Origin of the sequence: Paenibacillus sp. 102, from assembly GCF_039549175.1 — a bacterium.
In the GTDB taxonomy this organism is placed as follows: Bacteria; Bacillota; Bacilli; order Bacillales; family Bacillaceae_G; genus Bacillus_A.
The window spans coordinates 286,662-402,004 of record NZ_JBCGHT010000003.1; the positions used below are offsets into that span (position 1 = coordinate 286,662).

Below are 115,343 nucleotides of genomic sequence, written 5' to 3' on the forward strand. Positions count from 1 at the left end.
GGAGTTTTTCGAAGTCTGCTTTGCGCTGTTTCGAATTGGTGCACTTCCAGTTTTCGCTTTGCCGTCACACCGAAGTAGTGAAATAAGCTATTTTTGTGAATTTGCTGAAGCGACTGCTTATATTATTTCTGATAAACAACTTGGATTCGACTATCGAAAACTTGCAAGAGAAGTAAAAGAAAAAGTTCCAACGCTGCAACATGTAATCGTTGTGGGAGAGGCGGAGGAATTTGTAGGAATTCGTGATCTTTATATGAATCCGGTCAATCTGCCAGAAGTAAAATCTAGCGATGTAGCTTTCTTGCAATTATCAGGCGGAACAACAGGGTTATCTAAATTAATCCCAAGAACACATGATGACTATATTTATAGTTTAAGAGTGAGTGCTGAAATTTGTAAACTGGACCAAGATAGTGTGTATCTTGCTGTCCTTCCAGTTGCACATAACTATCCCCTTAGTTCACCAGGAATTCTCGGAACGTTATATGCTGGAGGAAGAGTTGTTCTAGCTTCTGGAGGAAGTCCTGATGAAGCGTTCTCTCTTATTGAGAAGGAACGTGTCACGATTACAGCACTTGTGCCACCCCTTGCAATGGTATGGCTGGACGCAATAGTTTCACGCAATAATGATTTATCTAGCTTGCAAGTTTTACAGGTAGGCGGCGCAAAGTTTAGCGCGGAAGTGGCCAAGCGTATAGGTCCGACATTCGGTTGTACATTGCAACAAGTATTTGGTATGGCAGAAGGACTAGTAAATTATACAAGACTTGATGATCCGGAAGAAATCATTATTCATACACAAGGAAGACCAATGTCAGCGTTCGATGAAATACGTGTAGTTGATGAAGATGATAATGATGTGAAGCCAGGACAAGTTGGAAGTTTATTAACTCGCGGGCCATATACAATCCGTGGATATTATAAAGCTGAAGAACATAATGCGAAATCCTTTACTTCGGATGGTTTTTATCGCACAGGGGATCTTGTGAAAATCAATGAGCAAGGTTACTTAGTAGTGGAAGGGCGCGATAAGGACCAGATTAATCGTGGTGGTGAGAAGGTTGCAGCTGAAGAGGTTGAAAATCATTTGTTAGCTCATTTGGCTGTGCATGATGTAGCAATTGTGTCTATGCCTGATGACTATTTAGGGGAGCGTACTTGTGCTTTTGTAATAGCTCGCGGGCAAGCACCTACTGCCAAGGAGTTGAAAATATTTTTAAGAAATCGAGGAATTGCAGCATACAAGATTCCAGATCGCATCGAATTTATCGACTCATTTCCACAAACTGGTGTTGGAAAAGTGAGTAAGAAAGAATTACGAAAAGCAATTGCTGAAAAATTAAAAACTACTATCAATTCGTAGAGTTTAAATATTATTCATAATTCGGAAGGAAGTGATTAGATGGCTATTCCAGCTATCTCAGTATATCCAATGCCATTAGAGTCAGATTTACCAAATAATAAAGTAACGTGGAAGCCAGATCCAAAACGAGCAGTTCTTCTAATTCATGACATGCAAGAGTACTTCTTGGATGCATATCATGCAGAGGAATCACCAAGAGTAGAACTAATTTCAAATATACACTTGATCAGAAAAACATGTAAGGAACTTGGTGTTCCAGTCGTTTATACGGCACAACCAGGTGGCCAAACGTTAGAGCAAAGAGGATTATTACAAGATTTCTGGGGATCAGGCATTCCTGAAGGGCCTCATAAACAAAAAATTGTAGATGAGCTCACTCCTGATGAGAATGATATTTTTCTTACAAAATGGCGATACAGTGCCTTTAAGAAAACAAATCTTCTAGAAATTTTACAGGAACAAGGGCGCGATCAGCTTATTATTTGCGGAGTGTATGCACATATCGGATGCCTCTTAACAGCATGTGAAGCATTTATGGATGGAATACAACCATTTTTCATTGCTGATGCGGTTGCTGATTTTTCACAAGAACATCATAAACAAGCTTTGCAGTATGCATCTGATCGATGTGCAGTGACTACAATGACAAGCTTATTAGTAGCAGATTTACAGAGTTTAACAGAAACTTCTAAGGTAGAAGAGAATATAGGATTCACAATACAATCAGTGCGTGAACAAGTTGCTGAATTGCTTCGTGAATCACCAGCAGATATTGGGGATAATGAAGATTTATTAAATAGAGGGCTCGACTCAGTTAGAATTATGAGTTTAGTAGAGCAATGGCGCCAAGTAGGTGTAGAAGTTACATTCGCAGATTTGGCTGAGCGTCCAACAATTTATGACTGGTTTCATTTGGTGTCCTCTCAAAAGGAAAAGGTGCTGTCAAATACAGATAGATAAAGGAGTAAATACGAATGTCTCATTGTCAAAAGGTTCGTCATTCATTGTCAGGTGCGCAAACGGGCATGTGGTTTGCGCAGCAACTTGATCCAGAAAATCCAATTTATAATACAGGTGAGTATATAGAAATACAAGGTTCAGTTGATGTAAAAACATTTGAATTAGCTGTGCGTAAGGTTGTAATGGAAGCTGAATCTTTACATGTCCACTTTGAAGAAGATGAGAAAGGGACATGGCAAGTTATTGATACTTCTCCTAAATTTCATATGCATATTATCGATGTGAGTAAAGAGGAGAACCCTCAAAAAGCCGCTGAAGCTTGGATGGAAGTAGATTTATCTACACCGGTTAATCTGAAAAAGGACAAGCTTTATACGGAGGCACTTTTTAAAATCGATTCGAATCGTTTCTTCTGGTATCAGCGCATTCACCACATTGTGATGGATGGCTATGGCTTTTCGTTACTTGCAGGACGAGTAGCAAAAGTATATACGGCATTCATGAATAATCAATCGTATGATGAGAGACCATTTGGTTCTTTACATACCATTTTAGAAGAGGACGCTACATATCAGGCGTCAGAGCAATTTGAGAAAGATCGTAGCTTTTGGTTAGAACGATTCCAAGATCAACCAGAAGTAGTAAGTTTGGCGGAACGCGCTCCTAGAACATCGAAGGAATTTCTTCGCCAAACAGCACATTTGTCTCGTTTAAGTACAGAATCCTTAAAAAAGGTTGCACATGATTGTAAAGTGAACTGGCCGGATCTTATCATCGCTGCAACTGCTATCTATATACAAAAGTTAACAAGTGCGGAGGATGTAATTTTAGGTTTACCAATGATGGGACGTTTAGGGTCAGTGTCAATTCATACTCCTGGTATGGTTATGAATGTTGTTCCACTTAGATTGTCTATAAGCTCTAATATGAGTTTTGCTGAGGTTGTAAAGCAGGTTTCTAATGAAATTCGTAATATACGTCTGCATCATAAGTATCGTCATGAAGAATTACGCCGAGACCTTAAATTATTAGGAGAAAATCAAAGATTATTTGGCCCGATAATTAATGTCATGCCATTTGATTATAGTCTGAGTTTCGCAGGAAATCATGGTGTTAAACATAATCTTTCAGCAGGTCCGGTTGATGACCTTTCAATAAATGTGTCAAATGAGTTTGGCGGAAATGGCTTCAGGATTAATTTTGATGCAAACCCTGAAGTATATGGCTTAGAAGAGTTACTAACTCATAAAAAGAGATTTATGAATTTTCTGGGAAATATTTCAGATCTTCAGGTAGATTCACCGATTGGCAGACTAGAACTCTTACTTCATGAGGAACGCAAGCAAGTTTTAGTAGAGTGGAATCAAACTGCGAAAGAAAGTTCATTCGTAAGTGTACCTGCTCTCATTGAAAAACAAGTAAGTAAATCTCCTGACTCTGTTGCTGTAGTATGTGATGGAATAGAACTTACTTATAAAGAATTAAATGAACAGGCAAATCAACTTGCTCATTTCTTGTTAGAACAGGGAATTCAATCTAAGCAATTTGTAGCGTTAGCATTTCCAAGATCTGTAGAAATGGTTATCGGGATGTTAGCAGTTCTGAAGACGGGAGCAGCGTATTTACCAATTGACCCAGAATATCCAGAGGATCGAATTACGTATATACTAAGCGATGCTCAGTCTGCTTGTATTCTAACACATTCTTCTATTTTGGCTAATCTACCGAATGAGGATCATACACAAAGAATCGTACTTGATAATAAGGATACAAAAGAGCAGTTAAGAGGATATCCGAAAAATAATTTAGATTCATTTGATAGTGGATCACTTTTAAATCCTGCATACACAATTTATACTTCAGGTTCAACGGGTAGACCAAAGGGTGTAGTTGTGCCGATGCAAAGTTTAAGTAACTTTTTACTGGCAATGCAAGATCAATTTTCATTACATGTGAATGACCGCTTGTTAGCTGTTACAACCTTTGCATTTGATATTTCCGCTTTAGAAATTTATTTACCACTTATTAGTGGAGCAAGTGTTCAAGTTGCCCAAAAAGAAACGGTTCAAGATTCTTTAGCTTTAACAGAGATCATCCAAAAGAAAAATATTACAATTATGCAAGCTACACCAACACTTTGGCACACGCTTGTAACAGATTATCCAGAAAGATTAATAGGACTTAAAGTTCTTGTTGGTGGTGAGGCGCTTCCATCGAATCTAGCGTCGCGGTTAAAAGAATTAAATTGTCATGTTACAAATCTTTATGGACCAACTGAAACAACAATTTGGTCAACTTTCATGGATATGAATGAAGCAGAGAGTGGTACACCTTCTATTGGAAGACCGATTTGGAATACAGAGGTGTATGTACTGGATGCTGGGTTACAACCAGTATCACCTGGAGTGGTGGGAGAACTATACATTGCTGGTACGGGGCTTGCCCATGGATATTTAGGAAGGCCAGAATTAACAGCTGAACGATTTGTTGCGAATCCATTTGGGAAACCTGGTACACGAATGTATCGCACAGGTGACCTTGTTAAATGGCGTAAGGATGGTTCGTTAGATTATGTGAGCCGCGCTGACCATCAAATTAAGATACGTGGATTCCGTATCGAGTTATCTGAAGTGGAAACTGTATTATCTCAGCACCCTCATGTGGAGCAAGTCGTTGTAATTGTTCGAGAAGATCAACCTGGTGATAAACGTTTGGTTGCTTATATTGTACCTGATGTTGAAGGAAATCTTGACCTTGCAGAAATTCGAACATATGCAGCAGAGAGTCTACCAGGTTATATGATACCGGCAGCAATTATGATTATGTCTGAATTACCATTGACACCAAACGGCAAGATTAATCGGAAAGTGTTACCAGCGCTTGACTTTAATTTGTTTGTCAGTGAACGTGTAGCTAGAAATCCACAAGAAGAAATTTTATGTGATTTATTTGCGGAAGTACTTAGCATAGCGCGGATTGGAATTGATGATAATTTCTTTGAAATAGGCGGACATTCTCTGTTAGCTGCCCGGTTAATGGGACGTATTCGTGAAACATTAGGTGTGGAATTAGGCATTGCAAAATTATTTGAATCACCTACAGTCGCTGAACTCGCTAAACAATTAGATAGCACGCAGAGTGCAAGGCCAGCTATTCAGAAGGTAGAGCGTCCAAAAGAAGTACCGCTTTCTTTTGCACAGCGTCGTTTATGGTTCTTGAACTGCTTAGAAGGTCCGAGTCCAACTTACAATATTCCAGTAGTCATTCGAATGTTTGGTGAATTGAATCGAGAAGCTTTACAAGCTGCATTTTATGATATTGTCGATCGACATGAGACACTTCGAACTATTTTCCCTAACACGCTTGGTACGTCATATCAGCAAATTTTGGGGACCGCTGAGGCAAATCCTACTTTAATTGTTACGCAGACAACTGAGTCAGAATTACCTAAGGTACTTGCTGAAGCTGTAAGATATAGCTTTAATCTTGCAGAAGAGCCAGCTATTCGTATGGAACTTTTCGAAATAAATCCGGATGAACATGTGTTGCTTGTATTGTTGCATCATATTGTAGGGGATGGATGGTCATTAAATCCATTGTCAAGAGACCTAGCGGCTGCTTATCAAGCACATTGCAAAGGTGAATCAGTTCAGTGGAAGTCACTTCCAGTGCAGTATGCCGATTATGCCCTTTGGCAACAAGAACTATTAGGAAATGAGAGTTTACAAGATAGTCTTATTTCACAACAAATTGAGTTTTGGAAAGAAGAGCTGAAGGGATTACCAGATCAACTGGAGTTACCTACAGATTATCAACGTCCTGTGGAAACAAGCTATCGGGGAGAAACGATAGATTTTCATGTGAATCCAGAGTTACATGAACGACTATTAGAGCTTGCTCGTAAAAATGGTGTTAGCTTGTTTATGGTGTTGCAATCCGGACTTGCTGCATTACTTACACGATTAGGATCAGGAACGGATATTCCAATAGGAAGTCCAATTGCTGGGCGTAGTGATGATGCGCTTGGAAATATTGTCGGATTGTTCGTAAATACACTTGTATTACGTACAGATACATCTGGAGATCCTAGCTTTAGTGAACTATTAAGCAGGGTACGTAAAGTTAACCTTTCGGCATATGAAAATCAAGATGTTCCGTTTGAACGACTTGTTGAAGTATTAAACCCTGTGCGTTCGAGAAATAGTCATCCACTATTCCAAATTATGTTAGCTTATCAAAATACATCGGAGGCTACACTTGATATACCGAATCTAGAAACGCATCTTGAGATTAAGAGTGTTGGTTCTTCAAAGTTTGATATGACGATAGAAATAAGTGAACGTAGTACATCTGAAGGTCATCAGCCAAATGGATTACATGGTTTACTTGAGTTTAGTACAGATTTATTTAAGCGTGAGACAGCTGAAAAATTTGTGAGTCGTTTCATTCGTTTATTAGAAGGTGCAGTACAAGATCCAGAACAATCTATTGGACGTTTGGAAATTTTGGAAGAAGAAGAGCGTCAAACAATACTTGAAAAATGGAATGGTGGTTTTCAAATTGCGCCTGAAATGACGCTACCGGAATTGTTTGAGAAACAAGTTTACTTAACACCAAATGAAATTGCTGTCGTATTTGAGGACACTACACTAAGTTATACAGAATTAAATAAGAAATCAAATAAACTGGCACGTCTGTTAATTGAAAAGGGAGTAGGCCCAGAGCAAATGGTTGCTTTGGCGATGCCAAGATCTCTTGATATGGTCGTAAGTTTGTTAGCAGTTTTAAAAGCAGGGGCGGGATATTTACCGCTAGATCCTGATTATCCAACAGACCGAATTTCATTCATGCTAAGCGATGCTAAGCCTGTTTGTATGATTTCGAACAGGGAAGTGACAATAGAGAGTGAAGAAATCGAAGCGATTGTAGTAGATGATCCCAAAACAATGGACACATTAAACAAATATGGTGAAGAGAATATAGAAAATGTAGAACGAATACAGCCGTTATCACCTTTACACATCGCTTATGTAATTTATACATCCGGTTCAACAGGTAGACCAAAAGGTGTAATGATTCCTCATCAAAATGTTGTAAGACTATTAGGAGCAACTGATCATTGGTTCCAATTTGATTCAAATGATATTTGGACAATGTTTCATTCTTACGCGTTTGATTTCTCAGTTTGGGAAATTTGGGGACCGTTACTGTATGGAGGGCGTCTTGTTATTGTACCGCATACTGTAAGCCGTTCGCCTAGAGAATTTTTAAATCTACTTGTTCAGGAAAGAGTAACTGTTTTAAATCAGACACCATCAGCGTTTTACCAACTTATGCAAGCAGATCGCGAAAATGCCCAATTAGGGCAGAAGCTTTCTTTACGATATGTCGTTTTTGGCGGAGAAGCACTGGAATTAAGTCGTCTAGAAGATTGGTATAGTCGTCATCCAGAAAACACGCCTAAGCTTATTAATATGTATGGTATTACAGAAACAACTGTACACGTAAGTTATATTGAGCTGGATCAAAATATTGTATCCTTGCGAGCAAACAGCTTAATTGGATGTAGTATACCAGACCTTAAAGTATACGTATTAGATAACTACTTACAACCTGTACCACCTGGAGTAGTGGGGGAAATGTATGTTGCAGGAGCAGGACTTGCTCGTGGATATTTAGGTCGTGCGGGTTTAACGGCAGAACGATTTATAGCAGATCCATACGGAAAACCTGGTACTCGAATGTACCGTACCGGAGATTTAGCACGTTGGCGTCAAGATGGCACGTTAGATTATATAGGACGTGCAGATCATCAAATTAAGATTCGTGGTTTCCGAATTGAACTTGGTGAGATTGAAGCTGTTATGATGCAACATCCTCATGTTGAACAAGTTGCTGTCATTGTACGTGAAGATCAGCCTGGTGATAAGCGCTTAGTTGCCTATATTGTTCCGTCAGAACATGTAAGCATTGATACAGTTGAAATGCGCCAATATGTAGGGCTTAGTCTACCTGGTTATATGGTGCCGTATGCTTTCGTTATGATACGTGAATTACCTTTAACTCCAAATGGTAAGTTAGATCGTAAGGCATTACCAGCACCTGAATTTACGGTATCTACGATAAACCGAGGACCAAGAACACCAAAAGAGGAAATTTTATGTGAATTATTTACAGAAGTTTTGAATGTACCTCGAATTGGTATTGATGATGGTTTCTTTGATCTTGGTGGTCATTCCCTACTTGCTGTGCAGTTAATGAGTCGGATCAGGGAATCGCTAGGAGTTGAGTTAAGTATTGGTAGCTTATTTGCGGCGCCGACAGTTGCAGGGCTTGCCGAAAGACTTGAGATGGGGACGAGTCAAAGTGCACTAGATGTAATCTTGCCATTAAGAACAAGTGGTGGTGAGCTACCTATGTTCTGTGTACATCCAGCAGGTGGACTTAGCTGGTGTTATGCAGGATTAATGAAATCTTTAGGAAGCGATCATCCAATTTATGGTGTTCAGGCACGCGGTATTGCAAAAAGTGAAGAACTTCCAAAATCATTAGACGAAATGGCTGCTGACTATCTTGAGCATATTCGTGAAATACAACCACATGGGCCGTACAGATTGTTAGGTTGGTCTCTCGGCGGAAATGTTGTTCATGCAATGGCAACTCAGTTACAAAATCAAGGAGAAGAAGTTGAACTACTTGTCATGCTGGATTCTTATCCTGGTCACTTTTTACCAAATACAGAGGCGCCTACTGAGGAAGAAGCGCTTATTGCACTACTTGCATTAGGAGGATATGATCCAGATAATATGGACGGGAAACCACTTGATATGGCAAATGCTATTGAAATACTTCGCAGGGATGGTAGTGCATTAGCGAGTCTGGAAGAGGAAACAATTTTAAACTTGAAAGAAACATACGTAAATTCTGTTGGTCTTTTAGGAAAGTATGTTCCAAAACAATTCCATGGCAACATTGTATTCTTTAGATCAACAATCATACCAGAATGGTTTGATCCGATTTCTCCAGATACATGGCTTAGCTATATCGATGGGGAAATTGAACAATATGATATTGATTGCCGACATAAAGATTTATGTCAGCCAGGACCACTTACAGAAATTGGACAAGTATTAGCTAGTAGACAGCAAAGGGTGAAAGGGGTAAGTAAAGTATGACGAATCCATTTGAGAACGATAACTTTATGTATAAGGTGTTAGTAAATAAGGAAGGCCAGCATTCTGTCTGGCCAGCCTTTCTCGATGTACCAGTCGGCTGGGATGTTGTTTATGAACAAGATAGTAGACAGGCTTGTCTTGCGTATATCGAATTACATTGGAGTGATATGAAGCCAAAGAGTCTTCACTCACTTGAATGCGTTTCAGTAGGGGAGTAGTAATGAATTTGAAGCTGAATCCGAAAATTGTTGTTAGTGTTGTATATGTAACTGCTATGTTTATGGCTGCAATGGATGCAACGATTGTAAATGTAGCTCTGCAAACGATTAGTCATGAACTACAAGTTCCGCCTTCAGCAATGGGGACAGTCAATGTTGGATACTTAGTCAGTCTTGCTGTGTTTTTACCTATTTCTGGTTGGCTTGGAGATCGATTTGGTACGAAACGAGTATTCCTAATTGCCCTTTCTGTATTTACAGCAGCTTCTGCGCTATGCGGAATTGCTGATAATATTACTGCCTTAAATATATTCCGTATTATACAAGGTGCTGGCGGGGGATTATTGACTCCAGTAGGAATGGCAATGTTATTTCGAACATTTTCACCACAAGAAAGACCAAAGATTTCCAGGTTCATTGTTTTGCCTATTGCTGTTGCGCCAGCAATAGGGCCAATTGTTAGCGGGTTCTTTGTAGATCATATGTCTTGGCGCTGGGCATTTTATATCAATTTACCGTTTGGAATAGTAGCTTTACTAATTGGTGCGTTATTTTTAGTAGAGCATATTGAAAAAACTGCTGGGCGGTTGGATTTACCTGGTTTTATACTTTCTGCACCAGGATTTGCAATGTTGATATATGCAATGAGTCAGGGGCCATCAAAAGGCTGGGGTTCCTTAGAAATAATAGGGACAGGATTGGGTGGACTTTCGCTTATTATTCTCTTTGTATTTGTTGAACTTCGTGTGAAGCAGCCAATGCTAGATTTACGTTTGCTGCAAGATCAATTATTTCGGAATATGAGCCTCATTTCTTTATTTTCAGCTGCTGGATTACTGGGCATGTTATTTATATTCCCGCTTATGTATCAAAATGTGTTACATGCATCAGCGTTGGAAACAGGGCTCACCACATTTCCAGAAGCGATTGGACTCATGATTTCTTCACAAATTGTGCCTTGGTCGTATAAAAGGCTTGGACCACGTAAGTTAATCTCTCTTGGATTGTTGTGTTCAGCAATCATATTTGTTGTATTAAGCTTCGTGAATCAGGAGACAAATCCTTGGCTGGTCCGTATGCTACTGTTTGGCATAGGATTTTTCCTAGGTCATTCTGTAGGAGCTGTGCAATTTTCAGCTTTTAATAATATTCATCCATCTTCAATGGGGAGAGCGACAACCATTTTTAATGTGCAAAATCGTTTAGGTTCTGCCATCGGTGTTGCGATTCTTGCGAGTCTCCTAGCTGCTTTTGGAAATCATAATGTAAGTGAAGCTGGAAATGAGAGTACTAGTATTGTAGCGTATCAAATGTCTCTGCTTGGTGCAGCCATATTTCTATGCATTGCATTATTGTTTGCATTACGTATTCGTGATGTGGATGCAATAGCTACACCAAAGAAAAAAACGGAAGTCCAATCAAATGAATCTCATTCAAAAGCAGTTGCAGGTAAATAACTGAGGAAGGATCTACCCAGGTGTAATAATAAATCTGGGTAGGTTCCTCTATTACAATAGCAATGATAAAGTGAAACTTTAATCAGTTGGGGAGCTTCATCTCCCACTGATTATCAGCCCTCACGAATCGGGCTTTTACGGGCATTTGACCCCTTACCTAACTTCTTTGTTTTTGCCCAATTGGGAGGCGAAGGTCTTACTGCTCGTTAATGCGGGATAAAAAGTTAGAAGGGGAATCGCTAGTAAAGATATTTGTTGAAAGGCCGGAATAGATTTCATATTTTTTTAGTATACGTGTTGGATATGAAAAGGAGAGAATTTTTATGAAAGATTGGGAGATTGTAGATTCAGTACCAAAGCTAAGAAGCCATCATTGCCAAGTATGGTGGGCTCGAACTTCAGACTTGCAACCTTGGCACTATGATTTACTAAATGACACCGAGCGTGAGAAAGCAAATTTGTTCCATCAGTCTGAGGACCGAGCAAGGTTTATGATTGGCTGTGCAATTAGTCGATTGGTACTAGGAAAACAACTCGCAATGACCCCATTTCAAGTACCCATCGATCGAACCTGTTCAGTTTGTAAGTTAGCACACGGACGCCCGCAATTACCTGTAGGTATGCCGCAGTTATCTGTGTCACATTCAGGAGAACGAGTTGCTGTCGCGTTTACAACATCGACAGCGGTCGGTATAGATGTAGAACAAATAAATTCTAATATTGATGTACTTAAAATGGCGGTAGGGGTATTAACAGATATAGAAATCGCACGTTTACTGCAACTGCCAGTTGAAAGACAGGTTGAGGGATTTTTAACGTATTGGACACGGAAGGAAGCTATACTTAAGGCTACAGGGGAAGGGCTAATGATTTCCCCCTCTAATCTTACTGTATCGAATCCAGAGAATGTACCGGAACTCCTTGTTTTTAAAGAGGAGTCAACTCTTGTTGAAACTACAACTATGATGAATTTGCATCCTGGATCAGGATATATTGCTTCAATAGCTTTTTTAAACAAAGATGTAACAGAAATGAGGCAGTTTGATGCAGGGAAACTTTTGCAAAGTAGTAGATTTCTTACACATTAATGAGCAGTAACTGACTAGTTGATGGAAGTTTGTATCGATAATAGAACCGATACCTACCATAGTCATTTTCATATGAAGTAACTTTAAGAATATGTTCGTCTGAGTTAATACTAGATTATATAAATATAGAAGAGGTGTTAGTCATGTTAGTAGTGGAAAATAAAAAAAGAGAATTGGCTGATGCTACAGCAGTTAAAGTGGTTAAAGATCTATTGTTTTCTAAAGAAACGCTATCTATTGCATCTTTAGAAAATATTGTGAAAGATACAGTCCAGTTCAACGTTGTGGAACAAGAGAAGCTAGATCGAAAATATATTCCCAAGGAAGCGAAAAGCTTTTTTGATAAAAATGGAACATTTCTTTACAGAGTTTCATCTGTTAGCTATAAGGAGCAGGTGTTATCTGAAAATCTAATTTTTGCCGATACTTCACTTTTACCAATTGAAATTGTTAAAGAATTAGAAACTGGACACGTACCAATTGAAAAACTAATTGAGGAAATGGACATAAGAAAAAATATGTTATATCAAGGGTATCAACCTTCTGGAAACATTATTGAACTGTTTGATGGCTGCTTATTACAATCTAGTATATATCCTACGAGAAAATATCAAATCGTAAGTAACTGTAGGTGTTTATTTTATATTTGTGAAGTATATCATGCAGATAATATATATACGGTTATGAAATAAAATAATAAACCAGCCTAATTGGCTGGTTTATTATTATTTTACAGCTTCTTTTAATTCTTTTCCTGCTTTAAAGGCTGGAACCTTCCCGGCTGCAATTTGAATTTCTTCACCTGTTTGAGGATTGCGACCTGTACGTGCAGCTCTTTCGCGTACCTCAAATGTTCCAAAACCAATAAGTTGTACTTTGTCACCAGTCTGTAAAGCGTTTGTAATTGCATCAAATACAGATTGAACAGCTACCGAAGCTTCTTTTTGCGAAATATCGGCTGTTTGAGCCACGTTTTTAATTAATTCAGTTTTGTTCATTTTTTCACCCCTTATAAATATTTTTGTCTAGGTTTGTTTTTGTAATGAGTGATAGAACGTAGAAATATTGTTGAAAACATTGATAGAATCACATTGTTATCTTAAGTTCGGTGAAAGAAGCGGAATCCCTGCAAAGTATTGATGAATTTATTTTTATTACCTCTTTAGAAAGAAGGATTTGTATAGAAAATAATAAATTTACTATATAAAATAGAAGAAAGGGGGAAAGCAATTATGATTATTCGTACAAATCCAGACGAAATCATCTTAATTCGACAGCATGACCATGGTTTTTTAGCGGGAGAATTTGCAAAAAACTTTAGAAAAGATGTATTTGAAGACAAAACATATTTAAAAGAGTGTATTGATGCGATTTATGAACACGATAGAGGATGGATTGGCTTAGATAAAACACCAATTTGGAATGATGTAAAAGGTGTGCCGTATACGTTTATTGATTGTCCGAGCTCTTTGCGTTTTGTTTTTTATACGTTAGGTCTTAATGAGATTGAAAATGCAAACCCTTATGGTGCTATATTGTGTAGTAAACATTTTATATCATTTCCTCTTAATCAAGAAGATAAGGGAATGGTGAATTTCTATAAGCAGGAATTAGATCGCCAAAAGCAATTTTTGAAAACGCTAACAAAAGAACGACATGCCATGTTTGATAAGCATTATAAACTTTTGAAGTTTTGTGATGAGTTATCTTTATATGCTTGTATGAATGAACCTGGTGTAACGAAAAAAGAAGAAATTAATTTGTTTAAAGAGGGTTTTGAAGGAACTGAAATTTTTAACACTGTTACAAATAAACGGTTAACAGCTGAGTGGATAGATAAAGAAAAGATCCGAATTGCGCCGTTTCCCTTTGAATCAGAATGTAAGACACATGTAAGATATAAATCTATACAAAAAAATAGAATAGAGGAAATCGGTATTGTCAAAGCGGATGCGGAAGCCAAATTTCAAAGACAAGAATTACATTTTGTAAGGTAATAATCTGTGATGTAGGTGTACATAAAAAATCAAGTGAAGGGGAATCTGGTATGACGCATTACATAATAAAAAAATTTGATTACCATGTATGGAGAGTATATGCATAAAGAAATTATATAAGAGTGATACAAGCAAAGGGCATATCATTTCTATATGGGATACCCTTCGCTTGTAAATTTGATTAACTTGCAATCTTTTTATTTGAGTTTTTTAATTTCTCTGTTTGTAAGAATCGGTTTGTTTCTGCTACCACAACACCACTTAATCCAATTAGACCAATCAAATTCGGAATGGCCATAAGTCCATTAGCGATATCAGCGAATGTCCATACGATTCCGAGTTTTAAGTTGGCGCCAATTGCAATCATTACAATGAAGATGGCTTTATAGTATTGCACAGCACCTTGCCCGAATAAATAAGCTACACATTTTTCACCATAATAAGACCATCCTAAAATAGTAGAGTAGGCGAATAAAATGATTGCAATACCAAGAATCATGCTACCAGTATTGCCAAATACAGATTGGAAAGCAAGGGTTGTTGCTTCAACACCAGTTTTTCCAGATTTCCAGGCACCTGTTGTAATTAATACTAAACCAGTAATTGTACAAACGATAAATGTATCGAGGAAAGTTCCTGTCATTGACACAAGCGCTTGTTTGGCAGGTGAATCTGTTTTTGCAGCAGCTGCAGCAATTGGAGCACTTCCTAAGCCTGCTTCATTGGCGAATACTCCACGTGCCATTCCGATTTGAATAGCGGAAGCAACCGTTGCACCGATAAACCCACCAGCAGCTGCAGTACCTTGAAAGGCACCAGAAAAAATAAGTGAAAATGCTTCTGGAACTTGATCAAAGTGATAAAAAATGATTATAAGACCAGAAATCACATAAAAGAAAGCTTTAAGTGGAACGAAAAATCCAGTGACTTTCCCGATTTTTTTCACGCCACCTAAAATGACAATCGCAATTAAGAAAGCCATTAATATACCAGTTAAAGCAGGAGGGAACGAAAAGTTTATTCTCATAGCTTCTGCAACGGAATTCGATTGCACCATATTTCCGATTCCAAAAGAAGCGGTTGTCCCGAAAATAGCAAATAAAATAGCGAGCCATTTTTTCCCTAAGCCACGTTCTAAGTAATACATTGGACCGCCGGAATATTCGCCGTTTTCATTACTCACACGATATTTTACCGCGAGGATTGCTTCTGCATATTTCGTGGCCATACCGAACAAGGCAGTGATCCACATCCAAAATATAGCCCCTGGCCCACCAATTGTAACAGCTGTTGCGACACCAGCTATATTTCCCATCCCAATAGTTGCGGCCATTGCTGTCATGAGAGCTTGGAAATGACTAATATCTCCTGAAGAAGATGTGTCTTCTGATTTTCGAAATGCTAGTTTGTGAGCGTATAATAGTTTACTAAACTGTAAACCTTTTAGACGCACTGTGAGAATGATTCCAGTTCCAACTAGAAGGAATAAGGTCGGTAATCCCCATACGTAGTGATTGATTTGTTCTAATACTTTACTTACTGTCTCCATCTTTATTCTCCTTTTAGAAAAAATAAAAAACCATTTCACATGAAATGGTCTCTGGAGAAACAAGGAATAGAAAAATAAACCGATACAAATCGGCGTTTTCTTTCGCTTGTCTCTGTCCTTTTACCTGAGAGATTATCCGCTAATGCAGCGGATTTGCTCCTTCGGTGCTCTGTTTCCTCTGCACTATATGATAGGCGAGAGGGAGTCTCTCCAGAGATTCGTCCCCATGCAGTTCTACTTGTAACCAAGACCTGAGAGTTTCAAAGTTGAATCATCAACTTTTTGCCCCGTCGGTAGATCAATTGATCTTCTCCTGAATGGTTCATCCGAATTATGTGATTAAAAACTTAATTATATTGATATGAAATGATTTTTACATAATCAATAAACAACATTATAGGTTCCTTATAAATGAATTGCAATGATTTTTTATTGGAAGATACTTTTTAACAAAAGTTTTACGACTTGAAATGAAGAGAATTATTTCTGTGTAATCCCTAATATTTCTTCTATTTCATTTAAAGTGGATAACGCGATTACAATATGTTGGTCAGCAAGCCCTAAAGATTCTTTTGCATTATGTATACTTTCGTCTAACGGTGTTCCGTTTTTATCACTTTGTATAACAGATAAAGCGGCGTTTCCCATATAATTTGAAGCAGCAATAAATTCTTTTCTAAAGCTATTCATTTTCTTTTTTAAATTAGGATCATTCATATTGTTTTCAGCTTGAAAAGCATCCATTTTTGTAGCTAGCTCATTGTAATGATTAGCTACATTGTTCATTTTATCTAGTGATTCAGCTGTATTTATGTGGCTTGGATTTGAATTTATTTTAGTCCATGCTGGTAGCCATTCTCGCTCGACAATATTATCGTATTTTGTAGTAAAAAAATCGATTTGGGATTTTAATTCTCGTTGATAGATTTTTTTATCGATAGGTTCTTTTGTAGTTTGTATTTTTGTTTCTTTTGTGTAGTTCAAAAAAACAATAGCCCCAATGCTAGCGATAATTAGTATGTTAAAAAGCCAAAACCACCATTTTTTATAGAACGATTTTTTCATTTGGTATTTCCTCCTAATAGACAAAACACAAGATATATCAATCTATAATAACAAGTTACATAGTTGAAAGTTGTTGTATTTTGTCGAAAAAAGGGAAATGATTTGAGAAATAAATAATAATAGGATTATACAGTAAGAATTAGTAAAATATTAAATGATATTACTATTAATAACATATAGGGATGAGGTTTTCGATGGAGAAAAAGAGACGGAAAATATACTCTAATATTATTATGGTAGGAGTTTTAGGAGGGCTATTCGCGCTAATATTCATGACGAGAGAATCAAAAATTAAAGATTTTCCAGTTCCTATGTCAGCTATTCATATTGAAGATGACAATCAAGCAGATTATCAATACATAAGTCTAATGCCTATTTCAACAGTAAAGGGATGGGAGAACCTTGGAGAAGATGGGCATACTGTAGTATTTCAAAAAGGAGATAGGAAGGTGATTGTATTGCATTATCCAGGAGAAAATACGTATTATTTGTTTGAAGGATAGATTCAGATATTTTTTATCCTATTTCTTTATCATATTATTTTTAAAAAATAATAATCAAACTTTTGTATATGTGCTGAATCGGTTGCTAAAAATTATAGATTTATTATGAAAATACCTCTTTTATTAAATCATGTAGTAAATGTAAATACTGTAACAATTGTATCAAAATAGATAGATTTTTAGTTTTTTATTCTGAATTTTTTGATTCTTAATCAATTTCTATATAAAATGGGGATAACACTTTATATAGAAATGAGTTGATAGATTGTCAATTATTAAAAAAATAGGTCGTTTTTGTCCTGTGGATGATACGGGATACATTATAAATGATTCACATATCAATAAAATTCAACCAGTTTTTCTAGAGGTAATACAAGAAGTAAAGAATACGTGTTTTCAATCGTTACAGGATGATTTGTATAGCATTTACATTAGAGGGTCTGTTCCAAGAGGAATTGGAATAGAGGGGATTGCAGATATAGATACAATTATATTAGTTCGAAAAGCTCCTGAGGAAATAGATTTGGAATGGAGTGAAAATATAGAGCAACAATTGCTTCAAAAATTTGGTTGTATATCTGGGGTGGAATTAAGTTTTTATGCTGTTGAAGAAGTGTTACATCCCAGTCATTTTTCGTTTATAAGTTTTATGATTCAAACACATGGAGTATGTATATTCGGTGAAGATATAAGGTCACAGCTACCTAAATATAAAGTAAGTCAAGAATTAGCTCGTGAACATCTTATACATTTACAGTCACAAATCGAACAAGCTTGTGAAGAGTTAATTCATAATAAAGGCAGTGATGATATAACCGATTGTTGTCGCTGGATTATGAAGATAGTAGTTAGAGCGGGATTAGCATTAACAATTGATAAAGAAGGGCTTTATTCTAGAGATCTTTATCCAGCGTATGAGTTGTTCAGTAAGCATTTTCCAGAGCAAGAACAAAATATGAGGAAAGCACTGCAATATGCAGTTGATCCTATAGACGACATAACAGAAATTTTGTCTTTTTTAGAGTTATTGGGAGATTGGATGATAAAAGAAGCGAATTAGTATTTAAAAAACAATCAATTGAATAGATTGTAATTTTGTTATGTAAACAAAATGCTTGGTTTTTTAAATAGTAGGTGAAGAAATAGCAATCATTGCAAATGGAATACGGAATGTAGAATTAGGGGGATCTATATGTTATTAAAAATGATATTTTGTCAGGTAGAAAAAGAGAAAAAGGGTTTGTTTTCAGAGGCACAAGAGAAATGGAGAGGTTTACAAAATCTAGAGGGATTTCATGGACAACTTGGAGGCTGGAATGAAGATGAGGCCTGTGTATTTACTGTATGGGAAAACATGAATACATATCAAAAATTTATGAATGAAATGCATGATCCAATTTTTCATAATAGCAATCAAAAGGATACGTATGTATCTTGTGAAATAGAGTTATTTCAAACGCTATTTGATATAAAAGCTACTTCATTTACGAATGTACTTGCAAAAACTCCATTTGTCAGAGCAGCAGTTTGTGATGTGAAAAGAGGCAGGGAAGAGAACTTTTTACATATACAAGAAACAGTTTGGAATAAAGGAATGGAAAAATCAGAAGGAATGTTAGGCGGCGTTGTGGGAAGATCTCTTAAAAACTTCAATCGCTATGTCGTCCTTTCTTTTTGGGAAAATGAAATGTCACATCAGCGTTATGTGAAAGAAATTTTTCCTGATTTATATGAGTTAGCTAATATAACTGAGGATGTTGAAAATATAAATGGAAAGCAAGTTGCGTGTCTAAAAGAATGGTCAGTATATTAAGTATGAAAAAAGTGAATAAATGATGTTATATCTAGGGTAAATGCTTTTAGTAGTTATGGTTGTATGAATTGTTAGTTTGAAAGTAGAAGACGTACAGTGAATGTATTATTGGTATGTCGTTCAACAAGACGAATTCTTTTCTTTGAAACATGAAAATTATAGAAGACGCCATATACCCTTTCATGTTAATATATTTAAGTTATAATAGGAGGCTTACCCTTTTGTATTGTACGGTAGAAGCAGTGTGAGCTTGAAATTTTTAAAGAAAAGGATGTGCCTAACTTGCGTATAAATAAATTTATTAGTGAATCTGGAAAAGCATCTAGACGCGGAGCAGATAAGTTAATTGATGAAAGAAGAGTAATTATTAACGGAAAGATTGCAAAAATAGGTGACCAAGTACAACCAGGTGATGACGTGCGAGTAAATGGAGAGCAGCTTCGAATTGCTCGAGACCATGTGTATATCGCTTTAAATAAACCAGTAGGTATTACATGTACAAGTGAAAAAGCAGTTAAAGGGAACATTATCGATTTAGTGAATCATCCTTTACGAATTAATCACGTTGGACGTCTTGATAAAGATTCAGACGGTTTAATTTTGTTAACGAATGATGGCGATATTATTAATGAAATTTTACGTGCTGAAAATAAACATGAAAAAGAATATATTGTTTCAGTAGATAAACCGATTACGCCTGAATTTTTAAAACAAATGGCAGCAGGTGTGAAAATTTTAGGTACAAAAACACTTCCTTGTGAAGTAACACAGTTATCAAAATATGAGTTCCAAATTATTTTAACACAAGGGCTAAATCGTCAAATTCGTCGTATGTGTGAAGCTTTAGGTTATCAAGTTTACACATTAAAGCGTACGAGAATTATGAATATCCAATTAAATAATTTACCAGTCGGGCAATGGAGAGATTTAACAAAGAAAGAGAAAAAAAGATTATTTGCAGACTTAAACTACGAACCACAAGATTGGTAAAAAAGGGAGGGGAAATCCAAAAACATGAAAGTGGTTTTTGGTTTCCTTTTTTTATTTTATTGATAAAAAATATTTTTTGACACTTGCAAAAATAAAAGGAATAAGATATATTAAATAACAATTAATGGATGTTGTTTTAAAAGCAAAGAAAAGGACACGAGTTATTTTAAACGGTTATACAGAGAAGGAAGGAAAGCTGAGAACTTCCTAACGCAGTAAAATGACTTACCACCTTAGAGCTGTACTAGGGAAATAAAGTATCTAGTGCCGTGTAAGCGACGTTACCGCAAAAGAAGCCATTGTATGTTTAGTATGATGGGAATCTGGGTGGAACCACGAATATAAGCATATTCGTCCCTATTATTAGGGATGAGTATGCTTTTTTATATTTCATTTTATAATAAGCGAAGAAAAGGACATGAGTTATTTTAAACGGTTATACAGAGAGGGAAGGAAAGCTGAGAACTTCCTAACGCAGTAAAATAACTTACCACCTTAGAGCTGCACTGGGGAAAATAGAGTATCTAGTGCCGTGTAAGCGACGTTACCGCAAAAGAAGCCATTGTATGTTTAGTATGATGGGAATCTGGGTGGAACCACGGGTAAAAGCACACTCGTCCCTATTTTAGGGATGAGTGTGCTTTTTATTATGAAATGGAGAGATGAACAATGAGAGAACAGATGATTGAAATTATATTTCCCGATGACAGTGTAAAAGAATTTGTAAAAGGAATTACTTTAGAAGAAATTGCAGGATCAATTAGTAGTAGTTTAAAAAAGAAAGCAGTAGCAGGAAAGGTGAATGGTCAGCTTTTTGATTTACGCCGAAACATTGAAGAAGATGCAGAAATTCAAATTATAACTATTGATTCAGAGGAAGGAATAGAAGTTGCAAGACATACTTCTGCACATGTATTAGCACAGGCTGTAAAAAGAATATATGGCGATGTAAAACTTGGCGTAGGACCTGTTATTGAAAATGGATTTTATTATGATATGGATCTTCCAAGCAGCATCGCTGTAGAGGACCTACCTAAAATTGAAAATGAAATGCAAAATATTATTAACGAAAACTTGGAAATAGAACGAGTTGAAATCACTAGGGATGAAGCGGAAAAACTGTTTCAAGATGTAAATGATCACTTAAAGTTAGAGCTTTTAGAAGCAATCCCTGAAAATGAGATTGTAACAATTTATAAACAAGGGGAATTTGTTGATTTATGTCGTGGCCCACATTTACCGTCAACTGGCTACTTGAAAGCATTTCAATTAACTCATGTTTCAGGTGCATATTGGCGAGGAGATAGTAATAATCAGGTGCTTCAGCGTATATATGGTGTTGCGTTTTCTTCGCAAAAAGAATTAGAAAGTTATTTGCAGTTTGTAGAAGAGGCAGCAAAGAGAAATCATCGTAAACTCGGAAACGAACTTGAATTATTTATGTTTTCAGAAGAAGCACCAGGAATGCCTTTTTATTTGCCGAAAGGACAAATCATTCGTAATGAATTAGAGTCCTTTTTAAGAGAAATACAACAAAAACACGATTATCAAGAAGTACGTACTCCTTTAATGATGAATCAGGGGCTATGGGAAGAATCAGGGCACTGGGATCATTATAAAGATAATATGTATTTCTCAGAGGTAGACAATAAAAGTTTCGCATTAAAACCGATGAATTGTCCAGGACATATGTTGATATTTAAAAATAAACTACGTTCATACCGTGATTTACCAATCAGAATGTGTGAATTTGGTCAAGTACATCGCCACGAATTTAGCGGCGCACTAAACGGACTATTAAGAGTACGTACATTCTGTCAGGATGATGCACATTTATTTGTAACATCTGAACAAATAGAAAGTGAAATAAAGTCAGTGTTAAAACAAATTGACTATGTCTATAGAACATTTGGTTTTGAATACGAAGTTGAGCTTTCAACAAGACCTGAAGATTCAATGGGTGATGATGAGCTATGGAATCAAGCTGAATCGTCTCTCGAGAATGTGCTAAAATCATTAAATTATAATTATAGAGTAAATGAAGGGGATGGCGCATTTTACGGACCGAAAATCGATTTTCATATTAAAGATGCTTTACAAAGAAGTCATCAATGTGGAACAGTTCAGCTTGATTTCCAAATGCCAGAGAAATTTGACTTGAATTATATTGATGAGAGAAATGAGAAAAGAAGACCAGTTGTGATTCACCGAGCTGTTTTAGGTTCTTTTGATCGATTCTTAGGAATATTAATTGAACATTTTGGAGGAGCATTCCCAACATGGTTAGCTCCAGTTCAAGTAAAAGTAATTCCTGTTTCTACTCTAGTACATGAACAATATACAAAAGAAATGGAAGAAAAGTTAAAGCGTGTTGGTATTCGTGTTGAACGAGATGTCCGGAGTGAAAAACTAGGTTATAAAATTCGAGAAGCTCAACTTAAAAAAATACCATATATTCTTGTTATTGGAGATAAAGAAATGGAAAATGGATCTGTAAATGTGCGTAAATATGGTGAAGAAAGATCTGAAGTGGTTTCGCTATCCGCATTTATGGAAGGTATACAGGAGGAGGTTTATAATAAAAGTTCCAGATAATAAATTGTACATGTTGGAGCACACCACTTTTCATAGGTGGTGTGCTTTTTACTACCATAAAGAAAGTATTCAAAGGTGTTCGTTTTAAAAATCATTTTTAATCTGTTTATTTTCTACTTTCCATTCATTATTCTTCTTCTTAATCTCTAACGCTATATTTATTCCACTAGATTCCTTATAAAGGATATAACCATAGTCTAATTTAATATATGTCGAAGGCTCTCCTATACATTTTTGAGAACATGTTTTGTTAATTAATTCAAGTAATGATAGTTCGCTTGGATCCGTTTTACTTAAATGAATTAGTTCATCAATCTTAACCCTATGAAAACCCTGTAAGTCTAATTCAAAGATGTTTTCTAAAGTACCAATCGTATTCGTATTTATTGCTTCAATTATGTTCTTTTTTCTAAAACAAAGCCGTTTTCATAAAGAAACATCATATATCCGAACCTTGCAGTTATAAGTAACATAAGGAATAAACCAGCAATCAAGATTTGTCGCAGGCGTTTATTCACTATATTTTCGGAACGCTTCATTAAATTTAATCCTCTCCATGTTTACTTATTTTACATTATGTTTGTCCTAATATATTTAGAAGTGTTCGTCTCTAAGCGAAGGAGAGGTGGTGGGATTGTATTTTGTTATTTTTCTACCTTACAAAAGTGTAAGGTGAATGTAAGATAAATCGTAGGCAGATTGTAAATAAAAGTGAGAATATTAAGAAAGAAAGTCAGAAACTTAAGAAATATTAAGAATTTCCGTAGGAGAATGCTAAGAAATGTATGGGAAAGTAATGATATGCAAAATGGGATGGAGTGATAGGAATGGCAACAAATGTAGTGACTGTAGAAAGTGTGGAGAAAACATATGGTAAAAGAAATGAAAGTCAGTCAAAAGCATTAAGAGGGGTATCGCTTACGATACAAGAAGGGGAGTTCGTTGGGATTATGGGGCCTTCTGGATCGGGGAAAACGACACTACTTAATGTAATTAGTACACTCGATCATGCGACAGGAGGAAGTGTGACGATAGCAGGTACAGATATCACTTCTATGAAGGGAAATGCCTTATCAGATTTTCGTTCTCAAAAATTAGGATTCATTTTCCAAGATTTTAATTTGCTTGAAAACCTCTCAATCTATGAAAATATTGCTTTGCCGCTTTCGTTACAAGGAGTACCTTCAAGTGAGATAAGTGGGAAAGTAAATGAGGTTGCACAGAAATTAGATATTGCTGAAATTTTAACAAAGTATCCATCAGCTGTTTCTGGTGGACAAAAACAGAGAACAGCTGCGGCGCGAGCTTTAGTACATAATCCTGCTATTGTATTAGCGGATGAACCAACAGGTGCACTTGATAGTAAAAATGCGAAGAGTTTATTAGAAGCGATGCAAGATTTACATGAAAATCATGGAGTAAGTATATTAATGGTGACGCATGATGCATTTAGTGCGAGTTATTGTCAGCGGATTCTGTTTATACAAGATGGGCTACTTTATAAAGAATTAAAACGTCAAGGAACACGTGAGGATTTTTATCAAGAAATTTTAGGTGTGCTTGCTCATATGGGCTCAGCGACTGAATCCAAATAGGGGGCGAGAGCATGTTATTGAAATTATCACGTCATAGTATGAAAAAAATGCTAAAGGATTATCTTGTTTTACTTGTTGGTCTTGTTATTAGTATAAGTATCTTTTATATGTTTCAAACGATGGCGATTAACAGCCAATTTACAAAAGATAATAGTATGATTAACAGTATTCGACTTGTCTTTTGGGTCGGTGCGGTCTTACTTTCTTTCATTACTGTTTTTTATATCGTATATGCCAATTCTTTTTTACTCACATTGCGCAGGAAAGAGCTTGGTATGTATATGATGCTCGGTGCAAAGAAGAAAAAAGTAGCCCAGTTATTATTTATTGAAACATTTGGAATGGGAATTGTCAGCATTATCATTGGAATTATTGTAGGAATATTACTTGCAAGTGCAGCAGGGAATTTTTTAATGAATGGTTTAGAAATTTCTGCGAAAGGCTATGCACCATTTTATATGCCAGCAGTTTTTGTTACATGTGGATTCTTCCTGATCTTATTTATAATTACTGGATTTATCAATAGTATACGGTTATTACGGAAAACTGAACTTGAGTTACTTCGTGAAGATGAAACACAAGACGCAATAGAAAAGAGTAAACGCCGTGTTATCATTTTTACTGTAATGGGAGTGTTACTGTTAGGAACAGGATATTATTCTATATTGAACATAGATAAGTTACGTGAAATAGGTTTTATACTAGCAACGGGTGCTACAACGATAGGAACATATTTTATTTTTAGTTCATTGTTACCGTTGTTTGTAACACGGTTAAAAAGTAACAAAAAACGAAATGAAACCGGTTTGAATAGTTTTACATATGCTCAGCTTCGTTTTCGAATCAATAGTTTAGCGCGGGTGCTTGGGACTGTCGCGATGCTGATTGCACTTGGTGCCGGGGCAATGACAGCTGGAATGGCCTTTCAAAAAAATGTTGGTATTATGACGGATTTTTCTCGAGTTTACGATGCGGCAATTCATGACCCGAATGAAAAAGATGCAGCTGCATTAAAGGAAATGAACATTGTAGAGCAACGAACTTATAAGTATAAAGTGGATGGAGAAGCAGTCTATTATTTACGAGAAGATTTAACTGCAAAGCCGCCGCTCATTTCTGATCATCAAGATACAAAGAATGTAAAAGAGCCTGTGCGTAAACGTGTAAAAGAACCTTTAACTGAACCTTTATACACATCTATGGAAGCACCTGAGGCAGCAAGTAAAATTCCACATGTGCCAAGTGATTGGAGTGACGCAATTATAAGAGAAGTCCAAGTGACACACAATCAATTCAATGGGAAGCCTGTTCGAATTGCAGATGAGGAACATTATAAAAAAGTTCAAGGAACAGAGCATAATGTTACGCTCGTACAAGTAGACGATTTACAAAAGTATAAACCGTTGTTAATAGAAATTGATCAACGACAAAAAGAGTTAGTAGAACAAGCAACAGGTGGAAAAATAGAATTATATACGAAAATGACAACTTACCAATTTATGAATAGTTTCATGAGCGGTACGATGTTTATGGGATTCTTCCTTGGAATTGCCTTTTTAGCAATGATGGCAAGCTCTCTTATGTTTAAAATTTTAACAGGAGCTTCTCGTGATGTACGTCGTTATGAAATGCTTCGAAAAATTGGAGTACGTCGTAGTATGTTGTCACGCAGTATTTATAAAGAAATTTCATATCTCTTTATCTTTCCAGCTATCATTGGTATTTCACATATTTTAGTAGGACTTAACTTATTCCGTCTCTTCTTAGTTGATCCGTTTGTAAAAGTGTGGATGCCAATTGGAATCTTTCTTATTATTTATGTTGTCTATTACTGGATTACAGTTCAATTGTATAAGAATATGGTTATGCCAAAGGAACAAATGATAAAGTAGATGTTATTACTTTACAGAAAATAGTATTTAATTCTAAGCAATAATAAATGAACGTGTATTTCACGTTCATTTATTATGTTGGTGAAAATATTTTGACAAACTTCCTTTCAAATCTACAAAATGTATTTTACATTTTTTTGATATTTTGTAAAATAAAACTAATGATTAAGGGAGGAGAAATGTTATGTTGTTTCGAGTTGGGAAGTGGTGGGGGATTACATTTTTGCAATTATTTGCTGCATTGGGATGTATTCTTTGTTTAGGGGCACTCCCGCGCTTATTTAAAGGATTGGAAATAGACTTTGTTGGATATGGAAAAGCAATTGTGTATCTTGGTGAGAGATTACTTCATCCAGGGGAAATTATGTATGGATTTCGGGACTCTCGAACTCTATTTCCGCAAATTTGGATACATTATATGGAGACGATGCTAGTATTTGTTTCGTCTTTTCTACTATCGTTATTCATAGCGTACGTGCTTGTTGTATGGGTACTGCAACGTTCTCATGTTAGGCAACGCGTATGGAATGGGGTTTTTCTTACACTTGAAAGTATTCCGGATATTCTACTTATTTTATTATCACAACTTTTGGTAGTGATTATGTTTCAAAAAACAGGATGGATGCCAGTGAAGTTTGCAGGGTTTGCGGGAGAAAGGGTTCGCCTTTTACCGATTTTATGCCTCACATTACCGACAACGTTGTTATTTATTAAACTATTATTACTCCGTTTTAGAGAAGAGTTAGACAAAGATTATAGTATATTTGCAAAAAGTAAAGGGTTAAGTTTACGACATATATTAACGCATCATATTTCAAGAAACGTGTTACTTACTACGGTTTACTATGCGAAAACGAATATTTTATTCATGTTATCCAATCTTTATATCATTGAATGGCTCTTTAATACATATGGCATGTTTGTATTCGTAAAAGAAAATTCGAAAATAGAAGTGTTTACTGTGTGCTTAGTTCTATTATATGTTCCGATTTTTTTCTTATTTCGCTTATTGCATACGCTCATGCAAAATGTGATAAAGGAGCGTGTGTAATATGTGGCAAACGTTAAAACATGACATGCGATTTTGGATTGGCTTGATTTTTTTAAGCGGACTTATGCTTGTCAGTATCGGAAATACTCTATTTTTTGATGGGGAAATTCGGGAAGTAACGATGTTGTATAACGAAAAAGGACAAGTAGAAGCAGCACCTTTTCCTCCATCATCTCAGTTTTGGTTTGGAAGTGACAGTAAAGGAAGAGATTTATTTCAATTAATAATAGAAGGGGCAAAATGGACAATTGGTGCAAGTTTACTTGTTGCGATTTTGCGAGTAATCATTGGAGGAGGGCTAGGATTACTTCTTGGTATGTATAGTAAACGTTCTTTTTCAGCTATTTCTGCATTTTTTGATCCATTTAGTATTGTTCCTATGATTATGATTTCGTATTTTATGTTAAGAGAAGTTTTATTCTTTGAAAGTGGTACTATTCCAGCACCTTTCACAATGCGAGTTCTGTTTCAAATTAGTATTCTCACATGTTTGGCTGTGCCGACTGTTATGCTGTATACAGGGCAAGAGGTACAGCGTGTAAAACGAGAAGAGTTTATGGTGGCAGCAACTGTTCTTGGGGGGAGTAAATGGCATCAATTACGTCGCCATGTTTGGCCTCACCTTGTACCATCTTTTTTCTTACTTGTTGCCCAGCAATTTGTTAGTATGTTGCTGCTTCTTATGCACCTTGGTTTACTTCAATTGTTCTTTGGAGGAACAATATCATATAGCGGAGATGTAGATAGTGTAACGAAGGAGTGGACAGGGTTAATGGGACAAAATTTTCGTCATTTGACCACGCATACTTGGATCGTTCTTATACCGATGTTTTTCTATAGCCTGACGATTTTGGCAGGAAATCTTATTAGTAATAGTCTGCAAGGATCGATTGGAATAGGAAATCTGAGAAGAAAGAAAGTAGAAAAGAAAGAAGAAAAAGTTGAAAAGCAGATGAAAAGTGAAAGAGAAGATTTTTCCTTCTATCAAGAAGTATCTAAATAAAAAAGATAGATGAGAACAATCTGTTTTCATCTATCTTTTTTTGATTTTACAAAGGTGGTAAATCGAGTTTTCCTTCTTCAAATAACTCTTTTAACATATGCTTCGTATAACCTGCTGCTTGCCCAAATGTAATTTTGGCAGGCATGGGTGCTTCATTTACATCTACTACTACATCAATAATGCAAGGTTTATCTTGCTTAACTGCATTTTCAAAAGCAGGAAGTAATTCATCGATATGTTCAACACGGTAACCCACTCCGCCGCATATTTCTGCATATTTTGCAAAATTAGGGTTTGTTAAGTCTGTACCAAACTCAACATTGCCCATTACTTCTTGCTCAAACTTAATCATGGCGATTTTATGGTTATTTAATACAACAACGATAATTGGTAATTTATATTTAACGGCAGTAACAAAATCATTCATCGTCATCCCAAATCCACCATCACCACAAATTGCAAAGACTTGTTTATTTGGATAAGCAAGTTGCCCAGCAATTGCTCCAGGAAGGCCGCATCCAAGTGTTGCGAGCCAACTGGAGATGATGAATTGTTGGTTCGTCATCCGAAAATGACGGGCAGCCCATACTGTTACATTTCCAACATCTACTGATAAAATGGCATCATCATGAGCAACATGTTGCAGGGCATGCATCACTCTTTGTGGTTTAATTGGTGTAGAAGAGTCCTCTTCTTGATTATGCAATTTTTCTTCCCATTTTTTCATCAGTTCTTGATGATGTTCTAGGAATGAATGATCCTCATGTTTTTCTACATTTGCTAAAAACCATTTCAATGTTTTATCTGCGTCACCAGCTAATCCGATATCTGTCGCATAACGTTTCCCAATTTGAGCAGGATCCGTATCAATGTGAAGCGTTTTTGCTTTTTCAGGTAAAAAGCCAGTGAAAGGATAAGAAGTACCAACCATGATTAATGTATCTGCATTCTTCATTGCTTCGTAAGACGGTTTTGTCCCAATTAACCCTAATCCACCTATACAAAGAGGATGTTCATCAGGAATAATCCCTTTTGCTGGAAGTGTTAAAACGATTGGAGCACCAATGTGTTCTGCGAATGCAAGTAAAGAGTCTCTTGCATGTTTTGCTCCTTTTCCAGCTAAAATAACGGGCTTTTTCGCTTCATTTAATGCTAGTTTTGCCAATTTTAGATTCTCTTCTTGCGGGAAAAGCTCAGGCAATGTAAAAGAAGAATTTGTTATGCGTGCACCAGCCTCCACTTCAAACTTCGGAATATCATCTGGTATGGTAAGGACAGATACCCCTTTTTTTGTATAGGCCATACGAATCGCTTGATTTACAACCGCAGGGAGTTGTTCAGCAGACATAATTCGTTGATTATAAACAGCCACATCATCAAACATTCTTTCTAAGTTTACCTCTTGGAAAAAACCTGTTCCTAGTAAATCTGATTCCACTTGCCCTGTAATTGCGAGAACGGGCGCTTGATCTAGTTTCGCGTCATATAATCCATTTAATAAATGAATCGCTCCAGGCCCAGCAATCGCCATACAAACGCCAAGTTTACCTGTTAATTTTGCATAGGAAGCGGCAGCTAAAGCACCAGCTTCTTCATGACGAACTTGAATGAATTTAATTTTGTCTTGTTTTTTTCGAAGCGGTTCAATAATAGAATTGATTGAATCCCCAGGCATGCCATAAATATGATCAACGCCCCATTCGATAAGCAAATCAACAAGCGCTTCACCTGCTGTTTTACGAAACATAATAGATCCTCCTTGTGAATTGAGATACTATTATGTTTTGGAGAAATAGGTAAAATATACAAAAAATGAGTTCCTATTTTAATGATGGTCAGCGAAAAGAGTAAAAACGGTTATGAGTAAAAACCCACTAATAGACCAAGAAAGGAAGGGGAAAGGAGAAAGGTGTTTTTTCGCTTTCCATAACATTTCATGTATTGTCACATATCCTAAAGAACCGATTGCACTCCCCATTATGAGCCCTTGCAAGTGAATTGCTTTCCCGTTCATCATAATCCCAAAGAGTGTGCCAGTGCCGAGGATAATTGATAATAGCAAAATTGTTAATAGAAATGAAATATATTTATGCTGTGTAAAGAGAAAAGGAATGATTAAGGCCAACCCTTCTGGAATATGGTGTATAACAATCGCAAATAAGAACGGAATGGCAGTTTCGTTATGACTTGTAAAGGCAGCTCCTAATGCAAATCCGCTCGGCATATTGTGAATAAAAATAGCGAAGGAGAGAAATAAAAATGTTTGCCATGCTCGCTTGTCTTTTTTATGTATGATTGGGTGATGGCAATAATTATCTAGTAAACTCATAATGAATATACCAAGGGTAATTCCGAGCATAGGACCAATGACTTCATAGTTTGAAAAAGTTTCTGGAATGATTTCAAGTGATAATAATCCAAATAAAATACCACCACATAGCGCGTATAAACGGTGCATTTTTTCTTCAATAAGTTGACGCGTGGCGAGTCCGACAGCGCCGCCTAATAGTAACCCACCAAATGAAAAAAACGTAACGATCATCGGGATCCATAACCGTTCCATAGAATCACACTCCATTTTTATGGCCTTCATTTTCAGCTTACTGTGTGAAAGGAGAGATTAGTCCAAATTACTAGCAGGAGGAGAAAACACTGCTAGTAAATAACTTGAGAAAATTATTATTAAAGTCCTATTCTTTTAATAGAAGTTTACGTAAAAGAAAGTATATCGGTAAAAAGACGCTTAAATAAATTCCAAAATTCAATATGAACAATAAGAAATCAAATTTATCAATAAACAAATTATAATTAGGATTGATCAGGAAATATATTAGGTCGGAAATCATACTTGCTATCAAAATAGAACTGAAAATTACTATGAAGTATTTCATGGGGATCACTCCTATAAAATAATAATTCGTTACTATAAAAGTGTATGATACTCACGGCTTTAAATTCTAGCTACATAAAATGAATAAATGAAAAATGTAATAAAAATTAGTAGCAGTAATATTGGGGAGATATATCTTGAAACGCTATTTTATCAACAATGAGAAAACAGATATACATATTATAGAATAAGGAAGAATTGGCCTCATTCTTATTAAAAAATAGATGTTTGAGTTGAATGTAACTACTATTGTCATGTTACAAAAAAGGATTCCTTTTAAACTCAAGGAATCTTTTTTTGTTTTTGTAATGAAAAGTATGTGTTTGTATAAAAAGGGTATTATTACTTGTTATACCCTTTTTATATATTGAAAATGAGAATAGAACTCTTTAGTTGTTTAAGCTAAAGATGGCGTTAATACAAATAAAATATGATTTGCTTCATCACTTTTATTCAAAAATCGGTGTTTCACATTCGGTGGAATACGCACTACATCACCTTCGTCTAAAAAATATTCAGTTCCTTCTAGTTCTACGTACGCTTGTCCCTTCATGACAACAGCGATTTCTTCTTTTTCTTCGTGTGAATAATGGCTTTCCGTAGTGATTGCGTGTGCATTTAAGTCCATCATTAAGAGTTCAATACGTGCTTTCATGAAATCGGGTGTTAACACATCATAGACAATATGATCGTTATTTTCACGATATACCTTCTTACGATCTTTTTTTCTCGAAATGAGTGAATCTGTATCAATATCGTTAATAAAAAGTGTAAACAGTGGTACATTTAATGCTTTAGCAATTAATTCTAGTACACTTAACGAGGGATTTGCTTGTCCTCTTTCAATTTGGCTAATGAGAGAAGTGCTGATTCCTGCATAATCGGCAAATTCACGAATTGTCATATCGTTTTTCTTGCGATAACTTAATACGGTTTGACCAAGACGATGATTGATCATAGTAAAAACTCCTTTCCATCATAATGTATGTTTTAATCCTTTTGTGCTGACATACTGAACATAGACAATTTGCCCTTTCTTTCGTTACATAATCGTTTTATACTTATTTTTGTGCATTATAATGTATACATTTTATTATTATAAACGAAGCATCGGAGGATATAAAATTGAAATCACCAATTCTTTCTTATGCAATTTTATTTTTTGGTGTATTTGCTTTGTCAACTTCAGCAATCTTTGTAAAGCTAGCAGATGCACCAGCAGCAATCACAGCATTTTATCGACTATTTTTTGCAACAATCATGCTTGTTCCATTTTTATTAATCAGTAAAAAAAATCGAAATGAATTATGTTCATTGTCAAAAAAGCAGTGGGGACTTGGTCTATTATCAGGATTATTTTTAGCAGCACATTATGTTTTGTGGTTTGAATCATTACATTACACTTCTGTAGCAAGTTCAACGGTTATCGTTACATTACAGCCACTTTTTTCAATGGTGGGAGGCTACTTTCTATTTAAAGAGAGATTCGGTAAAGGTGCTGTTGTAGGTTGTCTTATAGCGATTGTTGGAAGTATTGTTATTGGGTGGCAAGATTTTCAAATTAGTGGTCAGGCTTTATTTGGCGACATATTAGCTTTTATTGCTGCTGGCATCATAACTGCTTATTTCTTCGTAGGCCAGCATGTTCGTAAAAAGCTATCCCTTGTTCCATATTCAGTTATTAGTTATGGAAGCAGTGCATTATTTTTAGGAATGTTTGCCTTTAGTCAAAAAATATCCTTCTTCAATTATTCCGGACAAACATGGTGGTCTTTTATTGGATTAGCATTTATTGCAACGATTTTAGGGCAAACCATTTTCAATTGGTTGTTGAAATGGTTAAGTACTTCAGTGATTTCAATGAGTATATTAGGAGAGACAATCGGAACGTGTATCCTAGCATATTACATTTTGGATGAAGTCATTTCTTTACAACAAGGTATAGGTATTGTACTCATCTTAATTGGTTTAGCTTTATTTCTGCTACAACCAAAAAAATAACGAATTATAGGATTTTGATTGAGTGTGGTCATTACTAATTGCATAATAATATTAAAATTATAAATAGGAAATCAATAAATAGTAGATATATTTGATTCTGTATTATAGAAATTCAAAACAGTAATCAAAAGTAATTTATGAATTAAGGGGGATAAAAATAACAGGGCAGGGATATGATTAGACACGGCCAAACAGACTTGAACAAAGAAGGAAGACTGCAAGAATTAGTTAATAATTGTCATGAGTGGCTTTATGAATGAGAGTGTTTACAGAAAAGTTAATTTGTAAGAGGAGCTAGTATGTGTGGAAATTATAAAATTCAATAGGCAAGATACTGAAGAAGTTATTAATTTGTTCTATGAGACAGTTCATTCAGTGAATGCAAAAGATTATTCGAAAATCCAATTAGATGTGTGGGCGCCTAAAGAAGAGAAATGCAATAAGATTGAAATTTGGAGAGAGTCTTTCATTCAAAATATCACGTATGTGGCCAAAATAAATGATACGATTGTAGGCTTTAGTGATATGACACATAAAGGCTATCTTGATCGACTTTATGTTCATAAAAATTATCAAGGAAAAGGAATAGCTTCGGCTTTAATTGATAGAATTGAAGCTGAAGCTAGAAAGTTAGAGTTACGAGAAATCAATACTGATGCAAGTATTACTGCTAAATCTTTTTTCCAGCGACGTGGTTACAATGTAGTTTGTGTACAAGATGTAGAGCGTAAAGGTGTTACCCTAACTAATTATCATATGAGAAAAGTAGTAGACCAAAACTAGTGTTTTAACGAAACAAGCAAGTAATCAGACAGTTCGATCTCTATATAAAAAACGAAATTGGATTGATATACTTGAGCCATTTTAGTCAAGTAAAGATGGTGTTTCCTATGTGATAATGTGGAGAAATTTAAGCACTATATAATAGTTGGTATTTTATACTTGTAAGTAACTAAAAAACCCAAAATAAGACCTTGGTAATAGGTCTTATTTTGGGTTGGAATTGTAAACAGTTAATCTAAATGCACGGTACAATTATATAACTCAGAATCCCATCCATTCTCTAGTTTTATAATTTTAGTTATTGATGTATTTTTAAGAGATTCGATCATATTTAAATGAGGTACTAGTTCTTTAAGCGTGTGCTTAATGAATGCTCCATGACTAACGATTAAGATGTTTTTGTTAGGATGTTTATATGTAATTTCTTCAATAAACGGTAATGCTCTTGCTTTAACACTTTCAGCACTTTCGATTCCAAGATCGAGCTCTCTCCAGTCATTTCCCCACTTTGAAAGTCGTTCTTCTTCAGTTGTTCCTTCAATTTGGCCGCCGCTCACTTCACGAAGTCTAGGGTCTAAATGAATTTCTATATTTTCAATGCTTTTTCCTATTGCTTCAGCAGTTTGCTTTGCCCTTAGTAAATCACTAGAATAAATTAAATCCCAATTTTCTGTGGCTAAACGTTCTGCTAGTTTACGAGCATCAGAGAATCCGTCCTGATCAAGTGGGATATTTGAATTCCCTTGCGCTCTACCTTCTTTATTCCAATGTGTGCTCCCATGGCGAATGATTCCTAGTGTTGTCATTTTGTATCCCCCTAATAAACAAATAATAGATTTATCTCAACAATTATATAACAATTCAGGAAAAAATAACAAATTGAAAAGTTAATAGGAAGGAGTGGTATTTTCTTTTTTTACTGGGTGTTTCATAGGGGGGATTAGTTACACAAGTAGGGTTAATTAGTTATACTATTAGGATTTTTTGCTTATGTTTATTATAGAATTAATCACAAGGTCAATACCTTAAAGAAGACGTGTTTTTTAGCTTGGACTTTAGAAAATGAAGGGAGTTACAGATGAAAGAAAAATGCGAAGGTATTGTGGAATGGTTTAAACAAGAAGAAGGATATGGGAGTATTTTATTAAGTGGAATAGATGATAGCCACGTTTTTGTTCACTTTAGCTCAATCGTACCTGATTCGAATAGGTTTCCAGATGGTTTTAGATATCTGTCAAAAGGGCAAAGAGTCTCATTTGATTTAATTGAAACACCTGAATTAAGTGATGGACAAGCAAAAACTGCTAGAAATGTTGTCATTCTATCAAATTAATTATGTGAAAATGAAATAAAAAACAACTTCAAGTAGGAATTTTGTGCCATAGTAAGGAAACTTTAAGGTGTATGAGTTGGGAAATGGGGGATTATGATGGAAGTTACAATTCGAGCAGTAGAAATACAAGATGCTAGAGCAATTCATCGTATATGCATACAAAATGATGTTTTACCTTATATGGTGTTTTTGCCCAGTATGCGAGTCGATGCAATGGAAAATAGAATTCGAAACTTAGCGCCTAATCAGTTTGAATTTGTGGCGGAGTATGATGGGAAAGTTGTTGGGTTTGTTGGTTTAACGCAAGGACAAGGACGAAGATCACATTCGGGAGATTTATTCATTGGTGTAGATAGTGAATGTCATAATAAGGGTATTGGAAAAGCTTTGCTGACGAAAATGCTAGATCTTGCAGACAATTGGTTAATGCTAGAGAGAATAGAACTTGGTGTTTTGGAAATAAATCCTGGGGCAAAAGCATTATATGAAAAAGTAGGATTTAGAGAAGAAGGTATAAAAAAGGGAAGTTTAAAAGCTCATGGTAAGTTTATTGATGAAATTATGATGAGTCGCTTTCGGCCTAATGGTTTAATTGTACATAATTAAAAGTTGGATGATTTTAAGAAAGGTGCAGAATTTATAGCGTAGTTACGGAATCTATAAAGAAGTTGTATAATAAAAACCAAAAAGTATGATATAAAATTATCATGCTTTTTTTGTTGCGGTGAGATTGTTAAGTTAAAACGGTTTATGTAGATTAATAACAATTGTAAAAAGAATAAAGGTGTCAGATTGACTTGAAAATGGTACTTTTACTTATTATGTAAATACTTTATACTAAAGTACATACATTTTAAATTGGAGCGATTAAATACGGTATGGAGATGAGAAAATTAGAGCAAATCATTGAAGTGAAAAAAGAAGAATTAGTTACACTAGTATCTAACTATGGATTTCAACATGAAAAGGTGCTTACAGTGAGCGAAGAACTAGACAAATTAATTAACTATATAATGTTATTGAAAGTATAAATATAGGTAGAAATAGTATGTACATTTTACGAACTTTGTCAGTTGCTAGTCGAGAAAGCTAATTTTTGGTTATAATAATAAAGGAATTTATTATAGTATCGGTTAGGAGCGCAGCAAGTATGAAAACAGTTGTTATCATAGGTGGAGGGATTACAGGCCTTTCTACGATGTATTACTTAGAAAGAGTAAAAAAGGATTACAATATAGATTTAAAATTAATCCTTATAGAAAAAAACGAATATTTAGGCGGGAAAATTCACAGTGTAAAAGAAAATGATTTTATGATAGAAACAGGAGCCGATTCAATAGTTGTTCGAAATGAAAATGTTATGCCGTTTGTAAAAGAATTGAATTTAGAAGATGAAATGGTATATAACGAGACGGGTATTTCTTATATTTATTCAAATGATACGTTACATCCGATCCCTGCTGACACAGTATTTGGTATACCGATGAGTGTAGAGTCGTTATTTAGTAGTACGTTAGTTTCAACGAAAGGGAAAATCATTGCGTTGAAAGACTTTATTACAAAGAACAAAGATTTTACGAAAGATACATCGCTCGCTGTATTTTTAGAAAGCTTTTTAGGAAAAGAGTTAGTAGAGAAACAAATTTCTCCGGTTCTTTCAGGAGTGTATTCAGGTAAATTGAATGAGCTTACAATGGCGTCTACACTACCTTATTTACTTGATTATAAAAATACATATGGAAGTATTATGAAAGGCTTTGAAGTAAATAAAAAACAATTTCAGGCTGCTGGAAATAAGAAGTTTTTATCATTTAAAAAGGGCCTTTCTACGATTATTAATCGTTTAGAAGAGGAATTGACTGAGACAGACATACGAAAAGGAATAACAACGACGAATATAAGTAGAGTCGATGATGGATATGAAGTTTCTTTTTCAAATCAAGAAACAATAAAAGCAGATTACGTTGTTTTAGCTACTCCACATGATGTTGCGCAAACATTATTAAGTTCTAATGAATTAGATAATGATTTCAAGAAGTTGAAAAATTCTTCCCTAATTAGTATTTATTTAGGGTTTGAAATACCTGATGAACAACTACCGGCGGATGGGACGGGTTTCATTGTATCAGAAAATAGTGATTTACTTTGCGATGCATGTACGTGGACGAGTAGGAAATGGAAGCACACATCAGATAACCAAAATTTATTGGTAAGGATGTTTTATAAAAGTTCAAATCCTGCTTATGAAAAAATGAAACATAAAAGTAAGGAAGAATTAGTTCAAGTTGCCTTATCTGATATTGAGAAAAGTCTTGGGATTCAGGGGGAACCGCAAGTTGTTGAAGTTACGGACTGGAAAGATTTAATGCCAAATTATCATTTGGAACATAACCATGCGGTTCAATCTTTAAATGAGAAATTATTAGCTATTTTTCCAAATGTATATTTAGCTGGGGCATCATATTATGGTGTGGGTATTGGAGCTTGTATAGGAAATGGAAAGAAAACGGCAGAGAAAATTGTAAAAGTATTGAATAATCATTTTGAATAAAGGAATTTTTATATTTTTGACGAACCCCCTCTCTAGTATAAGAGAGGGGGGTTCGTCTATTTTACTAAAGTGCCTATTGTTTACTATTTAACTTTGATTATAGTTTCTGCAAGTGTAGTTTTATTTTCGGAAATTGTTAATGTGACGTTCCCAGTTTCTTTAAATGAATAAGAGGGAAGTTGATAAATTTCTTTTATTTTATATTTTTCTTTGATTTCTGTTGTAGCTGTATTTTTTATTAGGGATATATTTGGTTTCCAAGTTTCTTTTTTACCAGAAGGGTAGTTGATTATAATTTGAGGATTTTTTAGATTTAATGTTTTCCAAGAAGCAAAATAAAGTTCAGCTTCTTTTTCTTTTTTGATTAATTGTTCTGAGAAGTAGCCGAATTCACCGATATCACCTGAAACGATATATGGTGTGTTGTTTATTTCAATGTTTAACAAAGAAGGTTGATAAGTCGTTGCATGATAAAATCCATAAGAAAGTGATAATACTGAGGTGATTACAAGTCCAATTATAAATGTCTTGAAGCTGTTTCCTTTGAAACTTGTCATCATCGCTGAGTTGGGTGTGAATTTCTGTGCGAATAAAAAAACAAGCAAAATGAACAAGAGAGCAATGCTTATAAAAATGTACATTTTCTTAAATCACCCCCATTAATATAACTCTGATCTTCGTGTTGAATAACAATTTACATTAATATTTTAACATTAATATCCAATTTTTTGTTTTATGAATGTAAAAAATACATTCATAAAACAAATTCTTATTAAGATAGAGGGAGTTACCTCTACCTTTAAATGAAGAAGCATTAATTCTTATTTTTATTTGTTAAGTTCATTTTCCATGTTCCGAATGTTAACAGGAGTTCGATTATTGTAACCATAATGATTGCAGTTATGGTTAAATCAGTAAACATAAGATTTGTGTTTTGTGTTTCTTGTCCAGTAAGTATTAAAAGCACTTGATTCAATGGTATGTGATTCATAAAACTACTTAATAAAATAAAAAATAATTCAGACTATTACTTCTGTTAGCTTAAAAATGAAGTAATTATTGTATACACATAATGAATTAAGAAAAACACTCGGAAAGCCTGTTGCATCGATTTTGAAAACAGGATTTTATTTATGATAAATCTTCTAATAAGAGATGGTTTTTCTGATATAATAAATTAATAGCAAGAAAGGGAGGGGTTTCATGGCATTTCCTGTTTTAGAAACAGAGCGGTTACGTTTAGTTGAAATTGATCAATCTTATTGTCAAAAAATATATGAAATCTTTTCGCTCGAAGAAGTCACGCGTTATTATGGAATGAATTTTTTTACAGAATTTGGTCAGGCTTCACGGATGATCGAATCTTTTTCAAAAAAATATTTTGAAAAACGTGCAATTCGGTGGGGGATTGTAGTAAAGGAAACAGGTACGTTAATTGGTACAATTGGATTAAATAATTTACAACTTTGGAGTAAACGCTCTGAAATTGGTTATGATTTACATCCTTTCTATTGGGGAAAGGGCTACGCATCAGAAGCTGCCCGAAAAATCATTACTTATAGTTTTCAGGAGTTAGGTTTATTTAGAATTGGAGCGATCACATACCCTGAAAATGTCACCTCGTGTAAGATGTTATCCAAAATAGGATTTCAGAAAGAAGGAATATTGCGCGGATATATTCAACAAGGTGAAAAACAACATGATGCTTGTATCTATTCGATAATACGAACGGATTTGGAAAAGAACCATGAGATATAGTATGTATGGTTCTTTTTATAATTAGACAGTAATGAAACATAAAGAACCCCTCTTACCAAAAGATAAGAGGGGAATGAAACCATTAACCTAATTTAGGTAATAAACGTTCTCCGCTTTTCATGTTACTTTTACATAAAGGGCATTTTGGCTCTTCTTCAAATGAAAAGTTCTTTCTCATCCATCCTAAACAATCCTCTGATTCACATTCCCAAACAGGGGTTTGTTCCGGTGGTACTTCTGCTACATCGTTCTTTCGATTGCGATACATGTGACCACTCCTTTTATGTAAAAATTTTTTAATTATATATTAAAAAGGCTGTTAACCGTGCAATGGTAACAACCTTTTTATTGTTTAAATTATAGCTTTACAACGTTTTTAGCTTGAGGTCCGCGGTTGCCGTCTTCAACTTCGAAGCTAACTTCTTGACCTTCGTCAAGAGATTTGAAACCGTCGCCAGTGATAGCAGAGAAGTGAACGAATACATCGTTACCGTCTTCAACTTCGATGAAACCGAAACCTTTTTCGCTGTTAAACCATTTTACTTTACCTGTTAATGTCATGGTAAATGCCTCCTAAAAATAAGAAAAATAAATTTCAATATGATCCGTCTTATTTCAACGAAAATAAAAATTCACATATTATCAAAAATCCATTAGGAGCACTTATTATCCTTAATAGATGCTTGATAATATGTAAAGTGAAACTTTTGTAAATTTGACCTTAAGACCTATCTTACAACAAATGGTGAGAAATAGCAAGTGTTGGAAGAAAACAGGAAAAAATAGATGGTTAGTGTTTTAATAACGCTACTAGTACAAGGGATCTGATTGTATTTCATGGATTCATTAATAAGGAAAAATACTCCTTTTATGTGCATGTATTATTCATAGTTCAAAATAGGTAAAAACATCTCAGAGGATTACTGGTGGCATTCTCTTTATTTATTGGAGATGAAATTTAAATTGTAAAAGTATAGAGAAAGGTGAATTTAGTGTAAAATAGGAAATATTTGAAAGAAGTAAGGGAGGAATAACTTTGAACAATAGTCGATTCAAAACAATCGAAGCAGCAAAGGAAGGGCGAAAAAAAGTACATCCAATTTTAGCGTTAATACTATCGGTTGTATTTTTAACTCTTGGTGAATTGTTTATGGTATTTCTGCTATTTCTACCAAAAGCAGAAACAACATTTATGAAAGCGCATTATAACAATTTGAATATGTTACTAACATTTGGCGGAGCAATTTTATTTGTATTTTTATGGGTTCGTTTTGTAGAAAAACGTCCATTTTCATCAATTGGATTTTGGAAAGGTAATGCTTTGAAAAAATATTTACGCGGAGCATTTATTGGATTTATATTTATAACAATACCAGTTGCCATTTTAGTTTTAAGTGGTTCTGTTACTTTACAGGTGCAACAGATTTCAAGTACAGTCATATTTGGAATATTAAGTTCTTTAATCGCGTTTTTAGTGCAAGGTGCTACAGAAGAAATTGTTGTACGTGGTTGGTTATTTCCAGTTATTTCAGTTAGAAGCCGGATATGGGTCGGAGTTGTTGTTACCTCATTTTTATTTGGATTTCTCCATCTACTTAACCCAGGTATTACAATTCTTTCTATATCCAATATCATATTAGTTGGTGTATTTGCAGCATTTTATGTATTAAAAGAGAATAGTTTATGGGGGATATGTGCTTGGCATTCTATTTGGAATTGGGCGCAGTATAATGTGTATGGTTTTGCGGTAAGTGGAATGACAATACATTCTACTCCTTTATTTAAATCAACAACGAGCGGACCGGAAGCCTTACATGGAGGAGCGTTTGGAATTGAAGGAAGCGTAATTACAACATTTTTACTTACTATTGCTTCGATAGTACTATGGAGAGAGCTATGGGGAAAAAGATTAAGACAGCGTATTATTGGATAATAATAGAGAGATAGATGATGACAGTCCTTTGTTTAGAAAAAATCGTACATAGTGTAAAAAATAACGAGTGCATCGTATCAATGCATTCGTTATTTTTTGTGGATTATCACGTATGACTATAATCTTTAGAGGTTTAGTAGATGGTCTCTAATATTTGTATATTGGCTGTTTCATTTTTTGTAATAGCTTCTTGATATTCTGGAAAAAACATTTCAATTGGTGAAGGTGAAATTTCACCGCAAATATCGATGCCATGAACGGATTTTCTGTTTTTTATAGAGCGAACATATTGTAATAATTTTGATAAATCCATATGTCCTTGATCCCAATTTGTAATAGCGTCACGAGGTTTTAATACATCTTTATCAATGCTCATATAGACTGTACTTGTCTCATTTAAATGACTTTAAAATAAAGTGATTTCTTATCAACTGATTTCAAAGTGTATAGTCTAGATCAAGTTAATCGTATTTGACCGAGCGGAGATGGAGTGTGGAAAAATCCCTATTTGAATTTTAGAAAATCATAATCTTTTTACAGAATAATATTGCAATACGAAACTGAATAGAAATACAATAAAAGGAAACATAGGAAAGGATCTAACAAGAATCATTTATAACGAGGTATTAAAAAACGAAATAAGTAGAAAGAGAGATGGAATGTTGGGGGGAAGTTCAATGAAAACACTATTAAAAATATTAGGGATAATTACTGGGATGGCAGTAATCGGTGTGGCACTTACTTATGGAATTTTATATTATCTTAATACTAGTAAACCAGCCGCTAAAAAAACACCAACTGCGGCTCCGGCGGTGGAAGTGTTAGCTGATAGTAAAGTAAAAGCAGAAAACGCTAAACTGTTAGATAACGGGAATTATTCGTTACCAAATAGTGATTTTAATAAAGACTTTAAGTGGAATGATGAAAAAGTCCAGATTGCATTACATGAAATGGCACATCAAAAAGTGAAAGCAGATCAAAAGTGGGGTTATATTTTTATAACACAAGAACGAATTGAAAGTTTAATAGAGATTGCTAAGAGTAGTAATTTGAGCCAAAAAAATGCATATATAGATATTTTAGAAAGATGGAAACAGGGAAAATATGAAAAAGTTGACGCTGATCATAATACGATTTGGAAATTACAAAGCGGGAATCTTGGCGAAGGTAAAGGTGTAATGTCACAAGAGGAACAAAAAGATTTGGTTAATAAAGTCTTCATGCAAAAAGAGACATTTTCAGGAAGTACGTTAATGGCGAGTGGAGAACAAGGGAAAAAATAACTTGAAAAATATACATAATTATACCGAAAAGATTAGGGGGGCGTAGACCTTGTTTTGATGGAGTTATGCGGGAAATCCACCAAGACAAGGTTATTTTATTTGACATATGAAATATATGGGAATAAGATTCATATATGAAATAAAAAAAGAAAGGCTTTTTCGAATGGATATGAAAAAAAGAGAATTATACGGAAGTATTCGAGATGTTTATCATCAATTGCAAAGAAATTTGGATAAAGCGATAGAAGGGCATGATATAAGTTATGTCCAATTTGGTGTGATACAAGTACTTGCGAAGTCCGGAAAGGTATCGATGTCGAAGTTGATTGAAAACATGGGCTGTGTTCCAAGCAATATGACTACTATGATTCAAAGGATGAAGAGAGATGGATATGTTGCAACGGAAAAAAATCCAAATGATCAACGTGAAACACTTGTCTTTTTAACTGAAAAGGGAGAAGCGACTAGAAAGAAAGTCGATGTGAAGTATGCAGGGTTTTTACAAGAAAATTGCAGCTGTTTTACTGCTGAAGAAGAACAGAAGCTGCAAGAACTATTATTAAAATGGAAGCATCATTTAGTTTAAGTGCGATATATAAGAAAATGTGTAACACTCTGTTACATTTTTCTTTATATAAATAATTCATATATGAAATAAAATTATGTATATGGAGTAGGAGGTGTAAGGATGGCTTTAAGTAATTATTTCATATATGAAACAAAAAGAGAGGAATGCAAGATGCAAGCAAGATCAACGTTACGTATTTTAGCAGTTATCGCGTTTTTTATTGGTTTAGATTCTTTAATTGTTTCACCATTATTGCCTGCGATTTCAAAGACAACAGGAATGCCTGTTGAAAAGGGAGGGCTTTTCATTACAGCGTACGCATTATGCTATGGGATAACAGCTCCTTTTTTTGGTTCATTGTCTGATAAAGTGGGTAGAAAGCAAATGATTGTCACAGGTCTTATCATTTTTTCAGCAGCTACATTTTGCACCGGGCTTACGAATCACTTTGGAACACTCTTATTGTTCCGTGGATTGACTGGTTTATCAGGAGCGATGATAATGCCAAGTGTATTTGCATTAGTAGGAGATAAAGTACCATACCAGTCACGAGGAAAAGCAATGGGAATGATCATGGGGGCAATGGTTGGATCAACGGTATTAGGCGTCCCTATTGGTGCGTTTTTATCTGAGGTAGTGAATTGGCAATGGACATTTTATATCATTGGATTACTGAGCATGCTTGTTATGCTACTGGCAATTCAATTGCTAGAAAAAGAAGTTCCGAAAAATCAGTTATCAGTTTCTGCAACGAGAGCAATGATTCAATCATGCAAAATCGCATTTACAAATTGCTTTGTTTTTTTTGCGTTATTAGCAACGTTTTTATGGACTGTCGGACTACATGGTATGTTCTCATACATAGGTGTTTATTATGAAAGAAATTTTGGGTTTACAATTGGACAAATTGGAATTGTTATTTTCTTTGCTGGTTTAGGAAGTGTAATTGGTAATATAGTTGGTGGGAAATTAGCAGATAAAATGGGGAAAAAAGTAGTGATCTCCATTGCAAGTGTCATTGCTTCAGTTAGTGTGATTACATTTTCACTCTATATTGATAATATAAAAATTGCGATTACGGTACATATGGTTTGGAGTATATTCATTGGATTTGGTCAAGCATCATTAACAGCTTTGATTTCTGAATTAAGTCCAGTAATAAGAGGAACTGTTATGGCGTTGAATAGTTCTGCAATGTATATTGGAATGACGATTGCTTCGAGTGCTGCATCGTTTACCTTGAGTAAAGGGTTTCCATTTGTTACTTTAGGGATTATTTGCGCAATTGCTAGTTTACTTGTTTTGCCGATGGTTCATTTTCTTATTAGGGAGAAGGTTGCACCTAAGAAAAATCAGACCGTCATGATGGAAAGAGGATAGAGGGTATGTCTGATAAGCTAAGGAATTAATGGAATTTCAAAAAGAAAAAAGAGTTGATTGTCTCTGGTGAAGGACATCAACTCTTTTTTTTGATCGAATCGCCTACGTTTATTCACCTATGCGTACTTTTAAATGATAGGTTTTACCTATCATTATCATACGAATAATTGAATTGAACAATGATTATCTTGACATTATACTCACATTGATAAGGTGTTTGAGATAATAAATCAAGATTTTAAAGAGCTTTGTCAAAAAAGTGAAAGGAGTCGGGAATGATGTTAAAGTCATATAACTTGATGTCCCTTAATATAGGTATGCCAAAAGAAGTGTCATATGGTGGGAAATTAATTCAAACGGGTATAAATAAAGCGCAAGTAAGTGAGCCTGTCTATTTATCATCATTAAAATTTAATGGAGATGGGCAAGCTGATTTAGTTCATCATGGAGGAATAGATAAAGCAGTTTGCGTTTATTCATATAACCATTATCCGTATTGGGAAAAGGAATTGAATCGGAAGCTTGTATATGGTGCTTTCGGAGAAAATATGACAGTACAAGACATGCTTGAAGAAGATGTTTGTATAGGTGATATATTTCAAATTGGCGAAGTAACGGTACAAGTAAGTCAACCAAGGCAGCCTTGTTTTAAATTAGTCAAAAAGTATGATATACCACAATTACCACTTTACTTCCAAAACACAGGATATACGGGATTTTATTTTCGTGTTCTAAAAGAGGGTTGGGTATTACCAACAGATTCTCTCACACAGCTTGAGACTAATCATCAAGGTATTTCAATTGCTTTTGCAAACCACATAATGCATAAAGAAGAACGTAACTTTGAGGGAGTACGAAGGATTTTAGGAGTAGAGGCTCTTTCAACAAGTTGGAGAAAAACATTTGAAAAGCGTTTAAAAGGAGAAGAAGTAAATACGAAGGAGAGATTAGAAGGGATTAGTGAATAACGAAGGCGGAAACTACAACGCTTTTATAAATATTAAGTAGCTCTTATGCATCTACCAGAGCGGATTCGTGCAAAATATATCTGTAGTGAAAAAATTCGGAGGTAAATATCGATTGTTGAAATGAAGAAAGATAAACAAAGGGTGAGCGAATCTCACTTAGATATTTTTTAGGAGGAATTAAATATGAAAATAGGGTTAATCGGTCTAGGAAAAATGGGATTAAATTTAGGTCGAAATTTAATGGATAAGAATCATGAAGTAGTAGCATATGATGTGAATTCAGATGCTGTACAAGAAATAAAAGGATATGGAGCTATAGGCACATCTAGTTTAGCTGAACTTATTCAATCCCTCGAAACACCAAGAGTTCTATGGATTATGGTCCCACATGCTGTTGTTGATAATGTAATTAATGAGATTATCCCGCTTTTAAGTGGGGGAGATATTGTGATTGAAGCGGGTAATTCTTATTATAAGGAATCCATTCGTCGTTATGATGAGCTTAAAAAATCGGGTGTGCATTTTATGGATGCAGGAACGTCTGGCGGGACAGAAGGGGCTCGCAATGGTGCTTGTTATATGATTGGAGGAGATCCAGAAGCGTGGGAAACTGTAGAGACTGTATTTCGGGATACAGCTGTAGAAAATGGATATTTATATGCAGGAAAAGCAGGAAGTGGTCATTTTTTAAAAATGGTTCATAATGGGATTGAATACGGTATGATGGCTGCAATTGGCGAAGGATTTGAAGTGCTAGAGAAAAGCGAATTTGATTATGACTATGAAAAAGTAGCAAGAGTATGGAATAATGGTTCAGTTATTCGTTCGTGGCTCATGGATTTAACAGAACGAGCATTTTCAAAGGATGCAAAGTTAGATGACATTAAAGGCATTATGCATTCTTCAGGAGAAGGAAAATGGACAGTTGAAACAGCTCTTGATTTACAAGCAGCGACACCTGTTATTGCTCTTTCTTTATTAATGCGGTATCGTTCATTAGAAAATGATACATTTACAGGGAAAGTGGTAGCAGCATTACGTAATGAATTCGGCGGACACGCGGTAGAAAAAAGCGACAAAAAATGAGTCGTCATCATAATATAATCGAAAAGCTTCTTCTACATATAAACAACCTCGTTCTTATAAGAACGGGGTTGTTTATTATTTATTCCTCTATTCGCGGACAAGAATATAAAAATGAAGAAGTTAGGGAGGCGATCATTACCTGTAAAATCCTCAATACTAAAGGCCACTCCTTCATTAATCATATGTAAAGATCAATATGTGTACCTGTATGGACGTCTAATTTGATACGTGACTCGGTAACATGCGCATTTGTTGTTCTTGAAAACTGTGGTTGTTTTTTAGGCTTATTTTTGTAAACAGTCATTCCTTCAAATATAGGAGCTGTAATATCATATATTTTCATTGTAACTTTCTCCTTTTAAATGAGAGGTTATCGTTGGCCACCAATGGAAACCATCTTTTTCTAATAAAGCATCAGATTCTTTCGGACCCATTGAGCCGGATTCATAGTTAGGAAAATGTGTAGCTGATTTATTACTCCAAACATTTGAGATGGTATCAACGAATTTCCAAGAAAGGGATACTTCATCCCAATGAGTAAAGTTAGTTGAATCACCACGCATACAATCGTATAGAAGAATCTCATATGCTTCCGGTGTATTCATTTTATCCATACAGTTATTACAATAACTTAATTGTATAGGTGTGGAAGTAGTGCCGCTATCAGTTTTTTGTGCATTTAAATGAAGTGTGATACCTTCTTCTGGTTGAATATGAATGACCAATAAATTAGGATGAACTTTTTTTTCCTTATTAAAATAGAGATTCATTGGTAAATTTTTAAATTGTATGACAATCTCGGTTGATTTTTCTTGCATACGTTTCCCAGTTCGAATATAGAAAGGAACGCCTGACCATCTGAAATCTTCAATCATTAGCTTACCAGCAACAAATGTTTCCGTGTTTGATTCTGAATTTACTGCGTTTTCTTCACGGTAACTAATTACTTTTTGCTCGTCTACGATTCCTGGTCCGTATTGTCCCCTGACAAAATCACGTTCTACCGTCTCTTCTGAAAGTGATTGTAAAGCACGAAGTACTTTTACTTTTTCACTTCGAATTTCATTTGCAGTTAGCTTGATTGGTGGTTCCATTGCAAGGAGTGCTACCATTTGTAACATATGATTTTGAACCATATCACGTAGTGCGCCTGAATCTTCGTAATAGCGACCGCGCTCTTCTACTCCTAAAGTTTCACTTGAAGTAATTTGGATGTTCGCTATATACTGATTGTTCCAAAGAGGTTCAAAAATTGCATTCGCAAATCGAATAACTTTAATGTTTTGAACCATTTCTTTCCCTAAATAGTGGTCAATACGATAAATTTGATCTTCTGTGAAGGCATGACGAATTTGATCATTTAATGCTTGTGCCGATTCATAATCATGTCCAAATGGTTTTTCAATTACTAAACGAATCCAACCTTCCGTTGAAGTTAGACCTTCTGATTTTAAATTTGTAGCAATTGTGCCAAAGAAATCAGGAGCCATAGCTAAATAAAACATACGATTTCCTTCAGTAGCATACTTTTCATCTAGAGTGCTTAACAAACTGTTTAGCTCCTGATAAGAAGATAAATTTGTTACATCAAAAGGATGATAATAGAAATGGGAAGCGAATGTATCATGAGTCATATTTTTCTCTTGCAAATTTTGAATAGATTGTTTAATATTCTCACGAAATTCTTCATTAGATAATGGCCTTCTTGCCACACCAACAACGGCAAAATTTTCGGAGATTTTCCCTTGTCGAAAGAGCCTGAAAAGAGAAGGGAATAATTTGCGCTTTGCTAAATCGCCTGTCGCACCAAAAATAACGATAATACATTTAGGGGTAGTATAATTTTCCATAGTTAAATAGCCCTCACTTTTTACGAAATTAGCTCTCACTTAGTATGTTGATTATTGAACAATACATGTAAGAGCAATATAAAATAATTTTTATTGGAAGTTGTATTCGCAGTTATCTTGAAAATCTTAACTTATTTTGGTATATTTTGTGAGGGTATGTTGATTTGAAAGAAACTTCTTTCATTTAAACACAATAGAAAACGATTACATTAATAGGAATGAACTTATGGAGGAACAATATGGGGAATCTTATTCTTTCTGAAAACTTTTTTGTGGAAGAACCGAAAAAGGAATTGTTGTTTCAATTATTTGAAGAGGTGTTTCATATTCCTGTTCAAATGTTACAAAATTTCGAGTCCAATGGATTTTGGAACACTACATACAAACCTTTTTCATATTCACAAGACGGTCAAGTGATAGCGAATGTTTCCATGTTTTCGCTACCAATGTGTGTAAATGGAGAGAAAATTCATGCTGCTGGCATTCAATCTGTCATGACACATCCAGAATATCGTAGAAAAGGATTGATGAAGCAGCTACTTTGTAAAGTATTACAAGAAATAGATACAAAACATGAATGTACAGTATTATTTACAGAGAAACCGGAATTATATGAACCATTTGGATTTCGAGTAGTACAAGAACATCTGATGACGTTATCATGTGATAATAAGCAATCTTGTTCGTCTTCACTTCGAAAATTAAACTTCTATGATGAAAAAGATATGCAGCTTATAAAAGAAATAATGGAGAACTCTCAACCGATTTCAATGGAATTTTCAACATTAAACTATCAGTCTTCTTTTTATTTTAATATGTACGATGCGAAATGGAATGGAAAACTATATTATTCAGAGAAGTTGGATGCGTTGGTTGTATATGAAGTGAAAGATCAAGTGCTACATTTATTTGGGGTTTTTGCGCAAATTATGCCGATTTTAGATGAAATATGTGCTGAAGTAGCTGAACCATTTACCGAGGTTGAGTTTTACTTTTATCCTGATGAATTAGGGATTGAAGAGGTAACATGTAAAGAGTTTCAATCTGAAACATACTTGATGATTCGTGGTGGTGAAAAGATTAATTTTAAAGGATATAAATTTCCAGTTGTAACTGAATTTTAACTCCAAAATCGCCATTAGTAGATTCTTTATGATTGGATTGTAGCAAATAATCATGAGTGAATCATGAATGATTAAGAAACATATTTTTATGGAGGTCCTATGAAAATATCCTATATACCAAATCATATGAAACAACTAAATATTATAAATGAACCAAAATATTATGAGATACAAGAAAAAACTTTTATCGTTCATTCGAAAGAAGAAACCGATTTTTGGTTAAAAACACACTATGGATTCGAGGTAATGAACGGACATGTTTTTTATGAAGAACTGTCTACGGATTTTGTAGCTGAAGTATCATTACGTATGGATCCTAAATCTACATACGACCAAGCAGGACTTTTTGTTATGTTATCGGAGGAATGTTGGTTAAAAACATCTCTTGAATATATTCCTGAAGGACCATCACATTTAGGTGCCGTTGTAACAAATAGTGGATATTCTGATTGGTCGACGCAAAATTTTTCGAATGAGCTTGTCAAACAACAGCTACATTTTCGAATAATTCGAAAGAAAGGTGACTATACGATTTATGTAAAGACTGAACAAATGGGTGATAAATGGGAACAGATTCGAATTGCTCATCTCATAGAAGATCAGGGGAATTGTCCTATAAAAATAGGATTTTACACTTGTAGTCCGTCAACAGGAAATGGTTTTGAAACAGAGTTCTTTAATTTTACAATTGAACATATATAATTGAAATTGGCCGCATTCTATTATAAAAGAATGCGTTTTTTTATGATTGTCTAGAAATAAGGAAGGTGTATTTTCTATAAAGGTAAAGCGCATTGATTGACGGATGGAAGATTAATATTTATCATTTAATAATGTTAAATATTAATCTTCGGAATATAAATAGTAGTAATGAAAATGTACGTATGAATGAATAAAAAGAAGGTGGTATTTGCATTATAAAATGACAATTTCATAAGAAAAGGAGACAATGTATGAAATCATTCCGCAAATTGTTACAGTATTTAAAACCATACATGTTCTTCGCTATTATCGGACCACTGTTTATGGTACTTGAGGTTGCGATGGACTTAATTCAGCCGACGATTATGCAACATATTATTGATGTTGGAATCGCGAATCAAGATTTTCAGTATGTAATGAAAATGGGGATTCTTATGATAGGAGCAGCAGCACTTGGACTAATTGGTGGGCTTGGATGTATGATGTATTCTACGAAAGCCGCTGTTAATTTCGCCACGGACATAAGAAAAGACGTCTTTACAAAGATCGAGACGTTTTCTAGTGAAAATCGAGACACGTTTGGAACTGGAAAATTATTAACAATCGTGACAAATGATATTACATCCATCCAAGCGGCCATGACGATGACATTACGTGTTCTTGTCCGCGGCCCATTATTATTTATAGGTAGTATTATTATTGTTTTTGTAACAGCAAAAGATTTATTTTCTATTTTGCTTGTTGTTGTACCTATTCTTTTAGTTGCAATTATTTTCATCGCTGGGAACGCAAGTGGATCTTTTAGAAGAGTACAAGAAGCGTTAGATAAAGTGAATACAAAACTACAAGAAAATTTATCTGGTGTTCGCGTTGTAAAGGCTTATGTAAGACAAAATCATGAAATTTCTCAGTTTGAAAAAGTGAATAAAAACTTAACAGGTATCAATATTCGTGCGGTACAAATCATTTCATTAATGATGCCTATCATTATGCTTGTTGTAAGTGGTGGTATTGTAGCGACGTTATGGATAGGTGGTGTGAAAGTTTTTAACGGTACACTACAAGTTGGAGCGATTTTAGCGTTTATTAACTATTTAAATATTATATTAATGTCACTTATGTCTATCAGTATGGTATTTATTCAAATTGCTCGTGCTTTTCCATCTGCTGATCGTGTACAACAAGTACTAGAAACTAAAGTTGATATTGAAAATGAAAAAAATGCGTATCAGCCAGAGGAGGTAAAGGGAAATGTTGAATTTAAGAATGTAAGTTATAGTTACAGCAAAAATGATGAATATGTTTTAAAAGATATTTCATTTACCGTAAGAAAAGGTGAAAAAATAGGGATAATCGGTCCCACGGGAAGTGGGAAATCTACTTTAGTTAAATTACTACCACGCCTATATGATGTTGATCAAGGAGCGATTTTTGTAGATGGTGTCAATGTCAAAGAGTACGATTTATCTGTGCTTCGTTCTTCAATCGGATTTGTTCCACAAAAGGCATTACTGTTTTCAGGAAGTATTGAAGAAAATATGCGATATGGTAAAGAAGAAGCGACACAAGGCGAAATAGAATCTGCGTCAGAATCAGCTTGTGCGACGGAGTTTGTTCATAAGCTTGAAAATACATATCAGTATAACTTAACACAAGGAGCAACGAACCTTTCTGGTGGACAAAAACAGCGTCTTTCTATCGCGAGAGCGCTTGTTCGGAAACCATCTATCCTTGTGCTAGATGATTCGACATCAGCCGTTGATGCAAAGTCAGAAGGAATTATACAAGAAGCATTGAAAGAAGAACATACAGAAATGACAACATTTTTAATCGCCTCAAAAATATCATCTGTTATAGATGCAGATCAAATTCTCGTTTTAGATCATGGTGAGTTAGTTGGAAGCGGAACACACGAACATTTAATAGAAACATGTGAAGTGTATCAAGATATATATCTTTCCCAAGGTGGTAGTTTACATCAAGAAGGAGGGAAAGAGCATGCGTAATTTTCAAGGACAGTTCGGAAATAAAGGTGGACGTAGCAATTCCAAATCAGGAAAACCAAAAGATACAAAAGGAACTGTAATGAGAATTTGGAACTATATGGGGTACCAAAAAGCAGCTCTTATGTTCGTTATTGTTCTTGTATTTGTTACGACATTACTTGGTTTACTAGGACCATATTATATGGGCGTTATTATTGATGAGTATATCGTACCAAGAGATTTAAATGGGACGGCAAGAATGTGTATGCTGCTCCTTGGAATCTATGGTGTTACAGTATTATTAACGTGGCTACAAACATTTTTAATGATCAATGTTGCATTAAAAACGATACAAAAAATACGGCAAGATATTTTCGAGAAAATTCAAACGCTTTCTCTTCGTTTCTTTGATGTACGTTCACATGGAGACTTAATGAGTCGCGTTACAAATGATATCGATAGTTTAAACCAAGCGTTAACACAAAGCGTCGTTCAAATCATTTCGTCTGCCTTAACATTTATAGGTGTGACGATCGCAATGTTTGCACTCGATTGGATTTTAGCAATTGTGACACTCATTACAGTGCCAATTATGTTTTTCGTAACAAAAAAACTGGTTGCGTATAGTGGTAAAAACTTTGCGAAGCGCCAAAAAGATTTAGGAGAATTGAATGGTTTTATTGAAGAAGCTATTACAGGTGCAGATGTTATTACATTGTATGGAAAAGAAAAAGAAACAGTAAATAAATTTCATGCGATTAATGAACAACTTAGAATCTCTGCCACAAAATCTGATACGTTTTCAGCGTTTATATTTCCAAGTATGAACTTTATTAATAACTTAGGTATGGGGCTTGTAATTTTAGCAGGTGCCATTATGGTTTTAAATGGTATGACAACAGTTGGTGTCATCGCAGCATTCATTAACTACTCTCGTCAATTTTCAAGACCACTTAGTCAGTTTGCAACGCTTATGAATACAATTCAAGCTGCAGTTGCTGGAGGAGAAAGGGTTTTTGAAATTATGGATGAAGTACCAGAAATTCAAAATAAAAAAGACGCGATAGTTGTTACTAATCTAAAAGGAAATGTTTCTTTCGAACATGTATCATTTGGATATGCGAAAGAAAAAGAAATTTTAAAAAATGTAAACTTACATGCGCATCCAGGAGAAACGATTGCACTTGTTGGACCAACAGGATCAGGAAAAACAACAGTCATTAATTTATTAACACGTTTTTATGATATTCATAAAGGCCAAATTAAGATTGATGGAAAAGATGTAAAAGATTATGATATTAGTTCCTTACGGAGCAAAATAGGAGTCGTCTTGCAAGATACATATCTTTTTGCGGGTACAATTATGGAAAATATCCGTTATGGACGACTAGATGCGAGTGATGAAGAAGTTATTACTGCAGCCAAAGCAGCCTCTGCACATTCCTTTATTAAACATTTACCAAAGCAATATGAAACAGAGATTGCTTCAGAAGGATCAAATTTAAGTCAAGGTCAAAAGCAATTGCTTGCAATTGCACGAGCGATTTTAGCAGATGCAGACATTCTAATTCTTGATGAAGCTACATCTAACATTGATACAAGAACAGAACTGCAAATTCAATCTGGATTAAACAATTTGATGAAGGGACGCACAAGTTTTGTGATTGCTCATCGATTAAAAACGATTGAAAAAGCGGATCAGATTCTTGTTATTCAAGATGGAGAAATTATTGAGAGAGGCAATCATGAATCTTTAATTGAAAAACAAGGGTTCTATTACGGTTTGTATACGAGTCAGTTTAAGATTTAACTATAGGTGTTGATGTAATGCGGTTTCTTATATTTGAGAAACCGCGCATTTTTTATTTGTAAACAATTTGCAAACATTCGTTATCCAAACAGCTTTTCAGATAATAGTTTATTGCCTCTTCCTACATATCAGGCAATATATACGAATAGCAACTTAAAGCAATGTTTATATTTTTATGTCCAAGTATTGAAGAGTCCTAGTTGAACGAAATCTCACTTGGGAAAATGGTTGCAGTTTATATTTTTTACTGGGCTTGAAAGGTGTTATTGTTTCATAGGTAGCGTGAAGTTGTATTTTTATAGAACCTTTTGAGAAGGACAAACATATATTATAGTGTAGGACGAGCTAATTGCTTATACCTTATTCAGATGAAGGTTCCCTCTCACATGAGAACACCTACTAACATAGGTGTTCTTTTTTATTACGCAAAAGCCGAATTGGTGAGGGATGATAATCAGCGGGGGATCTTTATCACCCATTGATTAAAGTTTTACTTTATGGGGCAATGATGGAGGATGCGAACCCGGTGGAACCCTATCAGACAGATATGTTGACGAGTGATTGAATGATAGTGGAGTAAAAGAAAAGGTACCATATATTAAGGGTTCATTTTTATGAGTTAGTCTAACAATCACAATCACATTCACCGTACAAATCATTTTGATCGCTACAACAGATACAGAACGTTTTCTGGACAATGGAGTTTTAAGTTTTTCAGTAAACAATATTTATAAGAAATTAACATCTTAAAATTTTATGTAAAGTTTCAAAGGTTACAAGTCTTACCAACCTCATTTTTTGTATTTTTTATATACACCTTTTCCTGAAATTTTCTCAATAAGAACAGGGATATATGACATCACTTCGTTTACACATAAAAGTACTCAAAGAGTTATGAAGAGAGGCGTACTGGAAATATAAATATAATGAAAGGGGTGAGATAATTATGGAAGTAAACACTTTTTTAGGACTTTTTTGGGGATGGACGACGGTTATAGTATCGGGAATCCTTTTTGTTCGTCCATCGGTATTACGTGAACTGAAAAGATTAGTCGTTGAGGACAGGGGATTTGGAATTATGTATGGCTTTTTATCGATTTTTCTAGGATTAGGCACTGTTATCCTACATAATGTGTGGGCACTCAATTGGCAGGGGCTCATCACATTAATTGCATGGCTCGCACTATTAAAGGGCATATACATCATTGGATATCCGGAACCATCCAAGAAAACTAACTTTGAAGTACGAATTCTATCTACGCGTATAGTACTTGCTATCATTGGTGTTTTGGCTTTATGGATGCTTGTTGTAATCTATATAAAGTAATCTGAAAAATCAAAGTAAGGGTATTACTTGATAGAGTCACTTTGTTTTGAGTAAATATTCTTTCAAAATTAATAACTATTTATCGAATTAATAAAAAAGAGCATCTGTTATAGATGCTCTTTTTTGATGTGTATAAATTACACAGTACTAAATAAAGCGAAAACCCTATTTGTTTTTACCGCAATTACATCCTTTTTTCTTTACATACCCTTGGCGATATAAGTCTTGTGATGATTGGTAACTGGAAGATTGTGAAGATGAAGTGCGGATATCTTTATTGCTAGAAGAATCTTTGTTAGAATTGTATTCTTTATTCATGATACCATCACCTCCAGTTTAATATATAAATATTATATGTGAAAACTCTAGTAATTGTTACGATAGTTTAAGGTAATGAAACAAGTTGAAAATATGTGAGGATTCGTACATATAAGATCTTTACAGGAAAAAAAGATATTTACAGAGTAAGTAAATATCTTTTTTAGAATTCATTTTTCAACTTATTCATCGAAGTAAAGTGCAATGTAATTTCTATAGGGTCTAAAGTGAAAGGTACTTAAACTTTGATTTACTAGATAAAGAATAACTTTGCGATTTTCATATATTAATACCCTTCAATAATAGCACCTCCTATTAATACCCCCAATATGAGTGAATATAGGATATAAACGTTGATATATAAGTGTTTGTAATCCTTAATTTAATTCTTTTTAATCCAGCTTTCAATATTATCTTATCTAGATACTTTCTCATTGTACCTCTTTCAATAGGTATTCCATATCGACTGCAATTAATTAAATCTAAATCTTGATAAGCAGAACCGAATCGCATCTTATTCTTGTTAACTGTGATTTTATGTTTTCTCAAAGCTTCTATCGTTGCTTTAGGAATTAGAATAGTTCTTTTTGATGAGTTTGTTTTAGCGTTTGCTTTCAATTTATTATCATGGCCTAATGTTTGATTAACTGTTGCTGTATGTTTATCAAAATCAATATCTTTCCATAGTAAACCTAAAACCTCACCTAAACGAAAACCTGTAGTTATTGCAAGCACATAGCCAATATGATATGGTGAATCTTGTGAATACAATAAAAAATTTTTTGCCTCTTCCTCTGTCCAAATTTGGATAGGGGTTTTTTCTTTTTTAGGTTTTGTAGCGAATTTTGCTGGATTTTCAAGAATAAGTCTTTGTGTAACTGCTCGATTTAAAGCTACACTTAGAACCCGATGAATTAAGAGGATTCGACCATTAGATAAATCATTTGTTAAGTTGTTATAAAAATGTTAGTGGTTTAGCTCCAAGTTTTGATGGAATGCCAAAGGAACTACCTGATATCGTGAAGCGTCGTTTAGAAGGCGAATCATATTTGAAGCTAGCAAATGAGTTAGATATGTCATCTGGTCAAATTATTGAAGTGATTGATGAATATCGCAAACGTGTAGCTCCGTTAGCGTTGAAATGGCACGAATGGAAAGAGAAGCAACCAGAAGCGACAGGCGCAGCCAAAGGTAGAGAAAAAACCATCGGAAGAATTTGAAGTAACAGATGAGGACAAGCCTTTTGATGAAGATTTAGAAGACTAATCTTTTAGAGGAATCACAATAAAACTATCAAAAGAGGAACGTCAGGAAATAACGTATGAAATAGGTGATATGATTGAAGAGAAATGTAGACGGTGTTATTACAACAGAACGGACGATAAGAATTTTTAGTACAGGCATTTGTATGCAATGTCCTACCGGTGAAGAGTTACGCTGGTTGGGTAGGTATTTTGATACAGAACCGAAAGATCGCGGTGGAAAGAGAAAAAAGATTCCTAATGGTCTTACGCCAGAACGTGTTCATGAATTAAATATGCAAGGCATTGCGGATAAAAGAATTAGCATCATGTATGACCGGATTCCTAATTATATCAGCAAGTTGAAGATGAAATGGAAAGAGCAAGGGTTATGGGAAGGACCAACAAATATTTGGAAGCTAAAAAGAAGTGGTGAAAATGCCCGAAATAATACTAAATTTGAATTTTGCACAAAAAACCCCCTAGTTTATTAGGGGATTTTTTGTGATTTCGTAACTTGCACTCCCTGGTGTGACAGGGCAATCTTGAGCATGATAATCACTAGTTAGATTATTAAATGTAAATGTTCCAGTTATCTCATCAGAGGATGAAAAAAATTTAATTATGTATGCCGTATAAGGAGGTACATCTACAGTTATTACTGTTTGTTCTGGCGTTAATCTTTCTTTGGTCATGTTAATCAACTCCAAAATTATTTTATAGTAGTTCAAAGAAAATATATTCAATAAAGAAAATAAAGATGAATAGAAAGGGAAAATGAAAGGAAGTTAAAGAGCAAGGATATTATATGGGATAACCAAAAGAGCAGCTAGCAAAAGCTAACTGCTCGACTCCAAGGAATCTCCCAAAGGGGACGGAGAAAGAAATTTAAATGAAATTTGGCTAACTGCCTATCTGTATAGTTAATTGAATATTCGTTAAATAAATATAAGGATATATTTTTAATAGTTATATTTTAAAACGTGTTTAATTTAGTGTTGATTCCAAAAAAGTTAAATATTAACAAAATATCAAGTTATTAAAAGAGCGGTTACTATGAGAACACCTATAAAGATCTTTGTCCATATATTCTTCATCAATAGACCTCCTTTATGAAGAATATTAACATTTATCGGAAATTTGAACACAATAGTAATTTGGATAGATTTTGAACGAAGGGGAGCATATCATCTATACAGTAATGGTAGGTGCTATACAGAAATGTAGGCAGGATAATTTAAGAATTGTGTCGGAACTATTATTGGGTTTGGAGAACCTTGAAACACATAGGCAAGAGTAGGTATTCCATTATTGGTTGTCCAAATTAATGTAGGACAGGTTAGAACTGATCCAATAAATAAATAAATTAGTTCTTCTACAGTTGTTAAATGAGCGTCAGGGTCTCCCGTAAAACTTTCACAATTGTTACCGCATTAAAATCTAACAACTGATTTTGGGAAGTAATTTGAAATTCATCTATCAGAAACACTTGACCATCTAAATTTGCTCTTATTGCTGTGCATTCAAGTGATTCATTTGGTAATACATTTGGGCAAATAGTTGCGGTGGAATAGAAGAAGTAGGTGGAATAGGACAACTTAGACGTGGATAAGAGCAGCAACAACGTTTATATTTTGGTATACATTTTCTTTTATAGTATTTATTTATTGTGATTACCCTTTCTTTATTGTTTTATATAGGGTATTCAATAATAGAATAAACTGCCTAGGCAACTACTGCTTAGGAAGAGAAGGAACAACCGTGCTGAGAAGTTGTAATAACTGAACAAGCATTTATAAATGTTTTTTGATGTAATACTCAATAAAATAATCTATTGAAAGAATAATTTCGAACGGAGGGGAAGCGTATCATATGAATCAACTGTCATTCTTTGGAGACATCGATGAAAAAGAAATGCGTCGGCTTGTGGTGAAAGAGCTAAAAAATTACAAGGTGCTATGCGTCCGGATGAAGAATCAAGAAGAACAAATGCAAGCAGGGTGCGTGGTTCTTTTTCCAAAAATGAAAGATGATAAGAAGCATGAGATACGGTTTAAGCAGATTGAAAGAACGTTGCAAAATGCACTTGATAATGATCAGCGTCAGATAATTGAGCCAAAATACTTGGGAATGAGAAAGTGAAAGGTTCATATATTTATACCAAATTGATGATGAGACGTGATAATTTTTACGAGAATAAAAAAATTGCTATCCGTTTGATAGCTACTGCTTTAGGTATTATGTAAACAAGGTTTTATTTTAATGAAAATGAAATTATGGCTTTTTGTGCTGTTTGTATAGATTGTGTATGATACGTGGTGTAATCAATCTTACATTTGCTCTGCCTGTGGCAGGGCTTTTGATTCTAGTAGATAAAAAATCAATAACTTGTCTAATCGTTTCTAATCTATCTAGCATATTATGCATTAAATAGATTAATTAGGAAGGGAAGATGAATTTGCATTCTTACTACTGTAAATACTGTGAGCGTTACCAAAAGAAAAATCATAATTGCTGTAAAGAAAGTAATTATGATAAATACGATAAAAAGCACGAAGAAAAAACTTCTGTAAATGTAAATGTAAATTGTTGTTGTGAGGATAAGAAGGAGAAACTAGTAAGAGCGTCCGCTTTTAGGGCTGTGAATACAGTAAATCAAAATCTTCCAGCAAATACTTTTGTTAAGGTACTATTTCAAAATGAACAATTCGATTTAGCGAATGAATACAATCCAAAAACGTCAATTTTTATTCCGAAGACTAGAGGGGTTTATTCTGTTATTGCTAAGATTGGTTTCTTTCCAAACGACACAAACTTGAATTATAGAGCGCGGGTAGAAATTCGTGTGAATGGAAATGCAGCAATTGCAATAGATAATGATTTTTTTGGCCCCATAAACTTCGGTAACGCAGTAAGTGTTTCCACAATAATTCAATTAGAAGCAGGCGACCAAGTTGAGGTATTTGCACAGAGTAGTATTGCTGGAGTTATTAGTAGCGCAGAAGACCGTTCGCATTTTGAAGCTGCAAGATTTCCATCTCCGATTGTATAAAAAAGATAAATGATATGTTATGAACTATATAAAGATAACCTATTTTGCCAGCCCTACCTTATGATAGAGCTTATTTATTCTTTACTCAGTTAAGATGCTTAAATACTTAACTAAACCGACAGCCATCCATTCAGGTCTAGTCAGTCGTGAGCTACACGAGATATCCGGATTCTAGGCTGGATTAAGTTTTTTCTTTCTATGCGTTCGGGCATAATGATATCAGAGAAATATATTTTGGTGAAAGAGGGACAAATGTCTCTCTTTTTATTTTACCAAAGGAGATGGGAACAATGGAGGAACAAATTTTCAATTCAATGATTCAACAAGGAGCATTCGCAGCGTTATTCGTGTGGATGCTTTTTACTACGCAAAAAAAGAATGAATAGCGCGGAGCACAGTATCAAAAGGTCATTGAGAAAAACCAACAAGTCATCGAAGAACAAGCAAAGGCCTTTGGTTCACTATCAAAAGATGTATCAGATATCAAACAAAAAATCCTGGGGAAAGGTGATGTGCAATGAAGAAAACAATGAAACTGTGTACTTCTGTTTTTGCAATGGTACTTATTTTATTTTCGTTTGTTACGAGTGCATTTGCTGATAGAGTTTTACTTATTCCAGATTTACCAAAACAACCATATCGTTATGGTGTTGGTGCATATGAGGGTGTTGTGGCGCATAGTACTGCAACGCCAGAAGCACTAGCTATTAATATCCAAAAATATGAGTCTCGTACATGGCATAATGCATTTGTATATTATGCAGTTGATTGGGACGAAACACTTCAAATCGCGGATACATGTAATATTGCGTATGGTGTAGGTTTAGCAGCAAATAAACGATTCCTTCGACTTTTTCATTCGTGAAAATCTGCTTCCGCTTGCTCATGAGTTTGAATCACGGATTGATTTCGGGCCTGTTCTTCAAATACATTTCGTAACTTTTGATTTAATTGTTTGATTTGGTTTTCAATATCTTGACTCATCTTTTTCCTTCTACCGTTTTGCCTTAGCGTAGGTTGTCACATTAGCGAAAAGTGTTGTGGAGTTCGTTATCCATTCTCTCAAACTCTTTAGCTACCGAATGAATATTATCGACAGCTTGTTGAAAGGCGGCGAAAAATTGTTTCGTCAAATCTAACATTTGTTGATGTGCTTCTTGGGCATGTGAGTTAACAGATAGCGTAGTATGTGTTGACTTTTTAATAGACTTATTTTTCGCACTTTGGATAGTATCCAAAGCATTCCTCATTTGAGTAGTGATTTGTTGTGCCGCTTGAAAATTACTTTGAAATTGTCCCATCGCTTAAATCCTTTCTATATTTTTGTGAACGCATTAAGGAAGGGGAGTGCCTAGTATGTATGCCCATTATCTTATTGTTCTTCATAGGAACACTCCTGGAAAAAATAATGCGGATATAATTATAACAATAAATGGTTAAATTTTCTTCGGAAAAATACAGTTTATGTCATATGTGTTTCTCGTAGTTCTTAACAGGCTGACAAGATAATAGAGGTAAAAAAGGGGGGAGGGAGATTATAATAGAAGAAATATAAAAAAGTGCTAACAAGTTTTCAAACGAACTTGCTAACACATGCATGAAATAGATTTAAAATATCGCTGATATGTCACTGAATATATTGCGTCTAATCAAGTAGTTAATACGAAAAAATAAAGGATAGAATACTAATGTTAGTACCCCCAATATGGATGAAATGGAAACTGTTGTTGGTAGTATGAAGGTGGCTGCTCTGGATAGGTTGAGTTTTGATGTGGTGTATTGTACATAGTATTTCGATTTTGAGTGCAGTTTGCCGGAGGACCAATTACGGTAGTTGATTGAATAGGGGATATTGCTTTCTTCCACTCTTGTTCATCGAGACAATAAGTATGAGACATTACATTTGATGGTGTCAGTCTTAAAATATCCGAACCAAATATAACTTCTGGTGTAGGAGCGTTAAAAATTGCTAATAAATGTGTATTGTCTACAGAGGCGATTTCATAATGCCACCAACCTTGAGGTACGTTGGCAACTTGACCTGGTTTAATAGGAAGATTAAGAATTTGATTTGTAAATGGGTTAAGTAAGGAAACGACAGCTGCTCCTGAAATACAGTAAACCAGTTCAGCAGCATTTTGATGTACATGAGGCTCTACGACATTACCAGTGCTTAGAAAAATATCTAATAAAGATGTATTGTCTAATGTATTTAATTGTTTAATCCCAAGTACATTTATATAATTTTGCTCATCCTTTTTAAAAAAATTACTCGTACTTAGATCATGAGTGAAACGGACAGAGGGAGAAGTGTAATCTATATAAGAAGTCATTTGTTTATCCTGCCTTTCCGTTTTGAAATAGGGTTAAGTATACGGATTAGGATATGAGTCTAGTTATTTTAGTGTGCAGTATTGGTGGTACCTATTCGTATACAATGAATATTTTTTATATAATAGGAATTAGGGCGAATGAATGATGTTTTTTTATGAAAAAGCACAAACTTCATTTACCTTTCAAATATCAAACTATTTTCGTAAATCCATTCATACCTTTGAGTGATGTAACGTTTAAAGAGAAAATGTATATTATTCTTACATCCAAATGATAAAGGAGTGAATGGTTATGTCATATAGTGAAATGATTAGAAAAGAAGTCCTGAGCTGGGAGGGTGTTTCTGAAAAGCCACATCGCTTTGGTGGTATTGAATTAAATTATAAAAAGAAAGAGTTAGGTCATCTTCATGGTGACAAATTAGCTGACCTTCCTTTTCCAAAATCAAAACGGGATGAATTAGTAAATCAAGGATTAGCACGCCCGCATCATGTGTTACCTGAGTCAGGATGGATCAGTTATCACATAAAAAGTGAAGAGGATCTTCCGTTTGTTATTGAACTGTTTCGGATGCAGTATGATAGATTTGTAAAAAATTAGAGAAAAATTGAAGTTGGTACTCCATTTACAAAATAACTAGGTATAAATACCTAGTTATTTTTTTATGACAGAGGAATTCTGCTTATTTTTTGATTCTAAAGTGTAAGAATAAATATGATACGTAAATACTTGAGATAAAAAGAAAAAAATTAGATTTATTACAATTCATGTTTGAATTGTATGTAAAAATTTAGTTAATATATGAAAAAATAGTATATTTACCAGGGGGATGAGTTGTTTATGAAAGAAGATATTAAGATTAGAGATGCAAAAATTAGTGATTTATCTAGTATAGTAGATATATATAATTCAACTATTTCAAGTAGAATGGTAACTGCTGATACAGTACCTGTTACTGTTACGAGCAGGGAACAATGGTTTCATGAACATTCACCTTCTTTTAGACCTCTATGGGTAATAGAATCTCAAGGAGAGATATACGGATGGGTTAGTTTTCAATCCTTTTACGGTCGACCTGCTTATAATGGAACGGCTGAAATAAGTATATACATTCATCAACTGCATAGAGGTAGGGGGATAGGTAAATATATCATACAAAAAGTGTTAGATACCTGTCCGAAGCTCAATATTAAAACATTATTAGCGTTTATATTTGCTCATAATAAAGCTAGTCTTCAGTTATTTTGGTGTTTTGATTTTGAAAAGTGGGCGCATTTGCCTAACGTTGCAGAATTAGATGGAATAGAAAGGGATTTAATCATTCTTGGTAAAAGGATTTCTTGATATTTTAGTGAAGTATTATAAAAGTAGTGTAACAAGTTCAGTAAAAACGAGAAATGATATTTTTATATAAAAATGAATAATCTGTAGTCGAATTTTAAAATAAACAAGTTAATTAATCTAGCTTGTTTATTTTAGTTTAATATCATGCAATATTTTCATGCAAACGATTGCGTTTTTGTTTATAATGAAAACGGATACATAAATATTTTGCAAATTTAAAAAAGGGAAAAGGAGAAAAGAGATGAAAAAACAGTTTCAATATTATTGTATTGTCATTTTATCTGTCTTGATGTTATTTGTAGCTCTATTAATTCCACAAACAAGTTTTGCGGCTGTAAATGGAAAAGGAATGAATCCGGATTACAAAGCTTACTTAATGGCGCCATTAAAAAAGATTCCGGAAGTAACAAATTGGGAGACATTTGAAAATGATTTAAGGTGGGCAAAACAAAATGGTTTTTATGCTATTACTGTTGATTTTTGGTGGGGAGATATGGAAAAGAAGGGGGATCAGCAATTTGATTTTTCATACGCACAGCGTTTTGCTCAATCGGTAAGAAATGCAGGTATGAAAATGATTCCTATTATTTCTACACATCAGTGTGGTGGAAATGTTGGAGATGATTGTAATACACCAATTCCTTCATGGGTATGGAATCAAAAAAATGATGATAGTCTTTACTTTAAATCTGAAATCGGAACCGTTAATAAAGAAACATTGAATCCACTTGCTTCAGATGTAATTCAAAAGGAATATGGTGAACTATATACAGCATTCGCAGCAGCTATGAAACCCTATAAAGATGTAATCGCAAAGATATATTTATCTGGGGGACCAGCAGGAGAGCTAAGATATCCTTCTTACACATCTGCTGATGGAAGCGGTTATCCATCACGTGGAAAGTTTCAAGCGTATACAGAATTTGCAAAATCAAAATTCCGTTCCTGGGTATTAAGTAAATATAATTCCTTAAATGAAGTGAACGAAGCGTGGAGTACGAAACTTACTTCTGTTTTAGAAATTTTACCACCAAATGAGGGGGAACTGTTTCTAAAGAATGGATATAATTCTTCATATGGAAAAGATTATTTAGAATGGTATCAAGGGGTTTTAGAAAGTCATACAAAATTAATTGGTGAATTGGCACACAATGCTTTTGATCCAAGTTTTCAAGTACCAATCGGCGCAAAGATTGCAGGAGTACATTGGCAATATAATAATCCAGTTATACCTCACGGAGCAGAAAGGCCAGCAGGCTATAATAATTATAGCCATTTACTCGATGCTTTCAAAAGCGCAAAGTTAGATGTAACATTTACTTGTCTAGAAATGATAGACAAAGGTAGTTATCCAGAATATTCAATGCCTAGAACATTAGTACAAGATATTGCAACATTAGCTAATCAAAAGGGAATTGTACTAAATGGTGAAAATGCTTTAAGTATAGGAAATGAGGCTGAGTATAACAGAGTTGCAGAAATGACCTTTAATTATAATTTCTCTGGATTTACGTTACTTCGTTATCAAGATGTAATGTACAACAATTCATTAATGGGGAGATTTAAGGATTTATTAGGTGTGACCCCTGTTATGCAAACGATTGTAGTAAAAAATACTCCTACAACAATAGGAGATACTGTTTATATTATTGGGAATCGTGCGGAATTAGGAAGTTGGGACACGAAACAATATCCAATTCAATTATATTATGATTCTCATAATAATGATTGGCGAGGAAATGTTGTATTGCCAGCTAAAAGAAATATAGAATTTAAAGCATTTATTAAAAGTAAAGATGGAACGATTAAATCATGGCAAACTACACAACAAAGTTGGACTCCAGTACCAATAAATTCTACTGAGTATATAAGTTACTGGTAATTATATTATGTTAACTGAAATCCCTCTAAAATGATATGGAGGGATTTTTAATTTTGTTTATAAAAATGCTTTTCAAAAATGTCACATCTTTTTCTTTTCATTCGTCTTGTGTGTAGAACAACAAGGAGGGATTGATATGAAAAAGTTTGATGTAGCAATTGTAGGCGGGGGCCTTGCTGGATTAACAGCTTCGATTTATTTAGCTAGAGAAGGGAAAAAAGTAGTTGTATTAGAAAAATCAAGTCGTTTTGGCGGAAGAGCAATAACTACGAATAGAAACGGCGTTCTTATGAATCTCGGGGCACACGCCTTATATCGCGGAGGAGAAGCGATATCAACTTTTGAGGAACTGGGGATCCAGATTCCAGGAGGCATACCTTCAACTAGTGCGCATGGTATATGGAAAAATGATGTATATGCAGTGCCGACAGATTTTCGGTCAATCTTATCTACACCATTACTTTCATGGCCAGCTAAAATACAATTTTCTCATTTGATGTTAAAGCTAGGAAAATTAGATTTGCATACAGTTCCTAAAATGAGTCTCAGTGTATGGGCAGAAAAAGAAATTAAAGATCCCATGGTAAGAAATATGTTTTATGCATTATGCCGAACAACAACCTACACATATGCTCCGACAATACAGCTAGCATCTTCCGTATTAAAACAAATACAACGATCAATGAAAGAAGGAGTTCTTTATGTAGATGGTGGCTGGGAGACAATTATAACAAAACTAAGAGATGAAGCTATGAATGCTGGAGTCCAATTTATGACTAATAAAAATGTAGTTGAAATTGAACACTGTGATTATATTCAAAGAATACGCTGTTCTGGTGACGAAATATTTGAAGTCCCTACAGTTGTCATTACTATACCACCAAAAGAGGCTTGTAAAATTGTAAAGGGTGCAAAAGATACTGCGCTGCATATATGGAAAGAACAGTCAGTGCCAGTAACAGTTGCTTCGTTAGATCTTGGTTTAAAAAATTTGCCTAATCTATCGCATCAATTTGCTTTAGGTTTAGACCAACCTGTATTTTTTACGAATCAATCGCGATCTGCTAAGTTAAGTGATGATGGAACAATAGTGGTAGGATTGATAAAATACCATAATCCTACATTACAAGTTAGTAACTATAATGAAGATAAAATTATGTTAGAACATATAATGGATTTATTACACCCGAATTGGCAACAGGAATTAGTTGTAAAACAATATTTGCCTAAAATAACAGTTGTTTATGATTTTCCGCATATTGGTCGTATAGAAAATCCAGGTCCTATTATTCCTGAAATGCCAGGAGTATACGTTGCAGGAGATTGGGCTGGCCAGGATGAATTATTAGCTGACGCTGCGGTTTCTAGTGGTAAACAAGCAGCACTACAAATTTTAGAACGAGGTAAAGTCACAAATTGAAAGAGGGTTATGTGATGTGGAAACGGAACAATTGTATCAAGCATATAAACCTTTATTATTTTCTTTAGCCTACCGTATGCTCGGGAGTGTTATGGATGCGGAAGATATTGTTCATGATGCATTTCTTTCATTAAGTCAAACAGAAGAATTAGGTCCTGTCGATAATATAAAAGCGTATTTATGCAAGATGGTTACAAATCGTTCAATCGATAAATTGCGTTCAGCAACTCACAAGCGAAACATTTATGTTGGCACCTGGTTACCGGAACCACTTGTTGAAGAAAGTGATGACCCCTCAATGACATATATAATGAAAGAGTCTATGTCTACAGCATATCTTTTATTATTGGAACAGTTATCTGAAGTTGAACGGGCTGTATTTATATTACGAGAAGTTTTTGGTTACGATTATGATGAAATAGCATTAATTGTTGAAAAAAGTAGCGTGAATTGTCGTCAAATTTTTCACAGGGCTAGAAAGAGTATAGTAGATAAACCGAAAGCTTCAAAGTTAAGTACGAAGCAGGTGGCCACATATGTAGAACAGTTCGTTACTTCGATACAACGAGGAGACGTTCAGGCTATGCTAGAAATCTTAAAAACTGATGCGGTATTCAAATCAGATGGTGGAGGAAAGGTTACAACGGCTCTTAAACCAATTCACACTTCTGAAAGAATCATACGCTTATTCTTAGGAATTACTAAGAAGTTGCCAGAAGAACATTCCATTGCAATTCGAATGGTAAATGGTACACCAGGAATTATTGTAAATGTAAATAATCGCGCTACGTATGTACTTTCGTTTGAGTTTAAAGAAGAGAAAATAGCATCTATTTACATGATGGTGAATCCAGAAAAGCTTATTCATTTAAATCGAAATGTATAAGCTGAAAAGACGCATTTCAACAGAAATGCGTCTTCAATTTAAGAACATGTAATTTATTTCTCTAACATTTCAAGAGGAACATCTTTTTCACCTAATACCTCGAATTTGATTTCTCCGTCCTCTTCATAAATACGTTTAATAATCGGTATAGTTATCATTTGCTTTTTATGCTGCTTACGTTTTCTAGCAGCTTCTAAATTAATCACGTTCATGTTTAAAGCATCCTTTCTTACTTACAGTTATAAACAAAAGAAAATGCGTCCCAAAAGGGCGCTTCTTTAATTTGAAATACCGATTAAAATGATTTTATAATTGCGTTTTGATTGTAAAATAATGTGAATGGAATGATTGCACGTAGAAATTAACTTTACCAAAAAACAAAACAATATGCTACCAAAAAATTCAATTCTTTGTCTTATAACAGGAAAAACTTATTCATTTAGCATATAATGAAAGGTAGACAAACATAATCAAGTTTCTCATCAATTTTGATCATTTATTAAATTTGCTTGGAAAGGCGATGAATAAAATGCATCATATAGAATCATTGTTGCTAGAACTTGAAAAATACGGAAAAGAATATGATCGGACAAAAGAAAAGCGAGAAGAAAGATTAAGAAATATTTCTCGAGAAATGGGACAGTTTTTATCCATTTTAGTGAAAGGATGTAGCGCTCAAAGGATATTAGAAATTGGGACATCGAATGGATACTCCACAATATGGCTTGCAAATGCTGTGCAAGAAACAAAAGGAATCGTTACAACCGTGGAACTTTCTTCGGAACGTGTTGCAGAGGCGCTTGTGAATTTTGAAAAAGCAAGTCTTAGACGTCGTATTGATATTCATAACCAGGAAGCTGGTGCATTTTTAGATGCACAAGTGAATCGCTCATTTGACTTTATTTTCTTAGATTCAGAGCGTACGCAATACATGTGGTGGTGGGAAAATATAAAACGAATATTAGAGCCTAAAGGATTTCTAGTAATTGACAATGCAATTTCACATACAGAAGAGTTAGCGGAATTTATTCAGATGATTGAAGAAGACGAGATATTTGAAACTGTGTTACTAGCTTTTCAAAAAGGAGCGTTTGTAGCAAGAAAAAAATGAAGAGATACAGTCATACTCAACAAGGAGATTTAATAAAAAATGCGTATACATTCTTATTTCTATGAACAGGCGCAAAAATATCCTAATCGCGTTGCGCTTTCGGAACAACATAAAAGATGGACTTACAAAGAATTGGCGGAATATGTTTCAAATCGCGCATCAGCTCTTATGCAAGACGGAGCGATACCAGGACATATTTTTATTATCAAGTTAGAAAATTGTATGGAATGGATTCAAGATGCACTTGCGGTTTCAAAAATTGGTGGAATTATAATGCCGGTTCATCCAGACGTTACAGAAATTGAATGGCAAACAATTATAAGTAGTGCGGAGCCTAATTGGATTATCACATCCAAAGAGACTTTATGTCAAACAATTGAGCCTAATACTATCCCATTCCCTTTTAGACATGTGAGTAGGAAGGATGAGTTATACTTCTTTGGTTATACTTCAGGTTCAACAGGTACACCGAAAGGGTTTGTTAAAAGTCATCAATCATGGACTTGTAGTTTTGAAGGGTGGAGTAAGGCATTTTCACTAATTGAAAGCGATCGTGTAGTAGTTCCGTTACATTTATCTTATTCAGCCCAGCTATATCCGGCACTTCAGGCATTAGCTATAGGAGCTGAGATTGTTTTATTATCTAAGTTCACCCCAGAAACCTTTTTAAAAGCGAAAGGATCGTGTGCTTCTATCACACCGGCTTTAATTGAACCTTTAATTCGTCATGCAAAGCAAAAACGAAGTGTGCAGGAAATGATTCCGAGGTGTATGATTTCAGTTGGGACAAAATTATCGCCTATACAAAGACAAAAATTTGAGGAATGTTTTCCTAAATCATTTTTGTATGAATATTACGGATCATCAGAAATGGGCTATGCCTCACTGTTAACACCAGAAGATGCAAGAACTGCACCTGAAACAGTAGGAATATCATTCCCAGATGTAGAGATTGCCTTTTTTAATGAGAAAAAAGAACGAGTAGTAACTAATAAAGAAAACTTTGGGAAATTATTTGTTCGATCCGGTCAGGCTTTTGAAGGATATATTGAAAATGAAAAGCAAACAAAAGCTACTTTCATAGAAGATTGGGTAACATCACATGATATTGGTTTCCAAAGAGAAGATGGGAAAATTGTTTTAGTAGGTAGAGACCGAGACATTATAAAAGCTGCTGGAAGCTTTGTGTACGCTGGTGAAATAGAGGATGTATTACTTGGAATCACCGGGGTTACAGAAGCAGTAGTGTTTTCGGAAAAAGATGAGAATCGTGGAGAAATTATACGGGCTGTTATTGTAAAGGAATGTTCTCGAGAATTAGTCAATATTCAAAAAGAGTGCCGTCAAAAATTAATATCGTATAAGCAACCAAGAAATTGGACTGTACTATCTCATTTACCCAAGAAGCCGAATGGGAAGGTAGATAAAATGAAATTGAGGGCTGAATTGTTAAGCGATAAACTGTGTAACATGTGAAGAATCCGCCTTCAGCACGTAGCCTTCTAGGTCTTAAGTCTGAGGAAAATAATGAACGAAACAGGTATACTTATGGTAAGAAACAGGGAATGACTGCATAAGCGGGGATTCATTGTTCGATTATTTTGAATAGGATACTTTAACTAGAAAATACATGGGGTATCAAATATAGTGCAAATAAATTCGCACATATAAATAAAGGAGCGATTTTGTTGACTGAATTAGAGAAAAAAGAATCTGTATCAGTAGTGAAAGATAATGTAGAAGTGGTTGTTGATACAGTTATTAAAGATGAAGAACTTGTTGAACTGAATAAAGAAGCTGATTTATATGTACAAAAATTAAATAGTGAACAAAATACAGATCTTTCAAAAGTATTATCACAGCTTGGAGATTTAGGAGATAAAGAACAGCAAGCAGCCGGACAAACTTTATCAGCACTAAAACGTCCTGTGACTGCGATGATGAGTGGGAAGAATGAAGAGATTCCAAATACATTGTTAGAATTGCGTAAAGTCGTATCAGAACTCGATCCTAATTCATTAAAAGCGTCGGGTATGAAGAAATTTATGTTTAAAGTTTTTAAGAAAAATCCACTTGAAACATATGTTCATAAATATCAATCCATAGATAAACAAATTGAAGAAATTATAAGATCATTACTTATTGGGCGTGACAATCTCCAAGAAGATACGGTTGGCTTAGAGATGCTGAAAGAGCAATCACACGATAAAATTCATGCTCTTGATAAACAAGTGTATCTAGGGCGAAAGCTGGCTGGGATGCTTGAGGCTGAAAAACAAAACCCAGATCGTCAAAGGGATATTCCATTAATCAATGATGCGTTAGAAAAAATCCTTGTACGTACGCGTAACATGCAGCAAGCAAAAAGTGTATTACTGCAATCTATCGCATCTGTAGACATCATTAAGAAAAATAATGAAAAGTTAACAGAAGCAATTCGTAACGCAATTACAATGACGCAAAATGTTGTTACTGTTTCCGCAGCGATTCAGCTCGCATTAACAAATCAACGGAAAACGATTGATGCAGTTAACGCGACCAATGAAGCAATTGAATCGATGGTATTAAGTAATTCACAGGCTTTAAAACAAAACACAGAAGAAACGACGCAGCTGCTTGAAAATCCAGCAATCAGCATGGATAAATTGCGTGAATCATTCCAAAATGTATTTGCGGCGATTGAAGCATCTGAGAGATCGTCAGAGCGCATTATTGAATCTAGTAAGAAGTTTGTTATTGAACTTGACACATTTAATGATGAAATGAAGCAGAAGCTCATTCAGCGTCCAAAGAAATAAAAGTGCATTAGAGGAGGTGAAAAAATGGGTTTCTTCGAATTTGTTTTAATGATTGGTGGGATTTTGCTTTTACTAGGATTTACAGCTGTAGTTTTACTTGTTTATTTTGGCAGGAAATTTTACTTGTCATGGGCGAAACCGTATAAACGAGCACATGAATCAATTGAAAAGTTATCCAATAAATCAACGCCGTTTTTACAAGAGTTTACGCAGCATCCACTTTTTTATCGTTGGATTCGTACTGAGGGGAAAAAGGAACAAAAAGCATTTAATACCCTTTTCTGTACAGCAAATCAACGTACAAGAGAACAAGTCTTCTCTATGTTACCGAAGGATAAACAAAAGAAAGTACACGCTATGGCAAAAATAACGAAAAAAGTGACGAATGAAGATATTGATGCAGCAGTAATGAAAGTGAAAGGTTTCTTAAGACAAGAATCACAACAATCATCTAAGCCAACGGATCTATCGTTTTATAAATTGTATTTTTATGACCGTTATCCAGATGCATTAAATACAATTCAAGCGTATAAGCGCTCAATCAATCCGTCACTACAAAAAACAGTTGATGACATTACAGTTTCTGTATTGAATGCTCTTCCATATTATCAAGAACATCGCATGTTTGAACAACAACACAAACTTGAAACGTTCTTAATGAAAGACTTAATCGATATGTTATCATTGGTTACACAACTTCCGCCTTCACAGCGTCCAGAAAAAGAAGAAGAGTTGCAAGTTTACTTACAAAACTTCCAAAAAGAAATGGAAGCAGTAGAACGTGATATTCGAGACTCCATTGATCATTATTTGAATGTGAAGATGAGAGCGGCGAAGGAAAAATTTAAGAATAAGTAAAAGAAAACCTCTTGCGTACATTACGCAAGAGGTTTTCTTAATTTCATTATTTAATTTGAATTGTATCCAAACTTACGCGTGCCTAATTTTTCTTTATATAGGCTTTCAATTTCAAGTACTTCAAGAGGTGTTACTGTTTTGGGTAGTGTTTGAAGGAGGGAAAAAGAAAAATTATATTTGTAAGCAGAAACCGTTATGTTCTGTTTTTGACACCATGCAGCTTTTGATAATCCGCTGTTTTTATAGTCTTGAATATTAGTTTCCCATTCTTTCTTTAATAGGTGTCTTTCATAAAAAAACCTCCACATGTAGTATGTAAGGAGATTATCTCATGGGTTATTTACAAATAGTAGGTGGGGAATATTTTCCGCTTACTTATGTAGTTGAATTTTTCCAAATAATAAGTTACATTTTTAAAGTTCACGAAACTATATGACAGTACAAAAAGGGGAGAAACATTGCTATTATGTCAAAAATGAGATGGAAGAGCCATGTATGTTATTTTGTTATTTTTATACTGCTTGGAGTAGCAGTAACAATCAAACCAGTTATCTCTAAAGCAGAGGAATCTGATGTTAATATTACATTATTGGGTACTGCAGATATTCATGGTAGGTTTATGCCTTGGGATTATGCACTTGATGGTACTAATATGAGTGGAAGTTTAACGCAGCTTTATACGGTTATAAAGAAGGTACGTCAAGAAAATCCAAATACCATATTATTAGATGCCGGAGATACAATTCAAGGGAACTCAGTAGAATTATTCAATGATAAGCCACAGTCTCCAATGATGGTAGCAATGAACGAAATGGGATATGATGCTTGGGCATTTGGAAATCATGAATTCAATTTTGGATTAGATACATTGAAAAAAGTTAGTGAGCAATATAAGGGAAAGACATTAGCAGGAAATATTTATAAGGAGAATGGAGAGCGTTTTCTTCCTGCATATACGATTGTTGAAAAAGGTGGAATTAAGGTTGGGATTATTGGCATGAATACACCAATGATTAGTGATTTTGAAAAAGGGACAGATCATTTGGCTGGTTTAGTGGTGAAAAACCCAGTAGAAGAGACAAAAAAGGCAATTAAAGAATTAGAAGGTAAAGTAGATGTAATGGTAGGGGTTATGCATATGGGACTAGAAAATGAGAATGGGATCCCTGGTACTGGGGTTCAAGATATTGCGAATGCTTGTCCGGAAATAAGCGCTATTTTTGCAGCTCATATGCATAAACTTGTTAAAAAAGAAGTTGTAAATGGTGTTATTATTACAGAACCAGACAAATATGGAACGCATATCTCACGTATTGACCTTACTTTTACAAAGAAAGATGGGAAGCTGGTTTTAAAAGATAAAACAGCTACTGCTATACCTGTAAAAAATGCTGATGGAACAACGGTATTATCTGATCCTGCACTTGAAGCAACACTAACACCTTTTCACGAGTATGCGAGAGGAGATGCAAATGTTGTTGTCGCTCAATTAAAGGGTAGAAATCTTGTTCCTGAAAATGAAATAAAGGGTATTCCAAGTGTACAAATTCAAGAGACACCTTTATCAGATTTTTTTCATGAAGTCATGCTCTATTACAGCAAAGCAGATGTAGTAGCCCATCAAATTGATAACGATAATGCTCGTTTAGATGTAGGCCCTATTAAGAAGAAAGATATTGCGTATAATTACCAATATGCTTTGGGAGAAATTACAGTATATAAGATAACTGGAAAAGATTTAAAAGATTATATGGAGTGGGCGGCGGGATATTTTAACACATCTCGTGCCGGAGATGTAACAGTTAGCTTTGATAAAACGCGCCGTGCGTCTAAATATAGCACGAATGACTTTTTTGGAGGCGTAAAATACGAAATTGACTTAACAAAACCATATGGAAGTCGAATTACTAATTTACGATCTATTCGTACAAATAAACCCATCAAAATAAGCGATGTTATGACTCTGGGAATGAATGCCTATAGAATGGAGGCTCTTCAAGCAAAAGGAGGGGCTTTAGAGGGACGTAAGTTTGAACAGATTTGGTCATCTAAACAAGAGAATGCATTTGGCGAAACAGGTGGAACCATTCGTAACCTTGCTATTACATATTTAAAAGAAGTAAAGAATGGTGTATACACGCCAAAAGTTATGCATAATTGGAAAATTACCGGTGTTGACACACATTCTTCAGAGCATAAGGCTGTAGTGAATCTCGTAAATAAAGGGATTTTAGAAATTCCAAAAACAGAAGATGGAAAATATACAAATATAGCATCTATTAATACTAAAGATTCAATTACAAAAGAAGAGATTGTAGCACTCTCTCAAAAAGCTCATATTAATCCAAATCAGTTTAAACATGTAAAAACAAAAGGTGAATTTTACAAAAAACTTAATAGGATTATTAAAAATAAAGAGAAAATCTAATACTGAGATTGTTTTAGGGAAAGGGAAGAAGTAATAATTGACTTTGAACTACCCCCACTTAACGACCTTGCGGTTTGTTTGAAGTGTGAGATTCCTGCGAACACCGATGTATCCACCAGTTATCTTAGCAGGCTCTGCCCGTAGTTCCTACGGTGAGAACTTAAGTATCATGAACGTTGGATGTTATTATTACCAGCACACGAAGATGAACATGTAACTCAAACATTGGAGGAGATTGTAATGAATCAAGATCCAATTTTATAAAAAGCAATGAATAAATGGGAAAATATGAGTCACGACTCATCTTTCCGAACAGCTTATGAAGCACGCGAGAGGTTACTTCTAGATGAACAAGCTAAATTAGCGCATGCTCGTGAAGAAGGTTTAGAAAAAGGTCTGGAAAAAGGGAAAGCCCAATTAATTCGTGGTATGCATAAGAATGGAATGCCGTTAGAAGACATTGCAAAATTCACAGATTTAAACATAGAAGAAATCCGAAAGATATTATTATAATGCATGCAACTATGACAAAAGAACCGCTCTGGTAACTATTCAGAAGCGGTTCTTTTGTTATGAAGCAAACCCCCTTTTATAAATGCATACAAAGTAAGCGTCAAATATAGTTAGTTAATAACCTTAAAAAATAGTGACTACTTATGTGATAAAATAATATAAAAATTCAATTTAAAGGAGGTATTAAATGAAGTGGCTATTAAAAACCTTAAAGCCAATGAATATTCCGAATTAGAAGGAGAAGCCTATTTCGAATTATTTGATCAAAATATTCTGGTATACATAGACCAAGATGCAGATATCGAATACGCAGAACTGTGTATAACATACTTAAATTCTTTAAGTGAGGAACTGATAAATAAACTTTGTAAAGCATCTATTAGATACTGTAATGAATTTCTTGATGATATAGGTGAAGATATTATAGAATTTTCTAAACCGACAGATGTTCTACCTTATATTACACCAAATACTATATGTATTCCGAAGCCTAAAAATAAATCTGAACCCGTCATTGATTTAGAATTAAATTGCACATGGGAAGAAGAACATGGCATGGAATGGATAATTCGCAGTGAGAAAGTTATGTATGTCGGAGCATTTAATGGAATAAATCCATATGGGGATTGTGATGTCGGAAAAGATTGGAATTATGCTTAGCTTAATGTATGAAGGTAGGAGAATGTCTTTAATGTATATAGACATAGATAACATCGTAAACACAATAGCATGATTCTTTCAAGTGGTACTTACATTATACGTTGCATCACATATATTGGATATAGACAAGGGAGTCAAAAGATTTAACCGTTTAGAAAAGATTATACGGATTGCATTATCTGTAAACATATTATTTATCAGCATCTCACTCATTCATTTTGCGGTTAAACATTACTTTTTACTATTCACAGGTTTAAGTAAACTAACTAACTTTATACTGATAGGGTACTGTAAAGTAGAGATAAGGTTCAAGTTTAAAGGTACACCTAAATTTAAGAAGTCAGTTTGGGCGGATTCTTTTCGAAACCTATTGTTCTCTCTGTATAGAGGTGGACTTATCTCAGAAGGGGCATACTTTTACTTTCAAGTACTAAAGTCAATATTACATAAATAAAAGGGGACAGACGAAATGAACGGTATAGGGAACTTAATTGAAAATCATGTTGAGGCTTTGTTTCTTATCTTTGTAAGTATAATTGTACTGGTATTTCAAAGTATTGTCTTTGTAAGAATAGTAAGAGACCGGTTTAAAAGTAAAGATATAGAGAAGTTAAAAGAAGATAAACAGTATATTAAGAAGTTAACTATAGTATACATAGGAATTATGGTAATAGGTGCTATAACAAACTTACCTTTATTTGGATTTATATTGTTAGGTTTTATGTCTAACACTATTATATTAGCGTCTTTAAAGATAGAATTGTCTGATACAAAGTCAAATCAGTTGAAGACTGTAAAGAACTCAAATTTCATGTTATGGTTTGTAATAAACGCTATGCACTTAGTATTATTCTTTATTGAGGAAATAAAACTTATTAAAAGTATTTAAGGGGCATACTATTTTGTTTGGTCATATTTATCTATTACATTATGAATTCAACCTATCAATTATCATAGAAGTACAACACTATTTTAAGTAAAACTGGATCTATCCCATGCCCATCAACTTAAGAATTGTATAACGGCCCCAAAACAAAAAAGTGCCATCATGTATAGTGTGGTTGAAACCGCAAAAGAGAACAATTTAAGTCCCTATCATTATCTTCGATATTTGTTTGAAACGCTCCCCAATATCGATTTAAACAATAAAGAGGAAATTGATAAAGTCTTACCGTGGTCAATGGATTTACCATCTAGTTGCAAAGTACCGAAAAAAAGTGAAGAAAGCAAAAAGTAACTCTAAAATCAATCTTTGTTGTATATTTTGGAGTTACTTGACGTTTACAAAAGAAGCGGTTAATAGTTATTTGTATTTCAGTATTTATCATTGGTGCTATCATCTTTGTAGGTAAACATACAATAGAAGAGTTTCAAGTCAGACAATATGGTAAACCAGTAATAGTAGAAGTAGTGGATAAGAAAGAATATTCAACTATGCGAGGTAACTCCTATGACATCAAGTACAAAATAAAAGATAAGACTTACTTAGGTAATATAGATAAAGAGTTATACAAGAAGTTAGACAAAGGCTCTAAAATAGAAGTACTAGAATACAAAGGAAAGACAATTATGTATGATAGTTACGATGTAAAGTAAGGGGTATTATATTGAAAAAGAAACGGTTTAGAATTGGTTGTATTGTAGTGTTTCTAGTGTGTACGTTCCTACTCATAGGGGTAGGAACGTACAACGAGATACAAGTCAGACAACATGGTAAGTCAAGTATAGCGGAAGTCGTAGACATGAAAGAGTACACACCTAGAGGATTTAAGACTTATGAAATCAAGTACAAAGTAGATGGTGAAACGCACACAGGTAGCGTAAGTAAGAAAGTATACAAACGTTTAGACATTGGTTCTCGCATTGAGGTTGTTGAGTACAAAGGAAAGACTATGCTATTTGAAAGTTACGATTCAAAGTAAGGGGTATGAATAGTGAATCATAGGTATGATAAAATTCACTAAGCGAGTGTACAGATGTATCAAATGAAATAAGTGTGGGGGATGGAAGATAGAAGTCAATTAAGAGGATAACAGTTGAAGTTAGTGATGATAGTATTAGAATCTACAAACCGAAATTGTAAGCAATACCGAGGATGGTGTATTGTTCCACTTCCGTTATAAAAAATGGGTTACAAGTAATGTGTGACATACGTGGTAAACAACATACTGAGGTATAAGCAGGTATATAATTTCATATAAATTGCTGTGATCAAATGCTTGATGCGAAGTCTATTCTATGGCTTCGCATCTTTGTTTTTAAATAGAACTTTGCGTCATTCAGTATACATAGTAATATTTAGGCGTGAATTACATGTAAAATCGAGACTTTATTTGTAGGACATAATAAATAATTTTGTTTTAATGTTTTAATTACATGTAGATTTAGAATAAAGTTTGATTAGAATCCTATATTAAAATAAAAACAAACCACTGTTCGATTTAAATGTTCCACGATATAATGGTGAGAGTTTATGCCTGAATAAATATTTTTATAAGAAGTGAGGTACTGTATGAAAAAAAGAACCACAGACATTATTTTTATTATTATTGGCGCATTCCTTTTTGCGTTAGGTGTGAATTTGTTTGTTATCCCGAACGAACTTGGTGAAGGAGGCGTAACTGGTATCACGATTATAACCTACTATTTATTTGAGTGGTCACCAGGTTTAGTCAACTTAATTCTAAATGCGATTCTGTTAATAGTTGGCTATAAATTTTTGAATAAGGTAACAACGATTTATACGATTATTGCTGTAGTTACCAACTCGCTTTTTCTTCATCTGACAGAAGGCTGGAATATTGCTTCGAATGAATTGTTGGTTAATGCCATTTTTGGCGGAGTATTTATAGGGTGTGGGATTGGTCTAATCATTCGGGTTGGCGGAACAACGGCAGGTACTACCATTTTAGCAAGGATGACACATAAATATTTAGGATGGAGCATTAGCTATGGTCTATTGTTTTTTGATTTAATAGTTGCTTTTTCATCTTATTTCATCATTGGTGCAGAAAAGCTGATGCTGACAATTATAATGCTATATGTAGGAACGAAAGTGATGGAATTTGTGATCGAAGGTTTGAATCCGAAAAAGGCCATTACGATTATTTCTGATAAACCGAATGAAATTGCCAAACAGGTGACTACCTCAATGGACAGAGGGGTTACCGTATACTCAGGTCATGGTTATTACACAAAAACCCCAAAGGACATTCTTTATATTGTTATTAATAAGCAAGAAGTAATAAAGTTAAAACGGATTGTTCAATCTACTGATCCGAATGCTTTCATCGCTATACACGATGTTCGTGATGTATTCGGAGAAGGATTTGTAGATATTTCTAAGGCTTAATAAGAGGTTGCTTAAAAAGAGGTAGAATTTGTAGAGTTGTAATCGATAGATATCTACATGCTTTATTTACTAATCTACAGGCAGAATAAGCCCCTTATTAATGGTTTCGTATTTTAACAATTCTCTTGTGAAAAAGTTGTCTTTCGGATGGAGATTACCTGAAGGTTTAAACTGAAGAGTTATATTACACTATATATAAAAGTTCGGTTTATATTTGTTTAATCCATTATAGAGAGCTATTGTTTAACAAAAAGGCAGAACATGTTCAATTTTTTAAGAAACTAAATCTAAATGCTAAAATATGAGAATCTATTTTGAACAATCTTTTTTCAAAATAGATTCTTTTTATTTAGCGTAAAATGTTCGCTTGTTGGGTATTATTATTCAATCTTTATTCTAAATCTACATTACAATACGATCTGTTGTGCTGTATGCTGTTCCAATGCGGATTACATCTGCTTTTTCAACATCAGCATACGTAATATCTTCGGTAACCTCAATAATTTCACTTAATGGAATACGAATCTTTGCTAATTGCCATGTAATAAGTAATTCTTCTTCTGTCTTTCTTATATCAATACCTAGCAGGTTACCAAAACCTTTCCATATTAGATTTATGGATGGAATTTCTATCGGTATGAATAAAATCTATTTCTATAAGTTTACGTCTTTGTAAAATGAAGAAATAGGCAGATGACAAACTTCAGCTGCACTTTAAAATTTCCATTTAACGAATACCTGAATAGATAGCAGAACGTATATTCGGTATAATCAAAACATACTACTTGAAGCTAAATTTATGAAGAATATCTGACCAATGTAACCTGATAAATACTGATCTACTTTAATTAGATTTTGAAAGTTATCGTAGGGTTGAACAACAGTTAATACTTTAAAAGGTCATTATTAGAAAGGAAAAGATGAGATGAATCAAATTTCATTTGAAGATCTATTTGAAGAGAATACAGTGGAGGTTGCTGAAATACAAGTCTCTTTATCGCCACTGCAGAAAAATATCTTGGAATTGCTTAATTCTGAAGAAATAAGTGCATTGGAGCTATGCGGAAAATTAATACTATCTGGTAAAATACCAGATGAAAGATTCACAACCGATAAGCCTAAAGTTTACGGACAAGTATGCTTAATTCTAGAAGGTTTTGTTACTGAAGGGAAGCTTACTTTTATAAAAAATGATGAGAAAAGAGATAGGGTATATAAAATGAAAGAATAAGTTTCTTTTATCGTTTTTCCGACAGAAAACTCCTTCCTCAAAGATATCTGTAATTATTAATGCGGCAGATAGTAGTAGAAGCACTCAATTCCCATTATATTTAAAATAATGAAAAGGATAGAACTATGATTGAAAAATATAAAAATGAAATTGTAATTGATGTTTATCGTGGAGATAATGAAGAATTAACAAGCACGATTGAAGAAATAAGAGCTTACTCAAAAACGTATGAATATGATAAAGTGACAGTTGTTGATTTGAAAAAATCAGTTGCTGATTCCAAGGATAAAGAGCAGTATATAGTGACTTTAGAAATAGAAAGAGATATAAGTAATCTCGGAAGAAAGTATAAATATGAAGAGGGAAAATTGTTTGGTTTTTATGAAGATGAAGAAGAGTAAATATAATTAAAGTTTTATTCTTAAATATATTTATAAATCTAAAAGCTTTCCGTAAAGGAGAGCTTTTAGATTAAACTTTATTTCAAACCAACATCTGATCAAACTTTATTCGAAACCTACAACTAGAAATGATATGATTGCATTGTCAATATTGTCTAATTATTAAAATACAATATACGGAAACAGCAAAGAGGAGGAGAAATTATGGGCTTTTTTAGTAGGTTGTTCAAAAAGGTGGAACAAGTAAACGAACGTGAGGCAACCCTCAATGAATTAAATGAAGAATTATATGTTGAATCTCCAATAGAAGAAGCAAATAGTTATTGGGTATCAATGGCACAAAATTTAATCGTCAATACTGTAAAAGCTGCTGACAATAATGTGGAACGTGCTTTTATTTTGGTTAATTTTAAAAAAGGTGAAGCTTCTTTTGATATTTTCTATCAAATTAATGGACAATTGTATTTTTGGAATCAGTTAGAAGATCAGGCGATTAGAGAAAGAATTAAGAACCAGTTGTTACCACAAGCTTCGGAAGTTTCAGATGCAGTAAACCAGCAATTTCTTGAAGCGGACCATCCTACAATCTCGTTTGCAGAATTGCAATTTGAATGGGAAACAAAGGTATGGTTTTCACACATCATCTGGGAAGACGACCCCGCCTCTCAATTACCAAAAGCTCAAATATTAAACGAATGGTTCAGCCTAATCAAAAAGGAAACTCGGAATAAACCACTTGATAGTGATACAAAATTTTCTTGGTATCCATCAATCTCTTGAAAATCTAACAGTATTTGAAAGAAGGGATATCGTTGAAATCATTTGATAGATTTAAAAGGAAGAAAGATTGTGACAACACGAAAAGAAATATTAACATAGGCTTGTCGGTGGAGATGTGACAAAAGTTACATAGTTAATAAAAATTTCATTTTGTACAAAATAAAACCCTAGTTTTCTAGGGTAATGGGTATAACAACTCGATTTAATCGAGCGCCTATATTAAAAGATGTAATTGTAATGGTTACTAATGGTGAGTGTAACCAAAAAGAGCAGCTAGCAAAAGCTAACTGCTCAAGGCTCTCCAGGGGGACGGAGAAATTATTATGGTATCTATATTATTGACGGAATATTGAAACTTATTCAAGGGATAATATTATTTATTATGTAAGTAATAAGATATAATTCCTATTAGAACTAAAGACTCACATACAATCGCAAATATATTTTTTTGTGATTTTCGCAAATCACTTATCAATGATAATACTGTACGAATCCCATACCCATCAAGCTAAGATTTTAAAGTACCCCCTAAACGGAAATTTTGTGTTTTTATAGCGCCGAAGTTCATTTTTATCGTTTTGGGGGCAAACTGTTCTGTTAGGTTGATAGGCATGGGGGGTTTTTCCTTTTTAGCTTGATGAGCATGTGGCGGTACCCCTGTATAGTGTGGTTGCAACTGCAAAAGAGAATAATCTAAGTCCCTATCATTATCTTCGTTATTTGTTTGAAACGCTTCCCAACATCGATTTAAACATTGAAAAAGAAATTGATAAAGTCTTGCCGTGGTCAATGGATTTACTATCTAGTTGCAGAGTACCGAAGAAAAGTGAAGCAAACAAAAAAATAACTCAAAAATCAACTTTTATTGTATATTTTGGAGTTACTTGACGTTTACTTAGAAAGAAGGAAACAAGTTGCAAAATGAAATATTTATTAGTATTAAACCAGTATATTGTAAAAAAATAAGAGAGAGAAAAAAGTTAAATGAATTTAGAAATTATAAACCTAAAAATCAAATAAAGCGTTTTGGATTTATGAATCATCCCCAACATCAGCACTAAAATATATTGCAGAAGTTAGTCTACCGATTGAGTATCCTAATAAGGTTGAAGAGCTTGCTGCTGGTGATGACCGGTTTAACAATGGCGAAAACGGGAAATATGCTTTCTACATAGAGCGCTTGTTTGAACTTGAAGTTCCGATTGAATTAAAAAAATTGAAATCTGATTTTTCATTTACGCCACCTCAAGGATTTGCTTATACGTCAACATACCCTAATTTAGTTGATTTTGTTGAAAATAAAATTAAACTGAACAGAGTCTTTTAGTTTAATAACGAATTAATTATTTTTTCTAAAGTAATAAATTAGTCGTGTTACATTAGTAGGAAATTATAATAAATCTTTAATAAGGGGTAGCATCACATCGCCATCAAGCTAATATTTTGAAGCACCACCAAAACAAAAATTTTATCTCTCGACAGTTATATATGAGAATTAAGCTCATTTTTTCGTTTTGGGGTGAGTCTGTTTTCTTAAGTTGATGGGCATGGGGTGGGCCCCTTTTAGCAAAACCGGAGTGGAAATGATGAGTATAAATAGTTTTGTGGGATTGATAAAGGACGAATTATTAAAAGAGGTAAGCATAAGAAGTAAGAATGAATTCGAACCTGTAGTAGTTAAAGATATTCCTAGACTTTGGAAGTGTTTAGGGACAGGTAATTATGCCGCAGTATTTATGCACAAAGAATACAAAGATTGGGTAGTGAAAGTTTACGCGCGAGAAGGAGAAGGAATTGAAAAAGAGTCAGAAGTATACCGAAGAATCGGAAATCATCCTTCTTATTCGAAGCTTATATATAAAGGAGAAAATTTCATAGTGTTGAAACGTTTAAAAGAAATTACCTTATACAATGCTATTCATAAGGGGATTAAAATTCCTAAGCAGGTAATCCTTGATATCAATGAAGCTTTAGAGTATGCAAGGGAACAAGGATTAACTCCTTGTGATGTTCACGGGAAAAATGTGATGATGGAAAACGGAAGGGGGTATGTAGTCGATGTATCTGATTTCTTAAAAACAAAAGAAGATAGTAAGTGGAGAGACCTAGAAAAGGCATATTTTACATTTTACTTGCCTTTCATTTATAAATTGCCTTTCCCTGTTAAAATACCGTATTTCATGTTAAACATTGCTAGACGTTCATATAGAAAATATAAGAAGCTTAAAAAGAAATTCAAATTGTAAAAGGACCACATACTTATCTTTAGGTTAGATAAGTGAACCATTAGTAAACAAAAGGACCGTACATTTTAGATATGTCTAATATGTACGGTCCTAATTTTATAACTTCATGAAGTAATCAGTAAGCTTTTCATTTTCTTTTTCACGCAATTGCTTATTTTCTTCTTCAAGGCTCTTTATTCTTTTTCTCTAACTTTTCAATTCTTCTTTTAAGAGAAGCGATGATTTATTGTGGGAGTGAAATTATGCCGTTTGGATGCATATCCTCTTGTAATCCATCGATTTATTTAATTCCCCCTGAAAAAGAAGATTGTAAGTGACGTTACGTCACCTATTATAGTTAGGTTATATCAAGCAAAGAAAGAGGAATGATGAATGAAGAAAAAGAACATGAATTGGAAGGACCAAGACCCTTGGGGATTAAAAGAATTTCTATTAATGATGCTACTCGAATTTGTATTTGTTATAGGATGCATAAAATTCTTAGTAAAGCCTATTTATTCTCAGTGGTTTGATAATGAACTATATTCAGGAACTTTAATGGGATTAACAATAGCGATTGTTTTAGTTTTAGGTGTGTATTTTGTGATCCTTCGTCCAAAGAAACTTTCTTGGAGTGAAGTAGGAATCAGATCGTTCTCTATAAAGGCTTGGAAATTCATTGTCTTACTAACTAGTATATTACTGGTTGGTGATGTAATAGTGATGGTGCTTACTAGCTTTATTGGGAATTCTTATGAGAATAGCAAAACGGAGGCGATACAGCAAAACGTAAATTTATTTACTGTTCTTATTGCTTTTATTTCTGCGGCGGTCATTTCACCAATATATGAGGAAATATTTTATCGTGGTTTTTTGTATCGATGGCTACGTACACGTTTTGGTATGATGGGGGCTATTTTTCTAAGCTCATTAATCTTTACAATTATCCACATTCCAACTTATAATGCGATGCCTGTAAACTTCTTGAGTGGTATAGTCTTTGCATGGGCGTATGAACGAACCAATTCAATTTGGCCGTCAATTATCATTCATGGTCTAACTAATGGAATTATGGTTCTGCTGACAACGATGGGATAGTAGAAATATGTTGTAAGCAGGTGAAGTATCCAATGCCACTTAATACATACTTTTAAATCATTTTATTTTCACTTTAGATCGTGAACTATATTCAAAATTAACTAACGGGGAGCTGTAGTTGAATAAAAATAATCAAACTTTTTTATTTATCATAAATTAAGGGTTTATGAGGTGTTTTTAATCAAACTTTATTCGAAACCTACATTTGGTGAAAGCTATGATGATAAAGAAGCTATTAAGTTATCGAGAATATCATTAAGAAAAGAATGGGCAGATACAAAAAATTAAAAATAAAACGCATGGGTTGTGATTATCCAGTGCGTTTTTGTATGAATCAAGAAAGCCCTCATTTCGTAGCTTTCTTGATATCCTCAATTACTCTTTCCATATCACAAGGAAATTGTGCTTCTTAGCACCTTGAATGTAAGCTTTAAGTGTGGTATCTCGGACTCTACGATCTTTTTGGTTATTTGTCATATTATTCTTATTATATTTTCTTGGATTTGCATGCCAATAATCGCCATGTGCTTCAATGACAAGTTCATCAAATTGAACCACCAGCTAGCGAACACGGTGAACAGTCGTTTTCATATAAAAATGGAAAAGTAGTTCGTATGGATGAGCGGAAAACGAAGTTGATTTAATACATCATTATAGCTTTCCCAGCTCGTTGGGAAAGAATGATATACAATTTGAATTTTGTTCAGGATGAAAATTTAGTGAATCAAAAAGTAATGAATACAAGGAAAAATCCCTGGGGGACAGGGATTCGATAAGGGAGATATTGTTGTCGTACAATGTCGAAATTTGGCGTATTCGACAAATTAATATTATCACGAATTTTCAGTGGATTGTGATAGTGGATGTGTCAAAAATGTGTACAGATTTCATATAAATAGGAAAGTATGATTGATTTTACTACTTATTAAATTGAAATTATCTTATGGACCATGATAAATCATCGATAACTCGATAAATATAACTATACATGCGGTAAAAGAGATACTTTGGATTGTATTTTGGCTTCCATTTCATAAAAAAACACCTCCTTAACATTATTATATCAAGAATATACGAATTATTCGAATTTTAATAAAAACGCTATTTTATAGAAAAAGAGCAGCTAGCAAAAGCTAACCGCTCGACTCCAGAGGAATTGGAGAATAGGTTAGCTTTATTATTGACGAAATATTGGGTTTTATTCGGGGGACTTATAATCTACAAATTATTTTATGATAGTCGTTATTTCCCATACTGCCCAGAAAAGAACTAAAAATTCTAGTGAAATCCAAAGTGCTTTTTTCTCAGGTTTTTGAAATTCTTTTATTAAATAAAAAACAGCACTAATTGCTATAAGAATGAAAAGAACGATTTCTATCATATCTGGCATTTTAATCATTCCTAATTATAAATTAGATTTATTATATAACAAATTTTAAATATTTAAATGATTAGCAATAAGAATTAAGCAAAATTTAAACAAAATAATCCTTTTATACATGATTTTAGAGATAAGCTATTTTGAGGGAGGTGATTTATATTGATATAATTATTGAGGTGAAATATAACAGCAAGTTTACATAATATACATTTGTTTTTGTTGATATTGATTGGACCATGTAATTGAACGCTTACAGGGGTTGGGAGAGTAAGGTAAAATGAAGGTGCTGTGTAAGAGAAAAGACCTCGTATAGAGGGTTAACACAACTCCTCAAATTATTATTAAATCGGTTATATGAGCAGTGTAAGAGAAACACCTCGTATAGAGGATTGAAGAGATTTTATAATTTTATCTTATATTAAAAATGCATTCTAAAAAGAAGCCTAAAGCAGGCTTCTTTTTTATAGTTAAAATTGAAAGTGACATGGTTAAAAAAGTACAGAAAATACCCAAAGTCATGTCATTTTTCTAGAATAATCTTTTTCGAAATCACTACAACAAAAGAAGATGGTATAATAGTAATTAATCAAATATATAGTCCTACTGGAAGAATCAGCGGACATCGAACTATAAAGAGTATTAATGATATTGCTCTGTAGTTTGGTGCCCGCTTTTTTAGGTTTATTAAAATAGACAGGGAGTGTTTTATATATGACGCAATTAAGTTTCTTGCCAAAGATAGATCGTAAAGCAACACAAGTTCGATTAGATGAAGTTCTTGAAAACGTTCGTATTTATAGACAATTTGGGATGATTAGAAATGAGATGAAGGTTACAGCTTCTGGTGAAGTTAGATATCACGGTCCAACAAACATAGTAGGAAAGCCAGATGAAGATGTTGCCTTAGTTAATGTGAAACTAAGCGAGAGAGAAGTAAGATTGCAGCGTTTGTCTTTTCAAATTGACAAAGCGTTAAGTCGTTTCAGTAAGAATCAAAGAGACATAATTGTAAAGCGTTATTTGGAAGATGAGGAAGTATTTGATTATATGGTTTATAACGAGATTGGTATGAGTGAACGTACATATAGAAGAAATAAATCTAATGCTTTTTATAAACTAGCTTTCGCTCTTAGATTAGAAGTATATGAGACAGAAGAACAGCATAGGGGAGATGACCTATAGTGTACCTATTATTAATGATTAGTTTAGTATTTTTCCTCCGCTCTCTTTTATTAATTGAGGGCGTTCTTTAATCCACTTCTTAATAAACATATAATTCGAAGTAAACAAAAAGTAACTCCAAAATCAACTTTTACTGTATATTTTGGAGTTACTTTACGTTTACTATATAATTATAATGCAGAACTATCAGATAGACACTTTCCTACATATAGGCCACTTGCTGCTGCTTGAGATAATGAATGAGTAATACCTGAACAATCTCCAATTAAATACAATCCAGCAATAGTTGTTTCAAACCTTTCATTGATTTTAATCGTAGGAGCATAAAATTTCCCATCAATTCCATATAGTAAAGTATCCTTATTGATAGGTTCTTCGATAAATTGTTCTAAACGTAGCAAAAATTCTTTGAGTCCCTCAATGTATAATTGAGGGATTTCTTTATTAAGGTCTCCATAATCTCCCTGTAGCGTGGGTTGTATATGATTATATTTCATCATCTTTTCCAAGGTAGGTTGTCCTTTCAATAAATCCTCCAAACGCTGTACAACAATTCGATCTCGTCCTTGGTTAATTCCTTTTATAATTGTACTCGCGTATAAATTTGCTTCTGTGAGAGTAGGGAAATAACGTGGGATAAATAACGTGAAATTTAAGTTGGAAGTGCCGGTTCTTTGTTCTCGAAAATTTTGTCCATCAGGCATAACTAAACCTTCTTCATACTTACGAATAATACGTCCTTTGGGATTCATACAATAGGTAGTTGCTGTGAAATTCTCATCTTGATAAGAGAGTTTTGTTTCAAATGTGTCTTTTAATATTGAGCGTAATTGATGTTCTTTCATCTCTACTCGAATACCTAGGTCTACACGAGTCTGCTCTTGTGCAATTTCAAGGGAAGAGCACATTTCTTTTAACCAATCCGCCCCGGAGCGTCCAGTTGCAAATACTAATTGCCTAGAATGAAATACCCCTTGATTTGTAGTAATTTTAAAATATTGTTTCTGTTTAACAATATGTTGTACATTTATGCGAAACTGGATATCTATCTTGTCACTTAAAAATTTGTAGAGTTGCTGAAAAATGTCGGTCGAAAGTGTAGTGCCTAGATGCCTTACTTGTGTTGTTAGCATTTGTAAACCACATGCTTCGGCTCTTTTGGAAATATCCGGATTTTCTGTGGAGTATTTTAGAACTGAATTTCCACCAAAACGACATAGGATCTTATCTACCTCATCCATTAGTTTTATAAAAATTTCTTTACCTATTTTTTTCTCTAGTTCTCCTCCAAACCCGTTTGTGTAATTAAATTTCCCTTCAGATTTTCCTAGACCACCAAAACCAAAATATTTGTCACATGCATTACAGTTACATAATTCCCCTTGTTCTAAAGGACAATTTCGATATTCTAATGGTTTGCCTTTATCAAGAATTAAGATATTTTTGTTGCTTTGGGTTAATGCATAAGCCATAAAAACAGCGCTTACTCCAGCACCGATGATTGTAACATCATACATATTTTTTCACCTGCTATTGAATAGTTTGCTTGCTATTTTCCTAGTGTATAACAAATTTTCAGCGTTTGGAAATAGCTCACATTGATTAGAGAGGTGAATGTTTTTTTATTGCATACGTTTTTTTACAATAAAACTGTGATTTTATGAAGATAAACAGTCAACCTCTCACGCCCGCAGTGAATACAAAAAGCAAACAAGTAGGCTAGTAAGAGTTATCCAGTTCCTTAACATGGGCTTTTTTCTTATACACTAACGGAGCAGGTTACTAGAACAAAAAAATTATTAACAGTAAAAGTAATATGCAAATTTGGATATTAGAGTTTATTCTTCCATGTAAGAATTCCTCCTGACATTCTAGCAAAAAGGTAGTATACTAATGGTTTGCAAGATAAGGATTTTGAGTGGAGGATACAAGTTGAGTAAGATAAAAGTAGAAATCACAATTATAGGAGAATACTCTACGTTTGATGGATTAGTCAGTGAAGCGGAGAAACTCCCTAAAACAAACAGAGAACATTTCAGAAAAGTATTGAATTTGCTTAAGAAAGAGGCGGAGGACGAGAAGTTTTACTTCCTTTCCACAGGAGCATTCAAAGGCACAACCTTCGGATACATATTCTTTACAGATACAAAGGTTATCCTCATTGAAGTAAGGCCCCCATTTGGTAAGTTAAAGACTCATGTATATGAGTATAAGAAATACGACGAAGTGGACTACGACATGACGGAGACTCTTGGTATTACCAACAATATGATTTACCTTAACAAATCAGGATTATTTGGTAGCAAAAAAGATAGAGTAACACACATCTCTTCACCAAAGTTCATAGAAATATATGAATTTATGAAAATGCACATTAAGTAATATTGTGTAAAAAAGACAGTCTATGTCCTCGATAATGGGGGTTTCCTTAAATAGATCAAGCAACGCCTGCTATTCTGAAACAGGCTACAAAACTTTGAAGCTTGAGGCTTATTTACATCCTCAAGCTTTTTCTGAACCAAATGTTACATGATAGGTTTATCCATTTGAGTAGCTAAAAAAGTACCATCGTCGGCAACTGTTCTTAATTTGAAAGAAAGGAGAGTTGCGTGGTAACAGCTGCTGCTCTGTGCTTTCGCCAACTTTTCTTCTCATTAATTTTTTTACAACAAAATACAGAACTGCAAGAGCCACTGCAGTAATAGAAAAATATAAGATATGAGTAAGTGGTGAAAAAAGTATATACAAGTATTGAAAAAAGGAACCTATGTAGGTTCCTTTTTGTTATTTATCACAAGCTAATCCGTCACCATCTCTATCTAACTTAGAGGAATAAGCAGGGTGATCTCTTGTGATATTTGAGAATCCAGCTGCTTTGGCTTCTTTACAGCTTTTAAAATTGTAGTTTCCTTGAGGGAGATTATTGTTTGGTTGTTGCTGTACACTTTGTTTTTGCTGAGCTTGCTGTTTTTGTAATTCTTCTTGCTTCTTTTGCTCTTCTTGTTGTTTTCGTAATTCTTCTTGTTTCTTTTGCTCTTCTTGTTGCTTTCGTTGTTCCTCCTGTTGTTTTTGTAATTCCTCTCGTTTATGCTGATCGTCAAGTTTCTGTTGTTCGCTATCTTTTTTAGTAGCATCTGTATCTACAACTTTTGTTGTTGAGGCTGCTTTATTTTCATTTTTATTATCTGCCATTCCGCTAATTCCAGTTGTGAGAATATATAAATAAACAATACATGCTACAACTATTTTCCATTTTGTATTAGAACGGAAACCAAGAATTTTTCTGTACCATTTACGACGTACCTTATGTATTTCAATAGATGTATTATTTTCGATAAAGCGCTCGATGTCTTTTCCTTGTTCCGTTGGGATAAAACGAAATGGTGTTCCTAATCCTTTAAACTCGAATACGGATTTAATAGCAAAGTGATCTACTAGAACCGTAGAATAATCAATAAAATAGTATTTAGCAATGCTGACAACATCATTTACAACTTTATTGTACTTGAATAATTGAATATGGTCAGTTGCTACAGCGGCATAACCAGTCTTCATACTTTCTAAGTTGGTAGAAACGATAATGGGTGTACTTCCATACTCTTTTTGATACTTTTTAGCAATTGCTTGTTTAGCAAGAGTAGATTCATTAGGCTTTTTCTTTTTCTTACTCATTATTTAGATCTCCTATCAAATTTCACATAATAACTATTGTGTATATTAACAAAATGTAAGATTATTGTTTATTACGAGTACAAGTATAACAGGTTTACAAGGAATATATTATGAAAAGAATGTTTGATATATTCTGTTTGTAAGAAAATAAAAAGAGACGCCTATTCATCGTTTTCATCTACTAATGTTAGTGATACTTTCAACTCTAAAAGGGCAAGCTGGCTAATGCCAGTGGAATTCTTGCTACCAATAGCCAAGTTCATTTCTGATATCACTGATGATGCTAGTTTACGAAGAGGACAAGAAACGTTATAGAAATATTGTAGGGGATGCTGAGTGGGTATCGTTGGACGATATGCATAATCATCTCAGAAGGGCTTGGAATAGTTTTCGATGCGAAGGAGAGATTACTTCAAATGTATTAACGATTAAGAAATGGGAAGGTATATCTATTTCTGCTGGGAACGCGCTCCAAAATGTCATAAAATTATTCGTGATTTTTACGATAAATATGGCTATCCAATTAGTAAACATATTAACACAAAGTGGTCAGCAGATTTCATCTATATCATAATGAAGCCGTTAGAATGGTTTTTCTTACTCGTATTGTATACAGTAGATAAAAAACCTGAAAATAGAATCTATATTCAGTATAGTGAACTGAGGAAATAATCATTTTATTTATATACATAAAGTAAATCCCTCACTCTTAGAGTGAGGGATTTTATAATTATTTCGCTATTATAGTAGTTTTGCTCGAAGGGATACTCTCGTTATGCAACCGATCCAAAGCAGTCACCGCATACGTATACGTCTCACCAGACACAGCTGTCTTATCTACATAAATTTCCCCAGGTTTTGTTTTTCGTACAGTAGTAAGTAAGTTTTCAGCTTTTTGAATGTCAACGTCATTCTTTTCATCTACTCGATAGATTGCATAATACGTAGAATCATTATTTCTATTATCGATGATTCCTAGGGCAATACCATCATTTCTTGCAATGGCACCTTTTAAAGTAGGTTGTTTAGGTGGATCGTGATCTAGCCAAGGCATGGGCGGAATTAATGCAGGGTGTTTATAAATCTCACTTTGTAGTCGGTCTTTTATTCCTAATGGATTGTTATTAATATCTTTTAAGCTAAAATGCATGCTACCTTTTATTTGTGAGTATTGATGATTTAATGCAATTTGCCTTGGATATTCTTCAGGATCTGACCAAGCGGGAACAGAGTTATTATTAATTTTGTATGCTGCTTGTCCGATATATAGGTGAATAGGCTGGTTTACAGTTTCTTTCACCCACCAATCTAATAATATGTCATATGCTGCAGGTGCAAAACCGATATTCCAATAAACTTGTGGTGTAATATAGTCAATATATCCTTTTTGAATCCATTCTCGTGTGTCAGCATATAGGTCATCATAATTTCTTTGTCCGGCAGTTGTATTAGAACCGGTTGGATCATCAGCTATATTCCGCCATACACCAAATGGACTAATTCCAAATTTGACATAAGATTTTTCTTGTTTAATAGCGGTATTTAAACCACTAACAAGTTGGTTGACATTATCGCGACGCCAATCTTCAATGTCAGAGAATTTTCCATTATTGTAAGCTTCATAGGTGTTCTGGTCTGGAAATTCCTCCCCGACTATCTTATAAGGATAAAAATAATCATCCATGTGAACAGCATCAATATCGTAATTTTGTACGACTTCTACTATTCCTTCAGTTATAAAGTTTTTCACTTCTGGAATACCGGGGTTATAGTATAGTTTTCCTCCATAGGATACAATCCAATCGGGATGTTGTTTTGCGGGATGATTTTCTGCTAGTCGGTTTATATCTGTATGGTTCATCGTAATTCTGTACGGATTAAACCATGCGTGAAATTCAAGATTTCTTTTATGGGCTTCTGCAACCATAAATGCAAGCGGATCATAGCCAGGGTCTTTACCTTGTACACCTGTAAGATATTCGGACCAAGGACCATATTGGGAAGGATAAAAAGCATCGGCGGTTGGCTTAATTTGCACAACAACTGCATTCATACCTACATTTTTTACATCATCTAGTAGTTTGATAAACTCTTGTTTCTGTTTTTCGATAGGTAGACCAGCTTTTGAAGGCCAATCAATATTGAGCACAGATGCGATCCATGCGGCACGTAATTCATGTTTTTGATACGTAGTGGGTACTTCAGCTTGTGTGGGCCTAGAGGTTATGAACAGGAAGGGAATAATCAAGATGACGCTACAACAACTCATTAATAATCTTCTAAAAATCATCGTACGCCTCCTTACATATTCTATTATCGAGACTACTATATCACGTGAATATAAGATTCACAATTGAGAAAGTAGGGTACTGAAACTTTTATTTCATATAAAAAATATTTTTGCTGAAATTTCATTTCATCAGAACTAATTTGTCTACATTCTTCATATGATTTTTAATAACGTGAAACTTCCTTTCAATGGTGGTTTGACAGTCCTTGAAAAAGGATGAAAATTACTTAAAGCATATAGGAGGATTATGAAATGAAAGTTCTGTTTGTATGTTCTGGAGGAATGTCCAGTTCAATTGTTGTAAACGCTTTAAAAAAAGAAGCCGAGAAGAGAGGAATCAGTATGGACGTGCACGCAATTGGCACGAGTGAAGTGGAAGGAGAAGTGAAAAATGGCTGGGACGTTGTAATGGTTGCTCCGCAAGTAAGGCATAGATTTGATGCAGTGAAAAAAATAGCAGATGAGCAGTCTGTTCCTTGTGGTGTGATTCCGCCGCAGGCTTATACACCACTTGGTGGTCCGACGTTATTAAAAACAGTGCAAGAACTCATTCATTAGGAGGGAGAGTAGTATGAATAAGTTTATCTCGTTTCTTGAGAATAACTTATCTAGCCCAATGGCGAGGCTTTCTGAGCAAAGGCATTTACAAGCAATTCGTGATGGTGTAATTTCAGCATTACCGTTTATTATTGTAGGAAGTTTCTTTCTAATAGTAGCGTTTCCGCCTCTTCCAAAGGATAGTTTTATTTCACTATGGGCAGCCAAGCATCAGACAAGTATTTTAATACCGTACCGGTTAACGATGTTTATTATGTCGCTTTATATCGCCTTTGGTATTGGATATAATTTAGCGAAAAGTTACAAATTAGATGCATTATCAGGAGCGCAGCTTGCAGTTTGTTCCTTGCTCCTTACATTGACACCTGAATTAATCGATAAGAAAGGGTTTATGCTTCCAATGACAAACCTTGGGGGGCATGGGTTATTTGTTACAATGATTGTTTCCATTTTATCGGTTGAGATTTTAAGATTCTGTAAGACGAAAAATGTGATGATTAAGATGCCAGAGCAAGTACCACCGTCTGTATCTCGTTCTTTTGAAGCACTTATACCTGCTGCTTTCGTTATTATTATTATGAGTATTATTACTGTTGTTTTTAGCATTGATTTACACCATTTAGTTGATAAGCTAGCTGCACCATTAGTAAAAGCTGGTGATAGTTATTTTGGAGTTATTCTACCTGTGTTTCTAATTACATTCTTCTGGTCATTTGGTATACATGGTGTTTCTGTTGTTGGGACAGTTGCCCGTCCTTTATGGGAAGTTTATCTTGGTAAAAACTCTGCTGCAGTTGCAGATGGAGCAACCAGTATACCATTTATTGCACCGGAACCATTATATCAATGGTTTATATGGATTGGTGGTTCCGGAGCTACGTTAGGACTTGTATTAGCCATGATTGTCTTCGGTAGATCAAAATATTCTAAAGCGCTATCAAGAACGTGTATTGTACCTGGGATTTTTAATATTAATGAGCCAGTTATATTTGGACTTCCGATTGTATTAAACCCGATCTTAATTATTCCTTTTATTATTACACCGCTTGTGACTGCAACCATTGCTTATACCGCAACTGCAATGGGACTTGTGACTGCGACTTATATTATGCCACCGTGGACATTGCCAGCTCCAATTGGTGCATATTTAGCGACGGGTGGGGACTGGAGAGCTGTTGTATTAGTCTTCATTAATATAACAATCTCATTCCTTATTTATCTGCCATTCTTTAAAATGTACGATAAAAATATGATTGAAATCGAAAAAAGCGGTGATGACGAGCAAGATTCTGTGAATGTGTAAGAATGAGAAATACGAAGAAATCATACAGACATGTATTTGAGTGATAGGCAACTAGTCTATCACTTCTTTCATGATTAAAGGTGAAACGAATCCATTTTATCAATAGAAGAAGGTGAAATGAAATGAGGATAAAATTCAGTTATAAAGGTGTGTTTTTGTTACTATTTGTAGTGATCTGTTCAAACCTTCTGTTTACGCCTCTATTAAGAATGTTAGATGTATCACAGATATATAGTATATGGATTGTGACGAGTATTTCGGCAAGTATAATGCTAACAATTGTTATATCTTTTATAGATGGTACGTATTCATCAAAAGTACAACTAATTGTTAGATTTGTATCTTTTCTAGTTGGTTGTACGTTTCTTACCTATATGATTGTCTTTTAAAGAAATGAAGAGGTGATACTATGTATATTGTTGGCTTAATGTCTGGTACATCTTTAGATGGCATAGATGCTGCCCTTGTCCAGATTGAGGGAAATGGTAAGGATACAAAAGTAGAACTCATTCATTTTATTACAGCACCGTTTTCAAGAGAAGTAAAAAGTGAAATTCAGCAAGCACTGTCGATAGAGAATTCTAATGTAAAACTTATATGTAGTTTGAATTTTAAACTCGGACAATGTTTTGCGGATGCAGTGAAAATAGTCTGTAAACAATCTAATTTTCCAATAGAACAATTAGATTTAATTGGCTCGCATGGTCAAACAGTTTATCATCATCCTGTTCAAGAGGGAAAGATGGTTCCATCAACACTACAAATTGGGGAACCTGCAGTAATAGCCTATGAAACAGGAAAAACAGTCATTTCAAATTTTCGAACGATGGATATGGCGGCTGGTGGTCAAGGAGCTCCGCTTGTTCCATATTCAGAACTCATTTTATATAGAGACCAAAATAAAAATCGAGTACTCCAAAATATTGGCGGGATAGGGAATGTAACCGTCATTCCAAGCCGAGTAGCTAAACAAGAAGCGATTGCCTTTGATACGGGACCAGGAAATATGGTGATAGATGAAGTGTGTCAGCGATTATTTCAGCAGTCTTTTGATAAAAATGGGGACATAGCAAAACAGGGAAATGTGATAAATGAAATGCTTTCCTATTGTATGAAACATCCGTTTTTAGAAATTTCACCACCCAAATCAACAGGAAGAGAACAGTTTGGAAAAGAGTTTACAGATGAATTGTTAAAGCGATTTAATGGGTACAGTAAGGAGGACATTATAGCTACTGTAACAATGTTTACAGCAAACTCGATTGTTCATCATTATCAAAAATTTATTTTTCCTTATTATCATATTGATGAAGTTATTCTTGGCGGAGGTGGAAGTTATAATAAAGTACTTGTAGAAATGCTAAAAGAGAGTTTGAAAGAGGAATCTTGTAAGGTATTTAAACAAGAAGAACTTGGGTATTCATCGGAAGCAAAAGAAGCAATAGCTTTTGCTGTGTTAGCAAATGAAACATATCATCGTAATCCAAGTAATGTACCAAGTGCTACAGGGGCAAGACATTCTGTTGTTTTAGGTAATGTAACATTTCCTCCAATTGTGAGGTAAGAAAAAGCGGGTGGAAAGATGAAATATATGATTGGTATAGACGGTGGTGGGACAAAAACAGAAGCGGTTGCTTTTGATCAAGGTGGTAAAGAAATAACAAGAAGTATGAGCCGCTTCGGAAATGTTTTACTAGATTACGAGAAAGCCCTATCACATATTATGGAGGCAATTGATCAATGTCAACAAAGGTTATCTAAAGAGGATTGCGTTTGTATTTGTTTAGGGCTGGCAGGTGTGAAAAGTATAGATATGAATGCGTTAAAAGAGCGTTTAAAAACGAAATATCAAACAAATATTGAAATTTATGATGATGCAGTAATTGCGCATGCCGCTTTATTAGGAGGAAACGATGGTATTTTAACAATAGCGGGAACAGGTGCTATCTGCTTAGGGAAAAAAGGAGAAAAATATGAGTATAGCGGAGGATGGGGCCATATATTAGGAGATGAAGGAAGTGGGTATTGGATTGCTTTGCAAGCGTTAAAAAGGATGACAATCGAGTATGATAAAGGTGCTCAATTTTGCAATCTTAGCACAGCAATACAAAAGCAAGTTCCTATCCATACACCATTTGATATAAAACAACTTGTATATTCCTCACAGAAAGATCAGGTTGCTGCGATTGCTCCTCTTGTAATAGAAGAAGCAAGGAAAGGTAATGATGATGCGCTCAAAATTATATTAAAAGCTAGTGAAGAATTAGCCAGAATTACAGTTGATGTGTATAAAAAAATGTCATTTGAAGTACCAATTTCAATTGCAGTGAAAGGTGGAATATTGTGCTCTGTACCAGAAATATATGCTGAATTCAAGAGGTGTTGCGAAAAGTATATGAATGAAATAAATTTTATTCAAAATGAAATCTCATCAGCAAAAGGAGCTTATTTTTTGGCTGCAAAAAAATCTACGTTATTTTAAACATAGTTTTCAATATAGCAGTCTCGTTTTAAAAATGAATATTTGGTATTATTTACAAAGGTAGGTGTTATATGGATTTCAGGATTAAAATATGGATTTTTTTATTTAGAATGTTATTTCCGATTTTCTTGCTTATCGTATGTATGAATATTATAGCCATTATAGGAATCGATAAGGTTCCGGTGCATAAACCGCAAGTTATAATACTTGTAAGTTTGTTTATAGTCTGGTCAATAGGATATATTTTACAATATATTAAATCCGTACGTGTTATTGCATGGAAATTGATAGGGATTACAACGGTATCAAGTTTCATATTTTATCGTATCGCTTACTTCTATGTCACTTATGCTTGAAGATTGTATTGAAAATAGTAAATAGAAAGCGAATGATTATATGATTCATATCAACCAGTTTCTGTATGTAATAGGCGCTTATATGGCTGGAAATGTATTAACAGCATATATGATTATAAAATGGAAATATGGGATAGATATTCGAGAAGATGGTAGTGGAAACCCTGGTGCACGGAATATGGGGCGTTTATATGGGAAAGGATATTTTATTGCTACATTTTTAGGGGATGCGCTAAAAGGTGCAATTGTTGTTTATATAGCAAAAATTTTATTTGGTGAGTCTATATTCCCATTACTGTCGTTACTAGCAGTTGTTATAGGTCATATATATCCAATTTTCTTTAAATATAAAGGTGGAAAGGGAATTTCGACATTTATTGGCGGACTGATTGTGTTCAATTATTTAATAGCGCTTACTCTGGTGTTTGTATTTATTTTGTGCTATTTAATTTTTAAGAGTTTCACAAAGGCCGGTTTAATTACAATCGCTTGCTTACCACTTTGTATGATTACATATTCGTATTCTATGGTAGCGATTGTATTAAGTGTTTGTATTATTATATTGATTTTGTACGCACATAGAAAATAAAGGGGATTAAAACATGGGGTTAATGTATAAAGTTGCTAATCAAACTTGGGAATTTGAAAGTATTCATAAACTAAATTATAAAACATTTGTAGAAGAAATTCCGCAGCATGAACAAACAGAAGAGCGCATGCGTATAGATTTGTTCCATGAAGAAAATACGTATTTAATATGTTTAGACGGTCAAAGATTAGCAGGGATGGTTGCGGTGCGAGGAAAACGACCATTTTCTTTAGATAGTAAAATACCTCAATTAGATGAGTGGTTACCAGAACGTGGTGATCGTGTATATGAAATTCGTTTATTAGCTGTGGAGAGAGAATATCGAAACGGAAGAGCTTTAATCGGATTGATTCGATTTTTGCATCGCTATTTGCTTCTAAATGGGTATGATTTAGCGCTCATTTCAGCAACAACACGTGAGTTGCCTCTGTATAAGCAAATGGGATTTTGTCCGTTCTATAAATTAGTCGGTACGGAACAAGCATCGTTCCAACCGATGTATGTAACACCGAAAATATTTGAACAGTCTAGCATTGCAAGTCTTGTGACGAAAGGATATACATTTTTACCCGGACCCGTAGAGATCGCAGAAAATGTCCAGCAAGCATTTGCTTCTAATCCAATTTCGCATCGTTCCAATCAATTTAAAGTTGCGATGGGAAATGTCAAAAAACGATTACTACAAATGACAAAAGCAAAGCATGTGCAAATCATGCTTGGAACAGGGACATTAGCAAATGATTCAATCGCTTTACAGCTAAAGTTATTAAAGGGACGTGGATTAATTTTAACAAATGGTGAGTTTGGAAATCGTTTAATCAAGCAGGCAAATCGAGTAAACTTATCGTTTGATACATATGAACGAGAAATGGGAAAACCATTTATATACAATGAAATAGAGGAGTTAATGAAACATCAAGAGTATGAATGGATATGGTTTGTTCATCATGAAACGTCCACCGGTATGTTAAATGATTTAGAAGCGTTAATTGGAATTAGTAAAAGGTACGGTATTAAATTATGTGTAGATTGTATTAGTTCTATTGGAGCAATCCAATTCTCTCTAGAAGATGTGTATTTTGCCAGCGGAGTTAGCGGAAAAGCGATTGGAGCATACACGGGCCTATCTTTTGTATTTTACAATCATATTGTGAATGCAAATGAAACATTACCTACCTACATGGACATAGGAATGTATGAGGAAAGCGGGAGTGTACCGTATTCACAATCTTGGAATTTAATATATGCGTTACAAGAAGCGCTAAAGAAATTTGAAGATGAAGCCGAGTATGAGAAGATATATCAAACATATGCTTTTATTGAAGAAACTGTTACCAATATGGGATTACAACTTGTATCTCCAAAAGAGCATGCTTCATCTATTATTCTTACAATTGCATTAGATAAAGAACTTTCTTCTAAGGAAATAGGAGATTCATTAGCATTACAAGGATTTATTATTCATTATGAATCATCCTATTTACAACAAAATAATTGGATTCAAATTGCTTGCTTAAATCAGTATAAAGAACGTGAAATGAAAAGGATGCTGGATTGCTTACGAATGTATGTAGAACAAGTCCATGTATAGTTAACAGAGAAGACGGTTATGACGACCGTCTTTCTTATTTCATGTATTATACATGTGCCGAGCCAAATAAGGATTCCATCTTTATTTTCCCCTTTTCTCGAATTTCTGCATCTGTATGTACCTTGATATATCTATGTGCCCAGGCGATTGCGATAACGTCATCTAACAGGCCAATTCCGATAATAGCTGCTAAGTCTGGAATGAAATCGATTGACCATACATAATAGGACAGCGCAGCTAATATAATTATCTTGGCTTTAGCAGGCAACCCGTTCTTTTTTAAGGTGTAATATAAAATGAAGCTCTCATACACACCGGACTTACCTAATTGGATTGCACCTTTTTTTAGTTTTTTCCATAGTTTCTGCTTCTCCATACAATCACTCCTCATTTTATTTTTTCGCTCATATTGTAAATGCATATTTAACATTATGTGAAAACATGTAAAAATATAGATTTTTTAAAAGGATAGACAAACAATCGACAAAATAACCCTTTTTATCGTTTCTTTCTTGTTGTTCATTCTCATAAGAATAAAAAGGAAGAAGAGGATAGGAGGAGAAAACATGTAGGGGGGTGTTTGATGTAATAGCAGATATTATTCTGTTTTATCCGAGGACTGACGCGAAATTAAAATATCATATTGCGAAGCTAAGTGAACAAAAATGGTTCCGAGATGTACATGAAGATACAAGATATACAGGGCTCATTTGGAATAATCGAAAAATCAAGAAGTTTATTTTGACGCCTGCTAATATGAAATTGCTAACAAAATCAAAAGAGAAACAGAAAGAACTAATCCAAATCATTCATAGTGAGTATGAAAAAAGGAGATAAGAATTATCTTATTTTTTATATTTAGCGTAACAAATGGTACAATGAGAGCTTAATGTGAAAAATAAGGAAAAGAAGTGATCTGTTTGAAAAATTTTTTAGAGTTAGGAATTAGTGAAACATTTAATCATACATTACGTGAGAACGGGATTGCTGAAGCAACGCCAATTCAAGAGCAAGCAATCCCTGTTGTTATGGCTGGAAAAGATATAATTGGACAAGCAAAAACTGGTACAGGTAAGACACTTGCATTCGTCTTGCCAATTTTAGAAAAAATTGACCCTGAGTCAAGCGATGTACAAGCTTTAATTGTTGCGCCAACTAGAGAATTAGCACTGCAGATTACAACTGAAATTGAAAAGATGCTTGTTCATAAAGAAGATATCAATGTTCTTGCGATATATGGTGGACAAGATGTAGCACAGCAAATGAGAAAGTTAAAAGGAAATACACATATTGTTGTAGCAACACCAGGACGTCTATTAGACCATTTACGCCGTGAGACGATTGTATTATCAAATGTTTCTATGCTTGTGTTAGATGAAGCGGATCAAATGCTTCATTTCGGATTTTTATATGATATAGAAGACATTTTAGAAGAAACACCTGAGAGTAAACAAACAATGCTGTTTTCAGCGACGATGCCAAAAGATATTAAAAAGCTTGCGAAGCGCTATATGAAAGAGCCTCAGGTGATTCAAATTCAAAGCGAAGAAGTAACGGTGAATAATATTAAGCAACGTGTGATTGAAACGACAGACCGTGCAAAGCAAGATTCATTGCGCCATGTGATGGACCGTGATCAACCGTTTTTAGCAGTTATTTTTTGCCGTACAAAGCGGAGAGCAAGTAAGTTATATGATGATTTAAAAGGGTACGGTTATAATTGCGATGAACTTCACGGTGATTTATCACAAGGGAAACGTGAACGAGTAATGAAGAGTTTCCGAGATGCAAAAATTCAATACTTAATCGCAACAGATGTAGCAGCTCGTGGATTAGATGTAGAAGGTGTAACGCATGTATTTAACTATGATATTCCGGAAGATGTAGAGAGTTATATACACCGAATTGGCCGAACTGGCCGTGCGGGTGGATCAGGACTTGCCATCACATTTGTTGCGCCGAAAGATGAAATGCATTTAAAAGAGATTGAAAAAGGTATTGGTACAACATTGCAGAGACAAGAACTGGAATTACCTGTACATCAAGCAACTGCAAAAAATGAACAAAAGAAAAAAGAACACACAAAGAAACCAAAGAAAACAGGTCAATATCGTCAAAGAGATAATCGCGAAGGATCCCAAAACGGTAAACAGCGATCATTTCATAAACCAAGTAAAAAGAAAAGTAGTACAAAGCAAGGTCAGCAAAGAAGAGGCCGATAATGCGGAGTATGTGTTAAGAATGAAAAGTCGTTTTCCTTTCTAGAAAGGAAAACGACTTTTTTTATTGTTGTGCTTCAACACGGAAGGATAATGTAATCAGGACGTTGTATACGTTAGGAAAGGAATTAACGGTGTCTGGTGTGAAATAAATTATTTCATTAAGAATGAAACTTTTTTATAGGAGACACATATATTTATAACAGACCGACAGTCGGTCTAGATGAAAGGAGTTTCTTTATGAGGGTTGTAAAAGAATATGAGGAGCGAAGAAATGAAATTTTGGATATCGCAGAAAATCTATTTATTTCTAAAGGATACACGAAAACAACTATAAATGATATTTTACGAGAAATCGGTATCGCAAAAGGAACTTTTTATTATTATTTTAAATCAAAGGAGGAAGTAATGGATGCTATTATCATGAGGATTGTAACTGCTGATGTAGCGGCAGCAAAAAAGATCGCTTCAAATCCAAAGATTCCAGTAGTTGATAAATTATTTCAAATTTTAATGGTGCAAGCACCAAAATCTGGTGGGAATAAAGAAAAAATGATCGAGCAATTCCACAAGCCAAATAATGCAGAAATGCATCAAAAAAGTTTAGTGCAAGCTATTTTACATTTAGCGCCTGTTTTAACGGAGGTAATTGAACAAGGGATTGATGAGAAAATTTTTGTGACTGCGTATCCAAGGGAAACAATAGAAATTTTAATTGCTTCAGCACAAGTTATATTTGATGAAGGATTGTTTCAATGGCAGCCTCATGAAGCAATGCAAAGAGCAAAAGCGTTTATCAATATGATGGAAACGACTCTTGGAGCCCGAAAAGGAACTTTTAATTATATGCTAGACATTTTGATGAAACAGTCTTAGCATAATTTTTTTGAAATTTATTAGACCGACAGTCGGTCTAATATTCTGCTGAAAGGTGTGTATACAATGAAAAACAATGCAAGTATAAAATCTTTCCCTAAAGATTTTATACTTATGGTAATTGGGCAAATTGTATCAATCTTAGGGGCTACTCTTTTACGTTTTGCTTTATCACTCTATGTGCTGGATATAACGGGACGTGCAGATGTTTTTGCTACCTTATATGCCATATCGAGCATACCTCTTTTGTTGTCACCTCTTGGCGGGGCTATTGCTGATAGATTTAACAGGCGTAATTTGATGGTAATCTATGATTTAATAAGTAGTGCTGTTATATTGTGTTTTATTTTTGCGTTATCGATTGGAAACGTTTCTGTAATACTTATTGGTGTTGTTATGGTTTTGCTAGCGTTTCTTAGTTCGATGTATTCTCCCGTTGTTATGGCAAGTATTCCGCTGCTCGTTGCGGAAAAGAAATTGGAACAAGCAAATGGTATTGTGAATGGGGTGCAAGCATTATCGAGTGTAGCGGCTCCTGTTTTAGGCGGGGTACTGTATAGTGTTATAGGTTTAAAAATACTTGTCATAATAAGCTGTATTGCCTTTTTCTTGTCAGCTATATTAGAGATGTTTATTCAAATTCCATTTGTGAAAAGGGAGCAGGATGGTCATATTGTACCGACAATTCTAAAGGATATGAAAGACGGATTTACTTATGTTGTCAGAGCACCTTATATTTTGAAATCGATGATCCTTGCAGCATTGCTTAACTTAATTCTTACACCACTTTTTGTTGTTGGAGGTCCCATTATTTTACGGGTAACGATGCAGAGTAGTGATACACTGTATGGCATTGGGATGGGACTGATAGATTTTGCCACAATTTTAGGAGCTTTATCTATTGGCTTCTTTGCGAAAAAGATGAAAATGAACACAATATATCAGTGGCTATTTATGATTGCTCTTTTAGTTGTCCCGATGGCTGTCTCTATTATGCCTCTTGTGCTTAGATTTGGATATTACCCATCATTTATTCTCTTTATCGTATGTGCAATTCTGATTGCAATGGTAATGACGATTATCTCTATCTTTGTCATTACAGTTGTGCAAAAGAAAACGCTTAATGAAAATTTAGGAAAAGTTATGGCCATTATTACAGCGGTTGCACAATGTATGGCACCGATAGGGCAGGTTATATATGGATTCATGTTTGAAATCTTTAGTGTAAAAGTTTACGTACCTATATTATTTGTAAGTCTCATAATGATAATAATAGCAATCGTAGCAAAGAGAATATTAAAAAATGAAGGAGAGAGTAGTGTGATATGATTGGAAGAATGCTCAAAAGGGATTTTTTACGAAATAAGGTTATAACTATAACTTTGTTTACTTTTATGATGTTATCAGCTCTATTAATTTCCAGTGCTGCTACGATTATCATAAATTTATTTAGTTCAATGGATAAGCTCTTTAAAAACTCTCATGCACCTCACTTTGTACAAATGCATACTGGAGAATTGGATCAAAGATCTATTGATCATTTTGTTTTGAACAATAACCTTGTTAAAAAGCAGCAAACGGTTGAAATGATTCGTATTAATGGTTCTAATATTTTTCTTTATGATAGACAATATGCTGAAAATGATAGTGTGATGGATATTAGTTTTGTAAAGCAAAATCCCTCTTTTGATTATTTACTAAACTTAGAAAATCGAGTGATTGAAGTTGAGCAAGGTGAAGTGGGTGTGCCAATCTACTATATGCAACACAATAATTTAAAGATTGGAGATAAGATTTGGATAGCAAACGGTGATTTTGAAATGGAATTTAAGATAGTTGCATTTGTCCGAGATGTTCAGATGAATCCTTCTATTGTTAGCTCAAAACGATTTGTCATTCATGATGCTGATTGGAAGAAATTAAAGAGCAATTTTGGAGAAAGAGAGTATCTTATAGAGTTTCAATTAAAGGATTTAGATAGAGTTAATGAATTTCAAAATATGTATCAATCATCTCAATTACCCCAACAAGGAACCGCAATTACTTATTCCCTCTATAAGACATTAAACGCTTTGAGTGACGGCATCTTAGCTATTGTTATTATTTTTATAAGCTTTTTGCTGATTACTATAGCCATCCTTTGCATTAGATTTACTTTGATTACCACAATGGAAGAAGATTACCGTGAAATTGGTGTCATGAAAGCAATTGGTATTTCTAGTAAGGATATTCAAAAGCTATACTTGATAAAATATATTGTTATGACGGCAATGGCTAGTATTTTTGGATATATCCTTTCATTATTTGCTAGTGAGATATTTCTAACTAACATCGCGTTATATATGGGTTCTACTGAAAAAAATATTTTATATTTTGTTTTACCGTTCATGAGTACGATATTGATGTTTATAATTGTTGTTTTATTCTGTCAGCTAATTTTACGGAAGTTTAGATATGTGACCTCCATAGAGGCTATACACGCAAGGTATTCACCAAATCGTGTACGCAATAGAAGAGCGTTTGCACTATACAAAAGTCGATTCCCTTATGTGAATTTATACCTTGGTATGAAAGACGTATTTGAAAGGTTTAAGATATATGGATTATTATGTTTAGTTTTTATGATTTCCACTTTTATCATTATTGTTCCGATAAATTTTCTGCAGACAGTCCAATCTCCTAAATTTATCACGTATATGGGAGCAGGAAAGAGCGATATTAGGATAGATTTACAACAATCTGGGCAAATAGGGCAATGGTTTAGCGAAGTGATTTCCTCCATTGAAAGAGATAACGATGTAGAAAAATATGCCGCATTTGTAACCAGCACGTTTAAGGTAATGAATCATGATGGAGTTTACGAAAATATGAATGTTGAAACTGGCAATTTTACGGTATTTCCTTTGAAGTATTTAAAAGGGTCAGCACCGCAAGATGAAAATGAAATTGCACTTTCTCAGATGAATGCGAATGAACTAAAAAAGAATGTTGGAGATGTATTGATACTCATTGTAAATGGAAAGAAGACGGAATTAACTGTATGCGGTATATATCAGGATGTAACGAATGGTGGTAAAACAGCTAAGGCACTTGTACCTTACGATTCTGATCGTATTTTATGGCATATTTTGAATTTGGATATGAAATCTGACGTTGATAAAAAAGATAAGATGGAAGAATACAAACAGGCTTTTTATCCTGCGAAAGTGACGGATATGGAAGAGTATTTGTCACAGACATTGGGAGGAACCATCGATCAGTTGAAACTAGTTACAGGATTAGCGATTGTAGTAGCCATAGCTATCGCCGTCTTGATTACAGCCATGTTTTTTAAGATGCTGATTACAAAAGATTCTTCACAAATCATTATTATGAAAAGTCTTGGTTTTTCTTACCGAAATATTCAGGTGCAATATATTACTAGAGCGATTTTGATTTCACTAATTGGTATAGTATTAGGAACATTTTTGGCGGGTACGCTTGGGGAAAAACTTGTTAGTGGATTTGGTTCGTTCATGGGTGCCTCAAATATCCAGTTTGTTATTAATCCTGCCATTTCTTATATTTTCTATCCGTTATCGCTTGTGATAGCTGTAACGATGACCACATTTATAAGTAGTATGACAATGAAAAATACAGGCGATTTAAAAAGAATTGGAGACTGAGAGGTGAATGGAATGAAAAGCATTTTACAAGTGAGTCATTTAAATAAAGTGTATTCATTAGGAAAAACGGATAAACAACATGTACTTAAAGATATTAATCTAGAAATCAAAGAGGGGGAATTTATATCTGTTATGGGGCCATCTGGCTCTGGAAAATCAACATTGCTTTATACGATTAGCGGTATGGACAAAATAACTTCAGGAAGTGTTTTATTTAATAATAGAGAAATTTCTAATTCATCGGAAGAAGAATTATCAAAACTGCGTCTTCATACAATGGGGGTTATTTTTCAGCAAAGTAACCTCCTTAAAAATCTAAATATTTTTGATAACATCATTTTATCTGCCTATCTAGCAAAAAATGAAAGTCGAAAAAAGATAAATAAACGGGCCAGTGAATTGATGAGAAAGACAGGAATATCAGAGTTATCAAATCATGATATCACACAGGTATCAGGGGGACAGCTACAAAGGGTATCTATTTGTCGTGCACTAATCAACAATCCAGATATTGTTTTTGGTGATGAGCCAACTGGTGCTTTAAATTCAAAGACGACTCATGAGATAATGGATATTTTAGCTGACATTAACCGTTCTGGAACTACGATTATGTTAGTAACCCATGACGCTAAGGTGGCTGCTAAGACGGAACGAGTACTATTTATGATGGATGGGAGTATCGCTGCTGAAAAGTATCTTGGCAAGTATAAAAAAGAAAAAACTGACATCAAAATACGTGAAGAAAAGTTGCTAACCTGGCTTGGACACATGGGGTTTTAATAATAAAAATGTGAAGATATGTATTTGAACAAAAAGAGGGAATTAAATTAGTCGACAATTCTATACTTTTCAAAGAGAATACAATTATAAGAATGTATGTTCGTTTTTCTGGCGAGCAATTTCATATGTATCTATATAAAAGGAGGATACTTCTAATTGAAGAATTCAAAACAAAAAATTACTACTTTTTTAATGTTTGACGGTAATGCCGAGGAAGCAATGAATTTATATACTTCCTTATTTGAGCGGTCAGAAATTATAGCTATTTCTCGTTATGATGCAAATGGACCAGGCAAAGAAGGAACTGTCATGCATGCTGCATTCACATTAAATGGGCAACAATTTATGTGTATCGATAGTAATGTGAAGCATGACTTTACATTCACTCCTTCGATGTCGCTTTATGTAAATTGTGATACAGAAGAGGAAATTAATGAAGTCTTTAATAAGCTATCGCAAGGAGGGGAAGTTTTAATGCCACTTGCAGCTTATCCGTTTAGCAAGAAATTCGGTTGGCTGAATGATAAGTATGGTGTTTCTTGGCAGTTGACTCTTTCTGCAGAGTAGATCTTCTTTTGTAAATAAAAAAACGTATCCTTGATATAATGAGAAATGCGTTTTTTATTTGTTAAGAATTATGTTTCGCAAATCGATTTGCAAGTTCTACTAGTAATTTTGGTTAATCTCCTTGATCCATTACAATTTCGATTGATGAAGCGGTGCTCGAAAAAATTTAGTAAAGAAGACAGCAAGAAACGAATGGATATGAAGTAGTATAAAATTTGAATTTTGTTAAGAAATGAGGAAATGGTGAATAAATGTGAATGATTAGATGATAATGGGATGAAAGCAAAAGAACCCTTTATAAGGGGTCCTTTTGGTGAGTTAATCTAACAATCACATTCGTAATCACGGTAATGTTCATCGCACGAATCATTCTTATCATTGCAGCAGATGCAAAATGTTTTTTGAATCAATATATCAATAAAAGCATTGAATTCAGTATTATTTGTGAGAGTAAGGCTTTGGAAATCTTCTACTTGAAATATCCTTGTTTCATTTGTGATAAGTGTGGCGATAATTGGTATGGGAGATCTTCTTGTTCGAATAATTACTTCAATGGCAAGAGCATCATCGGGAACAGATACTTGAAGTAATGTTTTATTGTGGTTATTAGTACAGTCTTCAAAAACTCTTCTTGAAGCGCCTGGGGGTACGAAAATATTTAAAGGTACATTTTCAGTTGGGGTGGTATCTGAACCAGCTATGGTATGAGTTTCTATAAAACAGTTATCTTTTTGATAGTGAGAATACGATTGTTCTTTATAATACTTTTTACGATTATCATTTTGATTATTGCAGCAGATACAAAATGTTTTTTGAATAAATATACCAATGGCGCTATCGATATTGGTATTATTTGTGAGAGTGAGGCTTTGAAAATCTTCTACTTGAAATATCCTGTTTTCACTTGCGGATATTGTAACGGTAATTGGTATACGAGATCTTCTTGTTCGAATGGTTACTTCAATTGGTTGAGAACCACCAGGAACGCCAAAATCAAGCAATGTTTTATTATGGTTATTGGTAAAATCTTCAAAAGCCGTTCTTGAAGTGTTAGCTGGTACGATAAAAACTAAAGCACTATTTGAACCAGATATTGTATGGGTTTTGATAAAACAGTTATCTTTTTGATAGTGAGAATACGATTGATTTTTATAATACTTTTTACCATCTTTATAAAAATAATCAGCCATATGTCCCTCTCCTTGTATTTTTGTCTATATATATTATCTGGAAGACAAAAGGTATGATTGGACAAAATGGTATAAAGTTTTTCTGTATAAAAATTTCATTTTGTAGAAAAGGGGAATGGATAAATGAAGAAAACAACGAAATACGATTATTGGGTTGCTTATATGTTTATTCGTAATGAAGGCGGTCATTGGGAGTAGGGAAATGACCATGTGAACATCTTTCAAACGTACAACGGTATCGAATGGATAAGAGAAATAGAAGGGCGGATTTGTAGGTGCTATGGATATAACAAAGTGGAGATTATGAATTTTGTACCAGTGATTTCCGAAAGCGAATTAAAACGTGTAGAAATAATTTTAGAGCGCGCGGAAGATTTGTGCGAAGAACATGTAGAGGATAAAGATTGGTTGATTGATAAATTTAAACAAAGAGCAGCAAATGATTGCCTTTTTAAGTTGAATAGACGATCTAATATTCCCGAGATAAATTGTGGTATAATTTACATATAGGGGGAAAGTAGATGACACAACATAAAGAAGAACAAATGAATCAGGCGCTTGCATTGTTTTATTTTGCATACAAAACATTTACAGAGAAACCAGATGAGATTATAAAAGAATATGGTATACAGCGCGTGCATCACCGAATTTTATTTTTTATTGCTCGTTTTCCAGGGCTTAGTATAAATGAATTGTTATCTTTGTTAGAAATAAGTAAACAAGCTCTTCATGGACCACTTCGTCAACTTCTTCAAAAGGGGCTTATCGAAAGTAATGAAGCAGAACATGATCGTCGTGTGAAACAGCTTGTCCTCACGAAAGAAGGAGCAGAGCTTGAGAGAAAACTAAGCGACGTACAAAGAAAACAAATGGGAAGTATTTTTTCAAAATTTGGTGAAACATGTGAAGAAAATTGGCATCAAGTGATGACAGAACTAGCAAATAGTCGTTTGGGCTTTGATGCATGGCTATCCAAGCGTGAAGAACCCGTTGATCAAAAATAAGGAAATGATTCATTCCTCTGTTTTTAGAGTTTGAAAAAGAATGGGTTTTATCTATGTATTTTGGCAACTATGAGGGAATCATAGAATACATGGATAAAAAATAAACATTACCAGATACTTTATGACGTGTACGCATTGTAAAATTTAAATTGTTATTTCCGAAAGGGGAATTATGATGATAAAACTTGTACTTATTCGTCACGGACAAAGTTTATGGAATCTTGAAAACAGATTTACAGGATGGACAGATGTAGATTTATCGGAAAATGGATTAAACGAAGCACGAGAAGCAGGTGCGATATTAAAAAACAATGGATATACATTTGATGTTGCGTATAGTTCTGTTTTAAAACGGGCAATTCGAACACTTTGGATTATTCTGCATGAAATGGATTTGGCTTGGGTTCCCGTACATAAATCATGGAAGTTAAATGAGAGACATTATGGAGCGTTGCAAGGCTTAAATAAAGGTGAGACAGCAAAAAAATACGGAGATGAGCAAGTTCATATTTGGAGACGAAGTACGGATGTGAGACCGCCAGCTCTTACTGAAGATGATCCAAGGTATGAAATTGCTGACCAAAGATATAAGCTGCTTAAAAAAGGGGAATTTCCCCTTACGGAATGTCTAGAAGATACAGAAAAAAGAGTGTTGGACTTTTGGCATAAGGAAATCGCACCAACGTTACAATCTGGTCAAAAAGTAATCATTTCATCGCATGGGAATACAATTCGTTCGCTTGTAAAATATTTAGATAATTTATCGAACGATGGGGTAGTGTCATTAAATATTCCAACGAGTATTCCTCTTGTTTATGAATTAGATGAAAATTTACAACCTATTCGTCATTATTATTTAAGTATAGATGGGGAAGTACCTAAAGGTGTAATTCCAAAACATATATCTTTGTAAAAAAAATATTTTTGAAAATTTGAAATGCAGGCTTGTCTACATATACAATGTAGATTCATTATAAAAGACGTGGCTTCCTTTTTAGTATATGCGGCGCTGCTTACTTTAGAAGGTTGTCCATGTCTTTTGTCATAATGAGAGAAAATTGAGCATGTAATGATATCGTTAGAAGTTTTTGAATGGAGGGTGATGTGATTGACAGTCTCTAACATTCGAATTGGTTTGTTTTTTCTAGTACTAGTTTTTTTATTTCTTATTTTCTTTTATTGGAAAAATGAAGAGTTGTACGAAGAAAAAAAGCAGCTTATTCGAAAAACATGGTATGGTGTGTTTATTACATCAGTCACAATTTATTTCATGGTGAAAGGAATTGATTTAACCCTCTGGAAAAACATTTTAATGTTCGTTGCGATGGTCATATTTGTCGATATTGCCTTTATTTTAACCCCAAATATTTCGGAGATATGGGGTGCGAAATTTAGTGATATCGGAAAGACTGTTCAATCCATTAAACGATCATTAATCGCTTCAAAAGCACGAGGAGAGATTTATACGACAATCATTCAAAATGTAAATCCCGCAGCATTTGGTACAATGGAGTGGAGGGCAGAGGCTGAGTATGCACAAAGTTTAAATGTATTTCTTGATACGTATGCTGAAAAAATTGGAGCGAAAATTGTTGTCTTTGTGACAGCGGATGAATTAAATACAAATTTTCGTGGCATCCGCTCTCAATTTAGTATCACAATACCTTTAGAACATATAGCGCAATTAAATGAGCAAAAGGCTGTTCAAGTAGAAAATGTCGGTATCATACCAGCGAAAATAGTAAAAGATGTTTGTATTGTTATTGATGGTCAAAAGAACAATCTTCAAGATCGAGATTTTGAAAATGTATATAATTTAACGATTCAGCATAGTTATTTTAGTAAATAGGACAGAAGCAAAAGTTTCTGTCCTTTCTTTCATACATAAATATGGACAAAGCTCGTGAAAATGAAACATAATTGAATAAATTTGGACAATCATCCCAACACTAGCAGGTAGAGGTGATTGTAGTGGAAAAAGAATATAGCAATGAATTTTTCAAAGAAGAAACAGAGGATACAACAGATTTCTCTTTAATAAAAGGAGATACAATGCAACAAGTAGAAGAGTTAGAAGAAGAATTAAAAAGAAAAGGATAACGTCTAGTTTATATTTGAGATATAATGAAGAGAGAAAGATTGTATCTTTTTTATAAAGGGGGAGGAAAAAATGCAAGAAATGAAACAACAAAAACTTGCTTTTTTTAAAGAAAAAAAAGAAGCATCGAATACAGATTTCTCTCTTGTGAAAGGTGCATTAACAGAAAATATTAATCGACTAGAAAAGCTCATGAATCATGATGCATCAAAATATATGCAAGGGAAAAAATTAAAAGAAAATGTATAAAGCATTTTCTTTTTTTATTTCTTCTTCATTCCTGCTCCGAATTCCTCAAAATCTAGCTTCTTATAATAGGAAATATTTTCTTCTGTGCAAATTAATTGTAAATGTAGATTCTGTTTTTGACATTTCATTATTAATTTTTGAACTATGTCTTTTCCAATACCTTGATTTTGATAGGCTGGATGGACGACCAATCCACATAGGTAAGCATGAATTATCCCATCTGAAATGATACGTCCTGTCGCAATTAATTGATTGTTATCATAAGCACTTATGACAAAAGTACTTTGAGCGAGAGCATGATACAATTGCTCTTTTGAAAGTTTTAAAAAGTCATTCCAACCGACGGAATCGTATAAATCGAAAATGTGTTCAGGGCAAGGCAGATCGTTTGTAAAATACATATGCATTCTCCTTTTTTATGTAGTATACAAATTATAACAATATTCTGTGAAATTGGTATAGAATAGTTTTGATAAGTAGGAGCGATAGATCTACATCTTTAATAAAAAGTAAAATGATGAAGCGTGGTATAATGATAAAGAAAAGAATGATTTAAAATTCAAAGATTTATTTAAGAGAGGAGCTTCACAATGTATTCTAATCTAGAACAATTAATAAAGCACCCTGTATTTTATCATTTTGCAGAAATTTCAAAGATTCCAAGAGGATCTGGAAATGAAAAAGAAATTAGCGATTTCCTAGTGGAATTTGCAAAAGATCGTAATTTAGAAGTTGTACAAGATGAAGCTTTAAACGTAATTATTAAAAAGTCAGCAACTGACGGCTATGAAAATGTCCCAGCAATTATTATCCAAGGTCATATGGATATGGTTTGCGAAAAGAACCAAGCAACTGTTCATGATTTTGAAAAGGATCCGATTGAGTTACGAATCGTTGGGGACATGCTGTATGCAAATCAAACGACTTTAGGTGCTGATAATGGTATTGCAGTTGCATATGCATTAGCACTATTAGATTCAACAGATATTCCGCATCCATCTCTTGAGGTTGTGATTACAACAGAAGAAGAAACGACGATGGGTGGAGCCTTTGCTGTTGATGCAAAGCACTTTGATGGGAAAATATTTATTAATATCGATTCTGAAGAAGATCATAAATTATTAGTGAGCAGTGCAGGCGGAGCGAAAGCAGTTGAAACAATTTCTGTTATTTGGGAAGAAGCACCTGCTGAATTAGAAGCATACCGTTTATATGTTGGAGGACTAAAAGGCGGTCATTCCGGTATGGAAATTGATAAACAACGAGGGAATGCCAATAAAGTGTTAGGACGCGTTCTTCATGATTTATCAAATGAAATTTCATTTAACATAAGTGACATTCATGGTGGATTAAAAACAAATGCAATTCCACGTGAAAGTGTTGCAACAATTTTATTATCTGTAAATGACGTACAAAAGGTAGAAGAGAAAGTAATAGAATGGACACGTATTTTCCAAGAGGAGCTACGTGCTGTAGATCCTGATGTCCATGTTTCTCTAACAAAATTAGAAGAAACAGTAGAAAAAGTATTTGCTAAAACGACACAAAGTCAGCTGATTTCTTCTTTATTCCTAATTCCAAACGGTATTCAAAGCATGAGTATGGATATTAAAGGACTTGTAGAAAGTTCAACAAACTTAGGAGTTATTGAAACATTACATAATGAAATTAAATTACGAAATGAAGTAAGAAGTTCTGTGAGTAGTTTAAAAC

107 protein-coding genes, 10 pseudogenes, 1 riboswitch and 2 other annotated features (2 of these 120 cut by a window edge) are annotated in these 115,343 nt (G+C 34.3%); of the genes and pseudogenes, 87 read left to right on the top strand and 30 right to left on the bottom strand.

Annotation, left to right across the window (positions count from 1 at the left end):
- The 7 genes from AAIE21_RS10645 to AAIE21_RS10675 form a co-directional block, all read left to right on the top strand.
- Nucleotides 1-1,363: the 3' portion of a (2,3-dihydroxybenzoyl)adenylate synthase gene (locus tag AAIE21_RS10645; protein ID WP_343266741.1), read on the top strand. It extends 257 nt beyond the left edge of the window; 1,363 of the gene's 1,620 nt are visible here — the last part of the coding sequence; the start codon falls outside the window, past its left edge; it ends in the stop codon at nt 1,361-1,363.
- A 39-nt stretch (nt 1,364-1,402) separates the two neighbouring features.
- Entirely contained in the window at nt 1,403-2,323 is a 921-nt protein-coding gene (locus tag AAIE21_RS10650; RefSeq protein WP_343266742.1) for an isochorismatase family protein, read from the top strand.
- Nucleotides 2,324-2,337: 14 nt separating this feature from the next.
- On the top strand, nt 2,338-9,498 hold the full coding sequence (locus tag AAIE21_RS10655; protein WP_343266743.1) for an amino acid adenylation domain-containing protein: 7,161 nt from the start codon (nt 2,338-2,340) through the stop codon (nt 9,496-9,498).
- Nucleotides 9,495-9,716, top strand: a complete 222-nt coding sequence (locus AAIE21_RS10660; protein WP_343266744.1) for an MbtH family protein — start codon at nt 9,495-9,497, stop codon at nt 9,714-9,716. Before AAIE21_RS10655 ends, AAIE21_RS10660 begins: the two co-directional genes overlap by 4 nt.
- A 2-nt stretch (nt 9,717-9,718) precedes the next feature.
- A complete protein-coding gene (locus AAIE21_RS10665) occupies nt 9,719-11,173 on the top strand; it encodes an MDR family MFS transporter (protein ID WP_343266745.1) in 1,455 nt (484 codons plus the stop codon).
- A 323-nt stretch (nt 11,174-11,496) separates the two neighbouring features.
- On the top strand, nt 11,497-12,261 hold the full coding sequence (locus tag AAIE21_RS10670; protein WP_343266746.1) for a 4'-phosphopantetheinyl transferase family protein: 765 nt from the start codon (nt 11,497-11,499) through the stop codon (nt 12,259-12,261).
- A 143-nt stretch (nt 12,262-12,404) separates the two neighbouring features.
- Complete coding sequence (locus AAIE21_RS10675) at nt 12,405-12,953, top strand: cold-shock protein (RefSeq protein ID WP_343266747.1); 549 nt, start codon at nt 12,405-12,407, stop codon at nt 12,951-12,953.
- Between the two features lie 33 nt (nt 12,954-12,986).
- Here AAIE21_RS10675 and AAIE21_RS10680 read toward each other — a convergent pair whose 3' ends face one another.
- On the bottom strand, nt 12,987-13,259 hold the full coding sequence (locus AAIE21_RS10680) for an HU family DNA-binding protein (RefSeq protein ID WP_017149588.1): 273 nt from the start codon (nt 13,257-13,259) through the stop codon (nt 12,987-12,989).
- A gap of 234 nt (nt 13,260-13,493) precedes the next feature.
- On the opposite strand from AAIE21_RS10680, the gene AAIE21_RS10685 reads away from it, so the two are divergent.
- Nucleotides 13,494-14,258: a DUF3891 family protein gene (locus tag AAIE21_RS10685; protein ID WP_343266748.1), complete on the top strand. Its 765-nt coding sequence runs from the start codon at nt 13,494-13,496 to the stop codon at nt 14,256-14,258.
- 181 nt (nt 14,259-14,439) lie between these two features.
- Here the strand turns inward: AAIE21_RS10685 and AAIE21_RS10690 are convergent, their stop codons facing one another.
- Together AAIE21_RS10690 and AAIE21_RS10695 are read right to left on the bottom strand one after the other, a co-directional pair.
- Nucleotides 14,440-15,807 (bottom strand): alanine/glycine:cation symporter family protein, encoded by a 1,368-nt coding sequence (locus AAIE21_RS10690; protein WP_343266749.1) that lies wholly within the window; start codon nt 15,805-15,807, stop codon nt 14,440-14,442.
- Between the two features lie 102 nt (nt 15,808-15,909).
- Nucleotides 15,910-16,031: riboswitch (glycine riboswitch) on the bottom strand.
- Nucleotides 16,032-16,287: 256 nt separating this feature from the next.
- On the bottom strand, nt 16,288-16,872 hold the full coding sequence (locus AAIE21_RS10695; protein WP_343266750.1) for a hypothetical protein: 585 nt from the start codon (nt 16,870-16,872) through the stop codon (nt 16,288-16,290).
- Nucleotides 16,873-17,066: 194 nt separating this feature from the next.
- Here AAIE21_RS10695 and AAIE21_RS10700 point away from each other — a divergent pair, with 194 nt between their 5' ends.
- The 5 genes from AAIE21_RS10700 (at nt 17,067) to thrS (ending at nt 22,773) form a co-directional block, all read left to right on the top strand.
- Nucleotides 17,067-17,375, top strand: a complete 309-nt coding sequence (locus AAIE21_RS10700) for a hypothetical protein (protein ID WP_343266751.1) — start codon at nt 17,067-17,069, stop codon at nt 17,373-17,375.
- A 265-nt stretch (nt 17,376-17,640) separates the two neighbouring features.
- Nucleotides 17,641-18,435, top strand: a complete 795-nt coding sequence (locus AAIE21_RS10705) for a nucleotidyltransferase family protein (protein WP_343266752.1) — start codon at nt 17,641-17,643, stop codon at nt 18,433-18,435.
- Between the two features lie 132 nt (nt 18,436-18,567).
- Nucleotides 18,568-19,188, top strand: a complete 621-nt coding sequence (locus AAIE21_RS10710) for a DUF4937 domain-containing protein (RefSeq protein WP_343266753.1) — start codon at nt 18,568-18,570, stop codon at nt 19,186-19,188.
- Nucleotides 19,189-19,470: 282 nt separating this feature from the next.
- A complete protein-coding gene (rluF, locus tag AAIE21_RS10715) occupies nt 19,471-20,178 on the top strand; it encodes a 23S rRNA pseudouridine(2604) synthase RluF (RefSeq protein ID WP_343266754.1) in 708 nt (235 codons plus the stop codon).
- A 136-nt stretch (nt 20,179-20,314) separates the two neighbouring features.
- Nucleotides 20,315-20,540, top strand: a binding site (T-box leader).
- 36 nt (nt 20,541-20,576) lie between these two features.
- Nucleotides 20,577-20,803, top strand: a binding site (T-box leader).
- 44 nt (nt 20,804-20,847) lie between these two features.
- Entirely contained in the window at nt 20,848-22,773 is a 1,926-nt protein-coding gene (gene thrS, locus AAIE21_RS10720; RefSeq protein WP_343266755.1) for a threonine--tRNA ligase, read from the top strand.
- 84 nt (nt 22,774-22,857) lie between these two features.
- Here thrS and AAIE21_RS10725 read toward each other — a convergent pair.
- Nucleotides 22,858-23,312 (bottom strand): annotated as a pseudogene (locus tag AAIE21_RS10725) (hypothetical protein).
- Between the two features lie 288 nt (nt 23,313-23,600).
- Between AAIE21_RS10725 and AAIE21_RS10730 the strand changes: the two are divergent.
- The 4 genes from AAIE21_RS10730 (at nt 23,601) to AAIE21_RS10745 (ending at nt 28,314) form a co-directional block, all read left to right on the top strand.
- Nucleotides 23,601-24,368 carry an ABC transporter ATP-binding protein gene (locus AAIE21_RS10730; protein ID WP_343266756.1) on the top strand — a complete coding sequence of 256 codons (768 nt, stop codon included), beginning with the start codon at nt 23,601-23,603 and terminating at the stop codon, nt 24,366-24,368.
- 11 nt (nt 24,369-24,379) lie between these two features.
- Nucleotides 24,380-26,260, top strand: a complete 1,881-nt coding sequence (locus AAIE21_RS10735; protein ID WP_343266757.1) for an FtsX-like permease family protein — start codon at nt 24,380-24,382, stop codon at nt 26,258-26,260.
- A 184-nt stretch (nt 26,261-26,444) separates the two neighbouring features.
- A complete protein-coding gene (locus tag AAIE21_RS10740) occupies nt 26,445-27,311 on the top strand; it encodes an ABC transporter permease subunit (RefSeq protein ID WP_343266758.1) in 867 nt (288 codons plus the stop codon).
- Nucleotide 27,312: 1 nt separating this feature from the next.
- Nucleotides 27,313-28,314, top strand: a complete 1,002-nt coding sequence (locus tag AAIE21_RS10745; RefSeq protein WP_343266759.1) for an ABC transporter permease subunit — start codon at nt 27,313-27,315, stop codon at nt 28,312-28,314.
- Nucleotides 28,315-28,360: 46 nt separating this feature from the next.
- Here the strand turns inward: AAIE21_RS10745 and AAIE21_RS10750 are convergent, their stop codons facing one another.
- The 3 genes from AAIE21_RS10750 to AAIE21_RS10760 all read right to left on the bottom strand — a co-directional run bounded on the left by AAIE21_RS10750 (nt 28,361) and on the right by AAIE21_RS10760 (nt 32,162).
- Nucleotides 28,361-30,061 (bottom strand): pyruvate oxidase, encoded by a 1,701-nt coding sequence (locus tag AAIE21_RS10750; protein ID WP_343266760.1) that lies wholly within the window; start codon nt 30,059-30,061, stop codon nt 28,361-28,363.
- Nucleotides 30,062-30,139: 78 nt separating this feature from the next.
- Nucleotides 30,140-30,877, bottom strand: coding sequence for a ZIP family metal transporter (locus AAIE21_RS10755; RefSeq protein WP_343266761.1), 738 nt, complete (start codon nt 30,875-30,877; stop codon nt 30,140-30,142).
- A 724-nt stretch (nt 30,878-31,601) separates the two neighbouring features.
- Nucleotides 31,602-32,162 (bottom strand): helix-turn-helix domain-containing protein, encoded by a 561-nt coding sequence (locus AAIE21_RS10760; RefSeq protein WP_000607095.1) that lies wholly within the window; start codon nt 32,160-32,162, stop codon nt 31,602-31,604.
- Between the two features lie 167 nt (nt 32,163-32,329).
- Between AAIE21_RS10760 and AAIE21_RS10765 the strand changes: the two genes are divergently transcribed.
- Both AAIE21_RS10765 and AAIE21_RS10770 read left to right on the top strand, forming a co-directional pair.
- Nucleotides 32,330-33,205 (top strand): DMT family transporter, encoded by an 876-nt coding sequence (locus AAIE21_RS10765; protein ID WP_343266762.1) that lies wholly within the window; start codon nt 32,330-32,332, stop codon nt 33,203-33,205.
- A gap of 303 nt (nt 33,206-33,508) precedes the next feature.
- The gene (locus AAIE21_RS10770) at nt 33,509-33,988 is read left to right on the top strand and encodes a GNAT family N-acetyltransferase (protein WP_343266763.1); all 480 of its coding nucleotides are present in this window, start codon (nt 33,509-33,511) and stop codon (nt 33,986-33,988) included.
- Between the two features lie 230 nt (nt 33,989-34,218).
- Here the strand turns inward: AAIE21_RS10770 and AAIE21_RS10775 are convergent, their stop codons facing one another.
- The gene (locus tag AAIE21_RS10775; RefSeq protein ID WP_343266764.1) at nt 34,219-34,794 is read right to left on the bottom strand and encodes a histidine phosphatase family protein; all 576 of its coding nucleotides are present in this window, start codon (nt 34,792-34,794) and stop codon (nt 34,219-34,221) included.
- 272 nt (nt 34,795-35,066) lie between these two features.
- Between AAIE21_RS10775 and AAIE21_RS10780 the strand changes: the two genes are divergently transcribed.
- The 4 genes from AAIE21_RS10780 (at nt 35,067) to AAIE21_RS10795 (ending at nt 37,872) form a co-directional block, all read left to right on the top strand.
- Nucleotides 35,067-35,321: a cold-shock protein gene (locus AAIE21_RS10780; RefSeq protein ID WP_343266765.1), complete on the top strand. Its 255-nt coding sequence runs from the start codon at nt 35,067-35,069 to the stop codon at nt 35,319-35,321.
- A 96-nt stretch (nt 35,322-35,417) separates the two neighbouring features.
- Nucleotides 35,418-35,927 carry a GNAT family N-acetyltransferase gene (locus tag AAIE21_RS10785; RefSeq protein ID WP_343266766.1) on the top strand — a complete coding sequence of 170 codons (510 nt, stop codon included), beginning with the start codon at nt 35,418-35,420 and terminating at the stop codon, nt 35,925-35,927.
- A 272-nt stretch (nt 35,928-36,199) separates the two neighbouring features.
- Nucleotides 36,200-36,352 (top strand): Spo0E family sporulation regulatory protein-aspartic acid phosphatase, encoded by a 153-nt coding sequence (locus tag AAIE21_RS10790; RefSeq protein WP_343266767.1) that lies wholly within the window; start codon nt 36,200-36,202, stop codon nt 36,350-36,352.
- Nucleotides 36,353-36,471: 119 nt separating this feature from the next.
- Nucleotides 36,472-37,872 carry a protoporphyrinogen oxidase gene (locus tag AAIE21_RS10795; protein ID WP_343266768.1) on the top strand — a complete coding sequence of 467 codons (1,401 nt, stop codon included), beginning with the start codon at nt 36,472-36,474 and terminating at the stop codon, nt 37,870-37,872.
- Nucleotides 37,873-37,955: 83 nt separating this feature from the next.
- Here AAIE21_RS10795 and AAIE21_RS10800 read toward each other — a convergent pair whose 3' ends face one another.
- Entirely contained in the window at nt 37,956-38,513 is a 558-nt protein-coding gene (locus tag AAIE21_RS10800) for a hypothetical protein (RefSeq protein WP_343266769.1), read from the bottom strand.
- A gap of 562 nt (nt 38,514-39,075) precedes the next feature.
- Here AAIE21_RS10800 and AAIE21_RS10805 point away from each other — a divergent pair.
- Complete coding sequence (locus tag AAIE21_RS10805) at nt 39,076-39,630, top strand: GNAT family N-acetyltransferase (protein ID WP_343266770.1); 555 nt, start codon at nt 39,076-39,078, stop codon at nt 39,628-39,630.
- A gap of 82 nt (nt 39,631-39,712) precedes the next feature.
- Here the strand turns inward: AAIE21_RS10805 and AAIE21_RS10810 are convergent, their stop codons facing one another.
- Nucleotides 39,713-39,898: a cold-shock protein gene (locus tag AAIE21_RS10810; protein ID WP_000286200.1), complete on the bottom strand. Its 186-nt coding sequence runs from the start codon at nt 39,896-39,898 to the stop codon at nt 39,713-39,715.
- Nucleotides 39,899-39,987: 89 nt separating this feature from the next.
- Nucleotides 39,988-40,191 (bottom strand): cold-shock protein CspD, encoded by a 204-nt coding sequence (cspD, locus tag AAIE21_RS10815; protein WP_000176367.1) that lies wholly within the window; start codon nt 40,189-40,191, stop codon nt 39,988-39,990.
- Between the two features lie 475 nt (nt 40,192-40,666).
- Between cspD and AAIE21_RS10820 the strand changes: the two genes are divergently transcribed.
- Nucleotides 40,667-41,563, top strand: a complete 897-nt coding sequence (locus AAIE21_RS10820) for a CPBP family intramembrane glutamic endopeptidase (protein WP_343266771.1) — start codon at nt 40,667-40,669, stop codon at nt 41,561-41,563.
- Between the two features lie 133 nt (nt 41,564-41,696).
- Here the strand turns inward: AAIE21_RS10820 and AAIE21_RS10825 are convergent, their stop codons facing one another.
- Nucleotides 41,697-41,939 carry a hypothetical protein gene (locus tag AAIE21_RS10825; protein WP_343266772.1) on the bottom strand — a complete coding sequence of 81 codons (243 nt, stop codon included), beginning with the start codon at nt 41,937-41,939 and terminating at the stop codon, nt 41,697-41,699.
- Between the two features lie 301 nt (nt 41,940-42,240).
- Here AAIE21_RS10825 and AAIE21_RS10830 point away from each other — a divergent pair, with 301 nt between their 5' ends.
- The 5 genes from AAIE21_RS10830 to gnd all read left to right on the top strand — a co-directional run bounded on the left by AAIE21_RS10830 (nt 42,241) and on the right by gnd (nt 46,848).
- On the top strand, nt 42,241-42,846 hold the full coding sequence (locus AAIE21_RS10830) for a PRK06770 family protein (protein WP_343266773.1): 606 nt from the start codon (nt 42,241-42,243) through the stop codon (nt 42,844-42,846).
- Nucleotides 42,847-43,009: 163 nt separating this feature from the next.
- Complete coding sequence (locus AAIE21_RS10835) at nt 43,010-43,432, top strand: MarR family winged helix-turn-helix transcriptional regulator (protein WP_343266774.1); 423 nt, start codon at nt 43,010-43,012, stop codon at nt 43,430-43,432.
- 153 nt (nt 43,433-43,585) lie between these two features.
- Complete coding sequence (locus AAIE21_RS10840; RefSeq protein ID WP_343267002.1) at nt 43,586-44,794, top strand: MFS transporter; 1,209 nt, start codon at nt 43,586-43,588, stop codon at nt 44,792-44,794.
- A 278-nt stretch (nt 44,795-45,072) separates the two neighbouring features.
- Entirely contained in the window at nt 45,073-45,762 is a 690-nt protein-coding gene (locus AAIE21_RS10845) for an MOSC domain-containing protein (protein WP_343266775.1), read from the top strand.
- Between the two features lie 183 nt (nt 45,763-45,945).
- Nucleotides 45,946-46,848 carry a phosphogluconate dehydrogenase (NAD(+)-dependent, decarboxylating) gene (gene gnd / locus AAIE21_RS10850; protein WP_343266776.1) on the top strand — a complete coding sequence of 301 codons (903 nt, stop codon included), beginning with the start codon at nt 45,946-45,948 and terminating at the stop codon, nt 46,846-46,848.
- Between the two features lie 158 nt (nt 46,849-47,006).
- On the opposite strand, the pseudogene AAIE21_RS10855 reads toward gnd, so the two are convergent.
- Together AAIE21_RS10855 and zwf are read right to left on the bottom strand one after the other, a co-directional pair.
- Nucleotides 47,007-47,191: pseudogene (locus AAIE21_RS10855) on the bottom strand (cyclase family protein); the annotation flags it as partial.
- Complete coding sequence (gene zwf, locus AAIE21_RS10860) at nt 47,178-48,698, bottom strand: glucose-6-phosphate dehydrogenase (protein ID WP_343266777.1); 1,521 nt, start codon at nt 48,696-48,698, stop codon at nt 47,178-47,180. The gene zwf and the pseudogene AAIE21_RS10855, both read right to left, overlap by 14 nt.
- A gap of 239 nt (nt 48,699-48,937) precedes the next feature.
- Here zwf and AAIE21_RS10865 point away from each other — a divergent pair, with 239 nt between their 5' ends.
- The 5 genes from AAIE21_RS10865 (at nt 48,938) to AAIE21_RS10885 (ending at nt 55,646) form a co-directional block, all read left to right on the top strand.
- Nucleotides 48,938-49,822 carry a GNAT family N-acetyltransferase gene (locus tag AAIE21_RS10865; protein WP_343266778.1) on the top strand — a complete coding sequence of 295 codons (885 nt, stop codon included), beginning with the start codon at nt 48,938-48,940 and terminating at the stop codon, nt 49,820-49,822.
- Nucleotides 49,823-49,921: 99 nt separating this feature from the next.
- Nucleotides 49,922-50,524 carry a DUF1349 domain-containing protein gene (locus AAIE21_RS10870; protein WP_343266779.1) on the top strand — a complete coding sequence of 201 codons (603 nt, stop codon included), beginning with the start codon at nt 49,922-49,924 and terminating at the stop codon, nt 50,522-50,524.
- 251 nt (nt 50,525-50,775) lie between these two features.
- Complete coding sequence (locus AAIE21_RS10875; RefSeq protein ID WP_343266780.1) at nt 50,776-52,530, top strand: ABC transporter ATP-binding protein; 1,755 nt, start codon at nt 50,776-50,778, stop codon at nt 52,528-52,530.
- The gene (locus AAIE21_RS10880; RefSeq protein WP_343266781.1) at nt 52,523-54,319 is read left to right on the top strand and encodes an ABC transporter ATP-binding protein; all 1,797 of its coding nucleotides are present in this window, start codon (nt 52,523-52,525) and stop codon (nt 54,317-54,319) included. Before AAIE21_RS10875 ends, AAIE21_RS10880 begins: the two co-directional genes overlap by 8 nt.
- Before the next feature lie 946 nt (nt 54,320-55,265).
- Nucleotides 55,266-55,646, top strand: coding sequence for a hypothetical protein (locus AAIE21_RS10885; protein WP_343266782.1), 381 nt, complete (start codon nt 55,266-55,268; stop codon nt 55,644-55,646).
- Nucleotides 55,647-55,811: 165 nt separating this feature from the next.
- Here AAIE21_RS10885 and AAIE21_RS10890 read toward each other — a convergent pair whose 3' ends face one another.
- Both AAIE21_RS10890 and AAIE21_RS10895 read right to left on the bottom strand, forming a co-directional pair.
- Nucleotides 55,812-55,964 (bottom strand): hypothetical protein, encoded by a 153-nt coding sequence (locus tag AAIE21_RS10890; protein ID WP_343266783.1) that lies wholly within the window; start codon nt 55,962-55,964, stop codon nt 55,812-55,814.
- A gap of 315 nt (nt 55,965-56,279) precedes the next feature.
- Nucleotides 56,280-56,735, bottom strand: a complete 456-nt coding sequence (locus AAIE21_RS10895) for a tyrosine-type recombinase/integrase (protein WP_343266784.1) — start codon at nt 56,733-56,735, stop codon at nt 56,280-56,282.
- A 173-nt stretch (nt 56,736-56,908) separates the two neighbouring features.
- On the opposite strand from AAIE21_RS10895, the gene AAIE21_RS10900 reads away from it, so the two are divergent.
- Nucleotides 56,909-57,184 carry a hypothetical protein gene (locus tag AAIE21_RS10900; protein WP_343266785.1) on the top strand — a complete coding sequence of 92 codons (276 nt, stop codon included), beginning with the start codon at nt 56,909-56,911 and terminating at the stop codon, nt 57,182-57,184.
- A gap of 119 nt (nt 57,185-57,303) precedes the next feature.
- The gene (locus AAIE21_RS10905) at nt 57,304-57,699 is read left to right on the top strand and encodes a hypothetical protein (RefSeq protein WP_481858669.1); all 396 of its coding nucleotides are present in this window, start codon (nt 57,304-57,306) and stop codon (nt 57,697-57,699) included.
- Here AAIE21_RS10905 and AAIE21_RS10910 read toward each other — a convergent pair.
- Nucleotides 57,688-57,900, bottom strand: coding sequence for a hypothetical protein (locus AAIE21_RS10910; protein ID WP_343266786.1), 213 nt, complete (start codon nt 57,898-57,900; stop codon nt 57,688-57,690). The two genes, AAIE21_RS10905 and AAIE21_RS10910, sit on opposite strands and share 12 nt — an antisense overlap.
- A gap of 1,177 nt (nt 57,901-59,077) precedes the next feature.
- Between AAIE21_RS10910 and AAIE21_RS10915 the strand changes: the two genes are divergently transcribed.
- From AAIE21_RS10915 to AAIE21_RS10930, 4 genes and pseudogenes are all read left to right on the top strand, one after another.
- The gene (locus tag AAIE21_RS10915) at nt 59,078-59,347 is read left to right on the top strand and encodes an ArpU family transcriptional regulator (RefSeq protein WP_343266787.1); all 270 of its coding nucleotides are present in this window, start codon (nt 59,078-59,080) and stop codon (nt 59,345-59,347) included.
- A gap of 310 nt (nt 59,348-59,657) precedes the next feature.
- The gene (locus tag AAIE21_RS10920; RefSeq protein ID WP_343266788.1) at nt 59,658-60,257 is read left to right on the top strand and encodes a C1q-like domain-containing protein; all 600 of its coding nucleotides are present in this window, start codon (nt 59,658-59,660) and stop codon (nt 60,255-60,257) included.
- A gap of 290 nt (nt 60,258-60,547) precedes the next feature.
- Nucleotides 60,548-60,778, top strand: a pseudogene (locus AAIE21_RS10925) (BhlA/UviB family holin-like peptide).
- Nucleotides 60,775-61,110 (top strand): annotated as a pseudogene (locus tag AAIE21_RS10930) (N-acetylmuramoyl-L-alanine amidase); the annotation flags it as partial. The pseudogenes AAIE21_RS10925 and AAIE21_RS10930, both read left to right, overlap by 4 nt.
- Nucleotides 61,111-61,115: 5 nt before the next feature.
- Here AAIE21_RS10930 and AAIE21_RS10935 read toward each other — a convergent pair.
- The 3 genes and pseudogenes from AAIE21_RS10935 to AAIE21_RS10945 form a co-directional block, all read right to left on the bottom strand.
- Nucleotides 61,116-61,241 (bottom strand): annotated as a pseudogene (locus tag AAIE21_RS10935) (DUF3958 family protein); the annotation flags it as partial.
- A gap of 41 nt (nt 61,242-61,282) precedes the next feature.
- Nucleotides 61,283-61,558 (bottom strand): TIGR04197 family type VII secretion effector, encoded by a 276-nt coding sequence (locus AAIE21_RS10940; protein ID WP_343266789.1) that lies wholly within the window; start codon nt 61,556-61,558, stop codon nt 61,283-61,285.
- Between the two features lie 390 nt (nt 61,559-61,948).
- Complete coding sequence (locus AAIE21_RS10945) at nt 61,949-62,590, bottom strand: cupin domain-containing protein (protein ID WP_343266790.1); 642 nt, start codon at nt 62,588-62,590, stop codon at nt 61,949-61,951.
- 292 nt (nt 62,591-62,882) lie between these two features.
- Between AAIE21_RS10945 and AAIE21_RS10950 the strand changes: the two genes are divergently transcribed.
- The 5 genes from AAIE21_RS10950 to AAIE21_RS10970 all read left to right on the top strand — a co-directional run bounded on the left by AAIE21_RS10950 (nt 62,883) and on the right by AAIE21_RS10970 (nt 68,123).
- Nucleotides 62,883-63,191, top strand: coding sequence for a luciferase domain-containing protein (locus tag AAIE21_RS10950; protein ID WP_343266791.1), 309 nt, complete (start codon nt 62,883-62,885; stop codon nt 63,189-63,191).
- A gap of 240 nt (nt 63,192-63,431) precedes the next feature.
- Complete coding sequence (locus tag AAIE21_RS10955; protein ID WP_343266792.1) at nt 63,432-63,935, top strand: GNAT family N-acetyltransferase; 504 nt, start codon at nt 63,432-63,434, stop codon at nt 63,933-63,935.
- Between the two features lie 241 nt (nt 63,936-64,176).
- Nucleotides 64,177-65,817 carry a family 14 glycosylhydrolase gene (locus AAIE21_RS10960; protein ID WP_343266793.1) on the top strand — a complete coding sequence of 547 codons (1,641 nt, stop codon included), beginning with the start codon at nt 64,177-64,179 and terminating at the stop codon, nt 65,815-65,817.
- Nucleotides 65,818-65,953: 136 nt separating this feature from the next.
- The gene (locus AAIE21_RS10965) at nt 65,954-67,237 is read left to right on the top strand and encodes a phytoene desaturase family protein (RefSeq protein WP_343266794.1); all 1,284 of its coding nucleotides are present in this window, start codon (nt 65,954-65,956) and stop codon (nt 67,235-67,237) included.
- A 16-nt stretch (nt 67,238-67,253) separates the two neighbouring features.
- Nucleotides 67,254-68,123: a sigma-70 family RNA polymerase sigma factor gene (locus AAIE21_RS10970; RefSeq protein ID WP_343266795.1), complete on the top strand. Its 870-nt coding sequence runs from the start codon at nt 67,254-67,256 to the stop codon at nt 68,121-68,123.
- A gap of 53 nt (nt 68,124-68,176) precedes the next feature.
- On the opposite strand, the gene AAIE21_RS10975 is transcribed toward AAIE21_RS10970, so the two are convergent.
- The gene (locus AAIE21_RS10975) at nt 68,177-68,335 is read right to left on the bottom strand and encodes a hypothetical protein (protein WP_098492135.1); all 159 of its coding nucleotides are present in this window, start codon (nt 68,333-68,335) and stop codon (nt 68,177-68,179) included.
- 317 nt (nt 68,336-68,652) lie between these two features.
- Between AAIE21_RS10975 and AAIE21_RS10980 the strand changes: the two genes are divergently transcribed.
- From AAIE21_RS10980 to AAIE21_RS10995, 4 genes are all read left to right on the top strand, one after another.
- On the top strand, nt 68,653-69,234 hold the full coding sequence (locus tag AAIE21_RS10980) for an O-methyltransferase (protein ID WP_343266796.1): 582 nt from the start codon (nt 68,653-68,655) through the stop codon (nt 69,232-69,234).
- A gap of 39 nt (nt 69,235-69,273) precedes the next feature.
- On the top strand, nt 69,274-70,710 hold the full coding sequence (locus AAIE21_RS10985; protein ID WP_343266797.1) for a class I adenylate-forming enzyme family protein: 1,437 nt from the start codon (nt 69,274-69,276) through the stop codon (nt 70,708-70,710).
- 212 nt (nt 70,711-70,922) lie between these two features.
- Complete coding sequence (locus AAIE21_RS10990) at nt 70,923-72,032, top strand: toxic anion resistance protein (protein WP_343266798.1); 1,110 nt, start codon at nt 70,923-70,925, stop codon at nt 72,030-72,032.
- 24 nt (nt 72,033-72,056) lie between these two features.
- Complete coding sequence (locus AAIE21_RS10995) at nt 72,057-72,890, top strand: DUF3974 domain-containing protein (protein ID WP_343266799.1); 834 nt, start codon at nt 72,057-72,059, stop codon at nt 72,888-72,890.
- Nucleotides 72,891-72,940: 50 nt separating this feature from the next.
- On the opposite strand, the gene tnpA is transcribed toward AAIE21_RS10995, so the two are convergent.
- Nucleotides 72,941-73,198, bottom strand: coding sequence for an IS66 family insertion sequence element accessory protein TnpA (gene tnpA / locus AAIE21_RS29585; RefSeq protein ID WP_481858670.1), 258 nt, complete (start codon nt 73,196-73,198; stop codon nt 72,941-72,943).
- Between the two features lie 158 nt (nt 73,199-73,356).
- Between tnpA and AAIE21_RS11000 the strand changes: the two genes are divergently transcribed.
- From AAIE21_RS11000 to AAIE21_RS11030, 7 genes and pseudogenes are all read left to right on the top strand, one after another.
- Nucleotides 73,357-75,318, top strand: a complete 1,962-nt coding sequence (locus tag AAIE21_RS11000; RefSeq protein ID WP_343266800.1) for a bifunctional metallophosphatase/5'-nucleotidase — start codon at nt 73,357-73,359, stop codon at nt 75,316-75,318.
- Nucleotides 75,319-75,492: 174 nt separating this feature from the next.
- Nucleotides 75,493-75,831 (top strand): annotated as a pseudogene (locus tag AAIE21_RS11005) (Rpn family recombination-promoting nuclease/putative transposase); the annotation flags it as partial.
- A gap of 192 nt (nt 75,832-76,023) precedes the next feature.
- Entirely contained in the window at nt 76,024-76,491 is a 468-nt protein-coding gene (locus AAIE21_RS11010) for a DUF6985 domain-containing protein (protein ID WP_343266801.1), read from the top strand.
- 469 nt (nt 76,492-76,960) lie between these two features.
- Nucleotides 76,961-77,380: a hypothetical protein gene (locus AAIE21_RS11015; RefSeq protein ID WP_343266802.1), complete on the top strand. Its 420-nt coding sequence runs from the start codon at nt 76,961-76,963 to the stop codon at nt 77,378-77,380.
- 150 nt (nt 77,381-77,530) lie between these two features.
- Nucleotides 77,531-77,728 (top strand): annotated as a pseudogene (locus AAIE21_RS11020) (transposase domain-containing protein); the annotation flags it as partial.
- A 370-nt stretch (nt 77,729-78,098) separates the two neighbouring features.
- Nucleotides 78,099-78,413 carry a hypothetical protein gene (locus AAIE21_RS11025; protein ID WP_098492144.1) on the top strand — a complete coding sequence of 105 codons (315 nt, stop codon included), beginning with the start codon at nt 78,099-78,101 and terminating at the stop codon, nt 78,411-78,413.
- Between the two features lie 590 nt (nt 78,414-79,003).
- A complete protein-coding gene (locus AAIE21_RS11030) occupies nt 79,004-79,843 on the top strand; it encodes a YitT family protein (RefSeq protein ID WP_098492145.1) in 840 nt (279 codons plus the stop codon).
- A 405-nt stretch (nt 79,844-80,248) separates the two neighbouring features.
- On the opposite strand, the pseudogene AAIE21_RS11035 reads toward AAIE21_RS11030, so the two are convergent.
- Nucleotides 80,249-80,431, bottom strand: a pseudogene (locus AAIE21_RS11035) (SunI/YnzG family protein); the annotation flags it as partial.
- 337 nt (nt 80,432-80,768) lie between these two features.
- Here AAIE21_RS11035 and AAIE21_RS11040 point away from each other — a divergent pair.
- From AAIE21_RS11040 to AAIE21_RS11070, 6 genes and pseudogenes are all read left to right on the top strand, one after another.
- Entirely contained in the window at nt 80,769-81,074 is a 306-nt protein-coding gene (locus tag AAIE21_RS11040; RefSeq protein ID WP_343266804.1) for a DUF3895 domain-containing protein, read from the top strand.
- Between the two features lie 125 nt (nt 81,075-81,199).
- Nucleotides 81,200-81,475: a hypothetical protein gene (locus AAIE21_RS11045; protein WP_343266805.1), complete on the top strand. Its 276-nt coding sequence runs from the start codon at nt 81,200-81,202 to the stop codon at nt 81,473-81,475.
- Nucleotides 81,476-81,679: 204 nt separating this feature from the next.
- Entirely contained in the window at nt 81,680-82,255 is a 576-nt protein-coding gene (locus AAIE21_RS11050; RefSeq protein ID WP_343266806.1) for a hypothetical protein, read from the top strand.
- A 657-nt stretch (nt 82,256-82,912) separates the two neighbouring features.
- Nucleotides 82,913-83,143: pseudogene (locus AAIE21_RS11055) on the top strand (transposase domain-containing protein); the annotation flags it as partial.
- Nucleotides 83,144-83,841: 698 nt separating this feature from the next.
- A complete protein-coding gene (locus AAIE21_RS11060; RefSeq protein WP_343266808.1) occupies nt 83,842-84,501 on the top strand; it encodes a protein kinase family protein in 660 nt (219 codons plus the stop codon).
- A 372-nt stretch (nt 84,502-84,873) separates the two neighbouring features.
- Entirely contained in the window at nt 84,874-85,578 is a 705-nt protein-coding gene (locus tag AAIE21_RS11070; RefSeq protein WP_343266809.1) for a CPBP family intramembrane glutamic endopeptidase, read from the top strand.
- A gap of 1,225 nt (nt 85,579-86,803) precedes the next feature.
- On the opposite strand, the gene AAIE21_RS11080 is transcribed toward AAIE21_RS11070, so the two are convergent.
- Complete coding sequence (locus AAIE21_RS11080; protein ID WP_199669074.1) at nt 86,804-86,968, bottom strand: hypothetical protein; 165 nt, start codon at nt 86,966-86,968, stop codon at nt 86,804-86,806.
- Nucleotides 86,969-87,670: 702 nt separating this feature from the next.
- Between AAIE21_RS11080 and AAIE21_RS11085 the strand changes: the two genes are divergently transcribed.
- Nucleotides 87,671-88,141: an ArpU family phage packaging/lysis transcriptional regulator gene (locus AAIE21_RS11085; RefSeq protein ID WP_343266810.1), complete on the top strand. Its 471-nt coding sequence runs from the start codon at nt 87,671-87,673 to the stop codon at nt 88,139-88,141.
- Between the two features lie 170 nt (nt 88,142-88,311).
- On the opposite strand, the gene AAIE21_RS11090 is transcribed toward AAIE21_RS11085, so the two are convergent.
- A complete protein-coding gene (locus tag AAIE21_RS11090; protein WP_343266811.1) occupies nt 88,312-89,658 on the bottom strand; it encodes an NAD(FAD)-utilizing dehydrogenase in 1,347 nt (448 codons plus the stop codon).
- Nucleotides 89,659-90,073: 415 nt separating this feature from the next.
- On the opposite strand from AAIE21_RS11090, the gene AAIE21_RS11095 reads away from it, so the two are divergent.
- Entirely contained in the window at nt 90,074-90,523 is a 450-nt protein-coding gene (locus tag AAIE21_RS11095) for a PH domain-containing protein (RefSeq protein WP_343266812.1), read from the top strand.
- A 402-nt stretch (nt 90,524-90,925) separates the two neighbouring features.
- Here the strand turns inward: AAIE21_RS11095 and AAIE21_RS11100 are convergent, their stop codons facing one another.
- Nucleotides 90,926-91,813 (bottom strand): excalibur calcium-binding domain-containing protein, encoded by an 888-nt coding sequence (locus AAIE21_RS11100; RefSeq protein WP_343266813.1) that lies wholly within the window; start codon nt 91,811-91,813, stop codon nt 90,926-90,928.
- Nucleotides 91,814-92,275: 462 nt separating this feature from the next.
- Here AAIE21_RS11100 and AAIE21_RS11105 point away from each other — a divergent pair.
- A pseudogene (locus AAIE21_RS11105) lies at nt 92,276-92,485 on the top strand (DUF6688 family protein); the annotation flags it as partial.
- Between the two features lie 58 nt (nt 92,486-92,543).
- On the opposite strand, the gene AAIE21_RS11110 reads toward AAIE21_RS11105, so the two are convergent.
- Nucleotides 92,544-94,103, bottom strand: coding sequence for a glycoside hydrolase family 10-like protein (locus AAIE21_RS11110; RefSeq protein WP_343266814.1), 1,560 nt, complete (start codon nt 94,101-94,103; stop codon nt 92,544-92,546).
- A 252-nt stretch (nt 94,104-94,355) separates the two neighbouring features.
- On the opposite strand from AAIE21_RS11110, the gene AAIE21_RS11115 reads away from it, so the two are divergent.
- The 7 genes from AAIE21_RS11115 to AAIE21_RS11145 all read left to right on the top strand — a co-directional run bounded on the left by AAIE21_RS11115 (nt 94,356) and on the right by AAIE21_RS11145 (nt 100,982).
- Complete coding sequence (locus AAIE21_RS11115) at nt 94,356-94,661, top strand: PTS sugar transporter subunit IIB (protein WP_343266815.1); 306 nt, start codon at nt 94,356-94,358, stop codon at nt 94,659-94,661.
- Between the two features lie 13 nt (nt 94,662-94,674).
- Nucleotides 94,675-95,964: a PTS sugar transporter subunit IIC gene (locus AAIE21_RS11120; RefSeq protein ID WP_343266816.1), complete on the top strand. Its 1,290-nt coding sequence runs from the start codon at nt 94,675-94,677 to the stop codon at nt 95,962-95,964.
- A gap of 122 nt (nt 95,965-96,086) precedes the next feature.
- Complete coding sequence (locus AAIE21_RS11125; protein WP_343266817.1) at nt 96,087-96,353, top strand: hypothetical protein; 267 nt, start codon at nt 96,087-96,089, stop codon at nt 96,351-96,353.
- 20 nt (nt 96,354-96,373) lie between these two features.
- Complete coding sequence (gene anmK, locus AAIE21_RS11130; RefSeq protein WP_343266818.1) at nt 96,374-97,528, top strand: anhydro-N-acetylmuramic acid kinase AnmK; 1,155 nt, start codon at nt 96,374-96,376, stop codon at nt 97,526-97,528.
- An 18-nt stretch (nt 97,529-97,546) separates the two neighbouring features.
- Nucleotides 97,547-98,446: a BadF/BadG/BcrA/BcrD ATPase family protein gene (locus AAIE21_RS11135; protein WP_343266819.1), complete on the top strand. Its 900-nt coding sequence runs from the start codon at nt 97,547-97,549 to the stop codon at nt 98,444-98,446.
- Nucleotides 98,447-98,842: 396 nt separating this feature from the next.
- Nucleotides 98,843-99,391 carry a glycerol-3-phosphate 1-O-acyltransferase PlsY gene (gene plsY / locus AAIE21_RS11140; RefSeq protein WP_343266820.1) on the top strand — a complete coding sequence of 183 codons (549 nt, stop codon included), beginning with the start codon at nt 98,843-98,845 and terminating at the stop codon, nt 99,389-99,391.
- A gap of 13 nt (nt 99,392-99,404) precedes the next feature.
- Nucleotides 99,405-100,982: an aminotransferase class V-fold PLP-dependent enzyme gene (locus AAIE21_RS11145; protein WP_343266821.1), complete on the top strand. Its 1,578-nt coding sequence runs from the start codon at nt 99,405-99,407 to the stop codon at nt 100,980-100,982.
- Between the two features lie 46 nt (nt 100,983-101,028).
- Here AAIE21_RS11145 and AAIE21_RS11150 read toward each other — a convergent pair whose 3' ends face one another.
- Nucleotides 101,029-101,358 carry a YkvA family protein gene (locus AAIE21_RS11150; RefSeq protein WP_343266822.1) on the bottom strand — a complete coding sequence of 110 codons (330 nt, stop codon included), beginning with the start codon at nt 101,356-101,358 and terminating at the stop codon, nt 101,029-101,031.
- A 200-nt stretch (nt 101,359-101,558) separates the two neighbouring features.
- Between AAIE21_RS11150 and AAIE21_RS11155 the strand changes: the two genes are divergently transcribed.
- The 7 genes from AAIE21_RS11155 to AAIE21_RS11185 all read left to right on the top strand — a co-directional run bounded on the left by AAIE21_RS11155 (nt 101,559) and on the right by AAIE21_RS11185 (nt 109,089).
- Nucleotides 101,559-101,819 (top strand): hypothetical protein, encoded by a 261-nt coding sequence (locus AAIE21_RS11155; protein ID WP_343266823.1) that lies wholly within the window; start codon nt 101,559-101,561, stop codon nt 101,817-101,819.
- Between the two features lie 74 nt (nt 101,820-101,893).
- Nucleotides 101,894-103,204, top strand: a complete 1,311-nt coding sequence (locus AAIE21_RS11160; RefSeq protein ID WP_343266824.1) for a DEAD/DEAH box helicase — start codon at nt 101,894-101,896, stop codon at nt 103,202-103,204.
- A 237-nt stretch (nt 103,205-103,441) separates the two neighbouring features.
- Entirely contained in the window at nt 103,442-104,077 is a 636-nt protein-coding gene (locus AAIE21_RS11165; RefSeq protein WP_343266825.1) for a TetR/AcrR family transcriptional regulator, read from the top strand.
- A gap of 66 nt (nt 104,078-104,143) precedes the next feature.
- Nucleotides 104,144-105,406 (top strand): MFS transporter, encoded by a 1,263-nt coding sequence (locus AAIE21_RS11170; protein ID WP_343266826.1) that lies wholly within the window; start codon nt 104,144-104,146, stop codon nt 105,404-105,406.
- Nucleotides 105,403-107,742: an ABC transporter permease gene (locus tag AAIE21_RS11175; RefSeq protein WP_343266827.1), complete on the top strand. Its 2,340-nt coding sequence runs from the start codon at nt 105,403-105,405 to the stop codon at nt 107,740-107,742. The genes AAIE21_RS11170 and AAIE21_RS11175 overlap by 4 nt, the downstream gene beginning before the upstream one ends.
- Nucleotides 107,743-107,754: 12 nt before the next feature.
- Entirely contained in the window at nt 107,755-108,522 is a 768-nt protein-coding gene (locus tag AAIE21_RS11180) for an ABC transporter ATP-binding protein (RefSeq protein WP_343266828.1), read from the top strand.
- A 156-nt stretch (nt 108,523-108,678) separates the two neighbouring features.
- Nucleotides 108,679-109,089 carry a VOC family protein gene (locus tag AAIE21_RS11185; protein WP_343266829.1) on the top strand — a complete coding sequence of 137 codons (411 nt, stop codon included), beginning with the start codon at nt 108,679-108,681 and terminating at the stop codon, nt 109,087-109,089.
- A 323-nt stretch (nt 109,090-109,412) separates the two neighbouring features.
- Here AAIE21_RS11185 and AAIE21_RS11190 read toward each other — a convergent pair whose 3' ends face one another.
- The gene (locus AAIE21_RS11190) at nt 109,413-110,279 is read right to left on the bottom strand and encodes an exosporium protein D (protein WP_343266830.1); all 867 of its coding nucleotides are present in this window, start codon (nt 110,277-110,279) and stop codon (nt 109,413-109,415) included.
- 303 nt (nt 110,280-110,582) lie between these two features.
- Here AAIE21_RS11190 and AAIE21_RS11195 point away from each other — a divergent pair, with 303 nt between their 5' ends.
- The 6 genes from AAIE21_RS11195 to spoIISB all read left to right on the top strand — a co-directional run bounded on the left by AAIE21_RS11195 (nt 110,583) and on the right by spoIISB (nt 113,630).
- Entirely contained in the window at nt 110,583-110,789 is a 207-nt protein-coding gene (locus tag AAIE21_RS11195) for a hypothetical protein (RefSeq protein WP_343266831.1), read from the top strand.
- 11 nt (nt 110,790-110,800) lie between these two features.
- On the top strand, nt 110,801-111,283 hold the full coding sequence (locus tag AAIE21_RS11200; protein WP_343266832.1) for a MarR family winged helix-turn-helix transcriptional regulator: 483 nt from the start codon (nt 110,801-110,803) through the stop codon (nt 111,281-111,283).
- A 175-nt stretch (nt 111,284-111,458) separates the two neighbouring features.
- Nucleotides 111,459-112,196 (top strand): 2,3-diphosphoglycerate-dependent phosphoglycerate mutase, encoded by a 738-nt coding sequence (gpmA, locus tag AAIE21_RS11205; RefSeq protein ID WP_343266833.1) that lies wholly within the window; start codon nt 111,459-111,461, stop codon nt 112,194-112,196.
- A gap of 195 nt (nt 112,197-112,391) precedes the next feature.
- The gene (locus AAIE21_RS11210; RefSeq protein ID WP_343266834.1) at nt 112,392-113,132 is read left to right on the top strand and encodes a type II toxin-antitoxin system SpoIISA family toxin; all 741 of its coding nucleotides are present in this window, start codon (nt 112,392-112,394) and stop codon (nt 113,130-113,132) included.
- A 122-nt stretch (nt 113,133-113,254) separates the two neighbouring features.
- Complete coding sequence (locus AAIE21_RS11215; protein WP_033671175.1) at nt 113,255-113,383, top strand: hypothetical protein; 129 nt, start codon at nt 113,255-113,257, stop codon at nt 113,381-113,383.
- A gap of 70 nt (nt 113,384-113,453) precedes the next feature.
- A complete protein-coding gene (gene spoIISB, locus AAIE21_RS11220; RefSeq protein WP_174099725.1) occupies nt 113,454-113,630 on the top strand; it encodes a stage II sporulation protein SB in 177 nt (58 codons plus the stop codon).
- 14 nt (nt 113,631-113,644) lie between these two features.
- Here the strand turns inward: spoIISB and AAIE21_RS11225 are convergent, their stop codons facing one another.
- The gene (locus AAIE21_RS11225; RefSeq protein ID WP_343266835.1) at nt 113,645-114,031 is read right to left on the bottom strand and encodes a GNAT family N-acetyltransferase; all 387 of its coding nucleotides are present in this window, start codon (nt 114,029-114,031) and stop codon (nt 113,645-113,647) included.
- Between the two features lie 189 nt (nt 114,032-114,220).
- Here AAIE21_RS11225 and AAIE21_RS11230 point away from each other — a divergent pair, with 189 nt between their 5' ends.
- Nucleotides 114,221-115,343: the 5' portion of an aminoacyl-histidine dipeptidase gene (locus tag AAIE21_RS11230; protein ID WP_343266836.1), read on the top strand. Its footprint extends 344 nt past the window's final position; only the first 1,123 of its 1,467 coding nucleotides appear in the window; its start codon is at nt 114,221-114,223; its stop codon lies off the right edge, out of view.

Coding starts and splice junctions, on each gene's coding strand:
- gnd (WP_343266776.1), top strand. CDS start 45,946: ATGAAAATAGGGTTAATCGGTCTAGGAAAAATGGGATTAAATTTAGGT.
- AAIE21_RS10735 (WP_343266757.1), top strand. CDS start 24,380: ATGTTATTGAAATTATCACGTCATAGTATGAAAAAAATGCTAAAGGAT.
- AAIE21_RS11030 (WP_098492145.1), top strand. CDS start 79,004: ATGAAAAAAAGAACCACAGACATTATTTTTATTATTATTGGCGCATTC.
- AAIE21_RS10755 (WP_343266761.1), bottom strand. CDS start 30,877: ATGGAACGGTTATGGATCCCGATGATCGTTACGTTTTTTTCATTTGGT.
- AAIE21_RS10830 (WP_343266773.1), top strand. CDS start 42,241: ATGAAAACACTATTAAAAATATTAGGGATAATTACTGGGATGGCAGTA.
- AAIE21_RS11060 (WP_343266808.1), top strand. CDS start 83,842: ATGAGTATAAATAGTTTTGTGGGATTGATAAAGGACGAATTATTAAAA.
- AAIE21_RS10680 (WP_017149588.1), bottom strand. CDS start 13,259: ATGAACAAAACTGAATTAATTAAAAACGTGGCTCAAACAGCCGATATT.
- AAIE21_RS10985 (WP_343266797.1), top strand. CDS start 69,274: ATGCGTATACATTCTTATTTCTATGAACAGGCGCAAAAATATCCTAAT.
- AAIE21_RS10785 (WP_343266766.1), top strand. CDS start 35,418: ATGGAAGTTACAATTCGAGCAGTAGAAATACAAGATGCTAGAGCAATT.
- AAIE21_RS10650 (WP_343266742.1), top strand. CDS start 1,403: ATGGCTATTCCAGCTATCTCAGTATATCCAATGCCATTAGAGTCAGAT.
- AAIE21_RS11150 (WP_343266822.1), bottom strand. CDS start 101,358: ATGGAGAAGCAGAAACTATGGAAAAAACTAAAAAAAGGTGCAATCCAA.
- AAIE21_RS10660 (WP_343266744.1), top strand. CDS start 9,495: ATGACGAATCCATTTGAGAACGATAACTTTATGTATAAGGTGTTAGTA.
- plsY (WP_343266820.1), top strand. CDS start 98,843: ATGATTCATATCAACCAGTTTCTGTATGTAATAGGCGCTTATATGGCT.
- AAIE21_RS11170 (WP_343266826.1), top strand. CDS start 104,144: ATGAAAAACAATGCAAGTATAAAATCTTTCCCTAAAGATTTTATACTT.
- AAIE21_RS10745 (WP_343266759.1), top strand. CDS start 27,313: ATGTGGCAAACGTTAAAACATGACATGCGATTTTGGATTGGCTTGATT.
- AAIE21_RS11190 (WP_343266830.1), bottom strand. CDS start 110,279: ATGGCTGATTATTTTTATAAAGATGGTAAAAAGTATTATAAAAATCAA.
- AAIE21_RS10960 (WP_343266793.1), top strand. CDS start 64,177: ATGAAAAAACAGTTTCAATATTATTGTATTGTCATTTTATCTGTCTTG.
- AAIE21_RS11165 (WP_343266825.1), top strand. CDS start 103,442: ATGAGGGTTGTAAAAGAATATGAGGAGCGAAGAAATGAAATTTTGGAT.
- AAIE21_RS11200 (WP_343266832.1), top strand. CDS start 110,801: ATGACACAACATAAAGAAGAACAAATGAATCAGGCGCTTGCATTGTTT.
- AAIE21_RS10915 (WP_343266787.1), top strand. CDS start 59,078: ATGAATCAACTGTCATTCTTTGGAGACATCGATGAAAAAGAAATGCGT.
- AAIE21_RS10980 (WP_343266796.1), top strand. CDS start 68,653: ATGCATCATATAGAATCATTGTTGCTAGAACTTGAAAAATACGGAAAA.
- AAIE21_RS10740 (WP_343266758.1), top strand. CDS start 26,445: ATGTTGTTTCGAGTTGGGAAGTGGTGGGGGATTACATTTTTGCAATTA.
- AAIE21_RS10890 (WP_343266783.1), bottom strand. CDS start 55,964: ATGAATAAAGAATACAATTCTAACAAAGATTCTTCTAGCAATAAAGAT.
- AAIE21_RS11145 (WP_343266821.1), top strand. CDS start 99,405: ATGGGGTTAATGTATAAAGTTGCTAATCAAACTTGGGAATTTGAAAGT.
- AAIE21_RS10880 (WP_343266781.1), top strand. CDS start 52,523: ATGCGTAATTTTCAAGGACAGTTCGGAAATAAAGGTGGACGTAGCAAT.
- AAIE21_RS11080 (WP_199669074.1), bottom strand. CDS start 86,968: ATGCCAGATATGATAGAAATCGTTCTTTTCATTCTTATAGCAATTAGT.
- AAIE21_RS10655 (WP_343266743.1), top strand. CDS start 2,338: ATGTCTCATTGTCAAAAGGTTCGTCATTCATTGTCAGGTGCGCAAACG.
- AAIE21_RS11050 (WP_343266806.1), top strand. CDS start 81,680: ATGGGCTTTTTTAGTAGGTTGTTCAAAAAGGTGGAACAAGTAAACGAA.
- AAIE21_RS10920 (WP_343266788.1), top strand. CDS start 59,658: ATGAATTTGCATTCTTACTACTGTAAATACTGTGAGCGTTACCAAAAG.
- AAIE21_RS11045 (WP_343266805.1), top strand. CDS start 81,200: ATGATTGAAAAATATAAAAATGAAATTGTAATTGATGTTTATCGTGGA.
- AAIE21_RS11110 (WP_343266814.1), bottom strand. CDS start 94,103: ATGATTTTTAGAAGATTATTAATGAGTTGTTGTAGCGTCATCTTGATT.
- zwf (WP_343266777.1), bottom strand. CDS start 48,698: ATGGAAAATTATACTACCCCTAAATGTATTATCGTTATTTTTGGTGCG.
- AAIE21_RS10675 (WP_343266747.1), top strand. CDS start 12,405: ATGTTAGTAGTGGAAAATAAAAAAAGAGAATTGGCTGATGCTACAGCA.
- AAIE21_RS11100 (WP_343266813.1), bottom strand. CDS start 91,813: ATGAGTAAGAAAAAGAAAAAGCCTAATGAATCTACTCTTGCTAAACAA.
- AAIE21_RS10835 (WP_343266774.1), top strand. CDS start 43,010: ATGGATATGAAAAAAAGAGAATTATACGGAAGTATTCGAGATGTTTAT.
- AAIE21_RS10670 (WP_343266746.1), top strand. CDS start 11,497: ATGAAAGATTGGGAGATTGTAGATTCAGTACCAAAGCTAAGAAGCCAT.
- AAIE21_RS10690 (WP_343266749.1), bottom strand. CDS start 15,807: ATGGAGACAGTAAGTAAAGTATTAGAACAAATCAATCACTACGTATGG.
- AAIE21_RS11120 (WP_343266816.1), top strand. CDS start 94,675: ATGAATAAGTTTATCTCGTTTCTTGAGAATAACTTATCTAGCCCAATG.
- AAIE21_RS10940 (WP_343266789.1), bottom strand. CDS start 61,558: ATGGGACAATTTCAAAGTAATTTTCAAGCGGCACAACAAATCACTACT.
- AAIE21_RS10700 (WP_343266751.1), top strand. CDS start 17,067: ATGGAGAAAAAGAGACGGAAAATATACTCTAATATTATTATGGTAGGA.
- AAIE21_RS11070 (WP_343266809.1), top strand. CDS start 84,874: ATGAAGAAAAAGAACATGAATTGGAAGGACCAAGACCCTTGGGGATTA.
- AAIE21_RS10975 (WP_098492135.1), bottom strand. CDS start 68,335: ATGAACGTGATTAATTTAGAAGCTGCTAGAAAACGTAAGCAGCATAAA.
- AAIE21_RS10805 (WP_343266770.1), top strand. CDS start 39,076: ATGGCATTTCCTGTTTTAGAAACAGAGCGGTTACGTTTAGTTGAAATT.
- AAIE21_RS10875 (WP_343266780.1), top strand. CDS start 50,776: ATGAAATCATTCCGCAAATTGTTACAGTATTTAAAACCATACATGTTC.
- spoIISB (WP_174099725.1), top strand. CDS start 113,454: ATGCAAGAAATGAAACAACAAAAACTTGCTTTTTTTAAAGAAAAAAAA.
- AAIE21_RS11015 (WP_343266802.1), top strand. CDS start 76,961: ATGAACGGTATAGGGAACTTAATTGAAAATCATGTTGAGGCTTTGTTT.
- AAIE21_RS11115 (WP_343266815.1), top strand. CDS start 94,356: ATGAAAGTTCTGTTTGTATGTTCTGGAGGAATGTCCAGTTCAATTGTT.
- AAIE21_RS10965 (WP_343266794.1), top strand. CDS start 65,954: ATGAAAAAGTTTGATGTAGCAATTGTAGGCGGGGGCCTTGCTGGATTA.
- AAIE21_RS11195 (WP_343266831.1), top strand. CDS start 110,583: ATGAATTTTGTACCAGTGATTTCCGAAAGCGAATTAAAACGTGTAGAA.
- AAIE21_RS10955 (WP_343266792.1), top strand. CDS start 63,432: ATGAAAGAAGATATTAAGATTAGAGATGCAAAAATTAGTGATTTATCT.
- AAIE21_RS10685 (WP_343266748.1), top strand. CDS start 13,494: ATGATTATTCGTACAAATCCAGACGAAATCATCTTAATTCGACAGCAT.
- AAIE21_RS10800 (WP_343266769.1), bottom strand. CDS start 38,513: ATGTACATTTTTATAAGCATTGCTCTCTTGTTCATTTTGCTTGTTTTT.
- thrS (WP_343266755.1), top strand. CDS start 20,848: ATGAGAGAACAGATGATTGAAATTATATTTCCCGATGACAGTGTAAAA.
- AAIE21_RS11180 (WP_343266828.1), top strand. CDS start 107,755: ATGAAAAGCATTTTACAAGTGAGTCATTTAAATAAAGTGTATTCATTA.
- AAIE21_RS11175 (WP_343266827.1), top strand. CDS start 105,403: ATGATTGGAAGAATGCTCAAAAGGGATTTTTTACGAAATAAGGTTATA.
- AAIE21_RS10840 (WP_343267002.1), top strand. CDS start 43,586: ATGCAAGCAAGATCAACGTTACGTATTTTAGCAGTTATCGCGTTTTTT.
- AAIE21_RS10810 (WP_000286200.1), bottom strand. CDS start 39,898: ATGTATCGCAATCGAAAGAACGATGTAGCAGAAGTACCACCGGAACAA.
- AAIE21_RS10695 (WP_343266750.1), bottom strand. CDS start 16,872: ATGAAAAAATCGTTCTATAAAAAATGGTGGTTTTGGCTTTTTAACATA.
- AAIE21_RS10790 (WP_343266767.1), top strand. CDS start 36,200: ATGGAGATGAGAAAATTAGAGCAAATCATTGAAGTGAAAAAAGAAGAA.
- AAIE21_RS11225 (WP_343266835.1), bottom strand. CDS start 114,031: ATGTATTTTACAAACGATCTGCCTTGCCCTGAACACATTTTCGATTTA.
- AAIE21_RS11000 (WP_343266800.1), top strand. CDS start 73,357: ATGTCAAAAATGAGATGGAAGAGCCATGTATGTTATTTTGTTATTTTT.
- AAIE21_RS11090 (WP_343266811.1), bottom strand. CDS start 89,658: ATGTATGATGTTACAATCATCGGTGCTGGAGTAAGCGCTGTTTTTATG.
- AAIE21_RS10845 (WP_343266775.1), top strand. CDS start 45,073: ATGTTAAAGTCATATAACTTGATGTCCCTTAATATAGGTATGCCAAAA.
- AAIE21_RS10865 (WP_343266778.1), top strand. CDS start 48,938: ATGGGGAATCTTATTCTTTCTGAAAACTTTTTTGTGGAAGAACCGAAA.
- tnpA (WP_481858670.1), bottom strand. CDS start 73,198: ATGTGGAGGTTTTTTTATGAAAGACACCTATTAAAGAAAGAATGGGAA.
- AAIE21_RS10760 (WP_000607095.1), bottom strand. CDS start 32,162: ATGATCAATCATCGTCTTGGTCAAACCGTATTAAGTTATCGCAAGAAA.
- AAIE21_RS10910 (WP_343266786.1), bottom strand. CDS start 57,900: ATGACCAAAGAAAGATTAACGCCAGAACAAACAGTAATAACTGTAGAT.
- AAIE21_RS10795 (WP_343266768.1), top strand. CDS start 36,472: ATGAAAACAGTTGTTATCATAGGTGGAGGGATTACAGGCCTTTCTACG.
- AAIE21_RS10870 (WP_343266779.1), top strand. CDS start 49,922: ATGAAAATATCCTATATACCAAATCATATGAAACAACTAAATATTATA.
- anmK (WP_343266818.1), top strand. CDS start 96,374: ATGTATATTGTTGGCTTAATGTCTGGTACATCTTTAGATGGCATAGAT.
- AAIE21_RS11135 (WP_343266819.1), top strand. CDS start 97,547: ATGAAATATATGATTGGTATAGACGGTGGTGGGACAAAAACAGAAGCG.
- AAIE21_RS10945 (WP_343266790.1), bottom strand. CDS start 62,590: ATGACTTCTTATATAGATTACACTTCTCCCTCTGTCCGTTTCACTCAT.
- AAIE21_RS10950 (WP_343266791.1), top strand. CDS start 62,883: ATGTCATATAGTGAAATGATTAGAAAAGAAGTCCTGAGCTGGGAGGGT.
- AAIE21_RS10750 (WP_343266760.1), bottom strand. CDS start 30,061: ATGTTTCGTAAAACAGCAGGTGAAGCGCTTGTTGATTTGCTTATCGAA.
- AAIE21_RS10775 (WP_343266764.1), bottom strand. CDS start 34,794: ATGACAACACTAGGAATCATTCGCCATGGGAGCACACATTGGAATAAA.
- AAIE21_RS10780 (WP_343266765.1), top strand. CDS start 35,067: ATGAAAGAAAAATGCGAAGGTATTGTGGAATGGTTTAAACAAGAAGAA.
- AAIE21_RS11085 (WP_343266810.1), top strand. CDS start 87,671: ATGACGCAATTAAGTTTCTTGCCAAAGATAGATCGTAAAGCAACACAA.
- AAIE21_RS10665 (WP_343266745.1), top strand. CDS start 9,719: ATGAATTTGAAGCTGAATCCGAAAATTGTTGTTAGTGTTGTATATGTA.
- gpmA (WP_343266833.1), top strand. CDS start 111,459: ATGATAAAACTTGTACTTATTCGTCACGGACAAAGTTTATGGAATCTT.
- AAIE21_RS11040 (WP_343266804.1), top strand. CDS start 80,769: ATGAATCAAATTTCATTTGAAGATCTATTTGAAGAGAATACAGTGGAG.
- AAIE21_RS10730 (WP_343266756.1), top strand. CDS start 23,601: ATGGCAACAAATGTAGTGACTGTAGAAAGTGTGGAGAAAACATATGGT.
- AAIE21_RS11125 (WP_343266817.1), top strand. CDS start 96,087: ATGAGGATAAAATTCAGTTATAAAGGTGTGTTTTTGTTACTATTTGTA.
- AAIE21_RS10885 (WP_343266782.1), top strand. CDS start 55,266: ATGGAAGTAAACACTTTTTTAGGACTTTTTTGGGGATGGACGACGGTT.
- cspD (WP_000176367.1), bottom strand. CDS start 40,191: ATGACATTAACAGGTAAAGTAAAATGGTTTAACAGCGAAAAAGGTTTC.
- AAIE21_RS10710 (WP_343266753.1), top strand. CDS start 18,568: ATGTTATTAAAAATGATATTTTGTCAGGTAGAAAAAGAGAAAAAGGGT.
- AAIE21_RS10995 (WP_343266799.1), top strand. CDS start 72,057: ATGGGTTTCTTCGAATTTGTTTTAATGATTGGTGGGATTTTGCTTTTA.
- AAIE21_RS10825 (WP_343266772.1), bottom strand. CDS start 41,939: ATGAGCATTGATAAAGATGTATTAAAACCTCGTGACGCTATTACAAAT.